We start from the raw sequence: 115,343 nt of genomic DNA, 5'->3' as shown, positions 1-115,343 counted from the left end.
AACGCACGGTGGTCGGCGTCCCACACCTCGGCCGGCCACTGCTCAGGGTTGTAGTCGCCGCCGTAGCGGACCTGGGACGCAGAAGGCATGGGAGACGGCTCCAAGGAGGGGGACGACGAGAGCCGGCCCCGCGCCAGGGGGGATGGGAGCGCGGGGCCGGCCGTCAGGGGGCGCGGGTCAGCTCACTTGGCTGCCAACGCCTGGTTGTACGTCTCGACGTACTGGTCCACGTTGAGGCTCTTGAGCTCGGTCTGCCACTTGTCCCAGTCGGACAGGGGGCGCTGGCCGAGGATGAACGCGGCCGTGTTCTGCGTGACCGAGTCGTTCAGCGCCGCCTGCCAGAGCGTGATCTGCTCCTGCTGCATCTCGTCGAGCGGCGCGGCCGGCGGCAGCGACAGCTCCTCCTTGTCGGCCATCGCCGCGATGAAGTCGTTCGTCGCCGGGGTGTTGAGGCCCTGGACGAGCTCGTCCGACGAGCCGTTGGCCAGCATCCAGACGCCGTTGCTGAAGCCGAAGTCGGCGTTGAGCTTCTTGGTGCCGGCGGGGTTCACACCGTTCCAGTCGACGTCGGCCGCGAGCGCCCGCGTGTCGCCGTCCTTGGTGAACGTGGTCCCCTCGACGCCGTACTTGGCGTACTCGATGCCGCTGTCGGAGTAGTACAGCCAGTCGGCGAACTGCAGGAGCGCGAGGAAGTTGGGCTGCTCGGCGGCCTTCGACGAGATCATGAAGCCCGACGCGACCCGCCCGCCCGAGGCGACGCTGTCACCCGCAGGGCCCTCGGGCACCCGGATGAGGTGCACCTTCGCCTCGGTGTTGCCGGCGTCGGTGAACGTCTTGGCGTACGAGGTGATCTCCTGGGTGTTCCCGGAGATCGCGAGCGACTGGCCGCTGCCGAACTTCTGCTTGGCCGTGTCGTCGTCCTGCGTCACCGACTCCGGGTCGAGCAGGCCGTCCTTCACGAGCGACGCGAAGTACGAGACGAGGTCCTTGTAGCCGTCGGTCGACGCGGCGTACTCGTACTTCTTCGTGTCCGTGTCGTACCAGAGGCCGTTGCCGAAGCCCCAGCCCGCCACCGTGCCGAAGTTGGGTGCCGCGAGCTGCAGCGTCGCGCCCAGCGGGTTGTTGTTGGTGGTGGACCAGCGGTCCGACATCGGCCAGACGCCCGGGTTCGCCGTCTTCAGCGTCTCGAGGTCGTCCTTCAGGTCGTCCCAGGTCTTCGGGTCCTCGGTGATGCCCGCCTTCTCCCACGCGTCCTGCCGGATCGCGATGGAGTACTGCGGCTGGGGCGACTGGTACAGCCCGGGCAGCATGTAGTACTTGCCGTCGGCCTGCTTGAGGTTGTCGATGTAGGGCTGGAGGTCCCAGTCCTTGACCTTCTCCTGGAAGTTCGGCATGTACTTCACGTAGTCGCTGATCGGCAGCAGCGTGCCGCCCGAGACGAACTGCGTCTCCTGGCCCGGGTACGTCACGGGGATGAGCTCGGGAGCGTCGCCCGCGCTGATGATGAGCGACTTCTTCGCGTCCCAGTCGCTGAGCGGGGCGCTGGTCAGGTCGAAGCTGACCTTGTTCTTGTCCGCGAGGTTGCTGAAGAACAGCCAGTCCTTGTTCAGCGGGTAGTTCGGGTGGTCGCGGTAGAGCACGCTGAACGTCACAGGCTCGGTCGCCACGAAGTCGGTGCCGGCGGCGAAGTCCTTCATCGCACCGACGCTCTGCGCCGCCGGGATGCCGCTGGCGGTCGCGGACGGCTCGGACGTGGCGCCGTCGTCCGACGAGCACGCCGCCGTGAGCGTGAGCGCGAGCACCGCGACCGAGGCGGCCGCGACCGAGCGCTTTCTTGCTGACCTCATGGTTCTCCTTGGAAGAATGAGTGGGGGAAGTGGCAGGGCGTCGACTTCTTCGTCATTGCTTGACCGCGCCGAGCATCACGCCCGACACGAAGTACCTCTGGATGAACGGGTAGAGGCAGATGATGGGCAGGACCGTGAGGAGCATCGTCACGGACTGCACGTTGGCGCCGATCTGGCTGAGGTTGTCCGTCCCGCCGCCCTGGATCGAGGTGCCGCCGGAGACGCCCGCCATGAGGTTGCGCAGGTACACGGTCACCGGGTAGAGGTTCGGGTCGTCCATGTAGAGGAAGGCCCCGAACCAGCCGTTCCAGAACGACACCGCGTAGAACAGCAGCATCGTCGCGACGACGGCCTTGCTGAGCGGCAGGACGACCTTGAAGAACACGCCGTACGTGCTCATGCCGTCGATCTGCGCCGCCTCCTCGAGCTCGCTCGGGAAGCTCTCGAAGAACGACTTCATCACCAGCAGGTTGAAGATGCTGATGGCGTTGGGCAGCACGATCGCCCAGAGCGTGTTCCGGAACCCGAGGTGGCTGATGAGGATGTAGTTCGGGATGAGGCCACCGTTGAAGAACATGGTGGCGACGGCGACGCCGATGAAGAACCTGCGGCCCTTGAGGTACGACTTGGACAGCGCATAGGCGTACGTCGTGGTGAGGGCCATCGCGATGGCGGTGGCCACGACCGTGTACTCGACGGTGTTCCGGTAGTTCCGCCAGAACATGTCGTCGCCCAGCACCACCTGGAAGGTCGTGAGGTTGAAGCCCCGAGGGACCAGGTTGACCTGGCCCGTCGTGATGTAGCTCTCGGAGCTGAACGCCTGCGCCACGATGTTGACGAACGGGTAGAGCACGAGCGCCGCGAGGACGACCAGGAGCGCGCCGTTCACCACGCGGAACCACCGGTAGCCCCGGCTGTCCTTGACGCGGGTCCCCTTGCCCGGCCGGGCGGCGGGGGCCTCGGGCGGCGTCGGCCGGCCCGGGAGGTCGGTGGTCACCACAGGCTCGCCCCCACGGTCCTGCGCGAGATCGCGTTGGCGGACAGGATCAGGGTGAGGCCGATGACCGCCTCGAACAGACCGATCGCGGTCGCGTACGAGATCGAGTTCGACACGATGCCGACCCGGTACAGGTACGTGGAGATCACGTCGGCCGTCGAGTAGATCAGCGGGTTGGACAGCAGCAGGATCTTCTCGAAGCCCACCGCCATGAACGTCCCGACGTTGAGGATGAGCAGCACGACCATCGTCGGCCGGATGCCGGGCAGCGTGATGTGCCACGTCTGCCGCCACCGGTTGGCGCCGTCGATGCGGGCCGCCTCGTACAGCTGCTCGTCGATCGTCGTGAGCGCCGCGAGGTAGAGGATCGTGCCCCAGCCCACCGTCTGCCAGACCTCGGACGTCAGGTAGATCGTGCGGAACCAGCTCGGGTCCTGCATGAACGCGACGGCGGTGCCGCCGAACCGCTCGACGATCTGGTTCACCGTGCCGTTGACGGACGTCAGCTGGAACACGATGCCGGCCACGATGACGACCGACATGAAGTGCGGCAGGTAGGAGATGGTCTGCACGCTGCGCTTGAAGTGCCGGGACCGGACCTCGTTGAGCATGAGGGCCAGGATGATCGGCAGCGGGAACACGACCAGCAGCGTGAGGAAACCGAGGATCACGGTGTTCGTGAACGCGTGCCAGAACTGCTGGTCGTTGATGAACATCTTCACGTAGTAGAGGCCGACCCACTCGTCGCCGAACATGCTCCCGCCCGGCCTGAACCGCCGGAACGCGACGACGTTGCCGAGGATCGGCCAGTACCGGAACACCGCCAGGTAGGCCAGCGGCAGGACGAGGAAGGAGTAGAGCCGCCAGTCGCGCCGCAGCGCCACGCGCCACGTCTGCGTGGCGGGCCGGACGACCTGGCCGTCGTGGGTGGTCCACGTCTGGGTCCGGGACCTGCGGGACCGCCGCTTGCGGGGCCGCTCGGGGCCGGCGCCCTCGCGCGGGCCGAGACCGGTCTCGGTCTCCGTCTCCGTCTCCGGGAGGACCGTGGGGACAGGCACGATGCCGGTGGCGGCGACGGCGACCGGTTCCGCGACGGTGCCGGCACTGCCGGCACGTTCGGCACGGCTCACGCGGTGGTCCCGGGCTTCCGCGGTCATGGCTTTCACACCTCCTCGCCCACATCGTCGTGAGCCGCAAGTATCGACATCGGTATCGATAGCAACCGAGTATCGACACTAGGTCGGTGCGGAGAAGAGCGTCAATCCGGTCATGACATTTGGCAAACTCCCCCATGTTTTCAGTCATCTCGACCTCGAAACATCGCACGGCGGGCGTGGGAGGTAGGCGCGGGCGGAAGGCGATGCTAGGTTCGAACCCGAAACTTGCGGCGACCAAGGGACCGACGAGCGCGATGACCATCACGGAGACCGGCGGCGACCACCGGACACCGGACGAGCCCGTCCCGACGGGCCCCGAGGACGAGCACGCACCGCGCCCGGGCGGGACGGCGACGATCGCGCTCATCGCCTCGGAGGCGGGCGTCTCCATCCCCACCGTCTCCAAGGTCCTCAACGGCCGCACGGACGTCGCCGCGGTGACCCGGGCACGGGTCGAGGAGGTCATCGACCGGTACCAGTACCGCCGCCGTCGCGGGCGCACCCCCAGCGGCCCCGGGCTCATCGACCTCGTGTTCCACGAGCTCGACTCCGCGTGGGCCGTGCAGATCATCAAGGGCGTCGAGGAGGTCGCCGGCCCCGAGCGCGCGGGCGTGGTCCTGTCCGAGCTCGGCGGCGCGCACCGCCCCCGCCAGGAGTGGCTCGACGACGTCCTGGCCCGCCGCCCGCGCGGCGTCATCCTGGTGCTGTCCGACCTGGACCCGGCCCAGCGCCGCCAGCTCGAGACGCGCTCCATCCCGTTCGTCGTCGTCGACACCGCCGGCGAGCAGCCGCCCGGCGTCCCGACCGTCGGCTCCGCCAACTGGGCGGGCGGCCTCGCCGCGACCCGGCACCTGCTCGGCCTCGGTCACAAGCGCATCGCCGTCATCTCCGGGCCCGTCGACGTGCTGTGCAGCCGCGCCCGCATCGACGGGTACCGCTCCGCGCTCGACGAGGCCGGCGTGGCCATCGACCCCGCGCTCATCCGGTACGGCGACTTCTTCGTCGGCGGCGGGTACAAGCACGGCATGGACCTGCTCGACCGGCCCGACCGGCCCACCGCGATCTTCGCCGGCTCCGACTTCCAGGCGCTCGGCGTGATGCGTGCCGCCCGCGAGCTCGGGCTGGGGATCCCCGAGGACCTGTCGGTCGTCGGCTACGACGACCTGCCGGTCACCGAGTGGATCGGCCCGCCGCTCACCACCATCCACCAGCCCCTGCAGGAGATGGCCGCCACCGCCACCCGGATGGTGCTGGCCCTCGCCCGAGGCGAGGTCCCCACCAACCAGCGCATCGACCTCGCGACCGAGCTGGTCGTCCGCGAGAGCACGGCCCCTCCCCGCACCGTCTGACCCGGCGAGCCACCCGCCGCCCACGGACCACAGCGCGGGAGCCCGCGAGCCGGGCCCATCCTGGCCGGGCACGTCCGGGCACGTCCGGGCACGTCCGGGCCGACGGGCGGGGCCCAGCAGGGCCGGCCAGCCGCGAGACCAACGTGCGTGTCGACAGGGCTTCAGGGGTCGACGCCGATGTTGGGCTCGCCACCGAGCCGGCGAGCCGGTGAGCCGGTGAGCCGGCGAGCCGGTGAGCCGGTGAGCCGGTGAGCCCGGGAGCCGGGAGACCGACCTGGGCGTCGACGCGCACCTTCCGGTCGAACCCCACGTTGGTCTCGCCGTTGACAGCTCTGGCGCGGCCCAGCTCCCCTCCCACCTGCGCCAGGCGGGACTCGGCCGCCACGGCCGCGCGACAGAAGCTGAGCGCCGACCGGAGCGCGGCCTGGCCCGGCGGGTGGGTCAGCGGCCGGTGCCGTGGACCGCGTGGGGCTCGATGGCGGCGATCTCGTCCGGGGTCAGGGGTGGCGCGGCCAGGGCGGCGACGTTGTCCTCGAGCTGCGCCACCGAGCTCGCACCGACGAGCGCGGACGTGATGCGGTCGTCGCGCAGCACCCACGACAGGGCGAGCTGCGCGAGCGACTGACCCCGGCCCGCCGCGATCTCGTTCAGGGCCCGCGCCCGGGACAGGTACGGCTCGGAGATGGCGTCGCGCGTGAGGAAGTGCCCGAGCGCCGCCCGGGAGTCCGACGGCACCTCGCCCGACAGGTAGCGGCTGGTGAGCAGGCCCTGCTGGAGCGGGGAGAACACGATCGTGCCCAGACCCAGGGCACGCACGACGTCGAGCAGGGTCTCGGTCTCGCCCTCGGCGACCTGCTCGACGTGCCGGTTGAACATCGAGTAGCTCGGCTGGTGGATGAGCAGCGGGGTGCCGAGGTCCGCGAGCGCCTCCTGGGCGGCCCTCGTCTGCGACGGCGAGTAGTTGGAGATGCCGGCGTAGGTCGCCTTCCCGCTGGTCACGGCCGTGTGCAGGGCGCCCATCGTCTCCTCGACGGGCACGCTCGGGTCGGGACGGTGGGAGTAGAAGATGTCGACGTGGTCGATCCCCATGCGGGTGAGCGACTGGTCGAGCGACGACAGCAGGTACTTGCGTGAGCCGCCGTCGCCGTACGGCCCCGGCCACATGTCGTAGCCCGCCTTCGACGAGATGACGAGCTCGTCGCGGTACGGCCGCAGGTCCTTCGCCAGCACCCGGCCGAAGTTCTCCTCGGCCGACCCCGCGGGCGGGCCGTAGTTGTTGGCGAGGTCGATGTGCGTGACCCCGAGGTCGAACGCGCGGCGCAGGACGGCGCGCTGGGTGTCGAACGGGGTGGTGTCGCCGAAGTTGTGCCAGAGGCCCAGGGACAGCGCGGGCAGGTCCAGCCCGCTGCGACCGGCGCGGCGGTACGTCATGGTGTCGTAGCGGTCGTCGGCGGCGCGGTGGACGGGCTCGGTCGGCATGCGGGGAACGTCCTCTCGGGATGGGGTGCGCGTCCACGCTAGCCGCCGCTGCGGCCCCACCGGGCCGTGCCGGCAGATCCGCCACGGCCGGTCCGCACGTCGTGGCAACCTTTGCGTGCCGTCGTGCGTGTGAAGGGTGTGACTGCGCTCGTGTCCGACTCAGACCCTCCCCGGTCGCCGTCCTCGACGGTCGGGCCCGGGCTCGCCGCCGACGAGACCGGCGTCCTGACCACCGGCGGGCGACGCGCCGACCGGGACGCGGAGTTCACCGCGTTCGTCGCCGCCGCGAAGGGGGAGCTCGGCAAGACCGCATGGCTGCTCACGGGCGACGCGCACCTGGCCGCCGAGCTCGTGCAGGACGCGCTCGTGCGGACCTACGTCGCATGGCCGCGGGCCCGCGACGGGGACCCGCTGGCCTATGCGCGTCGCGTGCTGGCGAACTCGCGCATCGACATGTGGCGCCGGCGGCGCCGCGAGGTGCTGAGCCCGCCCGCGTCGTTCCCCGACTCGGCGCGCCTGGACGAGTCGGTCGTCGTCGACCACCGTGACGAGCTCGTCCGGGCCCTGGCGCGGCTGACCACCCGGCAACGGCGGGTCGTCGTGCTGCGCTACCTGGTCGGGCTGACCGAGCGGGAGGTGGCGGCCGACCTCGGCGTGAGCGTCGGCACCGTCAAGTCCCAGTCGTCCCGGGGGCTCAGCCTCCTGCGCACACATCTGGGGCCGTTGGACGACAGCGAGGGCAGGACTCGATGAGACAGGACACGTCGCCCGACGACCTCTGGGTGCGCCGGCTGCGCGAGCGTGCCGACGAGGTCGTGCCCGACATCCCCACGGACGCCGCTTCGGCCCTGCGCGGAGGTCGTCGCCGCCGCACCCGGCGCCGGGCCTCGGTCGTGACGGGGGTCGCGGCCCTCGCCGTCGCGATCGCGCTCGGCGCGGCTCCCGCCGCCCGCCTCCTCACCGCCGACGCCCTGCCGGCGGCGCTGCCCGAGGACCTGGAGGTCGTGATCGACAGGACCGACGGGACCATCACCCTGCCGCTGGACCGCTACTCCCTCACCGAGACCGAGCGTTCCGAGGTGCTGCACGCGAGCGCGCTGGCGATGCGCGCGTGCGCCGCCGAGCGCGGGTACGACGTCACCGACTTCTGGTCCGGGACGTACCTCACGCCGTCGACGGTGCCGGACCCGATCGGCGACCTCCGGTTCGGGGTGTGGTGGATGCCCTCCGCCAGGGAGTTCGGGTACGTCACCAGATCGGTGCCGCACCAGCGCTACGGCGTGTCCACGAGGGACATGGACGACACCCGGACCCGCGCGCAGCAGACGATCCTGGACGAGTGCGGCCGGACGCCGACGGTCCAGCAGTTCTGGCCCAGCACCGACCTGGGCGAGCCCGCCCCGGACTTCGTGAGGCAGGCGGCGCAGAGCCCAGCGGGGCAGCTGGTGATCCGCGACTGGGACGCCTGCCTGCAGGCCCACGGGCTCCGGAGCGAGGACCTGGGCCTCTCCTGGGCCGTGACGGACGCCGAGGGCCGGCGCCGGTCCGGGGACACGCCCACCGAGTACGGCGAGCCGCTGGGCCCGGACAGTGCCGTGGTCGACGCCGGGTGCAAAACGGACGTCGACCTGGTGCCCCGGCTCACGCGGATGGTCGCCGAGAGGCAGGCACCGTTCATCGCGGCTCATCGCGGGGAGCTGACGGCCGTGCGTGCGGCGCTCGACGAGTCGCTGCGGCGGGCACGGGCCTACGTGGCCCAGCACGGGTGACGTCGCACGGCCGTCGGCCCGCCCGGGTCCGGCAGCCGGAGCAGGATCGCCTGGCGCCCGGCCGTCGCCGGCCGCCTACGATCAGCCGCGTGCTGCACGTCGTGTTCTTCGAGCCGCGGATCCCCGGCAACACCGGCAACGCGATCCGGATGGTCTCGGGCACGGGCGCCACGCTGCACCTGGTGGAGCCGCTCGGGTTCGACCTCTCCGAGGCGAAGCTGCGGCGTGCGGGCCTGGACTACCACGACCTCGCGCACGTCGTGGTGCACCCCTCGTTCGACGACCTGGTCACGGCCCTCCCGTCGTCGCGCGTCCTGGCGTTCACCACCCACGCGCAGCGGTGGCACACCGACTGGACGTACGAGGACGACGACGTGCTGCTGTTCGGGCCCGAGCCGACCGGGCTGCCCGACGACGTCCTCGCCCACCCCCGCGTCACCACGCAGGTCCGCATCCCGATGCTCGCCGGACGCCGGTCGATGAACCTGTCGAACGCGGCGGCGGTCGCCACCTACGAGGCCTGGCGCGGCCTGGGGTTCCCCGGCGGCGTCTGACCCGGCCAGATGTCGACGATCAGATCTCGACGGATGTCGCCGGTCAGATGTCGACGATCTCGAGGAACCCCCGAGGGTCCGGCACTCCGGGGGTCGGTGACCCCTCGAGCCAGCGCTGAGCGAAGCGGGTCCGGGCCTGGGCCTTCGCCGTCCTGATCGTCGCCTGCACGTCTCGGACGAGCTCCTCCGGGTCGCTGCCGCCCTCGGCGGAGACGGCCACCGCGGAGTGCACGGTCGGCCACGCCGACGGGTCGATGCCGCCGGCGGGCTCGCGGATCGCGGCCACGAGATCCTGCCGGAGCCCGTCGGCGAGCGCCGCGGCGTGCCGGTCGTCGGCGGCGCCGGGCATCGTCGCGACGACCGCGAACTCGTCGCCTCCCGTCCGCCCGGCGTCACAGCCGGGAGGCGTCGCGGCGCGCAGCCGGTTGCCGACGGCGGTGAGCACCACGTCGCCGAACGCCTGCCCGTGCGCCGCGTTGAGGTGCGCGAAGCCCTGCAGGTCGAGCAGCACGAGCACGGTCCTGGCGCGCGTGCCCCCGCAGGACGCGCTGCGCAGGCCGAGGGAGTGCATGAGCATCGAGCGGTGCATCAGGCCGGTCAGCGGGTCGTGCAGCGACCGGACGGCGAGCAGCGTGGACAGCGACCGGACCAGGGCGGCGGTGCTCACGACGAGCCACCGGTCCGCGCTGACGAGCACGTCGTCATAGCGCCGCTCGTCGTGCCGCTCCATCGCCCGCACCGCCACCTCGGACACCGGCGTCGACGGCCCCACCACCATCGGTGCCCAGTCCGCGATCTCACCGGTCGACCTGCGCGCGAGGACGGCCCGGCCGAATCCCAGGCGCCCGGTCATGGCGGCCGTGTACCGCGGCCTCGTGATGAGCCCGATCCGGGAGTCGTCGCCGGGGTCGCGCACCGCGACGCTCACCACGTGCGGGGAGCGGAACACCAGCTCCAGACGGGCGACGGCGAGATCTGCGTCGACGACGTCGACCTCGTGCGCCAGCTCCGCGACGACCGCCGCGGCACTGGCGCGATAGTCGCCGACCGCCTGGGACAGCCGCTGGGTGAGGTGCGTGAGGTCGCTGGACACCGGACGAGTATCGATGCAGGTCAGCGAGGTGAAACGCTCAGGAGACGCGGATTCGCGTTCCGTTCGCCGCGCGTTCACCGCGGAGCCGTCCGGGCGTCGCCGTACCACCCGCCCGGCGCGGTCGGCAGGCCGGCCCGACAGCCGTCGTCGACACGCGGGCGCAGGTCGCGGGCGTGCGGGAGGATCGGCGGATGTTCACCACGAGGCCCGAGCTCGTCGGGACGTTCGGCATGGTCGCCTCGACGCACTGGCTCGCGAGCGCCGTGGGCATGCGGGTCCTCGAGGCGGGCGGCAACGCGTTCGACGCGGCCGTCGCCACGGGGTTCACGCTGAGCGTCGTCGAGCCGCACCTCAACGGGCCCGGCGGCGACGTGCCGATCCTGGGGTACCGGGCGTCGGACGGGCACACGTTCGTGGTGTGCGGGCAGGGCCCGGCGCCGGCGGCGGCGACGACGGCGGCGTTCGAGGACCTGGGGCTGGACCTCGTCCCCGGCACCGGGCACCTCGCGGCGGTCGTCCCGGGTGCGTTCGGGGCCTGGCTCGACCTGCTCGCGCGGTACGGCACGCTGCCCCTGGAGGACGTGCTGGGTCCCGCGATCGGCTACGCGCGCGACGGGTTCCCGCTGGTGCGGGCCGCGGCGGCGACCATCGCGACGGTCGCGGACATGATGGCGGAGCACTGGCCGACGTCGGCCGCGGTGTACCTGCCCGTCCCGCAGGCCGGCGCACGGTTCCGCAACCCTGCTCTGGCGGCGACGTTCGAGCGGCTCGTCCTGGAGTCCCGGGCGGCGGGCGGCGGCGCGGGCGGGACGAGCGGCGCGGGCCGTGGCAGGACGGGTGGCCGGGAGGCCGGGATCGAGGCGGCTCGGCGCGCCTTCTACACCGGCTTCGTCGCCGAGGCGGTCGACGCGTTCCAGTCCGGCACGGCCGTCATGGACTCGTCGGGCCGGGCTCACACGGGGTTCCTCCGAGGCTCCGACCTCGCCCGGTGGCACGCCACCGAGGAGCCGACCACGTCGGTGCGGTTCGCGGGCCGCACCGTGCACAAGACGGGCCCGTGGGGGCAGGGACCCGTGCTGCTGCAGCAGCTGACGATGCTCGACGCGCTCGACGTCGGCACGCTCGTGCGGGACGCGGGCACCGACGACGGTCTCGTGGAGCTCGTGCACACCGTCGTGGAGGTGGCCAAGCTCGCCTTCGCCGACCGGGAGGCCTGGTACGGCGACGTCCCCGACGTGCCTGTCGCGGCTCTCCTGTCCCCCGCCTACGCGGCGGCCCGGGCGACGCTCGTGGGGTCGACGGCGGTCGCGGAGCTGCGGCCGGGTGCACCCGAGGGGCGGGCACCGTCGCTGCCGTCCGCGCTGGCCGCCGGTGCAGACCGCTCCCGTCCCGGCGCCCCGGCGGGGGCGGCCGGGGTCGGCGAGCCCACCGTGTCCCCGCTCGGCCTGAGCCCGGGCGACACCTGCCACGTCGACGTCGTCGACCGGTGGGGCAACCGCGTGTCCGCGACCCCGTCGGGCGGCTGGCTGCAGTCGAGCCCGGTGGTGCCGGGGCTGGGCTTCCCGCTGCCCACGCGGGCGCAGATGTTCTGGCTGCAGCCGGGGCTGCCGAACAGTCTTGCCCCCGGCAGGCGCCCGCGCACCACGCTGAGCCCGGCGATGCTGCTGGACGACGACGGCCACGGGTTCGCGTTCGGCACACCCGGCGGGGACCAGCAGGACCAGTGGACCGTGCCCTTCCTCCTGCGGCACCTGCTCGCGGGCGACGACCTGCAGGCCGCGATCGACGCGCCGTCGTGGCACTCGTCGGGCGTGCCGAGCTCCTTCTACCCGCGGACGTCCACCCCGAACGGTCTGGTGGCCGAGTCCCGGCTGGGCCCGGCCGTGCTCGCCGGGCTCGCTGCCCGGGGGCACGTGGTGGAGGACGTCGGGCCGTGGCAGCTCGGTCGCCTGAGCGCCGCGGGCGTCCGCGCGGACGGGATGCGGGTCGCGGCGGCCAACCCGCGGGGGATGCAGGGGTACGCCGTCGGGCGCTGATGCGACGCGCGCGAGGGCCGCTCACGTCCCGACGAACCACCCTGAGAGGTGGCACACATCGGGACATCTCGGACGTCAGAAGCGTCTAATTATCGAAAGTCATCTGACGAGTGCCGCCGGATACGCCGCTTCCATGAGGATCTGATGAGGAATCGGCTCCGACAAGGATTCAGACATCGGACCACTGCTAGCGTCCGAAGCATGCCCGATGTCGTGGATGCCCACCTGCACGTGTGGAACCCGGATGCGGTGCACTACCCCTGGATGACGAAGGACGTCTCTCCCGTCGCACGCGAGTTCCGGCTGTGCGACGCCCTCCCCGAGCTCGATGCAGAGCGCGTGGACAAGGTCGTCCTGGTGCAGTCCGCGGACAACCGCGCGGACTCCGAGCTCATGCTGTTCCAGGCCCTGTGCTCGCCGCGAGTCGCCGGAGTGGTCACCTGGGTGCCGCTCCTGCACCCCGAGGACGCCGCCGCCCAGCTCGACTCCTGGCGACGTGAGCCGGTGGTCGGTGTCGGCCACCGCGTGCACGAGGAGCCTGACCCGGACTGGCTGCTGCGCCCCGCGGTCGACGAGGGCCTCACGCTCCTCACGGAGCGCCGGCTCACCCTGGACCTCACGGCCGACACCCCGACGCTGCTCGCGCACGTCGCCACGCTCGCGGAGCGGCACCCCAAGCTGACGTTCGTCGTCGATCACCTCGGTGCCCCGCCGCTGGCGGCGCTCCGGGCCGGTGAGCGGGACGGCTGGTCGCGCTGGTCGGCGCTGCTCGGCGCCGTCGCGCAGATGCCCAACGTCGTCGCGAAGCTGTCCGGCCTGGCCACCGCCGCGGGACGCGGCTGGACCACCGAGCACCTGCAGCCCGCCGTCGACCGCGCGCTGGAGCTGTTCGGTCCCGACCGGCTCATGCTCGGCAGCGACTGGCCCTACGCGCTGCTCGCCGGCGACTCGTACACGCACGTGTGGCACGGCCTGCGCCGCACCATCGACGAGCTCCCCGAGCACGACCGGGACCTCGTGCTCGGTGGCACGGCCAACCGCGTGTACGGCCTCCCGCTCGACGACATCTGAGCGACCAGGTTCACCGCCGGGCCGGAACACGAGGAATACTGCGCAGGTGGCCCGCTCCGATGATGTCGTCGACGGCATCAAGCAGCTGATCCTCGACGGCGCGCTCGGTGCCGGTGACCGACTGCCCGCCGAGAAGGATCTCGCCGCGTCCCTGGGCGTCTCCCGTGGGTCGCTGCGGGAGGGCGTCCGTGCGCTCTCGACCCTCGGCATCCTCGACTCCCGGCACGGCGACGGCACCTACGTCACCAGCCTCGATCCGGGCACGCTGCTCGCACCGATGCTGTTCGTCGCCGACCTGCCGGACGAGCACGGGGCCGCCCACGCGGTCCGCAGGCTCATCGAGACCGAGGCCGCCGGTCTCGCGGCGCTGCACATCGGGGACGAGGACCTGGCCTGCGCGCGCGCCGCGCTCGACGAGACGGCCCGGGCCCTCACCTCGGACCCCGTCGACGCCGAGCGGCTGGCTGCCGCGGACCTCGCGTTCCACTCGACGATCGCCCGCGCGTCGGGCAACGCGGTGCTCACGGCGCTCGTCGCAGGCCTCGCGGGGCGGTCCACCCAGCTGCGGTTGTGGCGCGAGCTCGCCCGCGACGGGGCGGCCGACCGCACGTTCGTGGAGCACGAGGAGATCCTGGCGGCCCTGGCCGCGCGGGACCCCGACCGGGCGCGGCTCCGGATGGGCATGCACCTCCTGCGGCTGGAGGACGCGTTCACCGGGCCACGGCACGCCGACGCGCCGGAGGAACCGGTGGACCTGGGGTCCGGCATCTGACGCGGCCGTCGACGACCCGGGTGCCCGTCGCACGACCCGTCCGGGGCGTCACCGCCGGCCCCGGCCGCCGGCAGCGCGAGGGGCATGATGGTGCGATGAGCCTCGGCCACCGACGCACCCCCGCCCGATCCACGCAGGAGTCACCGCCGGAGGGGCCGGGCGCGCACGTGCTCTTCGACCTCGCCGTCCAGGACGGCTGGCCTCCGGTGAGCGGCGAGCGCGTGTGGGCCTACGAGCTCGGCGACGACCGCTTCCGGATCGACAACGTGCCGTGGTTCGTACGGGACATCGCCGTCGGGGACGTGGTCCTCGCCCATGCGCCCGACCCGGGCTCGCACCCGAAGTTCGTCCGCGTGCTCGAGCCGTCCGACCACATCACGATCCGCATCGTCTGCTTCCGCTCGGGCCCGCTCGCGGGAGAGCTCCAGCCCGTCATCGACGCGTTCACCCCCTACGGGATCGAGGCCGAGGGTGTGACGCAGCACGGCCTCGTGGCGCTGGACGTCCCGCCGACCGCGCCCCTGGAGCTCGTGCACCGGCGACTCCTCGACGGTGCGGCCGACGGCAGCTGGGAGTGGGAGGAGGGCCGCATCACGCCGGCCTGGGAGGCCGCGACGCTGCCGTGACACGGGCGGCGGCCCCACCATCGAGCGCAGGAGCACCGCTGCGCGCGCACGAGCACCCGCTGGAGTCTGAGCTCCGGCAGGTCAGCGGTCGACGCGGGCGCCGCCCCCGCCGGCGAGCCTGAGCACCTCGGCCTTCGTGGCCATGGACGTGTCCCCCGGGGTCGTCATGGCGAGCGCGCCATGGGCCGCGCCGTACTCGACCGCCGTCTGCAGCTCCTGCCCGGCGAGCAGGCCGTAGGCGAGACCCGACGCGAACGAGTCGCCGCCGCCGACCCTGTCCAGGATCTCCAGCCGCTCCCGACGGGTCGCGCTGACGAGCCCCGTCGAGCGGGACCAGGCGATCGCGCCCCAGTCGTTGACCGTCGCGCTGTGCACGGTGCGCAGGGTCGTGGCGATCACGCGGAAGTTCGGGTACGCCTCCGCGACGCGGTCGATCATCGCCGCGAACGAGCCGACCTCCAGGGTGGACAGGCTCTCGTCGACGCCCTCGACCTCGAACCCGAGCGACGCGGTGAAGTCCTCCTCGTTGCCGATCATCACGTCGATGTGCGGGGCGATCTCCCGGTTGACCTCCTGCGCCCGGGCACGGCCGCCGGCCGCCTTCCAGAGGCTGGGCCGGTAGTTGAGGTCGTAGGACACGACGGTGCCGTGGCGGCGCGCGGCCGTGACCGCCTCGACCACGGTCTGCGCCGCCGTGTCCGAGAGGGCCGCGAAGATGCCGCCCGTGTGGAACCAGCGCACGCCGACCTCCCCGAACAGGTGGTCCCAGTCGACGTCGCCGGGGGCGAGCTGCGACGCGGCGGTGTGGCCGCGGTCGCTGACGCCGACAGCACCGCGCACGCCGTGGCCGCGCTCGGTGAAGTTGAGCCCGTTGCGGGCGGCCCGGCCGACGCCGTCGTACGGGACCCACCGGACGAGGGACGTGTCGACGCCGCCCGTCAGCATGCAGTCCTCGACCAGCCGGCCGACCTCGTTGTCCGCGAGCGCGGTGACGACCGCGGTCCGCAGGCCGAACGTCCGGCGCAGGCCGCGGGCCACGTTGTACTCACCGCCGCCCTCCCAGACGCGCAGCGAGCGGGCGGTGCGGATGCGCCCCTCGCCCGGGTCCAGGCGGAGCATGACCTCGCCGAGGGACACCGCGTCGTAGCCCGTCCCGGCGGCCGGGCGGATGGTGAGGTCGGGCACGGCAGGCTCCTCGGGTGCGTTCCGGGCGGGCGGGCGGTGGTGCGGGCGGTGGTGCGGGCGGGCGGGCGGTACAGGGGTGGTGCGGGCGGTACAGGGGTGGTGCGGGCGGTGGTGCGGTGGGTGTGCGGCGGGGTGGATCAGCCCGCCGCGAGGGCCACGGCGGTGGCCGTGAGCGCCTCGACGGACGTCAGCTCGCCGGCCCGCACGAGGTCGCGCGGGACCATCCACGAGCCCCCGACGGCCCGCACGGAGGGGATCTTCAGGTACTCGTGCAGGTTGCCCGGCCCGATGCCACCGGTGGGCACGAAGCCGACGTCGCCGAACGGCGCCCCCAGCGCGGCGATGGCCGGTGCGCCGCCGGACGTCCCCGCGGGGAAGAACTTCACGGTCGTCACACCGAGCTGGAGCGCCGCCATCACCTCGGTGGCGGTGACCGCGCCGGGCAGGGCGAGCACGCCGTGCTCCTGGCAGCGTTCGACGACGGCTCGGCTCGTTCCCGGCGAGACGACGAACGACGCGCCCGCGGCGACGGCCTGGTCCACCTGCGCGACGGTCAGCACGGTGCCCGCCCCCACGAGGATGTCGCCGCGGTCCGCCATCGCACGGATGGCGTCGCCGGCGGCGGCGGTACGGAACGTCACCTCGGCGACCGGCAGCCCGCCCGCCACGAGGGCGCCGGCCAGACCGTCCGCGTGGCGGGAGTCGTCGAGGACCACCACGGGGACGAGCCGGTGGGTCGCCAGGCGCTGGAGGATCTCGCTCATGGGGACACCGGAACCGGAGGCTGCACACCGGACCGCTGGCCGGCGCGTGCTGACGCCGGCGGGGCGTACGCCTGCTGAGGGATCCGGTACGCGAGATCCACGGCCGTCTCGACCGCCTCGTCGAGGTCCAGGCGGTGCTCGGCGACCAGGCGTGCCAGGTGGCCGGCGTCGACACGGCGCGCCAGGTCGTGACGGGCGGGGATCGAGCAGAAGGCGCGCGTGTCGTCGACGAATCCGGTGGTGTTGTAGAAGCCGGCCGTGTCCGTCACCGCCTCGCGGAACCGCCGCATGCCGTCGGGGGTGTCGAGGAACCACCACGGCGCCCCCAGGCGCACCGCCGGGTAGACCCCGGCGAGCGGGGCGAGCTCACGGCTGAGCGTGTCCTCGTCGACCGTGAACAGGACCATCCGCAGGCCGGGGTGGTGCCCGAACGCCTCCAGCAGGGGCCGCAGCCCGTGCACGTAGTCGGTCGGCACCGGGATGTCGTAGCCGACGTCGGCTCCGCGTACGTCGGCGACCCCGCGGTCGTGGTCGCGCAGGACCCCGGGGTGGAGCTGCATCACGAGCCCGTCCTCGCTCGCCATCCGGGCGGTCTCGAAGAGCATGTGGCCCGAGAACGCGGCCGCGTCGGCGGCGCTCACCGTGCCGCGGCGGGCGTCGTCGAAGATCCGCTCCGCGTCGTGGAGCCCCAGCGGGGTGGTGTCGGCGGACAGGTGGCCGTGGTCGCTGGAGCGCGCGCCGGCGTCGACGAACGCCGCGCGGCGGGCCTCGAGCGCCCGCAGGTAGTCCGCGTAGCCGGAGACGGTGACGCCCGAGCGCTCCTCGAGCAGCAGCAGGTCGTCGGGCCACGACGCGCGGTCGAGGTGCAGCAGGGCATCGGGCCGGAACGTCGGGACCACCCGGTCGCCCCAGCCGTCGGCCGCCAGCGCGGCGTGGTCGGCGAGCGCGGAGGTCGCGGCGTCCGTGGTGGACAGCGTCTCGATCCCGAACCGCTCGAAGAGCGCCCGGGGACGGAACGCCGGGGAGGCGAGCCGGTCGGCCAGGTGGTCGTAGAGGCGGTCGGCGCTGTCCGCGGACGGCTTCTCGCCCACCCCGAAGACGTCGACGAGCACGTGCTCCATCCAGTACCGGGTCGGCGTGCCGCGGAACAGGTGCCACCGGGACGCGAACGTCCGCCAGACGGCACGGGGATCGGTCACGACACGGCCGCCGTCCAGGCGGGGCACGCCCAGGTCGTCGTGCGGGACACCCTGGGACACCAGCATCCGCACGAGGTAGTGGTCCGGCACCACGAGCAGGGACGCCGGGTCGGCGAACGGCTCGTCGCGCGCCAGGACGTCGGCGCTCACGTGACCGTGCATCGACACGATCGGCAGCCGCCGGGTGGCGGCGAGGATCTCCCGGGCGAGCGGTCGGACCTCCGGGTCGCTCGGCAGCACGCGGTCGGGATGCAGCGACCAGGCTGGTCCTGAGGTCATGCCGATGCTCTCCTCGTCTCGACGACAGGCGGCACTGCAAACGCATTCATCCCACCAAACCAGCAAACCGGCCCGGAAGGCAAGGGTCGACTCGAGCTCTTGCCCTCGGCGGGTCGACCATGCTGCAATCGCATTCATCCCGTCCCGAGACCTCGGGCGCGTCGCGACGACCGGAGGACCACTGTGCCCGTGACGCTGCAGGACGTGGCACGCGAGGCCGGCGTCTCCCCCGCCACCGCCTCCCGGGCACTGAACGCCCCCGAGCTCGTCGCCCCCGCGCGGCGCGAGCACGTGCGGCAGGTCGCCGCCCAGCTCGGCTACCGGCCCAACCGGGCCGCCCGCGAGCTCATCACCGGCCGCACCGGCAACCTGTGCCTCGTCGTGCCGGACCTCGAGAACCCGTTCTTCGCCGCCGTCGCGAAGGGGGTCCAGGCCCGCGCCCGCGCGGTCGGGCTCGCCGTGGTCGTCGCCGACTCCGAGGAGGACGGGCGGCTCGAGGCCGACCTCGTCGGCCGGCTCGGGGCGCAGGTCGACGGCGTGGTGCTCTGCTCGCCGCGGATGCCGGACGAGGCGCTCGACGAGGCCCTCGCCCGCGACGTGCCGCTGCTGCTGGTGAACCGTGAGCACCGCGGTGCCGCGTCGGTGGTCATCGACAACGCCGACGGCGTCCGGCAGGCCGTCGCCCACCTGTACGCGCTCGGGCACCGCCGGCTCGCCTACGTGGGCGGTCCGGCCGGCTCGTGGTCCGACGCCCGGCGTCGCGAAGGGCTCACCGCGGCGGCCGCGACACTGCCGGGCACGGAGGTGGTCAACCTCGGTCACGTCGCCCCCGTGTTCCCCGGCGGCGTCGCCGTCGGGGACCTCGTGGTCGCGAGCGGCGCGACGGCCGTGCTCGCCCACAACGACCTCGTCGCGCTGGGCATCCTGCACCGCCTCACCGCCCGCGGCGTGCGCGTCCCCGAGGACGTGTCGGTCGTGGGCTACGACGACAGCCCCGCCGCCACCCTCGTCGCGCCCGCGCTCACGACGGTGCGCGTACCGCTCGCCCGGCTGGGGCGGGACGCGGTCGACGCACTCGTGAACCATGCACCCCGCGCGGCCCGCCGGCGCGTCGACCCGGGTGAGCCCGAGGGGGACGCGCCGGCACCCGTGCGCCTGCCCGTCGAGCTCGTCGTGCGGGACTCCACCGGCGTGCCGCCTCGACGGCCGGCGGACTGAACCGGTCCCCGGACACCTCCGCCCGCCCCGGCGGCCGTCCACGTGACCCGCAGCTTGCCCTTCGCACGACCCGTCGACCGCAGGAGTCCGTCCGCATGACGCCGCGCCGCCTGTCCGACGCCACCTGGCGGTCCGCCGCCGGGCGGCCCCACGTCACGCTGCCCGCCGTCGACCCTGCCGACCTCGGCACGGGCATCGTCCATCTCGGCCTCGGCGCCTTCCACCGGGCCCACCAGGCCGTGCTCACCGAGGACGCCTCGACCGCGACCGGCGACGGGCGATGGGGCATCCTCGGCGTCACGCAGCGCAGCGCACGGGTCGCCGAACAGCTCGCGCCGCAGGACGGGCTCTACGGGGTGCTCACCCAGGGCGCCACGGAGACGTCGCTGCGCGTGGTCGGCACGATCCGCGGCGCCGCGTCGCCGGGCACCGAGACCCCGCGGGTGCTCGACGCCATCGCGGCACCCACCACGCACGTCGTGACCCTGACCGTCACCGAGAAGGGATACCGGCGGGCGCCCGGAGGCGGGCCGGACCTGTCCGACCCCGACCTCACGGCCGACCTCGCGGCCCTGGCGTCCGGGTCCGATGCGCCGGCCCGGACACCGGTCGGGATGCTCGTGCGGGGGCTCGCCCGACGGTGGCACGCCGGCGCCGGGCCGCTCACGGCGGTGTGCTGCGACAACCTCGGCGACAACGGCGCGGTGCTGGCCTCGCTCGTGGACGCGACGCTCGCGGCGGCTCCCGGCTCGGACGCGCTGCGGGCGTGGGTCTCGGAGAACGTCCGGTTCCCGTCCACGATGGTCGACCGGATCGTGCCCGCCACCGCCCCCGCGCACCGCGCGGAGGCCGAGCGTCTCCTGGGCCTCGTCGACGAGGCGCTCGTGGTCGGCGAGCCGTTCTCCCAGTGGGTGATCGAGGACGCGTTCGCCGGGCCGCGTCCCGCCTGGGAGGTCGCGGGTGCCCTGCTCACCGCCGACGTGGCCCCTTACGAGCGGGCCAAGCTGCGGATCCTCAACGCCAGCCACTCGACGCTCGCGTACCTCGGTGCGCTGCGGGGCTACGCGACGATCGCGCAGGCCGCCGCTGACCCGGACCTCGACGCGGCGGTCCGCGCGCTCGTCGACGACGACGTCCTGCCGACCCTCGCCGCGCCGGAGGGCATGGACCTGGAGCGGTACCGCGACGACGTGCTCGACCGGTTCGCCAACCCCCACACCGGGCACACCACCGTCCAGGTCGCCATGGACGGGTCGCAGAAGGTCCCGCAGCGGCTCCTGGGCACCGTGACCGACCGGCTCGCCGCGGGTGCGGTCCCCGTGGCGGCGGCGGGCGCGATCGCCGCGTGGATCGCCTACGTGCGGGCTGCGACGCTCGGGGAGCTCGTGGTGGACCAGCGCGTCGTGCCGCTCGACGACCCGCTGGCCCGGGAGCTGGCCGACGCGGCCCGTGGGCCGCAGGACGGGCTCGCCGAACGGTTGCTCGGCGTCCGACGCGTGTTCGGGGACCTCGCGGAGTCGGCGGAGCTGGTGGGCGCCGTGCGGTCGGCGCTCAGGGAGCGCGTCCGGACCTGAGACGGTGGTCGACCGCCACCTCGCCGGGCCGCCGCCCGTGGGGTGGAGCCGTCATCGCAGCGTGCCGGGGACGAGCCTGACGCCGGGCTGGTCGGCCCAGGTCGGGATGAAGTCCGGGCCGGCGGCGCCGTTGGTGACGTTCCACCCGCCCGAGCCGTCGGCGAACGCCACCGGGATGGACCCCCAGCCCGGTGTCTGGCGGACCAGGGCGATGTCCGTCAGGCCGTTGCCGTTGAAGTCCCCGGTCACGATCTTGACCCCGGGCTGGTTCGCCCACGTCGGGATGAAGTCCGGTGCCGCCGCGCCGTTGGTGATGGTCCAGGTCCCGTCGCCGTTGGCGAACGCCACTGGGATCGACCCCCAGCCGGGGGTCTGCCGGACCAGGGCGATGTCGGTCAGGCCGTTGCCGTTGAAGTCCCCCGTCACGATCTTCACCCCGGGCTGGTTGCCCCACGTCGGGATGAAGTCCGGGCCCGCGGCACCGTTGGTGATGGTCCAGGTTCCGTCGCCGTTGGCGAACGCGATCGGGATGGACCCCCAGCCGGGCGTCTGGCGGACCAGGGCGATGTCGGTCAGCCCGTTGCCGTTGAAGTCACCGGTCACGACCTTGACCCCGGGCTGGTTGGCCCACGTCGCGATGAAGTCCGGTGCCGCCGCGCCGTTCGTCACGTTCCACCCACCCGAGCCGTCCGCGAACGCGACCGGGATCGAGCCCCACCCCGGCATCTGCCGCACGAGCGCGATGTCGGTCAGGCCGTTGCCGTTGAAGTCCCCCGTCACGACCTTGACCCCGGGCTGGTTCGCCCACGTCGCGATGAAGTCCGGGCCCGCGGCACCGTTCGTGATGGTCCAGGTCCCGTCGCCGTTGGCGAACGCCACCGGGATCGACGCCCAGCCCGGTGTCTGCCGGACCAGGGCGATGTCCGTCAGGCCGTTGCCGTTGAAGTCCCCCGTCACGACCTTGACCCCGGGCTGGTTCGCCCACGTCGCGATGAAGTCCGGGCCCGCGGCACCGTTCGTGATGGTCCACCCACCCGCGCCGTCGGAGAACGCCACCGGGATCGACCCCCACCCCGGCGTCTGCCGCACCAGGGCGACGTCGGTGAACCCGTCACCGTTGAAGTCACCCGCCACCACCCGCACCCCGGGCTGGTTCGCCCACGTCGCGACGAAGTCCGGCCCCGCCGCACCGTTCGTGACGATCCACCCGCCCGAGCCGTCCGCGGCCGCCACCGGGATCGACGCCCACCCCGGCACCTGCCGCACCAACGCGACCGAGTTCCCGGTCGACGGCGGCGTCTCCTCGACGACGGTCGCGGCGGCGGCCACCCCGAGCGCGACGACGCCCGCGGACACCTCGCGGATGACCTGCTCGGCCTCCGCCCAGGTCGGCTGGAAGCTGTGCCCGCACTCGATGGTGAACGCGTCGATCTCGGCGGCCCCCGGCCGTGCCCGGTGCCGGCTGGCGGCGTAGTCGTCGCTGGCACCGGACGTCGGGTAGAGGCCGTACGCCTGCTCGACGCCGTAGGAGTCGCCGCGGACGGCGCGGATCGCGTCGTGCATGCGGTCGGCCAGCGTGCGGACCCGGTCGAGGTCGTCGGCCTCGATGTACTCGCCGTACGCGGCGTCGTGCGGGCGCCCACGGACCCCGTCGAACGCGGCGTTGAGGAAGTTCTGCTCGGGGTGCACGCTCTGGTTCTCGTCGCTGCCCCAGCTGTAGAGGATGACGGGCACTGCGCTGTGCACGTCGACGTGCCACCGGATCCGCGGGTAGGTGTCGGCGAGCCACACCACGTTCTGCGTCTCCGGCTCGGACGCGCTCGACGGGCCGCGGTAGGTGTTCGGGTCGCACGGGTTCGCGGACGTCGCGACCCCCGAGTCGGGCGCGAAGTGCGCCGTGTGGTCCCAGAGGAAGTCGAAGTTGCGGTTGATGTCGACCCCGGCGCAGCTCGCACCACCGCCGGAGGCCGGCCGACGGTTCTTGCGCCACATCGGGCTCGTCGTCTGGCTGAAGCTGCGCCCGTCGGGGTTCACGCACGGGTAGACGAACAGGTTGACCCGCTCGACCACCTGCCGGACCTCGTCGGCCGTGAATGACTGCCCTCCGTAGCCGAGGCCCGTGCCGAGCTGGTGCGCCTCGAGGAGGTCGGCGGCGAGGGCGACGAGCGCGTCCGGGGGCACCCACTCCCGGGCATGCACGCCGCCGAGCACCAGCACGCCGTCCGCGTCGCCGCTGCCCTGGACGCCGATCCGCAGCACGTGGCTCTGCCGGCCCTCGTGGCTGAGGTGCGGGAGCGTGACGAGCTCGGACGTCTGCGGGTAGGCGGCCTGGAGGTTGACGAGCGCCGACTCGATCTCGACGACGTTGAGGTAGCTCATCGCGGGGGCTCCTTCGTGCCGAGGCCGCGGGGGACCTCGCCCCGGGCGGCGAACCGGTCCCCGCTGCCCACCTCCTGCTGGCGCGCCCGTCCGTTGGCCGTCTCGTCGGCGACGACCGTGACGGTGACCTGGGCGGCCGACCGGGCACCGCGTGCGGCGTCGAGCCGGGACCGTTCGAGGTACACGTCGAGCGAGTAGCCCGTGTCGGTCCGCTTGGCGACCGCCCGGCAGCCGGGGTCGGGCTGCACCTCGTCGGCGAACGCCCGCAGGTCGTCGAGCGTGGCGCCCTGCACCTGGACCCGGAGGACGGGGTCGCCGTCCTCCGGGGTCAGGTCCGCCGCCGGGCCGGTCATCGCAGCGTGCCGGGGACGAGCCTGACGCCGGGCTGGTTGGCCCAGGTCGGGATGAAGTCCGGGTCCGCGGCACCGTTGGTGACGTTCCAGCCCCCGGAGCCGTCGGCGAACGCGACCGGGATGGACCCCCAGCCGGGGGTCTGCCGGACCAGGGCGATGTCGGTCAGGCCGTTGCCGTTGAAGTCACCGGTCACGATCTTGACCCCGGGCTGGTTCGCCCAGGTCGGGATGAAGTCCGGTGCCGCCGCGCCGTTCGTGACGTTCCACCCACCCGAGCCGTCCGCGAACGCGATCGGGATGGAGGCCCAGCCCGGCGTCTGCCGCACCAGGGCGATGTCGGTCAGGCCGTTGCCGTTGAAGTCCCCGGTCACGATCTTCACGCCCGGCTGGTTGGCCCACGTCGGGATGAAGTCCGGGTCCGCCGCGCCGTTGGTGACGTTCCAGGTCCCGTCGCCGTTGGCGAACGCCACCGGGATCGACCCCCACCCCGGGGTCTGCCGGACCAGCGCGATGTCCGTCAGCCCGTTGCCGTTGAAGTCACCCGTCACGATCTTCACGCCCGGCTGGTTGGCCCAGGTCGGGATGAAGTCCGGGTCCGCGGCACCGTTGGTGATGGTCCAGGTCCCGTCGCCGTTGGCGAACGCGATCGGGATCGACCCCCACCCCGGGGTCTGACGGACCAGCGCGATGTCCGTCAGCCCGTTGCCGTTGAAGTCCCCCGTCACGATCTTCACGCCCGGCTGGTTCGCCCACGTCGGGATGAAGTCCGGGTCCGCCGCGCCGTTGGTGACGTTCCAGCCACCGGAACCGTCCGCGAACGCGACCGGGATGGACCCCCACCCCGGCGTCTGCCGCACGAGCGCGATGTCCGTCAGCCCGTTCCCGTTGAAGTCCCCCGTCACGATCCGCACCCCGGGCTGGTTCGCCCACGTCGCGATGAAGTCCGGACCCGCGGCACCGTTCGTGACGGTCCACCCACCCGCGCCGTCGGAGAACGCCACCGGGATCGACCCCCACCCCGGCGTCTGGCGCACCAGGGCGACGTCGGTGAACCCGTCACCGTTGAAGTCACCCGCCACCACCCGCACCCCGGGCTGGTTCGCCCACGTCGGGACGAAGTCCGGCCCCGCCGCACCGTTCGTCACGACCCACCCGCCCGAGCCGTCCGCGGCCGCCACCGGGATCGACGCCCACCCCGGCACCTGCCGCACCAACGCGATCGAGTTCACCGCACCCGCCTCCGTCACCACGTCGCCGGCGGCCTCCACCGCCCGGGCGGCGTTGACCCGCCCGAACCCGTAGTCGTCGTTGTGCCCGTTCGCGTCATAGGCGACGCCGCCGACCTTGTCGGCGGAGTCGTGCATCACCGCGCGGAGCTGGTCGCGCGTCAGGTCGGTGTTCACGGACAGGGCGAGGGCCGCGACCCCCGCGGCGCACGGCGCCGCGAAGCTGGTGCCCGTGCTCGGTCCGTAGCCGCCGCTGCCGGTGGTGCTGACGACGTTCACGCCGGGCGCGATGAGCTCCACCTCGGAGCCGCGGGCGGCATTGTCCTCGTGGTCGTTGTGGTCCGAGCGGACGACGGCGATCACGTCGGGGTGCGAGACGACGTGGTCCGCCAGGATGTCGACGTTCGCGCCGTTGCTGGCCGCCCAGAAGATGGCGAGACCGCGGCCCTGACGTCCCTGGGTCCCGGCGAACACGAGTGCGAGACGCAGGGCCTCCGTGAGGTCCCAGGCTGCGCCGTTCGGGCCGAGGCTCGACACGAGGACGTCCGCCCCGGCCGACGGGTCCGCGCCCGGGACGACGGTCGACGGGTCGGCGGCGTAGCTGACGGCGCGCGCGAGCGTCACCTGCGTGCCCACCTGGTCCGCGAGCGCCGCGACGAGCATCAGGTCGCTCTCGGGTGCGGCGCCCGAGCCACCGTGCGCGTTGTTCTGCCGCGCGGCCGCGATACCGGCGCAGAACGTGCCGTGGTTGCTGCCGGGCATCCCCGCCGTGCCCGCCACCCACACGGCCGGGCTGGCACCGCTGGACTGGAAGTGGCCCGACGTCGGGACCACGGCGGCCTGGAGGTCCTCGTGGGCGGCGTTGAACCCGTTGTCGATGACGGCCACCGTCACGCCCGCACCTCGGGTGACGTCCCAGGCCGGCTCGGCGTGCACGTCGGCACCCGGCGTCCCGCCCGTCTGGCCGGTGTTCAGCCACTGCCACTGCTCGCCGTAGCGGGGGTCCGTGGGGTGCAGCCGCTGGTCGACGTGCTCCACGAAGCTGGGCTCGGCGAACACGACGCGCGGGTCGCCGTCGAGGGCGGCCGCGGCGGCGACGGCGTCGTCGTGCGCGACGGTGTCGACCTCGAACAGGTTCGGCGCCCACCCGAGCGTGAGGAGGTGGACCAGGCCCAGCTCCTCCAGCGTGGCCCGGGCCTCGTCGGCGGTCAGCGCCGCATCGAGCTGCACGGTGAGCCGCCGGGTGACGATGGCGACCCGGCCGCTCGGGCGCCGCACGAGCGCCCCGGCCCGCTCGACCTCGGCAGGGGCCTCCCGGGCCCGCAGGTCACCCGTCCCGGGTGCCGGCTCGACGAACACCCACCCGGCCTGTCGGAAGGCGTCGAGGTCCTGCTCGCTGAGCCCCGCCGCACGTCCCGCGTCGACCGACTCGACCTCACGGGCACGCCCGGCGCGGTCGCCGGTCTCGTCCGGAGCCACCTTGACGGCCGCGACGTCGTCGACCTGCTCCACGGTCCGCCGCTCGCCCCGCACGAAGTACTCGCGTTCCATGTCCTGCTCCCCCGTCGTGGTGGGCGCGACCCCGGCCGCGTGCCGTGCCGTCGGGACTCAGGAGCGCGCTGGCGGAGGCAAGATACCGGCGCCCGGCGACACGCGGCTCTGCGTCGGGCCGCTGACCAGCCGACACACCGGTCGGCGCGCTGGTCAGCACGCCGGTCGGCACGCTGGTCAGCACGCCGGCCGGCACGCCGGGACCCGGAGCGGGCCGCGCCGTGCACGTCCGGTCAAACCGGGACGGATGGGTTGCATCTGGACGCATGTCCCAGAGAGGATGCGCCCCATGTCCGCTCCGTCCCCGCCCGACGTCGTCGTGCCCATGCGCCCCGAGGACGTGCGCGCAGCCGCGACGGTCCTGGCGGCGGCGCTGGCGGACGACCCCGGGTTCGTCCACCTGTTCCCCGTGCGCCGCCGCCGCGAGCACGAGCTGCGGGCGATGTACCGCATGACGCTCTCGGACTCGGTCCGGTACGGCCTGGCGTTCGTGACGAAGCTCGACGGCGCGGTCACCGGCGCGATCGCCCTCTACCCGCCCGGCACGTACCCGATGACCAGGGCGCGGTGGTGGCGGCAGTCCGGCCGCATCGTGCGGATCGCCGCGTACACGCGCGAGCACAGCCTGGGCATCATCCGGTTCGGCGACGTCACCGCCTCGGGCGTCCCCACCGACACCTGGTACGTCGAGGCGCTGGGCGTCCGGCCCGACCTGCAGCGCGCCGGTCGCGGCAAGCGGCTCATGGCCGAGGTGTTCGGGTTCGTCGACGGCGCCGAGGCGCCCAGCTACCTGGAGACCACGAAGCCCGACAACGTCGGGTACTACGAGGCCCTCGGATACGCGCCCGTGCGCGCGCCGCTGCCGCTCGCCGAGGGCGGCCCGTGGATCTTCGCGATGCGGCGCAACGCGCAGACCGCCCGGACGGCGATGGCGCAAGCCGGCTGACACCGCGGCCCGGTCGGGCCGGCTGCTCGCACGAGCCGGCTCCGACCGGCCGCTCGCGGGAACGGCCTCAGGGTCCGGTCCGCCGGAGCGGCCCGCCGGCGTCGGGTGTCGGTGGCGGCGGCGACAATGTGCCGTGCCCTTGCAGATCGTGCTGGACGACCCGTCCCGCCCGGGCGCCGTCGTGCTGGCCGAGCTCACGGACGACGGACGCCCCGTGGCCCGCACGGAGGTGCCCGCGGACGGTCTCGCGGAGGCGGTCGCCGCCCGGGAGCGGGACCGCCCGCGCTGGGTGTGGGACGACACGTCGCGCCGCTATCCGCCGCTGCTCGACGCCGGGGTGCGCGCCGAGCGGTGCCACGACCTGCGGCTGTGCCACGCGATCCTCCGGCACAGCGCGTACAGCGCAGCCTCGGACCTCGCGACGGGGCCGCGCACCGCCTGGGACCGACCCCGCCGCACCGCCCCGGCTCCCGTCGAGGCGAGGCTGTTCGACGACGAGACCAGCCCCGGCCCGGCCGCCGGACCGATCCTCGACCCGGCGCCCGAGCTCGCCCGCCAGCTCGCCGCCGTCGCCGGCGCCACGCACCCCGGGCGGCTGCGCCTCCTGCTGGCCGCGGAGTCCACGGGTGCGCTGATCGCCGAGGAGATGCGGCACGACGGCCTGCCGTGGAGCGCGCAGGCGCACGACGAGATCCTGACGACGATGCTCGGCCCCCGCCCGCGCGCCGGCAGCCGCCCCGCCCGGCTGGAGGCGCTCGCCGAGGAGGTCCGCACCGCGCTCGACCAGCCGACGCTCAACCCGGACTCGCAGCCCGAGCTGCTGCGCGGGCTGCGCCTCGCCGGGTTCGACCTGGCGAGCACGAGCAAGTGGGAGATCCAGGCGCTCGACCACGCCGTCCGGGAGCCGCTGCTGGAGTACAAGAAGCTGTCCCGCCTGCTCAGCGCCAACGGGTGGACGTGGCTCGAGACGTGGGTGCACGACGGACGGTTCCGCCCGGAGTACGTGCCGGCGGGCGTGGTGTCGGGGCGGTGGGCGACGAACGGCGGCGGTGCGCTCCAGCTGCCGGCGGCGATCCGCGGTGCCGTGCGGGCGGACCCGGGCTGGCGGCTCGTGGTCGCCGATGCGGCGCAGCTCGAGCCCCGGGTGCTCGCGGCGATGTCCGGCGACCTCGCGATGGCGGCGGCCGCCCGCCGCGCGGACCTCTACCAGGGTGTCGTCGAGGCGGGGATCGTCGAGACCCGCAAGGACGCCAAGTACGCGATGCTCGGCGCCGTCTACGGTGCGACCACGGGGGCGAGCGCCGCGCTCATGCCGCAGCTCACGCGCGCCTACCCGCGGGCGGTCGGGCTCGTCGAGGAGGCGGCTCGTGCCGGTGAGCGCGGCGAGGTGGTGACCACGTGGCTCGGCCGGTCGGCGCCCGCACCGGACGCGGAGTGGCAGGACGCCCTGCACGCCGCCGCGGCCGAGGGTGCCGGGGCCGACGAGGTCCGGGCCGCCCGACGACGAGGCCGCGACTGGGGCCGGTTCACGCGCAACTTCGTGGTGCAGGGCACGGCGGCCGAGTGGGCGCTGTGCTGGATGGCGGCGCTGCGGCGGCGGCTCCTGGCCGTGGAGGTGCCGGCGGCGGGCGCGGTCCACGGACGGCCACACCTGGTGTTCTTCCTGCACGACGAGGTCGTGGTGCACGCACCGGCGGGCGTCGCGGAGCAGGTCGCGGAGGCCGTCCGGGAGGCCGCCGCGGAGGCCGGGCGCCTGCTGTTCGGCGGGTTCCCCGTGGAGTTCTCGCTCGACGTGTCCGTGGTCGAGAGCTACGACCAGGCCGACTGACCGCCCGTGGACCGCACCAGGTGGAGTGCCTAGGGTTTCCAGGCGGACCGCCTCCGTGCAGCCCGACCACCCGCCACTCCCTGGAGCTCCGGTGACCGACCGTCAGATCCCGTCGTGGGCCGAGCTCAAGCCGCTCCTGCGGCCCAAGCCGGTCCGGCTCGACCCCACCCGCCGGCGCCTCGACGACGCCCTCACCATCGCCGACCTGCGCCGGGTCGCCCGCCGCCGCACCCCCCGCGCGGTGTTCGACTACACCGACGGCGCCGCCGAGGCCGAGATCAGCCTGCGCCGCGCCCGGTCCCTGTTCCGCGACCTCGAGCTGCGGCCGTCGATCCTGCACGACGTCTCCGAGATCGACACCTCGACGCCGATGCTCGGCACGCGGGCGGTGCTGCCGTTCGCGTTCGCCCCCACCGGGTTCACGCGGCTGATGCACCACGAGGGCGAACGGGCCGTCGCCCGCGTCGCCGAGCGCAGGGGCATCCCCTACGCGTTGTCGACGATGGGCACCACGTCGATCGAGGAGGTCGCCGAGGCGGCACCCGGCGCCCGCAGGTGGTTCCAGCTGTACGTGTGGAAGGACCGGGCCGCGGGCGAGGACCTCATGGCCCGGGCCAAGGCCGCCGGGTACGAGGCGCTGATGCTCACCGTCGACGTGCCTGTCGCCGGCGCGCGCCTGCGCGACGCCCGCAACGGGTTCTCCATCCCGCCCGCACTGACGGCCACGACGGTGCTCGACGCCGCCGCCCACCCCTCCTGGTGGCTCAGCCTGCTCACCACCGAGCCGCTGACGTTCGCGTCGCTGAGCAGCTGGTCCGGCACGGTCGCGGACCTGCTCGACACCCTCTTCGACCCGACGATGACGATCGCCGACCTCGAGTGGCTGCGGGCCTCCTGGGACGGGCCGCTCATCATCAAGGGCATCCAGACCGTCGAGGATGCCCGCCGCGTCACGGACGCCGGTGCCGACGCGGTCGTGCTGTCCAACCACGGCGGGCGGCAGCTCGACCGCGCCCCCGTCCCGCTGCGGCTCGTCCCGGACGTCGCGGAGGCCGTCGGCGACCGCACCGAGGTCTGGGTCGACACCGGGATCACGAACGGCGCCGACGTCGTGGCCGCCGTCGCGCTCGGCGCCGACGCGACCCTGGTGGGTCGCGCCTACCTGTACGGGCTCATGGCCGGGGGCGAGCGCGGCGTCGACCGGGCCGTCGAGATCCTCGCCCGCGAGGTCCGCCGCACGATGGCGCTGCTGGGGGTCTCGTCCGTGGACGAGCTCGGCCCTCAGCACGTCCGGCTGCCCTGAGACGCCGTCGCCGGCCCACCGTCACCGGCGCCACCTTCTCCGGCCGTCGGGAATGTCCAGGTCACCGGCGGTGCTGGGACACGACATGCGAGCCATCACCTATCCCCGCTACGGCGGCACCGACGTCCTCGAGCTCACCGAGCAGCCCACCCCGAAGGTGGGTCCGGACAGCGTCCTGGTCCGCGTCAAGGCGGCCTCCGTCAACCCGGTCGACTGGAAGGTCCGCGAGGGCCGCCTCGACCAGCGCTTCGACGTCGTCTTCCCGGTGGTGCCGGGCTGGGACGTCGCCGGCGTCGTCGAGGAGGTCGGCGCCGACGCTCCCGAGCTGGAGGTCGGCGACGAGGTGTACGGGTACGTGCGCAAGGACTCGATCGGCGGCGGGACGTTCGCCGAGTACGTCTCTGCACCGGTCCGCACGCTCGCCCGCAAGCCCACGTCGCTCTCGTTCGAGGAGGCCGCCGCGGTGCCCCTCGCCGGCCTGACGGCCTACCAGAGCATCCGCCGGGTGGGTGTCTCGGCCGGCCAGACGGTCCTCGTGCACGCCGCGGCGGGCGGTGTCGGCGGTTTCGGCGTGCAGCTCGCGCGGTCGCTGGGCGCCCGGGTCATCGGCACGGCGTCCGAGCGCAACCACGACCACCTCCGCGAGCTCGGCGTCGAGCCGGTCACCTACGGAGCGGGCCTCGTCGACCGGGTGCGGGCGCTCGCACCGGACGGCGTCGACGTGATCCTCGACTACGGCAGCGACGACGCCCTGGCCACCGCGCCGCAGCTCCTCGCGCCGGGCGGCACCATCGTGTCGATCGTCGACCGCCGGGCGCTGACGGACCTCGGTGGCCTCTACGTGTTCGTCCGGCCCTCGACGAGCGACCTCGAGGTGCTCGCGGATCTGGTGGACGCCGGGACCCTGCGCGTCGACGTGGCGCAGGTGTTCGACCTGGCCGACACCGCGGCGGCGCACGAGGCCAGCGCCACCGGGCACCTGCGCGGCAAGGTCGTGGTCCGGGTCTGATCGATGGGCAGGCCCGCCGGACCGGCAGCGGTCCCGGTCCGGCGGCCGCTCACGGGGCGGCGGCCCCGCACGCCGTCCCCACGAACGCGTGCAGGGCACCGCGGAGCGTGTCGTCCGCGCCGACGTAGAACACGGCCTGCTCCAGCCCGTCGACCCGGGCGTGGACCCCGAAGAACGTCCCGCGCTTGTCCTCCGCCACGGCGTGCGCGTCGCACCGGGTCGGCACGACGAGCAGCGGGACGGTCCGCGCGGCGCCGCCGGAGGTGTCGACGTCCACCGCCCAGCCGGTGCTCCCGTCCGGCGGCGCCAGCAGCACCGTCCCGTCCACCCGCGTCACCTCCACCCGGGGGCCGCCGGCGACGGGATCCACCTCCAGGGCGACCTTCCCGACGAGCCGGCCGTCGACCTCCTCGGTGCCCAGGTCGTCGGCCAGCGTCAGGGTGGCCCCCGCGGCGACCGCCGCCGCGGCGCAGTCCTCGCCGTGGATCCGGGCGAGGTGGCCCTGCGGGTCGGCGGGCTGCACGGCGAGCGTCGAACGCCTGCCGGACGGGTCGACGAGGTCCAGCTCCGCCCGCGGAGCACCGGACGTGGCGCGGGCGCAGACGGGCGTCCCGAGCGCCACGGACACGTCCCGGTCCACGCCGGCCCGCACCGGTCGCTCCCGGTCGCCCGTCGCGACGCCCTCGTCGTCCGGCGTCACGAGCCGCGCCCCGGTGACCGTCACGTCACCGGGACCGACGTTCGTGACCCGCAGCTGCACCACCCGCGACGCCCAGTCGCTGCGCGCCTGCCGCACCTCGACCGACAGGCCGGCGAGCACGTCGGCGGGGATCGGCGCCGCGGACCGGGTCGCAGGAGCCGACGGCGTGCCGCCGGAGGAGGACGGGCTGCAGCCCGCGAGCGCGAGCACGCCCCCGACGACCAGCGCGACCACCCGTCGTGACATGCACCGATCGTGCCGTCCGCGGCCGGACACGTCATCCCTGCGCGGCCCGACCGCACGCGCCCGTCGCCACGGCCGCCTCTGCGGCTTCCTCCTCGCCCGCGCCCGTGCCCTTGCCCTTGCCCGGCCGCGACGCCGGCCCCGGTCCCGGCCGCGACGCCGGCCCCGGTCCCTGCCGCGACGCCGGCCTCGGTCCCGGCCCTGGCCCTGGCCTGGCCCTGGCCCTCGCCCCGGCCCTGGCCCTGGCGGTATCAGCTCGGCACCGCCGGGCTCCTCCTGGAAGAGTCGGCGCGGCGGGCACGACGCCGTGCCGGCAACCTCACCCGGGAGGCAGCGATGACCAGCGGGCAGGCCGCGGGCGGCCCGACGACCCGCGCACAGGCGCGCCGGGTGCCGGGCTTCGACCCGGCGGTGCACGGCTTCGCGTTCGCCAACCGGTTCGTCGACGTGTTCCTCTCCGTCGGCACGTTCGAGATCACGACCGCCGGCCGCTGCGGCGGCATGGCGTACCTCGCCCTCGACCACTGGACCGCCGGCCGTCCCGTGCCCCGCTGGCCCGGCGGGCTGTGGGCGCCCGGGCACGTGCCTCCCGACGGCCACTGGCTCGCCGACGACATCCGCGGCCGCCTCTTCGACTCCTTCCGGACCGGCACCGCCGCGAAGTTCGTCACGTGGACGCAGAGCTCGGACCACGCGACCTGGATCTCCAAGGGCGTCAGCCGCTGGACGTCGGAGGACGAGCTGCCGAAGGTCGTGGCCGCCGTCGACGCCGGCCGGCCGGTCCCGCTCGGGCTCGTCGTCGCCCGCTCGCTCGGCGACATCGGGAAGAACCACCAGGTGCTCGCGTACGGGTACGAGAAGGAGCCGTCCGGACGCGTCACCGTCCTCGTGTACGACAGCAACAGCCCTGGCCGGGAGGTCCGCCTGACGTCCGAGGCCGGCGAGCCGGGCTGGGCGGCGAGCAACGGGCCGCGGTGGCGAGGCTTCTTCGTGCAGGCGTACTCGGCGAAGCACCCGCGCACGATCGGCTCGACCCCGGTGGACGCCGCCGCGCGGCTGACCGTGGGCACCACGGTGAAGCTGTCGCACGCCTGGACCGGCAGGACGTTGCACTCGCACCCGGCGGTGTACACGCACCCCGGCAGCTCCGGGCAGCAGCAGGTGACCACGTTCGGCGGGTCGGACGACGGCGACCTGTGGCGGCTCACCGGTCCGCACGGCTCGGCACCGGACGCGCCCGGCGGGGGCGGGAATGCGTTGACCGACGGTGACGTCGTGCGGCTGCGACACGTCCGGACCGGCCGCAACCTGCACAGCCACGCAGGCTTCCCGTCCCCGCTCACAGGTCAGCAGGAGGTCACCGCGTTCGGGACCGACGGCGTGGGCGACCACAACGACGACTGGCGCGTGGAGGTCGACGGAGGCGGTCCGTGGCTCGCCGGGTCACGCCTTCGGCTGGTGCACGTGGCGACCGGTCGGGCGCTGCACTCCCACCACCGCTCGGACGCCCGGCTGACGTCGGGTCAGGACGAGGTCACGGGCTTCGACGGTCGCGACCAGAACGACTGGTGGACGGTGCTCGAGGTCCGCTGACGGGTCGGAGCGTGCCGGACGCCGGTCTCACGATCCGGAACATGCGGGTCTGACCCTTGTCACTGACCCGAGTCACTGGCATGGTCCGGCGCCATGTCCACGAGTCGAGTGACCGACCGCGCAGCCCTGCTGCGCCCCGTCGTCGACCCGTCCGGCGCACGTGGCGCCTGTCGGCCCCGCGCCGGCTGTCGACCCTGCCGCTGACCGTCCCGGCTCGCCCGAGGCGGACGCCCGCCTGAGACCCAGGCGCCGGCGCCGCCGTCCCCCACCGCGAGCGGCCCGACCTCGGGCCACCACACCACCGACGCACCGTCCGGCCGCGCCCACGCGCGTCCGGTCACTGCCCCTTCGCCGCACCCGTCGTGCGCGCGCACCCTCATCCCCTCGAGAGGCCCTCTCCATGCCTACCCATCTGCTCGCCCGCCGCCGATCCCGCCCGCCGCTGGCCGCGGCCGCCCTGCTCGTCGCCGTGACGGCGCTCGCGGGCTGCGCAGGCGCCCAGGCCGCGCAGAGCGACGGCCCCGCCTCGAGCGCCGCCGCACCCGACGCCACGCTGCCCACCGCCGTGCCCGCGGGCACGAAGCTCGTCGTCGGCGACCCCACCACCCAGAAGGCCGTCGCGCTCGCGGGCGACGACATCGACAGCACGGTCGACTTCGACCTGGAGTGGGCCAACGTGTCGGGCGGCCCGGCGACCACCGAGGCGTTCCGGGCGAACGCCCTCGACGTGGGCGCCGTGGCGGACATCCCGCCGATCCACGCCACCTGGACCGGCCTCGACGTCAAGATCGTCGCGGCGTCGTACCGCCAGGACTGGAAGGAGCACCCGATCTACCAGTTCGGCGTGCGGCCCGGCCTGCCGGACGTCACGACGCTGAAGGACTTCCGCGGCAAGAAGATCGCGTACAGCCCCGGCCAGGCCCAGGGCGCCATCGTGCTGCGCGCCCTCAAGAAGGCGGGGCTCACCGAGAAGGACGTGACGCTCGTCGAGCTGCCCAGCACGGGCGACGTGTACCCGACGGCGCTCGCCGCCAAGGAGGTCGACATCGCGCCCATCGGCGGGGTCCAGGTGGCCCGCTACGTCGAGCAGTACGGCAAGGACGGCGCCCACACCGTCGAGCACGGCCTGCGCGACGACCCCAGCGACCTGTACGCGCCGACGAGCGTGATCGACGACCCGGCGAAGGCGGCGGCGCTGCGCGAGTACGTGCAGATCTGGGCCCAGGCGAAGCTGTGGGTCGAGGACCACCCCGACGAGTGGCGTGACGGCTACTACGTCAAGGACCAGGGGCTCGACCCGAAGGACGCCCAGTACCTCGTCGACCACGCCGGCATCCCGGACCTCCCCGCCGACTGGACCGAGCCCATCGCCCGGCACCAGGAGACGATCGACCTCCTCGCGAAGGCCACCGGCAACGAGCCGATCCACGCGGAGGACATCTGGGACCAGCGGTTCGCGCCCGTCATCGCCGAGGCCGTGGACGCCTACCGGAAGGCGAACCCCTGATGTCGACACTCACCCTGCCCCGCCCGCTGCACACAGGTGCGCGCACGGCCACGGCACCGGCACGGCGCCGGACGACGAGGCGGCTCGGACCGGGCCGGCCCGTCCGCGGCGGCGCCGCGCTCGGTCTGGTCACCCTCCTGGTGGTCTGGTCGGTCGGCAGCCTCACGGGCCTCATCGACACCCGCACGCTCAGCGCTCCGTGGACCGTCGTGTCGACGGCCGGCGACCTCATCGCGGACGGACGCCTCCAGACGAACCTGGCCGTGTCCGCCCAGCGCGCGTTCCTCGGCCTGCTCATCGGGATCGCCGCGGGGACCGCCCTGGCGCTGGTGTCCGGCCTGAGCCGGCTCGGCGAGGCGTTCGTCGACGGGCCCATCCAGGTCAAGCGGGCGATCCCCAGCCTCGCGCTGCTGCCGCTGCTCATCCTGTGGCTCGGCATCGGGGAGCCCATGAAGGTCGTGACGATCACGCTCGGCGTGATGGTCCCCGTCTACATCCACACCCACAACGGCCTGCGCACGATCGACGCGCGGTACGTGGAGCTCGCCGAGACCGTCGGGCTGTCCCGGTGGGGGTTCGTGACCCGCGTGATCCTGCCCGGCGCCCTGCCCGGGTTCCTGCTGGGCCTGCGGTTCGCCGTGACGGCGGCGTGGCTGTCGCTCGTCGTCGTCGAGCAGATCAACGGCACGGCCGGGATCGGCTACATGATGGAGCTCGCGCGCACCTACGGGCAGACGGAGATCATCGTCGTCGGCCTGGTGCTGTACGGGATCCTCGGCTACGGGTCCGACGCGGTGGTCCGCCTCGTGCAGAGGAGGGCCCTGTCATGGCGGCGCACCCTCGCGGACTGACGGCCGCGGCGTACCCGGCGGCGGACGCGCCGAGCGGCACCGCGGACGCCGCCGTGCCGGACGCGGCGGACGTGGCGGACGCGGCGGACGCGGCGGACGCGAGAGTGGCCGAAGCGGCACTGGCCGACGCGCTCCACACGGTCGCCACCGATCTCGCCCTCTCGCTCGACGACACCCCGCCGGCCGTCATGGTCCGGGACCTGACCCGCACCTACGGCGTCCCGACGAAGGCGGACGGGCAGACCCCCGTGCTGCTGGGCGTCGACCTGACGATCCGGCAGGGCGAGTTCGTCGCGATCCTGGGCCGCAGCGGCTCCGGCAAGAGCACGCTGCTGCGGGCGCTCGCCGGCCTGGACCACGACGTCACGGGCTCCGGCACGGTCACCGTGCCGGAGCGGGTCTCGGTGGTGTTCCAGGACTCGCGGCTCCTGCCGTGGGCCCGGGTGCTCGACAACGTGACGCTCGGCCTGCGTCACGCGGACGCGCTCGGCCGGGAGCGCCTCGCCGAGGTCGGGCTGGCCGGCCGTGAGCGCGCGTGGCCGACGGAGCTGTCCGGCGGGGAGCAGCAGCGCGTGTCGCTGGCCCGGTCGCTGGTCCGCGAGCCGCAGCTGCTCCTCGCCGACGAGCCGTTCGGGGCGCTGGACGCCCTCACCCGCATCCGGATGCACACCCTCCTGCGCGAGCTGTGCGCCCGGCACCGGCCGGCCGTCCTGCTCGTCACGCACGACGTCGACGAGGCCATCACGCTCGCCGACCGCGTCGTGGTGCTGGACTCCGGCCGCATCAGCCTCCACCTGCCCGTGGACCTGGAGGGCACGCGGTCGCCCGCCGACCCCCGGTTCGCCGCCCTGCGTGCGCGCCTGCTCGACGCGCTGGGCGTCCCTCCCGTCGATCGTCCCGCCGAAAGGACCGAGCCGTGACCCACCGACCCGGACAGCTCCACCTCAACGCGTTCCTCATGAGCACCGGCCACCACGAGGCGTCGTGGCGGCTCCCCGAGAGCGACCCGTCGTCGGTCTCGACGAACATCGCCTACCTGCAGCAGCTCGCGCGGACGGCCGAGCGGGGGCACCTCGACTCGATCTTCTTCGCGGACGGCCCGGCACAGTCGCGGGACGTGGGCCGCCGCCCGTCGGGCACGTTGGAGCCGACCGTGGTCCTGGCGGCCATCGCGGCGGTGACGTCGCGGATCGGGCTGATCGCGACCGCGTCGACGACCTACAACGACCCGTACAACCTGGCCCGCCGGTTCGCGTCGGTCGACCACATCAGCGGCGGCCGGGCGGGCTGGAACATCGTCACGACGGCGTTCGGCGACGCGGCGCGGAACTTCGGCCTGGAGGACCAGCCCTCGCACCACGAGCGCTACGAGCGGGCCGGGGAGTTCCTCGAGGTGGCCCTCAAGCTCTGGGACAGCTGGGAGGCCGACGTGGAGGTCGGCGACAAGGCCGAGGGCGTCTGGGGCGACTCGTTGAAGGTGCACCCGATCGAGCACGTCGGCGAGCGCTTCTCCGTGGCCGGCGCGCTCACCACGCCGCGGTCGCCGCAGGGCCGGCCGCTGCTGGTCCAGGCCGGTTCGTCGGAGGACGGCAAGGACTTCGCCGCCCGGTACGCCGAGGCCGTCTTCACCGCGCAGCAGACGCTCGAGGACGCGCAGGAGTTCTACGCCGACCTCAAGCGGCGGGCCGTCGAGTGGGGACGCGACCCCGCGACGGTCCTCGTGCTGCCCGGCATCGTGCCCGTCATCGGTGCGACCGAGGCGGAGGCCCGCGAGAAGGAGGACGAGCTCGACCGGCTCATCAAGCCGGAGTACGCCCGCGTGCAGCTCGCCAAGACGCTCCGGGTGGACCCCGAGGACCTGCCGCTGGACCGCGAGCTGCCCGCCGACCTGCCGTCGGAGGACGAGATCGAGGGCGCCAAGTCGCGGTACACGCTCATCGTCAACCTGGCCCGGCGCGAGCACCTCACGGTGCGCCAGCTCATCGGCCGGCTCGGCGGTGGGCGCGGCCACCGGACGTTCTCCGGCACCGCCGTGCAGGTCGCCGACGCGATCCAGGACTGGTGGGACAACGGCGCCGCCGACGGGTTCAACATCATGCCCGCCGTGCTCCCGTCCGGGCTGGACGACTTCGTCGACCAGGTGCTCCCGATCCTCGTCGAGCGCGGGCTGTTCCGGTCCGGCTACACGGCGACCACGCTGCGCGGGCACTACGGGCTGGCCGTGCCGGACAACCGGTGGACCGCGGCACGGACGGCCGAGGTGGCGCGATGAGCCGAGCGGCGGGCGCTCGCGAGCTCCATCTCAACCTCTTCGTCTATCCCGGCGGCCACCACGAGGCGGCCTGGCGGTACCACGGCTCGGCGCCGGAGCGGGTGCTCGACGTCGACTACTACGTCGAGCTGGCCCGGGCGGCGGAGGCGGCGACGTTCGACGGGCTGTTCCTGGCCGACGGCCCGTCGCTCGCGGACAACATCGCCTACGCGACGAGGTTCCGGCTGGAGCCGTTCACGCTCCTGTCGGCCCTCGCGGCGTCGACCACGCACCTGGGTCTCATCGGCACCGCGTCCACCACCTACTCCGAGCCGTACAACCTGGCCCGGCAGTTCGCCGGCCTGGACCACGTCAGCCGCGGCCGGGCGGGCTGGAACATCGTCACCACCGGGGCGCCGGGCGCGGCGCAGAACTTCGGGCTCGACGAGCACCCGACGCACGCCGACCGGTACGCCCGCGCCGACGAGTTCCTCGACGTCGTCACGGCGCTGTGGGACTCGTGGGAGGACGACGCCGTCGTCGCCGACCCGGTGACCGGCCGGTACGCCGACACGGACCGCATCCACCGGATCGACCACGTCGGCCCGCACTTCTCGGTCCGCGGCCCCCTCAACACGCCGCGCACCCCGCAGGGCCGCCCGGTGTACGTGCAGGCGGGGACGTCCGAGGACGGCCGCGCGTTCGCCGCCCGGTGGGCCGACGCGGTGTTCGCGGCGCACCAGACGCTCGACGAGGCGCAGAACTACTACACGGACGTGCGCTCGCGCGCAGCGGCGGCCGGCCGGAACCCGGACCACGTGCTCGTGCTGCCGGGGATCAGCCCGTACCTCGGCTCCACCGAGGCGGAGGCGAGGGCGCTCCAGCGCGAGCTCGACGAGCTCACGCAGCCGGCGTACTCCATCGACCTGCTGCGCCGGCTGGTCGGGGTCGAGCTCACCGAGGCCGAGCTCGACCTCCCGTTCCCGGTCGACGCGATCAGCGTGGAGGGCGACCGTGCACAGTCGTCCCGCTTCCGGCTGGTCCGGGACCTGGCCGAGCGGGAGCGCCCGACGTCCCGGCAGCTCCTGCACCGGCTCGCCGGCGCGCGCGGCCACAAGCTCGTCGCCGGGACCCCCGAGCAGGTCGCCGACGTCATCGAGACGTGGTTCACGCGCGGCGCGGCCGACGGCTTCAACGTCATGCCGCCCTACCTGACCGGCGGGTTCACGGCGTTCACGGAGCACGTCGTCCCGATCCTGCGTGACCGTGGGCTGTTCCGCCGCGAGTACACGGGGACCACGTTGCGCGAGCACTACGGCCTGCCGCGCCCCATCAGCCAGTTCACCACCCGCACCCTCGAAGGAGCCCACGCATGACCACGTACCGCCCGCTCGGCCGCACCGGTGTGCAGGTCACGCCCCTCACGCTCGGCACCATGAACTTCGGTGCATGGGGCAACGTCGACCACGACGAGTCCGTCGCGATCATCCACCGGGCCCTCGACGCCGGCATCAACATCGTCGACACCGCGGACGTGTACTCCCGCGGCGAGTCGGAGACGATCGTCGGCAAGGCCCTGCGCGGCCGCCGCGACGACGTGATCCTCGCGACGAAGGTCCACGGCCGGCTCTCGGACGAGGTGAACCACGTCGGCAACTCCCGACGGTGGATCATCCGTGAGGTAGAGGCGTCCCTCACCCGCCTGCAGACCGACCACGTCGACCTGTACCAGGTGCACCGCCCCGAGCCCGGCACGGACATCGAGGAGACCCTCTCCGCCCTGTCCGACCTGGTCCACCAGGGCAAGGTCCGCTACGTCGGCACGTCCACGTTCCTCGGGTCGCAGCTCGTCGAGGCCCAGTGGGTCGCCCGCGACCGCCGGCTCGTCCGGCCGGTCACCGAGCAGCCGCCGTACTCGATCCTCGCTCGCGGCGTCGAGCGGGAGATCCTGCCGCTCGCACAGGAGCACGGCCTCGGCGTCCTGCCGTGGAGCCCGCTGGCCGGCGGCTGGCTGTCCGGCAGGCCCGTCGGCGCGGACGCCCCGGCGTCCCCCCGCGTCGCGCGCGACCCCGGACGGCACGACCCGTCGCTCCCCGAGAACGCCGCGAAGGCGACCGCGGTGCAGGCGCTCGCCAAGCTCGCCGACGCCTCCGGGCTCACGCTGGTGCAGCTCGCCCTCGGGTTCGTCCTGGAGCACCCCGCGGTGACGTCGGCGATCGTCGGCCCGCGCACCGCCGAGCACCTCGACGGCGCCCTCGCCGCGCTCGACACCCGCCTCCCGGCGGACGTCCTCGACGAGATCGACGCGATCGTCGCCCCGGGCACCACCCTCAACACGGCGGACGCGGGGTGGACGCCGCCCGCCCTGACGGACCCGGCGCTGCGTCGCCGCCCGCGCTGACACCGCACGCCTCACGGCGGCCCCGGCCCGGCGGGGCTGGGGCCGTCGTGGTCCTGGCCACGGCCGGCACCAGTCGTGGCGACCCTCGACCTGCCCGTCTCACCGGTGATACGGTCGGTGCCATGGCGAGGGTGAGCGTGCGCGACCTCCGCAACCACGGAGGTGACGTCCTCGAACGGGTCGTCCGGGGCGAGAACCTCGTCGTGACCCGGGACGGCGCCGAGGTCGCGGAGCTGCGACCGCTGCGACGTCGTGCGGCCACCGCAGCCGACCTGGTCGCGCGTCGCGCACACCTCCCGTTCGTGGACCCGGACGGCCTGCGCCACGACGTCGACGCGTGGGTCGACCCGAGCCTGTGAGCCGCGGTCTGCTCGACACCTCGACCTTGATCCTCCTGGGCAGGCTGAGCGCCGACGACCTTCCGGACGAGCCGGTGATCAGCGCCGTCACCCTCGCCGAGCTGAGCATGGGTCCGCTCGTCGCCACCGACGAGCGCGAGGGTGCCGCCCGCCAGGCGCACCTCCAGCAGGCGGAGGCCGACTTCGACCCGGTCCCGTTCGACGCGGCCGCCGCCCGCGCGTTCGGCCAGGTCGCCGCCTCCCTGCGTCAGGCGGGCCGGAAGCCCGCCGCCCGCGCCTACGACGCGCTGATCGCCGCCACCGCCCTCGCGAACGACCTCGACCTGTTCACCTGCAACCCCGCCGACTTCACGGGTGTCGACGACCTCCGCGTGCGCCCTGTGCCGCACCCTGGGAACGCACGCGACTGACCCCATGTTCGCCCGCCGCGGGTAACCGTGTCACCGTCGCGCGGTCAGCACCATCCACACGAGCTCGCCCGACCTGGCGCGCTCGAGCGTCGCCGTCCACTGCTCGAGCAGGGCGGCGTACTCCTCGTCGGACCCCAGCGTGCGCAGCTCGTCCCGGCGCTCCTCGAGCACCTCCAGCCCGTGCTCCTGGGCCGCCACGAGGTCGACCGTCCGGTCCGCGGTGACGACGTCGACGAACCCGCACCGGGTGAGCAGCTCGGCGTAGGCGGAGACGGTCGTCAGGTGCTGGCCTCGCTCGCGCATCCACGCCCCGAGGTCGGCAGACGCGGTGGACGTGCCCAGGCAGTGGTCGGTCGCGAGCACGGCTCCCCCGGGCCGGAGCGCCGCGTGCAGGCGACGCCAGGCGATCCGCTTCTGCGCGGGCGTGAGGAACGCTCCGCAGTCGCGCGTCCACACCACGTCGAACGCGCCGGGGCGCACCGCGGGCGAGGTGAGCACGTTGCCGCACACGAGATCCACGTCCGTGCCCGGGGCGTCGACGTACTGGCGCTCCCGGGCGAGCTCGGTCAGGTCCTCCGACGCGTCGAGCGCCACCACGTGGGCGCCGTGCCGGGCCGCCAGGCTGAACGCGTCGCCGCCCAGGCCGGAACCGACGTCCAGCACGTCCGCGCGCGGCGGCAGGGGGACGCGGGCGACGAGCGAGTCGAAGACCTCCTGCTCCAGAGGGCTCTGGTAGTCCCGGTCGTAGAGCAGCGCGTGCCGCAGGGCCACCTCGCGGCTGAACCGGTAGGCCCCTGCCTCGGGCCGCTCGTCCGCCATGTCGTCCTCCCCGGCAACCACATGCGGATGGCGCATGGTGCGAGCATTCTGGACCGCTCGCACGCAGCCTCGGCGGATGTCCAGGACGACCTGGACACACGCTCAGGAGCGCCCCGGCGCACGGCCCCACGGGCGATGTCGTGGTCGCGCCGCGGGTCGCCTCATCCGTCAGGACGGGTCAGCGGTGCTCTGGCCAGCCGAGGGAGGCCGCGATCTGCCTCGCGACGACGGACGGCCGCCGGTCGTCGTTGTCGACCACCAGCTCCTCGACGTCTGCCCTGGCGAGGATCTCCGCGAGCACGTCCGTGCGGGCCAGGTGCCAGTCCTGGTCGGGGCCCGGCCGGTGGCGGGCCAACAGCCGGCGGTGCCGGGTCGGCCCGGAGGCGTCGATCCTCACCACCCGGACGGTCCGGCCCAGTGCCGCCGCGTAGGCGTCCCGCTGGGCTGCGGACTCGACGACCCGGGGCAGGATCAGCACCCTGGTGCCGGCGTCCTCCCAGGTCGACCGCATCGCGCGCAGGTGCTCGACGACGAGCCGCTCGTTGAAGGGGTCGTCGGGCGGTGCGGGCGCCTGGCCTGCGATGCCGTCGACGTCGAGGTCGACCGCGTCGATCCCGCGCGCGGCGAGGTCGAGACGGAGCGCCCGCGCGACGGTCGTCTTGCCGGCGCCGACAGTTCCCGAGAGCACGACGACGTCCACGGGAGCCATCCTGCCCTAGCGAGCACGACGAAGCCCCGGCCCCCTCCGCAGAGGGGACCGGGGCTCTCGTCGTGAGGAGCGGGGTCAGCCGGCGATCGGCTGCGTGCCCGTCCCGGCGTCACCCCGACCGGAGACGGTCGGCGCGGCCGGCACGTCGGTCCCGGACCCGGGGGTACCGACCGCGGCACCCACCGTGACGGGCTCCGCCGGGCGTTCGCCCTTCGGGACCCCGCGGAAGTGGAACTCCCCGAGCAGGCCCTCGCCCTCGGCGTCCACGATCACGAGCTGGCCCGCCTTGAGCTCCCCGAACAGGATCTTCTCGGACAGGGCGTCCTCGATGTCCCGCTGGATCGCGCGGCGCAGCGGCCGGGCGCCCAGGACCGGGTCGTAGCCCTTCTCGGAGAGCAGCTTCTTGGCCGCGGTCGTGATCTCGATGTCCATGTCCTTGTCGCGGAGACGCTTGGCGAGCTTGGCGACCATGAGGTCGACGATCGCGAAGATCTCCGTCTGGGACAGCTGCGGGAACACGACCACGTCGTCGACGCGGTTGAGGAACTCGGGACGGAAGTGCGTCTTGAGCTCGTCGTTGACCTTGGCCTTCATCCGCTCGTAGGACGTCGACAGGTCGCCACCGGCCTGGAAGCCGGTCTGCAGACCCTTGGCGATGTCCCGCGTGCCGAGGTTGGTGGTCATGATGATGACGGTGTTCTTGAAGTCGACCACCCGGCCCTGCGAGTCGGTCAGGCGACCGTCCTCGAGGATCTGCAGCAGCGAGTTGAAGATGTCCGCGTGGGCCTTCTCGACCTCGTCGAACAGCACCACCGAGAACGGCTTGCGGCGCACCTTCTCGGTGAGCTGGCCGCCCTCGTCGTACCCGACGTAGCCGGGGGGCGAGCCGAACAGCCGCGACACGGTGTGCTTCTCCGAGAACTCGGACATGTCGAGCTGGATCAGCGCGTCCTCCTCGCCGAACAGGAACTCCGCGAGCGCCTTGGCGAGCTCCGTCTTCCCGACGCCCGTGGGGCCGGCGAAGATGAACGACCCACCGGGACGCTTCGGGTCCTTGAGGCCGGCGCGCGTGCGGCGGATGGCCTGCGAGAGGGCCTTGATGGCGGCGTCCTGGCCGACGACCCGCTTGTGCAGGTTCTCCTCCATGTGGAGCAGGCGGCTGGACTCCTCCTCGGTGAGCTTGAACACCGGGATGCCCGTGGCGTTCGCCAGCACCTCGGCGATGAGCTCCTCGTCCACCTCGGCGACGGCGTCCAGGTCGCCGTTCTTCCAGGACTTCTCCTTCTCGAGGCGGCGCAGGCCGAGCTGCTTCTCCGTGTCGCGCAGGCGCGCGGCCTTCTCGAAGTCCTGCTCGTCGATCGCCGACTCCTTGTCGCGGCGCGTCTCGGCGATCTGCTCGTCGAGCTCGCGCAGCTCCGGCGGGGCCGTCATGCGGCGGATGCGCAGGCGGGCGCCGGCCTCGTCGACCAGGTCGATCGCCTTGTCCGGCAGGTACCGGTCGTTCACGTACCGGTCGGCCAGCGTCGCGGCGGCCACCAGGGCGGCGTCCGTGATGGACACCCGGTGGTGCGCCTCGTAGCGGTCGCGCAGGCCCTTGAGGATCTCGATGGCGTGCTGCAGGTTCGGCTCGGCGACCTGGATCGGCTGGAAGCGACGCTCCAGGGCCGGGTCCTTCTCGACGTACTTGCGGTACTCGTCGAGCGTGGTCGCACCGATGGTCTGGAGCTCGCCGCGGGCCAGCATCGGCTTGAGGATGCTCGCCGCGTCGATGGCGCCCTCGGCGGCACCCGCACCCACGAGGGTGTGGATCTCGTCGATGAACAGGATGATGTCGCCGCGCGTGCGGATCTCCTTGAGGACCTTCTTCAGGCGCTCCTCGAAGTCACCGCGGTACCGGCTGCCGGCCACGAGAGCGCCCAGGTCCAGCGTGTAGAGCTGCTTGTCCTTGAGCGTCTCGGGGACGTCGCCGCGCACGATGTCCTGCGCGAGGCCCTCGACGACGGCCGTCTTGCCGACGCCGGGCTCCCCGATGAGGACCGGGTTGTTCTTGGTGCGGCGGGACAGCACCTGCATGACCCGCTCGATCTCCTTCTCGCGCCCGATGACCGGGTCGAGCTTGCCGTCGCGCGCCGCCTGCGTGAGGTTGCGGCCGAACTGGTCGAGGACGGCCGAGCCCGAGGGCTGGCCCTCCTGCGGGCCGCCGGCGGCGACGGGCTCCTTGCCCTGGTAGCCGGACACGAGCTGGATGACCTGCTGGCGCACGCGGTTGAGGTCGGCGCCGAGCTTGTTGAGGACCTGGGCGGCGACGCCCTCACCCTCGCGGATGAGCCCGAGCAGGATGTGCTCGGTCCCGATGTAGTTGTGGCCGAGCTGCAGCGCCTCGCGCAGCGACAGCTCCAGCACCTTCTTGGCGCGCGGCGTGAAGGGGATGTGACCCGACGGGGCCTGCTGGCCCTCGCCGATGATCTCCTGCACCTGGGCGCGCACGGCCTCGAGCGAGATGCCGAGCGACTCGAGAGCCTTGGCAGCGACGCCCTCACCCTCGTGGATCAGTCCCAGGAGGATGTGCTCGGTGCCGATGTAGTTGTGGTTGAGCATCCGTGCCTCTTCTTGGGCAAGGACGACCACGCGACGGGCTCGGTCCGTGAATCTCTCGAACATGTGCGCTCCTCACGACGTGCTCGCTGCGTACCCGGGGCGGCGGCCTGTGGGCGACGACGAGCGGCGTTGTTCGATGCTAACGGCGGGGTGGGGCCACCACTGCCCGTGTTCGCCGCAGGCGTGACACGTCACCCGGTGGCCGGCCGGCCGGGACGACGGCCTACGCTCCGGCCATGAGCACCCCCGGCCCGTCGACCGCCCCCCGACGCACCTCGCTCGTCGCGCCGGTGACCCTCACCGTCGTCGGCGTCGCCCTGCTGCTCGTGGCGGGTGTCGTCACGGTCTTCGTCGTGCGGATCTTCATGGGCCTGCTGCCCCTCGACGTGCTCGACGCCCGAGGCGAGCCCGGCCCGGCGGTCCTGGCCGTCGTGGACGCCCCGGGCACCGCCACCGTGGTGCTCGACGCCGCGACCAGGTACGCCGTGTACCTCGTGGTGCCGGACGACGCGGAGCAGGACGGCCTGGACGGCCGGCTCGCGGTGACCGCGCCCGACGGGTCGCCGGTGGCCGTGCGCGACTCCGCCGACGTGTCGGTCAGCGCCTCACGGGGCGACGTGACCGCGTCCACCGTCGCGGGGTTCGCGTCGGACGGGGCCGGCACGTACACCGTCGACGTGCCGCCTGCGTCCGTCGACGGGGCACGGGTGCTGGTGGTCAAGGACGACTCGGCCGTGTCCTTCATCTTCGGCGTGTTCGGCGGCATCGCGGGCGTGCTCGTCATCTGCGTCCTCGGCGTGCTCGGCCTCGGCATGACCGTCGGCGGAGGCGTCTGGTGGGGGCTGCGCGTCCGGGCACGGCGCGCGCTCCGGCTCCCACCGGCCGGTCCCCCGCCCGGCCACCTGCCCGGCTACCCGCCCGCCTGAACCGGGACCCCGTCGAGGCGGGGACGACGCGGGCGCCGGTGCACGCGCACGGTCCCGGGGCCGACGGCCGGGGGGCTTGACCTCACATCGATGTCAGGGCGCAGCATCGCGGTCGACGAGCCAGTACCCGCGGCGCACCGGAGGCAGCAACCTCGATGACTACCCGGATCTCACTCCTGTCGTTCCTGGTGATGCTCGTGATCGGGACGGACACGTTCCTCGTGGCACCGCTGCTGCCGACCCTCACCGACGCCTTCGGCAGCGACCCGGCCCGGGCGGGCTGGATGGTGTCGGCCTACGCGGTGGGCTACGCGGCGCTCGCCCTGGTCGCGGGGCTGATCTCCGACCGTCTCGACCGCAGATCCGTCCTCGTCGGCGGTCTGACGGCCTTCTCGCTGCTGACCGGTGCCTGCGCCCTGGCGCCCGGCTTCTCCGCCATGGTGGCCCTGCGCTTCGCCACCGGTGTCGCCGCCGCCTTCGTCACCCCGCAGATCTGGGCGTCCGTCCCCGTCCTGGTCCCGCCGCAGCACGTCCTGCGCACGATGGGCTACGCCACCGGCGGCCTGTCGGTCGCGCAGATGCTCGGCGTACCGCTCGGCGCCGCGCTGGCCGGCCGGACCTGGCACGCGCCCTTCGTCGCCCTGGCGACCGCCGGGCTCGTCGCGACCGTGGTGGTGCGCCTCGCCTTCCCGCCCGTCCCCGCGCTGGGCGCCGGGTCGCACGCGCGGCGTCGTGGCGACCTCGGCGCGTCTGCTCAGGACACCGTCGGCACCGTCGTACTTCCTCGGCTACCTCCTGTTCCAGGCCGGGAACTTCACCGCGTTCTCGTTCATCGGCACCTGGCTGACCCAGGGTTTCGGCCTGTCCGTCACGGCTGTCGCGACGGCCATCGTGCCCCTCGGCGCCGCGAGCGCCTGCGCGTCGTTCTTCGGCGGTGGCATCGCGGGCCGGCTCGGGCCGGTGCGGTCACGGCGGGCGGCCATGGGAGCGCTCATGGCCCTGTACGCCGTGCTGCCGTTCGCACCGGACCTGGGCGTCGCCCTCGCTCTGCTGTGCAGCACGTCGCTGGTCGGCGGGTTCGTCTTCCCTGTGCTCATGGCGACCATGCAGGGCCTCACGACGACCGCCCGAGGGACCGTCTCCGCGCTCACGAGCTCGACGATGTACCTGGGCACCACCGTCGGAGGGGTGATCGGCGGCGTGCTGATCACCCGGTACCCCGGGTTCCACGGCATCGCGTCGGCGGTGATCGTCCTCCTGGCCCTGTCCCTGGCGAGCTACGTCCACGCCGACCGCACGCAGGCACGGCACCAGCGCGCCGCCGACGAGACCGCCCGTACCGGTGCGCAGGAGAGTGGCGCGTCCCAGCGGGGATGATCCGCACGTCCCGTCGCCCCGGCCCGCAGGGATGCACGACAGCCGTCAGGATGGACCCGCCGCACGATCGGACGGGATCGACACAGGGGGACCGTGATGCGCATCGGGGAGCTCGCGGAGCGCTCGGGGGCGAGCGTGCGCTCGATCCGGTACTACGAGTCGGCCGGCCTGATCACGTCCCGACGGGCGGGCAACGGCTACCGCGAGTTCGAGACCGACGTGCTGGACCAGGTCGCCAGCATCAGGCTGCTGCTGCAGGTGGGGCTGGACGTGCGGGACATCGCCGCCGTCCTGCCCTGCGTCGACACGCCGGAGGCACCCCGCTGCTCGCACGCGCAGCGGCGCTACGACGAGCAGATCGAGCGCATCGAACGCCGGCAGCAGGTCCTGGACCAGGCGAGGTCGCTGCTGATGGACCTGCGCGCAGGGCGGCCCCGCCCGGTGCCGGCCGACGGCGGGACGGTCCGGGTGGTCAGCGGCAACGTGACCCTCGGCCTCTGATCGAGAGGTCGACGGCCGGGCGACGGGTCCGCCCGCTCTCGTCGACCGCGCGCCGCACGCCGTTCCGCCGCAGTGCGGCTCCCCCAGCCCTTACGCTCACCGTCGTGAGCGACGACGCACCACCCCGCCGGCCCCGGCGCCGCCTCGTCATCGTGGTCGCCGCAGCCCTGGTCGTGCTCGTCGCCGCACCCGTCCTGTGGGTGCAGGTCCTCGGCCAGTCCCGGGTGCGGGACGCCGGCGACGTGCCGGACCGACCCGTGGCGCTCGTGTTCGGTGCGGGCCTGCGCCCGGACGGCAGCCCGTCCACCTACCTGCGGCGCAGGCTGGACGCGGCCCGCCGCCTGTACGAGGACGGCACCGTGCGCGTGGTGCTGGTCAGCGGCGACAACACCACCGTCTGGCACGACGAGCCGACCGCGATGCGGGACTGGCTCGTGGCTCACGGGGTGCCCGGGCGTGCGGTCGTGCAGGACTTCGCCGGCGTCGACACGCACGACACGTGCGTCCGCGCGCACGACGTGTTCGGCGTGACGGGGGCCGTCGTCGTCACCCAGGACTACCACCTGCGCCGCGCGTTGTTCTCGTGCGTCGAGGCAGGCATCGACGCCGTCGGGGTGGGGGTCTCGTCGCGCAGCGTGGAGCCCGCCAAGGCGCTGCGGTACCGCGTGCGGGAGCTGCCGGCATCCGGACGGGCCGCCGTCGACGCCGTCATGCGGCGGTCCCCGCGGTTCGGCGGGCCTCGCGAGACGGGCGTCACGGACGCGCTCGCCGCGGCGGGCTGAGCGGCGCCTGCGAGGATCGTCGGGTGACGACCTCACCCGGCCCGCGTCCCGTGCTCGACCCGCCCGACGTCGGCACCACCCCGGACGTCCGCCTGATCGCGCTCGACCTCGACGGCTCGCTGCTCGACGACGCCAAGCGGATCGACGACGGCTTCTGGCCGCTGCTCGACGAGCTCGACCGTCGCGGCGTCCTCGTCTGCCCCGCGAGCGGGCGCCAGTACGCCACGCTGCGCCGGGAGTTCGCCCGTGACGACCTCGTCTACATCGCCGAGAACGGCGCGTACGTGGTGCGGCACGGCCAGGAGGTGAGCTCCGACCCGCTCGCCCTGACCACGGCCCGGTCGATCGCCGAGGTCGTGCGGGGATCCGCGGGCGACGTCGGGACGGTCCTGTGCGGCAAGCGCTCCGCGTACGTCGAGCGGACCGACGACCGGTTCCTCGCCCAGGTCCGCCCCTACTACGCGCTCCTGGAGATCGTCGACGACCTCACGGCCGTCGACGACGACGTGCTCAAGGTCGCCGTCTACGACTTCGGGCCCGCCGAGGAGGGCGCCGGTCCGCTGCTCGCGCCGTTCGGCGAGGACGACCGGGTGCTGGTGTCCGGGCAGCACTGGGTCGACGTGATGAGCCGGACCGTCGACAAGGGCACCGCCCTGCGCAGCGTCCAGTCCGCGCTCGGGATCACCCCCGAGCAGACCATGGCGTTCGGCGACTACTTCAACGACCTCGGCATGCTCGCCGCCGCGCACTGGTCGTTCGCGATGGACAACGCCCACCCCGACGTGCGGGCGGCCGCCCGGTTCGTCGCGCCGTCGAACAACGCCAACGGCGTGGTCCGGACCATCCGGTCGGTGCTGGCCGTCTGAGGTCCGCGGGACCAGGTGCGGGACGAACGCGACATCCGCGACACTGGACAGTCCGCCCTGTGCGGCGGTGGCAACCGACGGGAGGGGCGGGCGTGCGACAGCAGCCACGTGCGGGTGCGGACGACGACTGGGGCTGGTTCGACGCGGCGCTGCTCTACAGCTGCCACGTGGTGGCGGCGATGCGCGCGGGACGCCCGGACGCGATCACCACCACGCTCGCCGTGTCGTTCCCGCCGAGCATCGCCGCGGGCGAGCGCCTCCTCGCCGAGGGCGGGTTCGTGCTCAACGAGTTCGCGGCACCCGGCGACGGCACGTACGTGCGGGACAACGGGTTCTTCTTCGCGACCGGCGGGATCGGCATGGCCGTCACCGCCGTCGCCCTGGGTGCCCGCGCCGCGGGCAACTCCGCACGACGGCAGGCCGCCGCGGCGGCGGCCGTGCCGCGGTGGCTGGAGGTCGACCGCGGAAGCGTCGTGGTGTCGAGCCACGGCTTCTACCTGCACTCGCACCTCGGTCACCGCACCTGGCCCTGGGAGCCGATCCACGTCGCGCAGATAGTCGCACCCGACGTCGTCGAGCTCTCCGGGGACTCGACGAACGGGCGGGTGCACTGGCGTCTGCAGTCGCCGTGGGCGCCGCTGGTCTTCGCGCTCTGGTGCCTCCGGCGCCATCCCGACCATCCCCAGCTGGTCACGAACGCATGGCTGCCGCAGGGGTGGTGGGAGCGGGCGACGGCCCACGGTCACCGGCCGGCGATCGGCTGGTCGCAGGCCTGACCTCAGGACTCCGTCCACGTCACCACGGCGTCGTGCCCGTCGGCGGCCGCGGGCAGGACCGCCCACCCCACGTCGACCACGCCTGCGGGGCCGTCGACCGCGATGGTCCGGCGCTGCGGGTCGAGCCCTCGCACCCGCAGGGCGCGCGGCACGGGCAGCCCGGTGCCGGCGGCCTTGCCGACCGACTCCTTCGCGGACCAGAACGCCGTCCGCACGAGCGCGTCGTCGAGCGCGAACCGCTCCGCGACCGTGCCGGCGAGGTCCCGCTCGACCGGGTCGAAGGCGAGCCGCCCGGCCGCGTCGGGCACCTCCCGGACGCGCTCGACGTCGATCCCGACACCGCCCGTCGTCCGCGCCCGCGCGACCGCGAGCCCGGCGGTGTGGGACACGCTGACCTCCACGCCGTCGAGCATCCGGCCGTGACGTCCCCGGACCACCGGCCGCCCGGACGGCTCGTTGTCGACGACGATCTCGGCGGGGAACACCTCCTTCTCGCCGTGCGACCACAACAGGTAGCGGACCGCGTCCTTCACGGCGATCCGTCCCAGCAGCCAGTCCCGCCGGCGGTTCGGCACCACCCGCTCGAACTGGTCCCGCTCGGGGCCGCCCAGGTGGTTGCGCATCACGATGAGCCGCGACGGCAGGTCCGGCCAGCCGTCGCGGACCAGCACCCAGCCGTGCCGGGTCAGCTGCGACACGGCGCGGTACTCGGGCCACGTCTCGGCGGCCTGCGTGCGGGGGTCGTTGGCGAAGCGGCGGTTCGTCCAGCCGTCGATCGCGACCACCACCCGGCCGTCCACGCTCAGCACGATGTCGGCGGACACCACCTCGTCGGTCAGCTCGACCACGTGCACCACCGCGTCGACCCGCCGGCCGGGCCCTGGCAGCGGGCCGAAGAACCGGGCGCTGCGGATACCGACCGGCAGCATCCGGTTGTCGCGCTGCGTGTGCGTGATCAGCCAGCAGCCGAACAGCTGGCCGGCGCTGTCCAGCAGCGCGCCGGGCACGTCCGACCCGATGAGCACCCCGCGCACGTGGCGCTCACCCATGGCCTCGATGCGCTCGATGCAGCGGAACGCCGGGCCGTGGAACAGGCGGCGGCTCTCGTAGATCTCGTCGCTGGTGAGCGGGCTGGGACCCTCCACCGGCCACGGACCGCCCGGTGCCCGGGGCGCCTGGGGGTGCCGCGCATCGACGCGGACGACCGCGCTCGCGTACCGCCCGAGCGCGGTGTGCACCCGGCCGTCGCCGTCCGGGCGGGCCGTCAGCTCGACGACCTGCGGCGGGCTCGCCACGAGCCAGTCGCGCAGCCGCAGGTCGGACACCTCGACCGCCCGGCCCCCGGGGGCGACCAGCTCCGCGGCCTGCCGGAACAGGTGCAGGATCGTGGTGCCCGGGACCACGGGCCACCGGTCGGACTCGTCGGGCCAGCCCTGGCGCTGGTGGAAGAAGCAGTGGTCGAGCAGGAACGGCATCGACGCCGTCGAGACGGGCACCGTGCAGACGAGCCCGTCGCCGTCCGGGCGTACCGCCGACCACAGCGGGCGCGGACCGGTGGAGCTGCCACCGGAGCCGTCGGCCGGCGGCGGCACGTGCGGTGCGGAACCCGTCGGCACGGGTGGTGCGGAACCCGGCGACACGGGCGGTGCGGAACCCGGCGACACGGGCGGTGCGGAACCTGTCGGTGGCGGTGGGACAGCCGTCGCAGGCGACCCGTCGGCCGGGTCGCCCAGGGTGAGCAGCGGCGAGCCCAGGGCGACCTCGATCCGCACCCGGCGGCCGGCAGCCACCTCGTCGTCCGTGTCGTCCCGGCCGCGACCGACCCAGAGGGCGGCGTCGACCCACGCGAGCTGGTGCTCGTCCGGCGCGTCCCGGTTGCCGACCGCGACGCTCACGTGCGGCCGCGATGCCAGCGACTGCGCGACGAGCGTGTGCGTCGTCCCCGGCCCGAGCGTCACCACGGTCCGCACCCCCTGGTCGGCGAGCGCCAGCGCCAGCTCACGCAGCCGCACCGGCCGGGCGAGCTGGCCGAGTGCGACGTCGCGCATCCCGGCGGGGTCCGCCGGGTAGGGCGCCACCTCCGACCCCGACCACAGCGCCGCCGAGGCTGCGCCGAACCCGTCGACGGGCAGGCGTGCCACGAGCTGCTCGACGACGGGCCGGGCAGCCTCCTGGTGGAACCGGTCCGGCAGCGGCAGCGCGTGGCCCGCGATCCCGTCGGCCAGCAGCGTCGCCAGCACGCGGCGCACCTCGTCCTGGTCGCCGGCGACGATGCACTGCGACGGCGAGTTGTCGTGCGTGACGACCAGGGAGGTGCCCGCGAGCGCCTGCCGCACACGGCTGACGGGGGCGGCGACCACGGCGTAGTCGCAGCCGGGCCGGTGCAGGGCGTCCCACGGCATCGCGTCGAGCACCCGCAGGACCACGTCGGGATCCGCGACGCCTGCGCTCGCGAGCGCGGCGATCTCCCCCATGCTGACCCCTGCGACCACGTCGGGGACGACCCCGGCGTCGCGCAGCCGCCGGTCCCACGCGATCCCGCCGAGGAACAAGGACCGCACGACGTCACGCAGACCGTCCCCCGACCCCGGCCCCGGGTGCGTGGCCAGCGCCGCTTCCGTGCCGGGGAACAGGAACGCGACACGCTCGCGTCCGGTGCCGGGCCCGCACACCAGCAGGTCGTCGGCCGGGGGCACCGGGCCGCCGGTGGCGACCTGGCGCGCGAGCAGGCGCCGACGCGCGGGCGTCATGTCGCGCACGGCCGCGCGGAACGGGCCCGTGCCGGACGGGTCACCGCCCGCAGGGGCGTCGAGGCACGCCGCGAGCGCCTGCTGCGGCGAGTCCCCCGCTCCGCGCCGCACCTGCGCCGGGACGACCGCCCGCCGGCGGCGGCCGGGGACGCGGGCCGGTGCGGTGGCACCGGAGTCGACGTCGGCCCCCTCGAGGACGACGTGCACGTTGATGCCGCCGAAGCCGAACGCGTTGACGCCCGCACGCCGCGTGCCGACGGCCGGCTCACGCCAGGGCCTGGCGTCGCCGACCGCCTCGACGCGGGCGCCGTCGAGCAGCGCGTGCGGCTCCTCGCAGTGCAGGGTCGGGGGGAGCGTCGCGTGGTGCAGGGCGAGCGCGGCCTTGATGATGCCGAGCACGCCGGCGGCCGGCATCGCGTGCCCCACCATCGACTTGACCGTGCCGATCGCAGGCCGGTCCTCGTCGGTGCGTCGGTCGCCGAAGACGGCGCGGACCGTGCGCAGCTCGGCCGCGTCCCCCGCGGGAGTCGCGGTGCCGTGCCCCTCGACGAGCCCGAGCGCACCCGGTGCGGTCGGGTCCGCCCCGGCCGCCGCCCACGCGGCCTCGACGGCACGCTGCTGCGCGGCGGGGTTCGGGTTGACGAGCCCCGACGTGCGCCCGTCCGACGAGACTCCCGTGCCGGTGACCAGCGCATATACCCGGTCCCCGTCGCGCAGGGCGTCCTGGGCGCGCTTCAGCACCACGACGCCGGTCGCCTCGCCCACGAGCGTGCCGTCGGCCCGCCGGTCGAACGGCCGGATCTCGCCGCTGCGGCTCAGCGCCCGCAGCTCGGTGAACACGGACCAGAACGACGGCTCCTGGCAGTGGTGCACCCCGCCGGCCACCACCACGTCGCACCGGCCGCGCAGCAGCTCCGTGACGGCCTGGTCGACCGCCAGCAGCGACGACGCGCACGCACCGTCGACCGTGTAGGCCGCACCCTGGAGGTCCAGCCGGTTCGCGATCCGCGAGGCGCACAGGTTCGACACCAGCCCGATGACGTCCGTGCCGGGACCGTCCGCCGCGGCCTCCACGAGCGCACGCAGCGCCCGGTCCCGGTCCTCGTCCGACAGGCCCGGGCCGACCTCCTGCAGGGCACGGGCCACCTGACGGGTGAGCCGCACCCGGTTGGAGAAGCGGATCGCCGCCGGAGCGAGGTAACCGCCCCGCCCGAGGACCACGGCGATCCGGGCCGGGTCGACCCGGGTCCGGTCGACTCCGGCGTCCCGCAGCGCGGCCTCGGCGACGGTGAGCGCGATGAGCTGGTCCGGCTCGATCGCGCGCGCCGACGCCGGGGCGATGCCCAGCGCGGCCACGTCGACCGTGACGGTCGGGTCGACGAACCCGCCCCGACGGCTGGTGAGCGGCGCGACCTCGCCCGTGGCCCCGTTGAGCACGGGCGCGAAGAACTCCTCCGGGATGCGCCCGTCCGGCACGGGACCGACCGCGTCGACGCCGTCCCGCACGTTCGCCCAGAAGGTCCCCAGGTCGTTCGCGCCCGGCGCGCGGACGGCCATCCCGACGATCGCGACCGCGCCCGCCACGCCGTCAGACACGGACCGGCTCCGGGGAGGCCGCGCGGACCGTCGTCATCCAGCCGGGCGGCGCCCACACCACCGACGACGGGCCGTCCCCCGCCTGGGCGATCTCGTCGAGCAGGCACGCGGTGGCCTGCTCGGGGTCGAGCAGCCGCTTGCCGCGCCGGGCGAAGTCCCGTTCGAGCTCCTGCGAGACCATCCCCGGCCGGTGCCCGCGCGGCGCCCACGGCCCCCAGCTCACCGTGACCGTGCGAGCACCCCGCGCGGTCCCCCACGCGGCGAGCTCCTGCTCCATCGCGTCGTTGCCGGCCGTGTAGCCGATCTGGCCGCGGCTGCCCTCGACCGCCGCGATGCTGCCGAACGCGACCACCGCGTCGGGCACGACGCCGGTCGCGTCCAGGGCGCCGAGCACGGCCCGCATGCCGACGGCCTTCGTCTCGAAGACGTGCTCGAACGCCGACTGCGACGTCCGCCCGATCAGCTGGTCGAGGTTCACGCCTGACCCGAACACGACGAGCGACAGCCGTCCGTGCCGCGCGTGCACGTCCCGCAGGTGCTCCTCGACCTGGACCGCGTCGCGCACGTCCACCGACGCGTACGACGCGCCCGGGCCCGTCGCGGCCAGGAGTGCGAGCGTCTCCCGGATCTCCCGCTGGGCCATCAGCAGCCGCACCCGCACCTCCGCGTCCCGGACCGACAGTCCCTCCCGGGTGACGACGGCGGTGCGCAGCGCGTGCAGGTCGGGGGCGTCCGGGTAGGGGTCGTCGTCGGGCGGGGCCGGGGTCGAGCCGACGAGCTCGAGGTACGCGCCCGTGCGCCTGGCCAGCGCCAGCGCCACGTGCGACGTGATGCCGCGGGCGCCGCCGTAGAGCACCACGACGTCGTCCCGGCCGAGCCGAAGACCGTCCGGGACCGGCTCGATCCCGCGTTCGTCGAGCAGGTCGACGTGGCGGCCGGCCGGCGTCCGCGTGACGACGGGCGGGCCGGCGGCCGCGGTGAGCTCGGCGTGCACGATGCTCGGCAGGTCCGCGCGCGGCACGTCGGCCGTGACCACGACGAGACGCACGTCCACGTCGAGGAACTCCTTCGCAGCGGGTCAGCACGAACCCGCGCAGCCCTGCGGTCCGCGGCTCGGCCGACGCCTCCGGTCGCCGCACCACCACGAGCAGCCGCCGGGTCGCCGGCGAGCTCAGCGCCGCCTTCAGCGGGTCGTACAGGCCGGGCAGCACCGGTTCCCCGCACAGCATGTCGTCGACGACGTAGACCACGGACCGGGGCTCCGCGGGCTCCTCCGCCACCACGTGCAGCAGGGGTCCCCGGGTGACGGCACCGCCGGCGCGGGTGAGCTGGTCCGCGACGTCGTCGGCCTGGCCGTCGTCCGCCAGCAGCAGGACGGGCGAGGTGAGGTCGCCCGGTTCGACGTCCGGCAGCGGCTCCGTGACGGGCACGTACCGGACCGCGCGGGTGGGGTCGGGGGGCGCCGGGGTGGTGGCCGGGGATGCCGTCGCTGCGCGGGCCGGGGCGGGCGCGGGGGCGGCGGCCGGCGCGGGGGCGGCGGCCGGTGCGGGGGCGGCGGCCGGTGCGGGGGCGGTGGCCGGTGCGGAGGCGGGTGCGAAGGCGGTGGCCGGTGCAGGAGCGGCTGTCGGTGCGGCGGCTGCAGGTGCCGCGCCGGTCCGGGCCTGGAGCCAGTCGACGATGGTCGTCACGGTCCGCGCCTTGGACAGGTCCTCCACCGCGTCCGCGCCCAGCTCGTCGACCACCAGGCCCGCCCGGTCCACCAGCTCGCCCGCGATCTCCAGCCGCTTGATCGAGTCGATGCTCAGGTCCGACTCCAGGTCCAGCGTCGGCTCCACCATCGCCACCGGGTACCCGGTGCGGGCCGCGATCACCTCCTGGACCAGAGCCTGCACCTCGGCGCCGGAGCTCCGCGGCGTGGGCACGTCGACCGGCACACCGACCGGCACGTCGGCCGCCACCGTGGCGGGCGTCGGGTACGTCGCCCCGGCGGGAGCAACCGGCGCCCCGACCGGTGTCGGCACGGGCGACGCAACGGAAGCCCGTGCGCTCGCAGTGCCGGTCCGGGCCTGGAGCCAGTCGACGATGGTCGTCACGGTCCGCGCCTTGGACAGGTCCTCGACCGCGTCCGCACCCAGCTCGTCGACCACCAGGCCCGCCCGGTCCACCAGCTCGCCCGCGATCTCCAGCCGCTTGATCGAGTCGATGCTCAGGTCCGACTCCAGGTCCAGCGTCGGCTCCACCATCGCCACCGGGTACCCGGTCCGGGCCGCGATCACCTCCTGGACCAGGGCCTGCACGTCCGTGCCCGCCCGGGCGGGCGCCACGGACGCGGTCGGCGGCGGGGTGGGCGCGGCCGGTTCGACGACAGGGGGCGCGGCGACCGCGGGGCTCCACGCGGTGGCGGGCGGAACCCCCGTCGCGATCGGCGCGGTCACGCCCGGCGCAGCGGAGGCCACGAGGTCCGCGACCGCGTGCACGGGCGCCAGCGGTTCGGCCAGCGGGTCCGGCACGGACGTAGGCACGACCGTGGGCACGCCGGTGGACCGGACGGGCACCAGGCCACGCGTCGGCGCGGGGGCGGGGACGTGACCGGGACGGTCGTCCGCCGTCTGCTCGGCGGCCGGCACGGCGACGCGGCCCGATCCCGTCGCCGCGATCGCTGCCAGCGCCTTCTCTCCCGCGCGCAGTGCCGCACGGGGCACGCCGGCCGGCGCCTCGACCGCCGACGCCGGACGCTCCTCCTGCGGAGCCGGCACGTCGACGCGGTGGGCGAGCGAGGCGAGCACCACCCGCTCCAACGACTGCTGCATGGCGAACGTGGCACCGAAGAACTGCCCGAGCAGGTCGGTCATCCCCGCGCCCGACGGGGCCGCGTGCGGGGCCGGGGCGTAGGACGGCGCGGCGTAGGAGGGCGGGGCGGCAGTGGGGACCGTGGTGAGCGCCACCGTCGTCACCGGGACGGTCGTCACCGTGGGAGCGGTGGGTGGGGCGGTGGGTGGGGCGGTGACGAGCGACGCGGTGGTGGCCGGGGCAGTGGTGAGCGGGGCGGTCTGAGGGTGCACGAGTTCCTCCTCGACGAGCTCGACGTCGGAGTAGGGGCGGGGGGGTGCGGCCGTGGTGGTCGCGGTCGTCGCGGCGGAGGTCCCGATCGCGGCGTGGCTCGCGCCGACCCCACGAGGGTCGGTCGCGACAGCGCGCTCACCGGCACCCCGAGGGTCAGTCGCGACAGCGCGCTCACCGGCACCCCGAGGGTCGGTCGCGGCGAGGCTCTCGAATGCCCGCCGTGAGGCGGTCCCCGCGGCGAGCTCGGCGCCGTCGGCCGGCCACAGGGCGACGGGCGGTGCACCGGCGGGCCTGGCCCCGCCGCCGTCGACGAGGTGCACCGCAGGGCTGTGCCGGACGATGGGCGGTGCGGGCCGCTCGAGGTGCCGCGTGTCGAGGTCGACGCCCTCGGCCGCGAGCCGGGCCAGCAGCAACAGGTACCCCTCGGTGCCCTCGCCGCCGTCCTCGAAGCCGACCGCGACGTGGTCCCGGTCGGCGAGGATGCGCCGCACCAGACCGGTCAGCACCGTGCCCGGACCGGCCTCGACGAAGACCCGTGCGCCCGCCTCCCACATGGCGAGCACCTGGTGCCGGAACCGGACGGGCTGCGCGACGGCACCGGCGAGGGTGCCCGCGACGTCATCGCCGTAGGGCTGGGCGGTCGCGTTCGACCAGACGGGCACGTCGGGCACACCGACCACCGAGGCGAGCCGGTCCCGGAACGGCTCGATCGCGCCTGCCAGCGCGGGGCTGTGGAACGCGCAGGCCACCGGGAGCCTTCGGACGCCGAGGCGGTGCGCCCGGCACAGCTCCTCGGCGCGGTCGACCGCGGCCGTCGGCCCCGACAGGACGTGCTGGTGCGGACCGTTGTGGTTGGCGATGACGAGGCCGGGCTCGTCGAGGTCGGCGACGAGCAGCTCGACCGTGTCGGGCTCGGCGGAGACGGCGAGCATCGCTCCGGGGTCGTCCCCCACGGCGGCGAGGATCGACTCGGCGCGGGCCCGGCTGACGGCCACGAGGTCGGCGGCGGGCAGCGCCCCGGCGGCGGCGAGCGCCACGACCTCCCCGTAGCTGTGACCGGCGAGCAGGTCGGCGCGCACCCCTGCCCGCTCGAGGAGCCGGTAGGCGAGCAGGTCGACGACCCCCAGCGCAGGCTGGGCGTTCTCCGTGCGGGTGAGCGCGGCCTGCCTCTCACGCCGGGTCTCCTCGTCGAAGGCACGACCGGGGTACATGACGGCGGCGAGCGCCGGGTCGACGGCAAGGTCCTTCACGACGTCGGGGAACTCCGCGAGCAGCGAGCCGAGCATCCCGGTGCGCTGGCTGCCCTGCCCGGGGAAGAGCACGGCGACCCGCGGCGACGTCCGGCCGGACCTGACGAACGTCCTGGCGTCGGGCGTCGCCCCCTCGGCCACCGTGGCCAGCGCGCCGCGCAGCGCCGCGACGTCCGGGACGACCAGCGCGACCTGCACAGGCCGTCCCGCCGCGAGCGCGGCGACGGTCCGCGTCGCGTCGCGCAGGTGGTGGCCCGGGTGCTGGGCGTCGAGCGCGACGAGCGCCGCGGCCGCGGCGGTACGGGGGTCGGTTCCGCGGACGAGGACGAGCTCCGGTCCGCCGGTGCCGCGCGTGCGGGCGGGCGCCACCTGCCGGACGTGCTCGCGCACGACCGCGTGGAAGTTGGTCCCGCCGAACCCGAACGCGCTGACGGCGGCGCGCCGGGTGCGGTCGCTGAGCCACGGTGCGGGCTCGGCGCGGAACGCGAAGCCGGCGGCGAGCTCCGCGTCGACCGGCGCGTCGATCCGCATCGTGGGCGGGAGCACCCCGGTGTGCAGGGCGAGGGCCGACTTGACGAACCCCGCGAGCCCCGCGGCGCACTTGGTGTGGCCGATCTGCGCCTTGACGGAGCCGAGCGTCCGGACCCGGCCGTCGACGGGCGCGTAGGCGGTGGCGGTCGCCGTGAGCTCGGATCGGTCGCCGACGGCCGTGCCCGTGCCGTGCGCCTCGACGAGGTCGACGTCGGCCGCGTCCACCCCCGCCCGCTCCAGGGCCCGGCGCATCGCCGTGACCTGGCCGCTGGTCCGGGGCGCGGTCAGCCCCTGGGACCGCCCGTCGCTGCTGGACCCCACGGCCTCGACGACGCAGTAGATGCGGTCCCCGTCGCGCTCGGCGTCCTCGCGCCGCTTGAGGACGACGCACACCACGCCCTCGCCGAGCACGATGCCGTCGGCGGCCCGGTCGAACGGGCGGCAGGTGCCGGTGCGGGAGAGCGCGTTGAGCGACGAGAACATCACGAAGTCGCCCACGGCGTTGTGCAGGTCGACGCCACCGGCCAGGGCGACGTCGCTGGCACCCCGCCGCAGGTCGTCGCACGCGAGGCCGAGCGCTGCCAGGGAGGACGCGCAGGCGGCGTCGACGACGAAGTTCGCTCCCCCGAGGTCCAGGCGGTTGGCGACGCGGCCGGCGATGACGTTCGACAGCATCCCGGGGAAGGTGTCGCTCGTCATGGTGGGCAGCAGCTCCGCGACCCCGTCGGGGAGCCGGCCGTACAACGACGGCAGGTGCGTGCGGACGCTGAGCGCGCTGGCGAGGTCGCACCCCGACTCGGCGCCGAAGATCACCGCGGTCCGCTCGCGGTACGGGTTCTCGTGGGCCAGCCCGGCGTCGTCGAGCGCCCGCCGGCTGACCTCCAGCGCGAGCACCTGCGCGGGGTCGACGTGACCGAGGCTCGCGGGCGGGATGCCGAACGCCACGGGGTCGACGGGCACCGGGGGGAGGAAGCCGCCGACGGCAGCGTGGGCCGCGGGCACCCCATCGGCGGGGGCGTCGTGGTAGATCCGCCGGTTCCACCGCTCGGCGGGCACCGGCCCGATGGCGTCGCGGCCGTCGAGCACGGTGGACCAGTAGGCGTCGAGGTCGGGCGACCCGGCGAACATGCAGGCGATGCCGACCACGGCGATCTCCACGGACCCGGCCGGGCGTGCGTCGGCGGGCGCGGCGACGTGCCGCAGCTCCTCGACACGTCGCCGGAGGTGGGCCACGGCCCCGACGGTGAGCCGCTCGTGGAGCTCGGCGAGCGTGAGCGGCTCGTCCTGCAGGGCGACGACCTGCCCCGCCATGAACATCCCTTCGCTCTCCCGCCGCCGGGCGGTCACGGGAACCGTGTGCGCGCCGTCGCGCTCGATCCCCTTCGTCGCGATGCGCAGCCGCCCGACGTTGAGCTGCTCGAGCCGTGCGCCGACCTCCCGCCGGTCGAGCCCGTCGCGCTCGAGCTCCTCGCGCACCCGCGTGAACTCGTCGACGTACGGGCTCGGCGCGCAGCGGCTCGCGTGGCCGGGGGCGGTCTGCAGCACACACGTGCGGTCGGCGGCGAGGAGGTGCTCCTGGAACGACCCGGTGACCGCGCCGCACTCGACGGCCTGCCGCGTGAGGGCGTAGGCGGTGCCGACGAGCATCCCGACCGCGACACCGGCCGCCGCGAGCGGTGCGGTCATCGCGGCCACCATCGCCGCGCTCCTGGACGTCGCGATGCCGCCCGCGAACAGCACGCACAGCGGCTCGGTCGTCGTCTCCGGGGACAGTGCCGCGAGGTGCTCCAGCAGCACGGCCGTCTGCATCTCCCACAGGGCGAACCCGTACGTCGGGCCGATGTGGCCGCCGCACTCGGCCCCCTCGAAGATGAACCGGGTGGCCCCCTGCCGCAGGAACTGGCCCAGCAGCACCGGCGAGGGCACGTGCAGGAACGACGGCAGGCCGCCCGAGGCGAGCTCCGCGGCCTGCGCCGGGCGTCCACCGGCGAGGACCGCGAGCGACGGGCTCCCCGCGGCGAGCGCGCCGATCTGCTCTCGCCGCACCTCGTCGGGCAGGAAGCCGAGCAGCCCGACGCCCCACGGGCGCGCACCGAGCAGGTCGGTGGTGCCCCGGACCACGTCGGTGACCTGCGCCCCGGTCATCATCGCGAGCGCGATCGTGGGGAGCGCACCCGCCTCGGAGACGGCCTGGGCGAAGGCCGGCACGTCGCTGACCCTCGTCATCGGGCCCTGCACCAGGGGCAGCCGCGTGCCGAGGGCCCGCGCGGCTGGTGACCCCTCCATGAGGGTGGTGACCGCCGCCTCGACGTCGTCGGCCACGCGGTCGATCCGGTGCCGCACGTCCGTCAGCAGGTCACGGGCGCTGGCGTAGCGGGCGCCCAGGTCGAGGGCGAGCAGGAGGTCCTGGCCCGCGCGGCCCACGTCGTCGGTCGGACGGGTGCCGGCCGCCGCGTTCGCCGCCTGCCGCACCCGGTCCCGGTCCGCCGCCGTGAGCGGGGACTCCGGGAACAGGGCGAGCTGCGTGTCGAGCAGCACGCCGTGCGCTCCACCCGCGACCGCGGCGGCGGCGGAGTGCGGCCCGATGCCTCCTGCCGCCCACACGGGGACGCCGAGCGACGCGTCGAGGACCCTCTGCAGCAGCACGAACGTGCTCTCGGGTCCGCCGCGGGCCCCGCACTCCACGCCCCGCACCACCAGGCCGACGGCACCGCCGTCGACCGCGAGCCGCGCCTCCTCCACGCTCGTCACCTCGGCGACCACCTGGCGCCCGGGCACCGCCGTCCCCGGAGGCGCGGTCACGACGGCCAGCTCGACGGACGACCGCCCGAGCGCCGCGGCCCCGGCCTCGTCGACCACCCGCGCCCCGACCGGGCCGGCCGCCCGCCGTCCGAGCCGCTCCAGCGCCTCGACGTCCCGGGGCCCGCCGACGTCCGCCAGGGCGACCGCGCCCGCGCGTGCCGCCGCCGCGGCCAGGTCGGCACCGAGCCTCCCGAGGGGTGCCCCGGCCAGTACCACGTTCCGTGCCTCGCTCATCGTCGCCTCCGCTGGTCCGAAGATCTCGGTGCCGGGGGCGGTCGGCGACGGTCACCGCCGGACGCCCTCGGTGGGGGTCGTGCGTGCTCGTGGATCGGGTGCAAGTGCCCGTAGTTCACCGTTGAGCGACGTCCTTGCGGTGGTGCGGTGGTGCGGTCATGCGGTGGTGGTCGCGGCGGTCCCCTCCCTCAGGTGCCGTAGGCGAAGAGCACGGTGCCGGCGTCGTCGCGGACGACGGCGCGGTGGCCGTCGGTCACGTCGAGCTCGACGTGCAGCGCGCCAGGACCGGTGGCCGGGCGCGCGGTGTAGGCGTAGCGCGTGTTGGTGAGCTCCGTGGTCTTTGTGGTCGCCCGGACCAGCCAGGGGTGGCGGCGGCGCAGGCCGACGAGGTCCTGGTGGACGCGGTACATCCACTCCCCCCACGGTGCGAGGCCGGCGGGCGTGGGCGGCATCGCGGGCCGCACCTCGTCGTCGCCGCCGAGCCGCTCCTCCTTGACGCCGAGGAACGCCTGCTCGTCGCCGTAGTACACCGACGGCACCCCGGCGACCGTCATGAGCACGACGAGCGCGAGCACGGCGCCGCCGGGTCCGACGGTCGTCGCGATGCGCGTGACGTCGTGGTTCCCGACGAAGGTGGTGGGCAGCACGTCGCGGCAGAACTCGCCGTGCCGGGCGAGCGCCCAGTCCAGCTCGAAGTAGTTGCGGTCGACGAGGCTGCTCCAGATCGCCTTCCACAGCTCGTACTGCGTGATCGAGTCCATGCCCGACGCGGCCGCGATCGCCCCGTAGTCGCCGTGGATGACCTCGCCCAGGAACCACGCATCGGGATGCGCGGCCCGCACACGCGGGAGCACCTCGGCCCAGAACGACGGGGGCACGGCGTACGCGGCGTCGAGGCGCCAGCCGTCGATGCCGCGGTCGAGCCAGGTCGTCATGACGTCGGCCACGTAGTCGGCGACCCGCGGGTCGCCGTGGTCGAGGGCGACGAGCGAGGAGTGGCCCTCGAAGTCGCCGACCCGCGGCGCGTCGGGCGTGGACCAGTCGACGCGGAAGAAGTGGGCGTACTCACCGTCAGGCCCCTCGTCGAGCGCGCGCCGCACCCACGGGTGCCCGGCCCCGACATGGTTGAACACGCCGTCGAGCACCAGGCGCAGACCCCGTTCGCGGCATGCGGCGACGAGCTTGTCGAGGTCGTCGTTGTCACCGAGCCGCGGGTCGATGCGGTACTGGTCGACGCTGTCGTAGCCGTGCGACTCGGAGGCGAAGACCGGGCCGAGCACGAGGCCGGAGACGCCGAGCTCCACGGCGTAGTCGAGCCACGAGCCGAGCTGCCGGAGGCGGGGTGCCGAGTCGTGCGCCTCCCGGATCGGGGCGCCCGTGAACCCGAGCGGGTACACGTGCCACCAGATGCAGCTCTCGACCCAGCCCATGGCGCCCCCCACTAGTGAGCCACGTTCAGTAACGGACGACGCGACGCTATTGCCCGACGGATAGGCTGCGCAAGTGCCGGACAACGATCGTCCACGCGTGCGTCTGCATCCCGACGCGCGCCGCGAGACGATCCTTGCCGCCGCACGCACGGTGTTCTCCAAGCAGCCGTTCGACCAGGTGAGCGTCGCCTCGGTCGCCGCCGCGGCCGGAGCCTCCGAGGCGCTGCTCTACCGCTACTTCCGCAACAAGGCCGACCTGTACGCGCAGCTGGTCCGCGAGGTCACCGACGAGCTGCTCGACCACCGCGACCGCGCCCTCGCCGCGCTGCCACCCGGGGTCTCGGCCCGCGACCAGGTGCGTGCGACCTTGCTCGTCTACCTCGAGCACCCCGCCGGCTGGGTCGGCACTCCCCTGGGCGCGACCGCCGAGCCGGAGGAGGCCGTCGCCGTGCGCCGCGAGGCCCGTGCCGCCTGGGTCGAGGGCGTCCGCGCGGTCCTGCTGCCGGACCAGGGCCTGCGCCACGAGTTCGCGCTGTGGGGGTTCCTCGGGTTCCTCGAGAGCACGTGCCGGCACTGGGAGGACGCGGGCCGGCCCGAGGAGCAGCTCTGGTCGCTCGTCGACGCCTGCCTCGGCGCCCTCGAGGGTGCCCTCGGCGACTGGGGGCGGTGACGGCAGCCGGGCGGTGACGGCAGCCGGGCGGTGACGGCAGCCGGGCGGGCGGTGACGGCAGCCGGGCGGGCGGTGACGGCAGCCGGGCGGGCGGTGACGGCAGCCGGGCGCGGGCGCCGTCAGCCGGCGGGCCCGCGCCGTCAGCCCGCCGCCGGCGTGCCCGTGACCAGGTGCACGGCCCACGCGGCGAGGAGCAACCCGAGCGTCCCGACGCACAGCACGATCCCGACGATGACGAACCACCAGCCCGCACCGGTCCGGCCGGTCGGCCGGGTCATCACGTCCGACGGGTCGTCCCGGTTCACGTACGCCCAGCCGGCGAACGTGGGCGTCGCACCGAGGCCCGTCCGCACCACCGCGTAGGTGTCCGCGCGCAGCGGGCGCCCGTCGGGCCCCGGGTACTCGATGGTGAGCATCATGCCGCCGGGCGCGAGCCACCGGGAGACCAGCCGGGCGGGGACCGCGACGCGAGGGACGCGTCGGGCGGCGGCCACCCGCCTGCTGCCGAGCACGACGAGCACCGGCCCGACGAGCCCGGCCGTCACGGCGAGGAGGAGCAGCAGGACGTCGACGGGCACCGCGCGACCCTAGCCGCACCGGCGGCGCCGTGTGGGTGGTTCGTCCTACGGTCGGGCGATGGACACCACCGTCTCGTTCCTGCGCCCTGCCGGGCTGGTGCACAGCCCGGCGTTCAGCCACGTCGCCGTCGTGCCCCCGGGTGCGACGACCATCCATGTCGGCGGCCAGAACGCCGTCGACGCCACCGGCGCCCTGGTCGGTGGTGACGACATCGCCGCCCAGACCCGCCAGGTCATGGCGAACGTCGTGACCGCGCTCGCCGCCGTCGGTGCGACCGTCCGGGACGTCGTGGCCTGGACGATCCTCGTCGTCGAGGGTGCCGACCTCGGTGCGGCCTACGCCGCAGCCTCGCCCACCCTCCAGGTGGAGGGCGACCCGTCGCTGGTGACGGCCGCCCGGGTGTCAGGGCTGGCGTTCCCCGGGGCGCTGATCGAGGTCGCGGCAGTGGCGGCCGTCTTCCGCTGACCACGGTCTACCGCGCGTGGGTTCCACGGCCCGCCGCCGCGGACCACTTCCCCGGAGGTGGACGTTGTGCGCCGCCGCGCGCCCGACGACCATCGGGGCATGACCGCCTCCGCCACCCTCGGCACGATCGACGCCCTGCGGGCCCGCTTCGAGCGCGTGCCCGGCTACCTCGACGCGGCCACGTGCGGCTTGCCGTCCCGTGACACCGCCGACGCCATGCGGGCGGGCATCGACGCCTGGCAGGCGGGCCGGGTCGACATGGCGGGCTACGACGAGGCCGTCGCCCGGTCGAGGCACGCGTACGCGCGGATCGTCGGCGTCGACCCGGGCGCGGTCGCGATCGGCGCCCAGGTGTCGTCGCTCGTGGGGCTGGTCGCGGCGGCACTGCCCGACGGGTGCGAGGTCCTCACCGTCGACCAGGACTTCGCGTCGGTGGTGTTCCCGTTCCTCGCGCACGCCGACCGCGGCGTGACGGTCCGGCACGTCCCGGTGGAGGCACTGGCCGACGAGGTGCGGCCGTCCACCGGCGCCGTGGCGTTCTCGCTGGTGCAGTCGCGGGACGGCCGGGTCGCCGACGCGGACGCGGTGTGCCGGGCGGCGCAGGCCGCCGGGGCGCTCACCGTGTGCGACCTGACGCAGGCGGCGGGGTGGCTGCCCACCGACGCAGGCCGTTTCGACGTCACGACCGGGTCGTCGTACAAGTGGCTCGCCGGGCCGCGCGGCGCGTCGTTCCTCACGGTCGCCCCGGACGTGGTGGACCGGCTCCGGCCGCTGCACGCCGGTTGGTACGCGGGCAAGGAGATCTGGGCGTCGATCTACGGCCCGGAGATGACGCTCGCCCCGGACGCCCGCCGGTTCGACGTCTCGCCCGCGTGGCTCGTCTGGCTCGGCGTGGCCCCGGCGCTCGAGGCCTTCGCCACGACCGACCCGGCGGCGCTGCACCGCCACGCGGTGGGTCTGGCGGACGCCTTCCGGGGTGCCGTCGGGCTCGGACCGTCGGACAGCGCCATCGTGTCGCTGGAGGACGACGAGCGTGGCACGCTCCGAGCGGCGCTCGACGCGGCCGGGTGCCGGGTCGCGGGCCGAGGGGGGCGGGTGCGGCTCGCGTTCCACGTGTGGAACGACGAGGACGACGTCGACCGGGCCGCGAGCGCCGTCGAGCGGCACGGCACGCGGCCAGTGACGCGATGACGGGCCCCACCGGCGACGACGCACCGGCAGCCGGCGGGACCACCGACCCGAGCGGCCCGGCCCCAACCGTCTCGCGCTCGACCTGCCGGTCCCCGGACGACTGCGAACCGACCGTCCGCGAACCGACCGGCCGTGAACCGACCGGCCCGGCGCAGGTCGCCGGCGTCCTCCTGACCCCCGGTGCGAACGCGAGCCGGGACAACCGGACCCTGGTCGTCCTCGAGCACGCGCTCGCCCCGCTGCCGGTCCGCCGGGTCGACTTCCCGAACCGCCGCGCGGGCCGCGCCGGGCCCGACCGGCCGGAGCCGGCGATCGCGTGCGTGGTCGAGGAGGCAGCGGCGTTCGCGGCCGAGCTGGGTGTCGGCACGGACCGCCTGGTGCTGGGCGGCCGGTCGTTCGGCGGCCGGATGTGCTCGATGGCCGTCGCGCGGGGGCTGCCGGCGGCCGGCCTGGTGCTGCTCTCCTACCCGCTGCACCCGCCGGGCCGTCCGGAGCGCCTGCGGGTCGAGCACCTGCCGGACGTCACGGTGCCCGTGCTCGCCGTGTCCGGCGCGCGGGACCCGTTCGGCACGCCGGAGGAGCTCGCCGCGCACCTGGCGGTGATCCGCGCTCCGCTCACCCTGGTGACGGTCGCGGGTGACCACGCCCCGCGTGACGACCGGCCGGTGACCGACGCCGTCGTCGCCTGGCTCCGGGCTGAGAGTTCCCTGAGAGAACCCGGGTGACTCCGCACGCCTTCTGAGGGAACACTCGGGGGTATCCCTGATGGCCGCCGGTGCACCTCCACGAGGAACCTAGGATCTGTCCGGCGCGCGACGTGCAACTCCGTCCCCCGTCGGTCAACTCCACGTCGTCGTCGACAACCCCTGAGGAATCGTCATGTCCAAGGTCGCGGGCTGGATCACGCACCGCTATATGAAGTTCGTCGTCATCGGGTTCTGGCTCGTCGTCGTCGCCCTGCTGGGCCCCCTCGCCGGCAAGCTCACGGGCGCCCAGGACAACGACGCGAAGAGCTGGCTCCCCGGCAACGCGGAGTCCACCGAGGTCATCGACGTGGCGAGCACGTTCGTCTCGTCGAACACCATCCCCGCCGTCATCGTGTACGACCGCCCGGGCGGCCTGACGAAGGACGACCTCGCCTCCATCCAGTCGGACGTCGACGAGTTCTCCTCGCTCGGCACGCTGGACGGCGACGTGATCGGGCCGGTCCCGTCGAAGGACGGCGAGGCGGTGCAGGTCATCGTGCCGCTCGACCTCGGCAAGGACGGCTGGGACCTCGCCGCCGACGCCGTCGACGACCTGCGGGCGACCGCGGAGGACGGCGCGGACGGCATGCACGTCTACGTCACGGGGCCTGCCGGCCAGGCGGCCGACTCGTCGAAGGCGTTCGAGGGCATCGACGGGACGCTGCTGTACGCCGCGGGCGGCGTCGTGATCCTCATCCTCCTGCTGACCTATCGCAGCCCGATCCTCTGGCTCCTGCCCCTGGTGTCCTCGGTCGTCGCCCTGACCGTCTCGCAGGCCGTCATCTACGTGCTCGCGGACAACTACGACCTCACCGTCAACGCGCAGAGCGCCGGCATCCTCACGGTCCTCGTGTTCGGCGCCGGGACGGACTACGCCCTGCTGCTCGTCGCGCGATATCGGGAAGAGCTGCGGCACCACTCCGACCGGCACGAGGCGATGGCGGTCGCCCTGCACCGGGCCGGCCCGGCGATCATCGCGAGCGGCGCCACGGTGACGATCGGCATGCTCTGCCTGCTGTTCGCCACCATGAACTCGACCGCGGGCCTCGGCCCGGTCGCGGCCGTGGGCATCGTCGTGGCGCTCCTGGTGATGACCACGCTGCTGCCCGCCCTGCTCGTGACCTGCGGCCGCTGGGTGTTCTGGCCACGCGCGCCGCACGTCGGCGACAGCGAGCCGACGGAGCACGGCTTCTGGGCCCGCGTGGGCGGCCGCATCGAGAAGCGTCCGCGCGGCACGTGGGTCGTCACCGCGGGGATCCTGCTGCTGGCGTGCATCGGGGTCAGCCAGCTCAACGCGGTCGGTCTCAGCAACCAGGACTCGTTCACCACCACGCAGCCGTCGATCGAGGGCGAGCAGGTGCTGTCCGAGCACTTCGCGGGCGGCGCCGGCACCCCCGTGGTGGTCATCGCGAACGCCGACCAGGCCGCCGCGGCGCAGACCGCACTCGCCGGCGTCGACGGCATCGAGGCGTCCAGCGTCTCGGAGCCGGTCGTGAAGGGCGACGTCGCCTACGTCGAGGGCACCCTGACGTCCGCGCCGGACAGCCAGGACGCCTACGACACGGTCGACCGCGCCCGGGAGGCCCTGCACGCCGTCCCGGGGGCCGACGCGAAGGTCGGCGGGACGACGGCGACCAACCTCGACGTGCAGCGGGCCTCCGCGCACGACAGCAAGGTGATCATCCCGATCATCCTGGTCGCCGTGTTCGTCATCCTGATGATCCTGCTGCGCGCGGTCGTCGCCCCGCTGGTGCTGGTCGGCACCGTGGTGCTGTCGTTCGGTGCCGCGGTCGGCGTCAGCGCACTCATCTTCCGGAACGTCTTCGACTACGCCGGCGCGGACACGTCGTTCCCGCTGTTCGTGTTCGTGTTCCTGGTGGCCCTGGGGATCGACTACAACATCTTCCTCATGACCCGGGTGCGGGAGGAGGCGATCCGGGTCGGCCACCACCGCGGCTCGCTCGTCGGCCTCGCGGCGACCGGCGGCGTCATCACCTCGGCCGGCCTGGTGCTCGCCGGCACGTTTGCTGTGCTCGGCACGCTGCCCCTGGTGTCATTCGCGGAGATCGGCTTCGCGGTGGCGTTCGGCGTGCTCCTCGACACGATCATCGTGCGGTCGGTGCTGGTCACGGCGCTCAACCTCGACATCGGCCGGCAGATGTGGTGGCCGAGCGCCCTGGCCAAGCGACCCGACCCGTCGGACCGGACCACGGCGAAGGAGCCGGAGCAGGAGGTCGTGCCGGCCTGATCGCCGGCACCGTCCAGCGGCGGGCGCGCACCGGAGGGGTGCGCGCCCGCCGTCGTCATCTGATCTCATGGAGCCATGCAGACACGCACTCTCGGAGACGTCCAGGTCAGCGCGATCGGGCTCGGCGGCATGCCGATGTCCATCGAGGGCCGCCCGGACCGGTCCCGTTCCCTGGCGACGATCCACGCGGCCCTCGACGCGGGCGTCACCCTCATCGACACCGCCGACTCCTACCACCTGCTCGCCGGGGAGGTCGGCCACAACGAGGAGCTCATCGCCGAGGCGCTGCGCACCTGGCACGGCGACGCGTCCGAGGTGCTCGTCGCGACGAAGGGCGGCCACCTGCGCCCGGGCGACGGCTCGTGGACGGTCGACGGCTCGCCCGAGCACCTGCGCGAGGCCGTCGAGGGGTCGCTGAAGCGGCTCGGCGTCGAGGCGATCGGCCTCTACCAGTTCCATCGCCCGGACAACCAGGTGCCCTACGCCGACTCCGTCGGGGTCCTCGTCGACCTGCTCGACGAGGGCAAGATCCGCATGGCGGGCGTCTCCAACGCCAACCCCGCGCAGATCCGGGAGGCCCAGGAGGTCCTCGGTGGCCGGCTGGTCTCCGTCCAGAACCAGTACTCGCCGGCGTTCCGTTCCTCGCAGCCCGAGCTCGACCTGTGCGCGGAGCTCGGCATCGCGTTCCTGCCGTGGAGCCCGCTCGGCGGCATCTCGCGCGCCGGCGAGGTGGGCGACCGGTTCGCAGCGTTCGGCCGCATCGCGGCCCTGCACCACGTCAGCCCGCAGCAGGTCACCCTGGCGTGGGAGCTCTCGCAGGCACCCGTCGTGATCCCGATCCCCGGGGCGTCCCGGCCCGAGACCATCCGCGACTCGCTGCAGGCCACCGAGCTGATCCTCGGGCCCGAGGAGCTCGCGGAGCTCGACGCCGCGTGACCCGCCGACGGCGGCCGGTGCCCCGGGAGGCGCGCCGGCCGCCGTCGAGTCAGTCGCGGGGCCGGTCGCCGGCGGCGAGCACGTGCTCGAACGCGGCGAGGGCCGCCGCCGAGAAGAGCACGAACCGCACGAGCTCGACGCCGTGCGGGCGGGGGTGCCCGTCCTGCCACCCTGCCTCGACACCGCCCTGCCAGGTGCGTGCGGCGCCGACGCCGACGCGGGCGACCTCGCGGACGTCCCACCCGTACACGCCGGCGCTGACCGCGGGGAACGCGATGCTGCGCGCGTCGAGCTGGACCGCGATCTCGAGCGATCTGGTGAAGCACGAGGCGAGCACCCATGGGTCCACCTGTCCGGCGTGCCTGTTGGGCCCGACGGTGTGGACCACCCATCGTGCGGGCAGGCCGAACCCGGGGGTGGCGACGGCGTCGCCGGGTGCCAGGCCGTCCGGGTAGGTGGTCCGGCGCACCTCTCGGCATGCGGCGAGGAGCTCCGGTCCGGCGGCGGCGTGGATCGCTCCGTCGACGCCGCCCCCGCCGAGCAGGGACGAGTTGGCGGCGTTCACCACGACGTCGACGTCCTGCGTGGTGATGTCGCCCTGCACCGCTTCGATACGCATCTCGACATCATGTCGGGGGCCACTGCGGGCCGACACCGGAGGGCAGCGGGCCGCGGATCACGGCCGATCCCCGCCCGGTTCCCAGGCCGGGCAAGCCGAAGGCCCCTCGGCGCTTACTCCGAGGGGCCTGTCGCTGCGTCCAGGGTACCGGCGACGCGCACCCGGCCGGGTGAACGGCGCGCGAACCGTCCACAGATGTTGTGCACAGCCCTGTGCTCGCCGCGTGTTCATGCAGGCCATCCTGTGGACAGGGCTGTGGGCCAACCTGTGGACAAACATTCCCTCATCAGGCTCTTGCAGCCCCTCGACGGGCAGGACTAGACATCACACATCGACCTCGACGGTTCGAGAACCGCAGGCCAACGTGACCCTCTCGGGGGGTATCGGAAGCCGGCGGGGACAGGCGGTCGAGGTCAGGCCGACCGGAGAACGGGCGACCGTATCGGAGGGGCGACCCGCCGACCTGCGGATGGCGACGCAGGGGTCGCAACGGACCGGAGAGCCGATCGCAGTCCCCCCGCCCGCGGCGGAGAGCAGGCACCGGAGCCCCTCGGGGCACCACGGCCGGCGAACCACCGGGTGTCGGGACGGAGCCGCACCGTCACGGCGGCGTCCGTCACCGGTCAGCCGGTGACACGCGACCTGCGGTCAGGAAGGGCCCCTCGGACGCTTACTCCGAGGGCCCTTTCCGTGCGACCCGCACCGAGCGTCGACCCGCACCGGGCTCAGGGCGCCGACTCCAGCAGGATCGTCACCGGCCCGTCGTTGACCAGCTCCACGGCCATGTCCGCCCCGAACACGCCCGTCGCCACGTCGAGCCCGCGCGCCCGCAGCGCCTCGACGACGGCGTCCACCAACGGCTCGGCCACGGGCCGCGGCGCGGCGGCGTTCCACGTGGGCCGCCGCCCTTTGCGGGTGTCCCCGTAGAGCGTGAACTGGCTGACCACGAGCACGGGCGCACCCGCCTCCACGGCGGACCGTTCGTCGCGCAGGATGCGCAGCTCGGCGATCTTGCGAGCGACGACCTCGACCTGGGCGGGGCCGTCGCCGGGCGTCACGCCGACGAGCGCCACGAGCCCGGGCCGGTCGATCGCGCCGACGACGACGCCGTCCACGGTGACCGACGCCCGCGTGGCCCGCTGGACCACGGCCCTCACGCGTCGGGCCCGAACGTCGCGACGACGGCACCGACCGGCTCGCCGTGGCCGAGCACCGGAGTCGCTCCGAGCGGCCCGACGACAGCAGGGTCGACGCCCGCGACGGCGAGCGCCGCCGCGAGGACCACGTTCCGCGGCCGGGCGGAGCCGTCCGCGATCTTGACCGCCACGGCTCCGCCGTCGGGCAGCCCGGCGGCGTACACGCCGTCGGCGCCGTCCTTCGCGACGAGCCCGGGCACCGCCTGCATGAACCGGGTGGCGTCGCGCCCGGTGCCGGCCACGTGCCAGGGGTGCTGCGACATCGCCCGGGCGACGCGCCCTTCGACGCTCCCCGCACGGGCGGTGGCCAGCCGGCTGAAGGCGCCGGCGAGCCCGGCGAGCGTGGTCGAGAACAGAGGCGCACCGCACCCGTCGACGGTCGTGTGGTCCACCGGCACGCCGGTGAGGGAGGCGACGGCGTCGCGCAGCGCGACCTGCAACGGGTGCTCCGGCGAGAGGTAGTCCTCGGTGGACCAGCCCGCCCACACGGACGTGGCGAGCATCCCGGCATGCTTGCCGGAGCAGTTCTGCGCGAGCGGCGACCGCTCCTGCCCGGTGGCACGCCACTCGTACGCGGCCTCCGGGTCCAGGGGCCAGTCGGGGGTGTTGCGCAGGTCGTCGGCCCGCAGGCCCGCCCGGGAGAGCAGCCCGCGCACCACGTCGACGTGGCCCGCCTCGGCGTTGTGGCTGGCGCAGACGAGCGCCAGCTCCTCGTCGTCGACGTCGAGGCCGAGCCGCAGCATACCGACGGCCTGCAGCGGCTTGAGCGCCGACCGCGCCCAGACGGTCGTCGACGGGTCGCCGAGCGCGAGCCGCACCGACCCGTCGGGGGCGAGCACCACGACGTGCCCCTGGTGCACCGACTCGACCAGGTCGCCGCGCACGACCCGGGCGACCGGGACGGCGTGCGTGCCGACGTCGGACGGGGTCACCAGCCGCGCCCGCTGTCCCACGAACCACCGGAGCCGCCGGAGCCGCCGCCGCGACGCTTCGAGTAGGGCTTGATGGCCGGCCGCACGTCGACCAGGTACACGATCGCCGCGACGGCCGCCAGCAGCCCGAGGAACTGGGGGAACGGGATGACGTTGAGCGGGATGGAGAGGAACGACACCACGACCGCGGCGGCGAGGATCGCGCCCCAGAACGGCTTGGTCCGCTTCCCGCCGTTCGTGAACGCCGACGCCGGACGCGTCATCAGGTCGACGGCCGCCCACACGCACAGCGCGAAGATGGCGAGGTAGAAGAGGAGGAACATGACGACCTGGATGGTGGCGATGGACACGCGCCGAGCCTACGAGACGCACCGCCGACCGGCTGCGTCAGATCTCGGGGAGCCGCTCCCGGGCGTCCCCCGCCGGTACGCCGGCCGTCTCGAGCAGGTCGACGGCCAGCGAGCGGTGCAGCAGGACCAGGCTCTGCGCCTGCCAGTCGTCCGCGGCCAGCACGAACGGGTCCAGGTGGTCGGCGACGTCCAGGAGCCGCTCGCGCGCGCGGTCCGGGTCGCGGCCGCCGCCGAGCGCCGCCGCCAGGTCGTCGGCGGCGCGTGCCGTGGCCTCGACCTGGGCGGCCACGGCGTCGAGGGCGTGCGGCTGCTCGGCCTCCACAGCGGCCCGCGAGCGCCGCACGAGCACGCGCGCGTTGCGCATCGCCCGGTCGACGAGCACCGACGCCTGCACCAGCGACCCGAGCTCGTCGTGGTACCGGCGCCCGGCCGGCGAGAGACGCGCGAGCTCCCGGGCGTTCGTCGACGTCTCCGTCCAGTCGTCGAGCACCGGCTGCGACGCCCTCCCGCGCACCAGCGCGTCGTCGATGTCCGGCAACGACCGCCCGCCGAGGCCGCGGGCGAGGGCGTGCAGCACCGCGGCGAGCTCCTCGGTGGCGGACCTGGCGAGGGCGCGTGAGTGCCGGCGCGGGTCGCTCGGCGTGAGCAGCGCGACCGCGAGCGCCACCGCACCGCCGACCGCGGCGTCGACCCACCGTCCGAACGGTCCGCCGCTGGACATCGGGAGCCCCACGATCACGATCGCCTGGACTCCCGCCTGCGTGGTGAGCATGGCGCCGCGGTCGAGGAACCGGCCGATGAGCGCCGCGACGAACAGCACGACCGCCATCTGCCACGCGCCCGACCCGATGAGGTGGACCACGACGTCGCCGAGCGCCACCCCGAGGGCGACCCCGACCGCCAGCTCGGCCACCCGGCGCACCGACCGGTCCATCGAGAAGCCGAGAGCCACCCACGCGCTGACCGGCGCGAAGAACGGGTAGGGGTGGCCGACGAGGAAGTGCGCGATGCCGAACGCGATGCCGCCCGCGACGGCGGCCTGCAGGATCGGGAACCACGACCCGACCACGCGCGCCCAGCCCTGCCGCACGCGGGCCTCGACGAGCAGCCGGGCGTCGGACCGCGACTCGGGCTGGGCGGCAGCGGTGCTCATGGGACCTCCCCGTCCGGGACCCGCAGGTCCGCGCGTCGTCGTGCAGGACCGCGAGGGCCGGTCACACGCCCAGGGTCACAGGCCGCGGTCACGAGCCCGCGGTCACGAACCCGCCGGCACCAGCCTCGTCGTCACAGGCTCGGGTGCACCCCGAGGCCCCGGGCCACCGGGCCGCGCGGGGCGGGACGGTCCACGGACACGCCCTCCCCCGGCACGACCTCCTCCTGGCCCGCGGCGACGCCTCCGCCCTCGCAGTCCACGACGAGCGTGGCATCGACGGGCGCGGACCGCTTGACGACGGCGAGCGCCACGGGCCCGAGCTCGTGGTGGCGGGCGACCGTGGTGACCTTGCCGACGACGCGGCCGGTCTCGTGGTCGGCGGTGGCCTCGTGGACGTCGGCGCCCGGCTCGGGCAGGAGGTGTCCGGAGCCGTCGAGGTGCAGCAGGACGAGCCGCCGCGGAGGACGTCCGAGGTTGTGCACCCGCGCGACGGTCTCCTGTCCTCGGTAGCAGCCCTTGTGCAGGTGGACCGCGGTGCGCAGCCAGTCGAGCTCGTGCGGGATCGTCCGGTGGTCGACCTCGCGGGCGGCTCTCGGGCGGAACGCCTCGACGCGGACGGCCTCGGAGGCCCAGGTGCCGACCAGCGGCCAGCCGGCGGCCTCCCGGGCGCGGACCTCGTCGACCAGCCGCGCACGCGGGACCAGCACCAGCCGCCACGGGCGGTCGCCACCGGGGTGCTCGTCGTCGGGCGGGCCGTACCGGGTGCCGCCGGGCGCCGTGGTCGGCCACGGGTCCCGCCAGGTGACCGGCTCGTCGGGCGTGCCCTCGGCGGAGACCGGCTCGCCGATCGCGGCCCACTCGTCGGTGACGTCGGCGATCTCGACGCGCAGCGTGAACTTCATCCGGTCGAGCCACGACGCGAGCCCGGCGGGCGTCTCGGTGACCAGCCAGGTCGCCTCGCCGTCGTCGACCACGGCGGCCGCGTGCTCCACGTGCCCCTGGGGGCTCAGCACGAGCAGCTCGGTCGAGGTCCGCGGCGGCAGCGCCGTGAGCTCCTGCGACGTGATGGAGTTCAGCCAGCTCAGCCGGTCGGGGCCACCCACGCGGACCACGCCGAGGTGCGACTGGTCCACGACGGCGCCGCCGCGGGTCAGCGCGCGCTGCTCGGCCGTCGGGTCGCCGTAGTGCCACGCCACGCCGGCGTCCGGTCCGGAGCCGCCGACCGCGCCGCGGCGCTGCAGCAGGGGGCTGACGTGCCGCGGCGGCTCGCCGTGGGCCGTCCCGACCTCGGCCGGTGCGTCGGTGCTCACAGGGCTCTCAGCTCTCGTCGTCGGACGTGGGGGGCTCCGCGCGGGCCAGCCGGGCGGACGCATAGGACTGCATGGGGTGGCCGAACGCGGCGATGTCGTGCGCCCACATGAGCTCGCCCTGCACCAGCCCGTACAGCCGCTTCTCGGCGCTGACGTCGGCGCCGGTCGCGGTCCGGGCGATGAGGTCGCTCACCAGGTCGACCCGCCCCTTGCCGACCGCACCCACGTACAGGGCGACATGGCCCGACGGGTCCGCGACCAGCAGCTCGACAGGATGCTGGTCCTCGGTCAGGTCGTGGGGCCGCTCGGGCGGCACCCGCCAGTAGCCCGACTCCGTGGCCCACACGGGTCCCTCGTCGACGGCGGCGTCCTCGTCGAGCGCCGCCGTGTCGTCCGGTGCGACGACCAGCCGGATGGTCGACGTGTACGACAGGTACGGACCGCCGTCGTGGTCGAACACCACGTCCTGCGTGAACGCCGTCTCGTCGATGCCCGGGTAGCCGACCACACCGGGTCCGTGCCACCGGCCGACGAGCCACGCCAACGGGTAGACCTCGGGGGCGAGGCCCTCGGGGTCCGGCAGGACGAACGGCATGGGTCAGGTCCTCCTGGTGATGAGGCGGGCGTTCAGCGCTGGCCCTTGTAGAGCTTCCACACGACGTACCCCGCGAACCAGCCGATCGTGAGGGCGCTCGCCACGAGCAGCCCGATGAAGACGCCCTCTGTGACAGTCATGCAGCGATCCTAACGAGCACGCACCCCTACCCTGTTCCGGTGAGCACCCCGACGCGCAGCCTGGTGATCAAGACCACGTCCGGCACTGAGCGCCCCGAGTCGACCAACCAGGCGTTCACCGTGGCGGCCGCCGCGGTCGCCGCGGGTGCCCCGGTCAGCCTGTGGCTCACCGGCGAGTCCGCGTGGTTCGGCCTGCCCGGACGGGCCGCCGACCTCGTGCTGGAGCACGCGACCCCGCTCACCGAGCTGCTGGACGTGCTCCTGGAGGGCGGCACCGTCACGGTCTGCACCCAGTGCGCCGCCCGCCGCGGCATCACCCCCGACGACGTGCTGCCGGGCGTGCGTATCGCCGGCGCGGCCGTGTTCGTCGAGGAGTCGCTCGCGGAGGGCGCGCAGGCGCTCGTCTACTGACGGAGCCGCACCGCCGCTACGCCAGGGCGAACAGCCGCTCCCACGTGACGGCGTCCACCTCGCCGGTCCGCGGGACCCGTTGTTGCGCCTGGAAGGCGGCGACGGCCTCGGCGGTGATCGGTCCGAGCTCGCCGTCGCCGTCGAGCTGGGACCCGAAGACCACGTTGAGCCGCATCTGGACGCGCTTGACGTCGTTCCCGGTCGCGCCGGCGGACAGCGTCACCCCGGGGAAGGGTCTGCTCCCGGCAACGAGGTACCACTCGGCCGACTCCTCGTCACCGGCGCGCGTGCAGAACCACAGCCGGCAGGTCGCGCCGGTCGTCGTCGCCAGCAGCTCGCCCCCGGCGCCGGCCACGTGGCCCTCCGGCGACACCATCGGGCGCGGCAGGAGGCGGACCTGGGGGCCGTCCCTCGACTCGAACACGCCGCCGACGCTCCGGGCGCTCGAGCCGTGGACTCCCCAGCCGGACTCGCTCGTGCCCAGAACGCCGGTGCTCTCGGCGCTCGCGCCGTGCGAGCCGAGGCCCGTGGTGCTGGTGCCCAGGACCGCGGTGCCGCTGTCGCTCATGCCGTGGACGCCGAGGCTGGACCCGCTCCTGCCGAAGACCCCCGTGCCGGAGCCGGCACCGAGAGCGTCGAGCTCGAAGGTCTCCGGCGGCACGTGGAGGTTCATGATGCCGGCCGTGCTCTGCACGCTCACCCCGACGACGCCGATCCGCGGCGCGAAGGCTGTGCCCAGCACACCGAACTGAGCGAGGTGGCCGTTGCCGTACACCCCGGCGATCCCGCCTCCCGACGTCTGCCCGACCACGCCGCAGCGTCGGGCGAGCACACGGACACCCCAGTCGGTCGTCGTGCGGTCGTGCGGCTCCGTCGAGAAGGCCGCCCCGGGGAAGCCTGAGGACGGGTGTGTTCCGGTCGCGGTGAACTGGTCGTCGTGCATGGGCGTGGTGCCCCTCTCCGTCACGCCGGCAGGGAGCTCGACGGGCGCGAGCCCGTCTCGATCCTTCCGCTCGGCCAGGAGCGCGTCGAGCACTCGCCGGGGTGGGGCCGGGGCCCGCGAGTGGCTACGCGCGCGCCCGCAGCCGCACACCGAGCAGGTACATCTCGCAGCCCAGGCACAGGCCGAACACCGCGTTGAGGAACGCCGCGACCAGCGCCACCGCCGCCGCGACCGGCACCGCCGCCGGCACGCCCACCAGGGCGAGCACGAGGCCGGCGCCCGTCACGACGAGGCCCACGAGCTGGGCGAACCGCGGCGGACGCGGGTCCTCGAGCTCGGTCGGGGGCGCCAGCCGCGGCCGGACGACCTTCCGGAACACGTTCCCCTGCCAGGTGCCGCCCACCCCGGACGCGACCCCGAGAGCGAACCCCGCGGCGACGACGGCGAGCAGGGCGGTCGCGGCGGGCGACGAGCCGAGGAGCAGCACGCCGACCAGGAGGACGGCGGTGAGCGCGGCGCCGAAGCGGGGGCCGCGGGGGTCGATGCCGGCGGGGGCCGGGACGACGGGATGCGGGACGACGGGGGCCGGGACGACGGACGAGGGGGCAGCAGCGGACGGGACAGGCTCGGACATGAGGGGTCTCCGGAAGGTGGGACGCCCCGGTCGGGGCGCGGCTGGACGGTGGCGGGGCCGGGGTCCTCACCGCCCGACGTGGGCACCGGCTCGCGGTGCTCCGGCAGCCTCGGCGCAGGAGCCGCGGCGCTCGGTCGTCAGCGGGGCGTGACCCCGTCGGGACACGAGCCCCGACACGACGCCAGGGCTGCGAGCACCTGCCGACGGTCGGTCGCGCCGGAGAGGCGGCCGACGACGACGCCGTGGGCGTCGACCAGCAGGGTGGTGGGCGTGCGCATCACGTCGAAGCGTCGCACGAGGTGGAGGTGCTGCTCCACGTCCAGCTCCACGTGTGAGACGCCGTCGTGCTCGGCGGCCACCTCCTCGAGGACGGCGTGCGTACGCCGGCAGGGCGTGCAGACCGCGCTGGAGAGCTGGACGAACGTCAGCTCCGACCCGAGGGGCGCCCCGAGCTCGGCGGCGGTCAGCCGCGTGCCGTCCCCCGTGTCGGGGGTGCGCCCCGCCTGCTCGACGACCCGCGGGTCGACCGCGGTGAACCGGCCGTTGCGCGCGCGCCACCACAGCCCGAGCCCGGTGGCGAGCACCAGGACGGCGAGGACGAGCAGCACGCGACCCACGTCAGCCCCCCAGCACCCGTCCGACGACGTACACGAGCGTGCCCGTCACGGTGACCGGGAGGGTGACGGCGGCGAGCGCCGCCGTCCTGCGCGACAGCGCCGGCAACCGGTCGAACAGGGCGTGCAGGGCGGCGACCAGCACACCGACGGCGAAGCCCGTCGCGGCACCGGGCAGCACCTTCATGTCCGGCAGCAGCGCGCCGGCGAGGGCACCCGCGGCCGTGGCGGCCGCCGTGGTCACGATCGCGCCGAGCCACGGCACGAGGGAGACGGCGACGACGGCGGACCCGACTGCCAGGGCGGTCGCACCGGCGACCACGAGCGACGCGCCGCCGGGCGACCGCCCCGTGGCGACCCAGCCGGTCACGGCGACCGCGACGGCGGTCCCGGCGACCGTGCCGGACACGGACTCCACGAGCCGTGGGCGGCCGTCGCGGCGCAGCAGCTCGTTGACGAAGGCGAGCCCGATCGCACCGGCGAGGACCACCGGCAGGTCCCGCAGGTAGGGCTCGCCGAGCACGAGGTGCACCACCGCGACGGCACCGAGGCCGCCCAGCGCGATGACGGCGGCGGAGCCGGGACGGAAGGGCAGCCCGGCGAGCGTCGGCCAGCCGATGGCGAACAGGAGCGCGAGGAGGCCCGCGGCGCCGGCGACGTAGATCCCCCCGAAGTACCCGGCGACTGCGACCAGGGCGGCGAGAACGGCCGTGACGACCGCGCGTGTGGCGAGCTGCACGGGCCGCTACCGGCGCACGCTGGTCGGGGACGAGGGGGTCTGCACGGCGTCGATTGTCGCAGACCCGCCGCCGCCCCCTGGTCGGTCGGCGCGAACCGCGCGAGCCAGGCGGTACCGTGTGCACCACTCGCACGCGGGGAGGTACCAGGTGGCGGATCTGCTGCTGCTCACTCCAGCGTCCGGCGGCTCCGCCCAGGTGCTCCCGGCCCTCGGTCTGCTGTCCCATCGTGTCCGGGTCCTCCCCGTCGAACCCTCGGCGCTGGTCGACGCACCGGACGCGGACATCGTGGTGCTGGACGCGCGCCGCGACCTCGTCACGGCCCGCACCACCTGCCGCCTGCTGCGCGCCACAGGCCTGACGGTCCCGCTCGTGCTCGTCCTCACGGAGGGCGGGCTCACCGTGGTGACCGCGGAGTGGGGCGCGGACGACATCGTGCTCGAGTCCGCCGGGCCGGCCGAGGTCGAGACGCGGTTCCGGCTCGTCATGGAGCGCGCGGCGACCACGGGGTTCGACGACGCCCCGCAGGAGATCTCCTCCGGCGAGCTCACCATCGACGCCGGCGGCTACACCGCACGTCTCCGTGGCCGCCCGCTCGACCTCACCTACAAGGAGTTCGAGCTCCTCAAGTACCTCGTGCAGCACCCCGGCCGGGTGTTCACCCGTGCCCAGCTGCTCCAGGAGGTGTGGGGCTACGACTACTACGGAGGCACCCGCACGGTCGACGTCCACGTGCGTCGGCTGCGCGCCAAGCTCGGCCCGGAGCACGAGCAGCTCATCGGCACGGTGCGCAACGTCGGGTACCGGTTCGACCCGCCGAAGGACCGGCGCGGCCCGGTCGACGACCGGTCCCTCCCCGAGCCCGCCGACGCCTGACCGTGCGACGCCCCGCTGAGCGCCTCTTCGCGACGCTCACGCCGGGCGGCGAGCGCAACCTCGCCGACACCCTGCGTGAGGAGCGCACCGGCGGCGTGCTGCTGCTGATCGGCACGGTCATCGCCCTGACCTGGGCCAACGTGTGGCCGACGTCGTACCACCAGGTGTCGGACCTCGTGATCGGCCCGGCCGCGCTGCACCTCGACCTGTCGGTCGCCGGCTGGGCGACGGACGGGCTGCTGGCGGTCTTCTTCTTCGTCGTCGGCCTCGAGCTCAAGCGGGAGATCGTCGCCGGCGAGCTGCGTGACCCCCGCCGGGCGGTCGTGCCCATCGTGGCCGCGGTGGGCGGCATGGTCGTGCCCGCCGCCCTCTACGTCGCCGTGAACGTCGGCGCCGACGGCGGCGACCTCACCGGCTGGGCCGTGCCGACGGCGACGGACATCGCCTTCGCCGTCGCGGTCCTCGCCATCGTCGGACGGAGCCTGCCCAACTCGCTGCGCGCGTTCCTGCTCACGCTCGCGGTGGTCGACGACCTGCTCGCGATCATCGTGATCGGCATCTTCTACACGGACCACGTGGCGTTCGGACCGCTCGTCGCGTCCCTTGTCACGGTCGTCGTCTTCGCCCTCGTGGTCCGACGGGGCTGGACGTCGGGATGGCTCCTGCTCCCGCTCGGTGTCCTCGCCTGGGCGCTCCTGCACGCGTCAGGGGTGCACGCGACCATCGCGGGCGTCCTGCTCGGCCTCACCGCCCCCGCGACCGTGGCCGCGACCCAGCGGGCGCGCCGGCTGCCTGAGCCGCCGCAGGAGTCGCTCGCCGAGCAGTGGGAGCACCGGTGGCGCCCGTGGTCCGCCGGGTTCGCCGTCCCGGTGTTCGCGGTGTTCGCCGCCGGGGTGACGCTCGGCGCGGGCGTGCTGCAGAGCACCCTGTCCGATCCCGTCGCGCAGGGCGTCGCGCTCGGACTGGTGGCCGGGAAGCCGCTCGGCATCGTGGCCGCCACCTGGCTCGTCGCCACCTTCACGCGTGCCACGCTCGCCCCGGGGCTCGGCTGGGGGGACGTGCTGGCGGTCGGGCTCGTCGGCGGCATCGGGTTCACCGTCTCGCTGCTCGTCGGTGAGCTCGCCTTCGGCGAGGGCAACCCGCACGACGAGCACGTCGTCGTGGCAGTCCTCGTCGCATCGCTCGTCGCCGCGCTGCTGGGCGGCGCCGCCCTCTGGTGGCGGGACCGGCACCACGCCGGGGACGACGGCACCGGACTCGGTGTCGGCATCGACACGGTCGGGTAGGTTCGCCTCGATGACGACCGTCGACTCCGCCGCGCTCTTGATCGACGGCCCGTGGCAGCACCGGTTCGTGGCCGCGAACGGTGCGCGCTTCCATGTGGCCGCGTGCGGACCCGAGGACCGTGACGCCCCTCTCGTCGTGCTCCTGCACGGCATCCCGCAGTTCTGGTGGGCGTGGCGCCACCAGCTGCCTGCGCTCGCCGAGGCCGGCTACCGGGTCGCCGCGATGGACGTCCGTGGGACCGGCGGGTCCGACAAGCCGCCCCAGGGCTACGACGTGCCGACGCTGGCCACCGACGTCGCCGGTGTGGTCCGGTCGCTCGGCGCGGAACGGGCCGTCGTCGTGGGCAACGGCACCGGCGGTGAGATCGCGTGGGCGCTCGCCGCACTGCACCCGGAGGTGGTCCGGGCCGTCGCCGCTCTCGGGGCGCCTCACCCCCTCGACATGCAGGGCCACCCACGCGCCGCGCTGCGACCGCGGGCGCTGCGCCGGCTGGCGTTCGCACAGCTCCCGTCGTTCCCCGAGCGCGCCCTCGTGCGGGGCGACCTGGTGGTGCAGCTCCTCACCGAGTGGGGCGGCACGCCGGGATGGCTCGACGCGCACACCGAGCGGACGTACCGGGACGCGATCCGGGTGCCGTTCGCCGCCCACAGCCAGATGGAGCAGCTGCGCTGGCTCGTGCGCTCGATGCCCCGGCTCGACGGCCGCCGGTACCACTCGGCGCTCGAGTCGACGCGCCCGCTACCGGTGCTGCAGGTGCACGGCGCCAAGGACGGGCTCCGACCGGCCGCCGGCGCCGCCCTCTCCGCGAGCACGGCCCGGCTCGTCGGTCCGAGCTATCGGTACGAGCTGGTGTCCTCGGCCGGCCACTACCTGCCCGACGAGGTCCCCGAGACGATCACCGAGCTGCTGCTCGACTGGCTCGACGAGACCGTGCGCCCCGACGCTCCTCGTCCCTCCGCCTGACCCGGACGCCGGTCCCGTCACTCCTTGACCATCGCCGCGGCCTTGACCGGGTCGACCTCTCCCACGCCGTACGACGGGCACAGGGACGCCACCGGGCAGGCGCCGCACGCCGGCCTGCGGGCGAAGCAGGTGCGCCGGCCGTGGAAGATCAGCCGGTGGCACGCCATGGTCCAGTCCGCCCGGGGCAGCAGCGCACCGAGCTCGCGCTCCACCACCAGCGGGTCGTCGCTCTCGGTGTAGCCCAACCGCTTGGAGAGCCGCAGCACGTGCGTGTCCGTCGTGATGCCGGGGACACCGAACGCGTTGCCGAGCACCACGTTCGCCGTCTTGCGACCGACCCCCGGCAGGGTGACGAGGTCCTTCAGCCGGTGCGGCACCTCACCGCCGAACCGCTCGACGATGGCCTGCGACAGGCCCGTGACCGAGCGCGCCTTCGCCCGGAAGAAGCCGGTCGGCCGGAGGATCTCCTCGAGCTCGTCCGGGTTCGCCGCAGCGAGCGACTGCGGGTCGGGGTACCTGGCGAAGAGTGTCGGCGTGGTGAGGTTGACCCGGACGTCCGTGGTCTGTGCCGAGAGCACCGTCGCGACGAGAAGCTCGAACGGTGACGTGAAGTCGAGCTCGCAGTGCGCGTCGGGGTACCGCACCGCGAGGGCGCGGTCCACCCGTCGCGCCCGCCGCGTCCGCGCCAGCGGGGACTCCTGCGATGCGGTCGTCGTCACACCGGGAGCCTAGGACGAGCCGCTGACATGCGCGTTCGCTGCCCGGCCTCGGCACGCACGGGTGACACGTGCCCGGTTGCTCCCGTCGGGGGACGTCGGCACGAGTGGGCTCAAGTCGGACGCCGGCGACACCGAGAACGTGGAGGAACACTCCCCGAGGAGGACCTGGCCCATGACGCCACCCGTCGAACAGCGGGTACGTGACCTGCGTCTCGACCGCCGCGCGCTGCGCGTCGAACGCGCCAGGGTGGCCTGGTGGCGGCGGATCGTCCGCGCACGGCTGGACCTGGCTGTCGCCCGGGCCGCCCGTCCGGACGTCCTCGGCGAGGACGTCGCGTTCCAGCTGCCGTTGGAGGTCGGCGTGAGCGTGCCGCGTCCGGCGGAGCTCGCCGCCGTGCTGGGCACGGGCCAGGCCGGTGCCGACGTGGCGCAGCTCGACGAGCTGCACGCGCTCGACGCCCGGCTCGCGACGTACCAGGCGGGCGTCGAGGACGCCCTGACCCACGCCACGGACGAGCTCATCGCCAGCCTCGCGGTCGACCCCTCGACCGCGGCCCAGCTCATCCACCGGCCCCTCGGCCGCAGCTAGGCCGCAGGTCCGGCCCCGCATGGGGCAGACTTGTGGTGGCTGTGGTGGCTCGTCGCCGCCGCCCAGGCTCGATGCCGTCACCGCCCGACCGGGCGTGGACGGCCGGCTGGCCGCACAGCGGCCGGGAAGGTGTGTGCCACGGTGGAGGACGACATCGTGCTGGCGGCCCCGTTGTTCGCTGGGCTCGACCCGGAGGCCTCGTCGGCGCTCGTCGACAGCATGAAGCCGATCGAGGCGGTCCGTGGCGACACGCTCTTCCACGAGGGTGACCCCGGCGACCGCCTCTACGTGGTCCGTGAGGGCAAGATCAAGCTCGGCCGCCGCTCCAACGACGGCCGGGAGAACCTGCTCGCGGTCCTCGGCCCGGGCGAGATGTTCGGCGAGCTCTCGCTGTTCGACCCGGGCCCGCGCACCGCCACCGCGACGGTCGTCGCGGACGCCGTCGTGCTCGAGCTCGGCCACACGGAGCTGGTCCGCTGGCTGCACGACAAGCCCGCGGTCGCCCAGCAGCTGCTGCAGGCCCTCGCCCGCCGGCTGCGCCGCACCAACGAGGCGCTGGCCGACCTCGTCTTCTCGGATGTGCCCGGACGCGTCGCGAAGGCGCTCCTGGACCTCTCGACGCGGTTCGGCGAGCCGGTCGACGAGGGCGTCCGCGTGGCTCACGACCTGACGCAGGAAGAGCTGGCCCAGCTGGTCGGAGCGTCGCGCGAGACCGTGAACAAGGCGCTCGCCGACTTCGCCGCCCGCGGCTGGGTCCGGCGTGAGGGCCGCGCCGTGGTGCTCCTGGACGTCGACCGCCTGGAGCGCCGCGCCCGCTGAGGTGGCCGTGCCGGCCCGGGCGTCCGCGGCCGGCCGCCGGCTCACCGCCGTCGGGCGTACGCCGGCGTGCGGTCAGGCCTCGAGCTCGACGACGATCTCGATCTCCACGGGCGAGTCCATGGGCAGGACGGCCACGCCGACCGCCGAGCGGGCGTGCACCCCGGCGTCGCCGAGCACGTCGTGCAGCAGCAGGCTCGCGCCGTTCACCACCGCGGGCTGCGCGGTGAACCCGGGGTCGCTGGCGACGAAGCCAACGACCTTGACCACACGGGTGATCCGGTCGAGCGCGTCAGCGCCGGCCGGGCCACCGTCGGCTGCGACGACCGCCGCGACCGCGGCCAGGGCGTTCAGCGCCGCCGTGCGGGCGTAGCCGGTGGCGTCCTCGAGCGGGATCCCGGCGCCGACCTTGCCGGTGGCCGGCAGGGCGCCCGCGACGAACGGCAGCTGCCCCGACGTGTGCACGTAGGCGCCGGACCGGACCGCGGGCACGTACGCCGCCAGCGGCAGCGCGACCTCGGGGAGCTCGAGCCCGAGCTCGGCGAGGCGGGCCGCGGCGCCCATCACGACTCCTTGGGCCGCTTGAGGTACGCCACCAGGCCGGCGTCCGGTCCCTGGATCACCTGGACGAGCTCCCAGCCGTCGGCTCCCCACTGGTCGAGGATCGCCTTGGTGGCGTGGATGATGAGCGGAATCGTCGCGTACTCCCACTTCGTGGCCATGCGCCACACCCTAGTGCGGGCCCGGCCGACCTCGTGCGAGCGCTCTCACCGCACGGGCATCGCCAGGCTGTCGGTGCCGACGAGCTCGGACCACCACGACCGGACGTCGGGCCGCCGCCGCAGCAGCGCCCGCCGCTCACGCTCCGTCATGCCACCCCACACCCCGAAGTCCATCCGGTTGTCCAGCGCATCGGCGAGGCACTCCAGGCGCACGGGGCAGCCCAGGCACACGGTGCGCGCCTCGCGTTGGGCAGCACCCTCGACGAAGAGCGCGTCGGGCGAGATCTTGCCGGTGCCGCACGCGGCGACGGCCGTCCAGTGTGCGTCGTAGGTGACTGTCGACACTCGCCCTCCTGGCGCCATGACGGGAGCGTGCCGCAGCGAACGCACCCGGGTCCTGCCGGGAAACTAGCGGGTGCCGCAGGCATCTGGCGAGCCTCCGTTCGGGTCATATCGACTGGTGGACGGGTGACCATGTTCGCCACGGCTCCGACGCATGTGGACGCATGTGCAGGTTGAGTGCAGGTCCCGAGGGCCTGCACCCGTCCGGCGCAGTCCTGACAGGGGCCCCGACTACCCTGTCGGCATGCCGAACCCTGCTCGCTCGCGCGGCCGACAGGTCAACGTCTTCCAGGCGTTGGCCCTTCTGCTGTCCTTCGTCCTGGTGGCGGGGGTCGGTGGCGTGCTCGCCGCAGGCCTGGTCCTGCCTGGGGTGGCCGCCGCGAACGGGGTGACCGACCTGTCGGTGACCGCGTTCGACGGGCTGCCCACCGAGCTCGGCGAGACGACGCTCCCGGAGAAGTCGACGATCCTCGCGGCCGACGGCAGCCTGCTGGCCACGTTCTACAAGCAGAACCGCGTCGTCGTGCCGCTCACCGACATCTCGGTGCAGCTGCAGCACGCGGTGATCGCGACCGAGGACAAGCGCTTCTACAAGCACGCGGGCGTCGACCCGCAGGGCATGGCCCGCGCGTTCGTGCGGAACCTCGGCGGCCAGGACGGCCAGGAGGGCGCATCGACGCTCACCCAGCAGTACGTCAAGAACGTCCTGATCGAGAAGGCCCTGTCCACCGGGACGGAGGCTGAGCAGCTCGCCGCCGTTCAGGCCGCCAAGGAGGCGGACGGGACCGAGGGGTACGCCCGCAAGCTGCGCGAGGCGAAGCTCGCGATCACGCTCGAGAAGACGATGACGAAGGACCAGATCCTCGAGAAGTACCTGAACATCGCGCAGTTCGGCGCGTCGGTGTACGGGGCGGAGTCTGCGGCGCAGCACTTCTTCAGCAAGCCCGCGAAGGACCTCAACTACCTGGAGGCGGCGGCGATCGCCGGCATCACCCAGAGCCCCACGAAGTGGGACCCGGTCGTCAACCCGGAGCCGTCGGAGAAGCGGCGCAACCGCGTCCTGCTCCTCATGTACCAGCAGAAGTACATCACCAAGGCCGAGTACGACGCGGGCATCACGACGCCGCTCGCCGCGACGCTGCACGTGCAGACGCTCCGGCAGGGCTGCATGACGGCGGGCGACGTCGTCGCGGGGTCGGGCTACTTCTGCGACTACGTCACCAAGGTGATCGGCAACGACCCGGCGTTCGGCGCCACGAAAGAGGAGCGGATCACGAACCTGCTGCGCGGGGGCCTGACCATCACCACCACGCTGGACCCGCACCTGCAGGCCATCGCGGACGCCGAGGCGAAGGCCGCGATCCCCGTCGACGACGCGTCGAACGTCGCCGACGCCCTCGTCACCGTGCAGCCGGGCAGCGGCAAGATCCTCGCGATGGCGCAGAACCGGAACTACTCCGCCGTGGCGACCAACCCCCGCGACGAGCCGATCAACTACAACACCGACTTCCAGTACGGCGCCTCGCAGGGCTTCTCCCCCGGCTCGACGTTCAAGCCGTTCACGCTGCTCGAGTGGCTGAAGGAAGGCCACAGCCTGAACGAGACCATCGACGCGACGCCCCTGCAGTACCCGATGAGCGCGTTCCACGGGAGCTGCACCCGCCTCTCCGGTGGCACGTACAAGTTCCACAACTCGGGCAGCGGCGAGACGCACCCGATGTCGGTCGTGGACGCGACCCGCAACTCGGTGAACTCCGCCTACATCGCGATGGGCACCAAGCTCGACCTCTGCGGGATCATGCAGGGCGCGACCGACCTGGGCATCCACACGCCTGGTGACCGCAAGACCGACCCGGCGCCCTACCGGCCCTTCCCGGCCAACATCATCGGCTCGGAGTCGGTCGCTCCGCTGACCGTCGCCGCGGCGTACGCCGCGTTCGCGTCCGGCGGCGTCTACTGCGCGCCGATCGCGATCACGAGCGTCCAGGACGCGGCCGGGAACGAGCTCCCGATCCCGCAGGCGAACTGCCACCAGGCGATCGAGCCCCGGTACGCGAACGCGCTGAACTTCGCGCTCAAGAACGTGTGGACCGGCACCGCGAAGCAGGTGGGCGCGCCGCCGTTCCCGGCCGCCGGCAAGACGGGAACCACGTCCGAGAACGAGTACACCTGGTTCGCCGGGTACACCCCGATGCTCGCCACCGTGACCTGGATCGGGTACAGCGCGAAGCCGACGCCGGTCCAGGACGTGACCATCAAGGGCGAGTTCTACGAGCGCCTGTTCGGCTCCACGTTCGCGGCGCCGCTGTGGAAGTCGTTCATGGTGCAGGCGCTCGACGGCCAGCCCAACCCGGACTTCGCAGCGCCCGAGGACAAGCAGGTCTTCGGCGAGAAGAAGTTCGTCCCGAACGTGGTCGGCAAGTCCGTGGGTGACGCGACCGCGGCGCTCAAGGGTGCCGGGTTCTCCGTGTCCGTCGACCCGAACCAGATCCCGTCCACGGTGCCCGCCGGCTCGGTCGCCGAGCAGAGTCCCACCGGGACCGCCACGCTCGGAGCGGTCGTCACCCTGAAGATCTCGAACGGCCAGCCGCCGACCGGGCAGCCGGGCTTCCCGGGGCAGCCCGGCAACGGCGGCGGGGGCGGGGGCGGGGGCGGCAACGGAGGCGGCGGCAACGGCGGCGGTCCCGGCCGCGGCAACGGCTGATGGGCTCCGTGCCCGGCGGTGCAGGCGCCCTCGCCCGCACCGCCGGCGGGCTCGCCCTCGCAGGGGTGGCCGCGCTCGCCTGGGCGTCGGTCGTCGAGGTGCGCTGGTACGCGCTGCGCGAGCTGACCGTCCCGGTGCTGCCCCCAGGGCAGGCTCCGCTGCGGATCCTGCACCTGTCCGACCTCCACCTGATGCCCGGTCAGCACCGGAAGGTCGACTGGGTCCGTGACCTCGCCTCGCTGGACCCGCACCTGGTCGTCGACACGGGCGACAACTGGGCGCACCTCGACGCCATGCCGGCGCTGCTGCACGCGTTGGAACCGCACCTGGCGAGGCCCGGCGCGTTCGTGTGGGGCTCGAACGACTTCGTCGCGCCGGTCCTGAAGAACCCGGCCCGGTACCTGCTGCCCGACGCCCGCGGGCCGCACCGGCCCCAGCCTGCCCACCTCCCCTGGCGCGAGCTCCGCGCACGGTTCCGTGACGCCGGATGGGTCGACCTCGACAACCGTCGGGACGTCCTCGACCTCGACGGCCGCCGGGTCTCGCTCGTCGGCACCAACGACGCGCACCTGGACCTCGACCGGTACCCCGGTGCGGGCGGCCCGGACGACGCACGCACCGGCGGCACGGCCGTCGACCTGCACCTCGGCGTCACGCACGCGCCGTACCGCCGGGTGCTGGACTCGATGCACGACGACGACGTCGACGTCGTCATCGCGGGCCACACCCACGGCGGCCAGCTCGCCGTCCCCGGCTGGGGCGCGCTCGTCACCAACTGCGACCTCGACACCAGGCGGGCCAAGGGCCTGCACGGCTGGCCCGGGCCGCGGCCCGACCGCCCGGGCGGCGCGGGGTCGACCTGGCTGCACGTGTCGGGCGGCCTCGGCACCTCGCCGTACGCCCCCGTGCGGTTCGCCTGCCGCCCTGAGGCGACGCTCCTGACGCTCGTCGCCGGCTGAGGGTCCCGGTTTCGTCCGAACGGCACCCGTCGGCTATCCTTACGGGGCTCCACGGGGTGTGGCGCAGCTTGGTAGCGCGCTTCGTTCGGGACGAAGAGGTCGTGGGTTCGAATCCCGCCACCCCGACAGTGTGAAAGGCCCTCACGGTCAGCGGAAACGCTCGGGCGTGAGGGCCTTTCGCGTGACGGTGGTACCGGCAGGATCGTGCTCGGGCCACCCCTCGGTGCGGGACGGAGAGACCTGGTGGACAGCGAGAGCGCCTGGCTGCAGCTCCTTGCACTGGGTGACCGGCCGGCGGACGAGCTCGATGACGATGCCGCGTTCACGCTCGTTCGGCTTTTGCAGAAGCGCGGCGAACCGGTCGTGCTGGAGTGGGCACTCCCAGCCCTGACAGAGGAAGACCCATGGTCGCGACAGGCGGCGGCCTGGGTGCTGGGCGAGCTGGGATACGAGCACGGGCGTCCGTTCGCGGAACAGGTCGTGCCTGCCCTGTCCTCGGCGGCGCGGCATGAGCGCGACGCGGAGACCCGACGATGGCTCGTCTCGGCGCTCGGCCGCGCCGAGGACCCCGCCTGGGTGCCGGAGCTGCTGCTGTACGTCGACGACGACGACCCGATCGTGCGCGAGCACGTCGCACGGTCGCTCCCCATCATGTTCTGCGGCGAGGAGCTGTCCCCGCAGGCCGTCGCTGCGCTCATCAGCCTCTCGGGTGACGTCGACCCGGGCGTGCGCGACTGGGCCACGTTCGGCCTCGGGACGCTGAGCACGCTCGATGGCGAGGAGATCCGTCATGCCTTGGCGGAACGGCTCGACGACGACGGCGGTGACACCCGGTTCGAGGCGTCCCTGGGGTTGGCGCGCCGGGGCGACGATCGTGCCCGGGCCGCGATACGGCGCCGGCTCGACGAGGGGGCATCGACCATCTACCTCCTGGACCTGGTGGCCGCCGCTGCGCTTGCCGACCCGGCTCTCCTGCCGGCGCTCGGCCGGCTCCGGGAGGACTGGGCGGGCGATTCCGACCCGCACACCGAGGCACTGGACCACGCCATCGACCGTTGCGATCCCGCGGCCCATCTGCGCGCGGCCGCCGTGCAGGTCGCCCTCGCCGAGGGCGTCAACCGAGGCTTGGCCGACATCGGGTGGACCGTCGCCGCCGACGGCGCGTACCCGATGACGGTCCTCACGGTCCGCCGTCCGGACGGGACCGCCGACGGCGCGGAACGGCTGTGGGACGGGGTCGGCCCCTCGTCGTTCGAGATCGACGACGAGATCGCACGGTGGACCGCGACCGTCAGGCTCGCGGCGGCCGCCGGTGCACCCGACGCGTGACGGACGTCTGCGCCACCCGCTCACACAGGTCGACGGCGCACGTGCAGCACCCGGTCGCCCTGGATCGCCGCGTCGGGGTCCCAGCCGTCAGGCTGCGGCCGGTGCGTCACGACGACCACGTGGTCGACCCGCCCGGCGCGGGCCGCGCTCAGCCGTTCGGGCCCAGGTAGGCCACGTTGCCGTCGCTGGCGTGGATCCGCACGTGGACGCTCGCGCCCGGGTCGGTGGTGCCCGTGACGGTCTGGTGTCCGTCCGCGACGGAGATGTCGAGCGCCACGGGCTCCCCCGTGCCGTAGACGGTCACGTCGCCGTCGCTCGCCGAGGCGTCGACGTCGCCGTGCACCGCCGAGAGCTCGATGCGGCCGTCGCTGGAGTGCACGTCGGCACGGCCGGACACGTCGGAGACGTCCACGCGGCCGGCCGAGGACGACACGTCCACGTCGCCCTGCACCGAGGACACGTCGATCCGCCCGTCGCTGCCGTGGACCGACACGTCGCCGACCACGTCCTCGACCACGGTCGCGCCGTCGGACGTGTGGGCGTCGAGCGACCCGCGCAGCGCCTGGGCGGACACGTCGCCGTCGGACGCCTCGATCTCGACGTCGGTGCCCTCGGGCACCTGCACGACCAGCGACGCGGAGCACACACCGGGGCTCCACCAGTCGCACCTGTGCTGCACCAGGAGCCGGCCGCCCACCACGTCCACGCTGTAGCGGGGGGTCGCGAGCGCGCTGCGGGACTCGCGGCGGACGACGACCTCGGAGCCGCCCGTGGTGACCGTGACGTCACCGTCCGCGACGAGGCGGACCACCGGCAGAGCGTCGTAGGTGGCGGTGCGCGCCGTGGACTCGACGTCGACGTTGGCGGCGACGAGCTGGCCGGTCGCGCTGTACGCGCTGCCGAGCAGGATCAGCCCGCCGAGGACTCCGCCGGTCCAGACGAGCGCCCGTGAGCCCGGCGAGCGAGGAGGTGCCGGCGGTGGCGGCTGAACAGGACTCTCGAGCGTGGCGGTCATGGCCGTTCTCCTGTCGAAGGCGTGTGCTCGAGCCAGCGCAGCACCGCGAGGACGCGGCGGTGGTCGTCGCCGTCCGGGGGCAGCCCGAGCTTGGTGAGGATGGAGGTGACGTGCTTCTCGACGGCGGGGAGCCCGACGACGAGGCGGTCGGCGATCGCCGCGTTCGATCGCCCCTCGGCCATCAGGCCCAGGACGTCCCGTTCGCGCGGGGTGAGCGTCTCCAGCCCGGACCTGCGGGTCCGGGCGAGGATCTGGGCGACGACCTCGGGGTCGATCACGGTGCCGAGCCCGGCCACCCGCGCGAGCGCGTCGAGGAACTCGTCCACGTCCGCCACCCGGTCCTTGAGCACGTACCCCAGGCCGCGGACGTCGCCGGCGAACAGGTCCCGTGCGTAGCGCTGCTCGACGTACTGCGAGAGCACCAGCACCGGCAGCCGCGGGTGCAGGCTGCGCAGGTGGACGGCGGCCCGCAGGCCCTCGTCGGTGTGCGTCGGGGGCATCCGGACGTCGGTCACGAGCACGTCGGGAAGCGTCGCGCCCGGGCCGAGCGCGGCGACGAGCTCGTCGGCGGTCGGGTAGCCGGTCACCTCGTGCCCCTCCGCGGTCAGCAGGCGCGTGAGCCCGTCGAGCAGGAGGACGGAGTCCTCGGCGATCACGATGCGCACGGCACCTCCACGGTGAGTCGGGTGCCGGCTCCGGCCGGGCTGTCCAGGTCGAACGTGCCGTCCAGCGCCGCGACCCGGCTGCGCAGGCCGTCGAGCCCGCTGCCCGGGTGGGCGGTGGCACCACCGACCCCGTCGTCCTGGACCACGAGCCTCAGCCGGCCGTCGTGCACGCCGGCCTCGACCCGGACGAGCCGGGCGCGGGAGTGCTTGGCGGCGTTGGTCAGCGCCTCGGCGGCCACGAAGTAGGCGGCGGCCTGCGCCGACGTGCCGGCGGTGCCGAGCAGGGTGGGGTGCGGGACGCTCACCTCGACGGGCACCGGGCTGCGGGCGGCGAGTGCCGACAGTGCCGCGTCGAGGCCGCGGTCGGTGAGCACGGCAGGGTGGATGCCGCGGACGAGGTCGCGCAGCTCGGCGAGGGTCTCCTTGACCTCGCGGTGCGCGTGGTCGAGGGCTGCCGCGGCCGCCTCGGGGTCCGCGGTCGCCGTCCGGCGGGCCACGCCGAGCTCGACGCCGAGCGCCACGAGCCGCTGCTGGGCGCCGTCGTGCAGGTCGCGCTCGATGCGGCGGCGCTCGTCGTCCGCGGCACCGACCGCGGCGGTCCGGGTCTCCTGCAGGTGCTCGGCACGGCCCTCGGCTCGCGCGGCACGCTCCTGCGCCGCGAGGACCGCCAGGTCCCGTGCGGACGCGCCCAGCGTGAAGCGTGCGAGGCGGACCTGGGCGAGCGTGCTCGCCTGGGCCACGAGCGCCGCCAGCCAGATCGCGACGACGCCGCCGACCATGGTCGCCGTCCAGTGGCCCGGCAGGTGCACGTCGGGCAGCGCCGCCGAGAGGATCGGGTACACCACGAGCGCCAGCCCGCCGGAGCCGAGGGCCGTCACGAGCACGGTCGCGACGGTCATGAGGAGTCCCGCGACCACGACGTACGCCACGTGCCCCCACGTCCTGGCGTCCGCGAGGATGGCGACCCACTGCGGCCACCAGCCGTCCCGGGACGGTTGCCGGTACCGAGGTGCGGGGATCTCGACGAGCGACTGAGCGGCGAGCCTGGCCCGCTCCAGCTGGGCGTACGGGCGCGTGGTCCACAGCGTCAGGACCAGGACCGGGACACCCACCAGGAACACGACGCCGAGGCCGGCCGCCAAGGACAGTGCCACCGACAGCCAGAAGCCCATGATGAAGAGGGCGACGCTGCCGACCACGATCTGCGAGATCGCGCGCCACGTCGCGGCCGACACGGGCGCGGTGACCAGGGCTCGCACGCCGGCCAGCGCCGGCGCGACGACGCGGAGGTCGTCGTCCGTGGTCACCGGGGTCGGGGCGGTGGTCGCGGCGGCGGCGGTCGCCGCCGGGGGCCGGCCGGCGGCCCGGGGGTGGACAGCGGTCGGCGCGTCGGCCGCGCCGCGTGCCCCGGGCGGCGGCAGCGGCGTCGTCGTCGTGGCGGTGTCGTCGAAGCTCATGCTGACGACGCTAGGCCCCGGCCCCGGCCCTCGGACACCAGGGGCCCCCACCGACCCACAGGTGGGACACCCCTACCCCTCCGGAGACGGCCGAGGGGCCGGCCCCGGGAATGTCCCGGGACCGGCCCCTGGTTGCCGCTCGAGGCGGCGGAGCAGCTCGATCAGCTGCAGGTGGCGCCGTTCAGCGTGAACGACGTCGGGTTGTTGTTGGTCCCCGAGTGGGAGCCGTTGAACCCGATGTCGACCGACTGGCCCGCACCGAGCGAGCCGTTCCACGCCGCGTTCTTCGCCGTCACGGCCGTGCCCGACTGCGACCAGTCGGCGCTCCAGCCCTGCGTGACCTTCTGGCCGTTCGCGAACGAGAAGCCGAGGCTCCAGCCGTTGAGCGCCGTGGTGCCCGTGTTGGTGACCTTCACCGACGCCGTGAAGCCGTTGTTCCAGCTGTTGGCGGTGTAGGACACCTTGCAGGTGGCGGTCGTGGTCGTCGACTTCGTGGTCACCGACAGGGCGGACGAGGCCGCCGAGACGTTGCCCGCGTTGTCACGCGCCCGGACGGTGTACTGGTACGCCGTCGCGGCCGTGAGACCCGAGTCCGTGTACGAGGCGGAGGTCGGGGTACCGACCTTCGTGGTGCCCCGGTACACGTCGTAGCCCGCGAGGCCGGAGCCACCGGTGTCGGTGGACGCCGCCCAGGTGAGGGTCACGGCCGTCTGGGTCACCGTGGTGGCGACCAGACCGGTCGGGACGCTGGGCGGGTCACCGTCGGTGACCTGGGCCTTCGTCGTGACGGGCAGCGCCGAGGACGCCGCCGACACGTTGCCCGCCACGTCCTTCGCCCGCACGGTGTACGAGTACGCCGTGGACGGGCTCAGGCTCGTGTCGGTGTACGACGTGGTGGTCGAGGAGCCGACCTTCGTCGTGCCGCGGTAGACGTCGTACCCCGCCACGCCCGAGCCACCGGTGTTGTCGGTGGACGCGGTCCAGGACAGGGCGACCGTGTCCGACGTGATCGTGCCGGCGGCCAGACCCGTCGGGACGCTCGGAGCGGTCGTGTCGGACGTCCCGGCCTTCGTCGTGACCGTGAGGCCCGACGACGCCGCCGAGATGTTCCCGGCCACGTCCTTGGCCTGCACCGTGTAGGTGTACGCCGTCGACGGGCTCAGGCCGGTCTCGGTGAACGACGCGGTGGTCGAGGAGCCGACCTTCGTCGTGCCGCGGTAGATGTCGTACCCCGCCACGCCCGAGCCGCCGGTGTTGTCCGTCGACGCCGTCCACGTGATCGTGGCGCTGGTCGACGTCAGGGTGCCGGCTGCGAGGCCCGTCGGGACCGACGGTGCCGTGGTGTCGTCCGTCGGCGTGGTGGTGCCGAACAGACGGTCGTAGTCCGCCAGTGCCGCCGCGATGGCCGTCTGCGCCCAGAACCGGTGGAACCGGAGCGTGGGGGCAACACCCGTGTCGAGGGCCGTCTGGACCTTCGACCACTGCGGGTCCTGCTTGTACCAGGTGCGGATGTCGAGGAACGAGACACCCGGCTTGATGACGTCACCGTTGGGCATCTTGCCGGTCCAGCCGGACGGGACGTAGACGCCGTCGCCACCGGCGACGTAGGTGTCGTCGAACCGCAGGAAGTCCTTGCGGGTCTCGTCGGTCGTGATGCCGACGGCGTCCTGGTCGGAGTTCCAGATGGCGTCGAGCAGCGCCTTGGCCTTCGCGGCCGTGGCGGTGTCGCCCGCCTTGGCGGCGTAGAACAGGAGCGCACGAGCGGTGTCGCCGGCGACGCCGACGTCCTGGCCGGTGCTCTTGACCGTCACCGAGAGACCGGAGTTGCTGCCCGGGTTCGTCGAGCTCCAGGTGTCGGGCTTGCCCGACCACGTGAGCTCGGACGGGACGGACCAGTTGTCGCCCGAGACCGAGATGTTCTTCACGACCCAGGGGACCCACCTGTCGAGGATCGCCTTGGCCTGCGTGTTGCCCGACGCGTTGTAGAGCTCCGCGACGCGCTGCATGCTCCACGCCTGCATGCCGAACCACTGGTTCGACGGCGGGTCGTTGTAGACCGGGGCCTCGGTGTACGCCATGCCGTAGAACGTCGGCGTGCCCGACGGCGGGGTGGCGTACGCGCCGTCCCAGCTGTTGGTCGCGCCACCGGCGATGCCGCCCTCAGGGGCCTGCAGCCACTTGTAGAACTCGAGCTGACGGGTCAGCGACTTCGACCAGTCGTCCTTGGCGGTCGGCGACTTGGGGATGAACGAGGTGTCGTTCGACAGCGCGTAGGCGGCCATGGGGTTCTGGTAGCCGAAGTGCATGTGCGACGAGCCGATGCGCCAGGCCCAGCCGGCCGACGAGTCGAGCGCGCCACCCCAGGCGTAGTACCAGCTCAGCAGGTAGTGCTCGCTGCTGCGGCCGGAGCCCGCGGGGCAGGACGGGCTGGTGCACCCGATCTGCTTGAAGTACTTGTCGAACAGGGAGTAGCGCAGGTAGTCGCCCATCTTGGACGCCTTGGCGACCGTGGTCGCGACGTCCGCCTGCTTGCCCTGGGCGGTCGCCCACTTGTTGGCCCAGTAGACGGCCTCGATCGCGCGTGCGTCGGCGTCGGGGGCGTTGGTGAACTTCCACTGCTTGGCGGGGGTGCCGGTGTCCTTGGTGAACAGGTCCAGGAAGCCGTTGGGCCCGCCGTACTTGAACTCCTCGCAGGACGGCTGCGGGATGGTCTCCCAGACCGACTCCTGCGGACCGCGCTGGAAGGTGTTGATGTAGGACGTGCCGGTCGCTGTCGGGCCGAGCTCGCAGCCCGCGCCCGGCGTCGAGCCGAAGCCGTACTTGTTGTCGACGTCGGCGAGCCAGTGCATGCCGTAGATGTCCGGCGTGCCGTAGGCGGACTTGAGCTCGGCCGCGATCGGGTCGCTGCCCGAGGTGACGCCGCTGCTGAGCTGCGACGGGTACTGGCTCGGGTGGTTGAACTCGGACGCGTACGTGGCGGGGCTCGACGCGTTGTAGAACGAGTTGGTGGGCTGGTCCGCGCTCGTCGGGATCATGTACTTCTCGAGCGTGTCCCAGGCGTGGTTGATCGGTGCCCAGTCGCCGGTGACCTGGCCGTACAGGGCCTCGAGCCACACCCAGTAGGAGTAGGCCTCGGAGGTGGTCTCGTGGCCGTAGTCGGGGGCCTCGACGAGGAGCGTCTCGACGGAGTGGTACGGGATGCCCTGCGGGCTGAAGTAGCCGTTCGCGGGGTCCTTGATCTTGTTGTACTGCGCGAGGAACCTCTGCGCGTACTCGCCGTTGGAGGCCGCGAGCTTGACGGGCGAGGCCGCGGGGACGACGACCGAGGCGGGCAACGCGCCGCCGCCGGTCGCGGCGAGCGCAGGCTGCATGCCGGCGACCGCCAGGAGCGACGAGGTACCGAGGGTGGCCAGTGCCACCCAGGTTCCTCGCCGTCGGGTCAATGAGGACATCTCTCGTACCTTTCTGGCTTGCGGGGCGGCGAACCGCAGCATCGCGGGACGACGGCCCGCCGTCCGGCACGTGCGTGTGCGCGAGCCGGACTGTGGCGGGAGGTGCACGAAGGACCGGGCCGGCGCGGACCCGGACGCACGCAGCGGCGCGGGCGGTCGGAGCGACGGTCGGGACGGCGACCACCCTCGTGTCGCGCACAAGGGGCGTCCAGACTCCTAAACCTTTTAGGAGAGGTCCGGCTGGGAGCGCGACCACATGCCGTGACGAGCGACGACGCCGCGGCGCCGGGTCGCGCGCGCGGGCCGGGCGCCGGGGTGGCGGACCCAGCGGCCGACTGGCGAGACGAATCACCCGAGGACGGGACATTTGCCCCGTCGACCTGCCAGGGTGGGCGTGCGCCCGGCAGCGACGCCGCGACACCCCCGTCCCGACACTGCAGGAGGCCCCCGTGCGCGCTGCCCTTTCCGTCCGTGCCCTGACCGCCGCCCTCGTCGTAGCCGCGACCGCCACGGGATGCGCGAGCGCCCGTGCCGCGGCAGCCGACCCCCCCGCCGCCGCGGCGCCCGCCGCGCCGGCTCACCACGTCGCCCACTTCACGTGGGACCGCCTCACCCCCGACAACCTGGTACCGACCTTGGCCAGGCCCATGGTCGAGGCCGGCTCGCTCACCTGGACCACGCGCACGAGCGACGCGACCGGGCCGATCGAGAGCGTGGTCGACGTGGACCTGACCCGGTCGAACACCCGGGTCCGCCTCACTCTGCCGGAGGGCGAGGTCGAGATCCGGTCCGTCGACGGACGCCGGTACGTCATGTCACCGGTGACCGAGGGGCAGTTCGTCGACGTCACCACCGAGGACCCGGGCCTGGTCCGGCTCCCGGTGGCCGTGGACCCGGTCCGGCCGGTCCGCGCCCTGTTCGGTGCCGTCGTCGACGTCCACCCCGCAGGCCGCCTCGTCGTCGTCGACGGCGTCATGACACAGCCGTACGAGGTCGTCGTCGCCACCGCCAAGCTCGCCGACAGTCTCGGCGCCCTCGGCGGCGGCCTGACCCGCGACCAGCTGCCGCCCACCGTGACCCTGACGTACTGGGTGGACCAGCAGAACCGCCTGCGCCGGGCGACGTCGGACGTGGCAGGCGCCTCGGTCCAGACGGACCTCACGAACTGGGGCGAGAACTTCGGGATCGTGGCACCCACGAAGGCGGAGATCAGGACCGAGCCGCTGGACTCCTGACGGGACGCCGTATCTCCCGCGTGACGCCGCGCCCCTGGTGGGGCGACGCCGTCGTCACGACAGGAGGAGCTCGACATGCCGCACGGAGATGCTGACCAGGGCGTTCGCACGCCGAGGTCGACGTTCTACGACCAGGGCCGCTTCGGCCGCCTGTTCCCTTCCCTGCCCGCCTTCGCGGCGGACACCCGCACCGTGCGGGCCGCGCTCGTCGAGATCGGGCGGCCCGGTGGGCTGATGGACGCCGGGGACAGCATCACTGCCACCCCCGCACAGCTCATCACCGACCCCTCGCTCAGCCTCGGCAACCCGGACAACCCGCATCTCGTCGCCGGCATGACGTTCCTGGGCCAGTTCCTGGACCACGACATGACGTTCGACCCGACGTCCAGCCTGGCCCGCGCCCAGGACCCGGAGTCGATCCGCAACTTCCGGATCCCCGCGCTCGACCTCGACAACGTGTACGGCAGCGGGCCGGGGGTGTCGCCGCACCTGTACGACCAGACGGTCGACGGCGGGAGGACCACCCTGCTCGTCGAGCCGATCCCCGGCTCGGACACCGTCTGCACCGACCACGCAGTCCGGTTCGACGTGCCCCGCAACTCGCAGGGCACCGCCCTCGTCGGAGACCCGCGCAACGACGAGAACCTCGTCGTCGGCCAGCTGCAGCTGGCGTTCCTGCGGTTCCACAACCGGGTGGTCGACGACCTGCGGACCGACCTCGGGACGGTCACCCCGGCCGAGCTGTTCGCCGAGGCGCAGCGGGTGGTCCGGTGGCACTACCAGTGGATGATCCTCCACGAGTTCCTGCCGTCCACCTGCGGTGACGCCGTCGTGACCGACATCCTGGCGAACGGACGGAAGTTCTTCGACTGGCGCCACACCCCCTACATCCCGGTGGAGTTCTCGGTCGCGGCGTACCGGTTCGGCCACACGCAGGTGCGGCCGAGCTACCGGGCGAACTTCGGCACCTCCGCGACCGACGCGACGCAGCAGTTCTTCGCGCGGATCTTCGACCCGGCGTCGTCAGGGGCGGACCCGGACGACCTGCGAGGCGGCTGCCGGGCGGCCCGCAGGTTCATCGACTGGCAGACGTTCTTCGACTTCGGCGACGGCCGGGTCCGGCGGAACAAGCGCATCGACACGACCCTGTCGTCGGCCCTCTTCCACCTGCTCGGCCAGCGCTCCGACGAGCCCGACTCGCTGGCCATCCGCAACCTGCTCCGAGGCCTGACCATGCAGGTGCCGTCCGGCCAGCGGGTCGCCGCCGCGATGCAGGAGCCGGTGCTGTCGGCCGCCGACCTCGCGGACCTCGAGGAGCACAACCTGCACCTGCGGACGCCACTGTGGTTCTACGTGCTGCGGGAGGCGGACGTGCACGCCGACGGGCAGCATCTCGGAGCGGTCGGCGGCCGGATCGTCGCGGAGGTGCTCCACGGGCTGATCGACGGCGACCCGTCGTCGTACCTGTCGCAGGACCCCGACTGGACGCCCACCTACGGCCGTGGCCAGACGTTCGGGATGGTCGACCTGCTCACCGCGGCCGGTGTGGTCGGTGCCTTGACCTGACGCCGGGCCGGGCGCCGTCGGCCGACGCTGTCCGGGACCGGACCCAAGAGGACGCAGACCCGCCTCCGGCTGACCGGGGGCGGGTCTGCGTCGTGCTGCGTCGTCCTGCGTCGTGCGAGGTCAGGCCGGGGTCGCCGCCGAGAGACGGGCGGCGACGAGCTCCGCGATCTGCACGGCGTTGAGCGCGGCGCCCTTGCGCAGGTTGTCGTTGCTGACGAACAGCGCGAGGCCGCGCCCGTCGGGCACACCCTCGTCCTGGCGGAGCCGCCCGACCAGGGACGGGTCCTGGCCGGCGGCCGCGAGCGGGGTCGGCACGTCCGTGAGCTGTACGCCCGGCGCGTCGGCCAGGAGCTCGCGGGCCCGCTCGGGCGTGATCGGGCGGTCGAACTCGGCGTTGATCGACAGCGAGTGGCCGGTGAACACCGGGACGCGCACGCAGGTGCCGCTGACGAGCAGGTCGGGCAGGCCGAGGATCTTGCGCGACTCGTGGCGCAGCTTCTGCTCCTCGTCGGTCTCGAACAGGCCGTCGTCGACGATCGAGCCCGCGAGCGGGATGACGTCGAACGCGATCGGGGCGACGTACTTCACCGGGTCCGGGAACGTCACCGCCGAGCCGTCGTGCACCAGGGCGAGGGTGTCCTGCTCGACCGCGGCCCTGATCTGGCCGTCCAGCTCGGCGGCGCCCGCGAGACCGCTTCCCGACACCGCCTGGTACGTCGAGACGACGAGCCGTCGCAGGCCGGCCTCCTCGTGCAGCACCTTGAGCACCGGCATCGCGGCCATCGTGGTGCAGTTGGGGTTCGCGACGATGCCCTGGGGCACGTCGTCGAGCGCCTCGGGGTTCACCTCGGACACCACGAGCGGTACCGCCGGGTCCCGGCGCCAGGCGGACGAGTTGTCGATGACCAGCGCACCTGCCGCGGCGAACCGCGGGGCGTGCACCTTCGACGTCCCGCCCCCGGCGGAGAAGAGGGCGATGTCGATGCCCGACAGGTCCGCCGTCTCGACGTCCTCAACCGTGACCTGCTGGTCCCGCCACGGCAGCGTGCTGCCGGCCGACCGGGCGGACGCGAAGTACCGGATGCTCGCGACGGGGAAGCCGCGCTCGTCGAGCAGGCGCCGCATGACGCTCCCGACCTGGCCCGTGGCACCCACCACGGCGATGTTCAGCCCGCTCATCGTCCCGACCCTCCGTAGACCACTGCCTCGTCCTCGCTCGAGTCCAGCTCGAACGCCGTGTGCACCGCGCGGACCGCCTCGTCGAGCGAGTCCGCCCGCGTGACGACCGAGATGCGGATCTCCGACGTGGAGATCATCTCGATGTTGATGCCCGCGTCCGACAGGGCCGCGAACAGCCGCGCGCTGACGCCGGGGTGCGACTTCATGCCCGCGCCCACGAGCGAGATCTTGCCGATCGTGTCGTCGTACTGCAGCGAGCGGAAGCCGATGTCCGGCTGGTGCTCGGTGAGCGCAGCCGTCGCGGCCGCGCCGTCCGTGGCAGGGAGCGTGAACGAGATGTCCGTGAGGCCCGTCGCGGCCACCGACACGTTCTGCACGATCATGTCGATGTTCACGCCCGAGCCGGCGACGACCTCGAAGATGCGGGCGGCCTTGCCCGGCACGTCGGGGACGCCGACCACGGTGACCTTGGCCTCGCTGCGGTCGTGCGCGACGCCGGCGATGATCGGCTGTTCCACTTCTTCTCCTTCGGAAGGCTGGTCCGTCACCAGCGTGCCCGTGTGGGTAGAGAACGACGAGCGGACGTGCACCGGCACCTGGTACCGGCGGGCGTACTCGACGCAGCGCGGCATCAGCACCTTGGCGCCGCCGGCCGCGAGCTCGAGCATCTCGTCGTAGCCCACCCGGTCCAGCCTGCGCGCGCTCGGCACGATGCGCGGGTCGGCGGTGAACACGCCGTCGACGTCCGTGTAGATCTCGCAGACGTCCGCCTTCAGCGCAGCCGCGAGCGCCACCGCGGTGGTGTCCGAGCCGCCGCGCCCGAGGGTCGTCACGTCGTTCGTCGACGGGTTGACGCCCTGGAACCCGGCGACGATCGCGACCGACCCCTCGGCCAGCGTGTCGGTGATGCGGCTCGGCGTGACGTCGATGATCCGCGCCTTGCCGTACGTCTCGTCGGTGATCACCCCGGCCTGCTGGCCGGTGAACGACTTCGCGTCGACGCCCAGGTTGTGGATCGCCATCGCGAGCAGCGACATCGAGATGCGCTCGCCCGCCGTCAGGAGGATGTCCAGCTCACGCTGGGGCGGCAGCGGCGTGACCTGCGTGGCGAGGTCGATGAGCTCGTCCGTCGTGTCACCCATCGCGGAGACCACCACGACCACGTCGTTGCCGGCGCGCTTCGCCTCCGCGACCCGCTTGGCGACCCGCTTGATGCTGCTCGCGTCGGCGACGGAGGAACCGCCGTACTTCTGCACGATGAGGGCCACGGGGTTGCTCTTTCGCGGTGCGCGGACGGGGTCCAGGGACGGGTCCGGGCGAGTGTACGGCCGTGTCCGCCTGCTGGGCAGCGAGTTTCGAATGCCGGATTGAGGGGAAGGTGAAGCGTTTGAGGGGGTTCCACCCACCCCCCGCAGGTGGGGACGCTTCCAGGCACGAGTCGACGGGGGCAGCCGTCGCACGCCTGTGACGTCGGCTGACGCCGCGGGCGCCCTGCCGAGAGGACATCACCCATGCGGATACCCACCACCCGCGCGCGCTGGCGCGCCGCCGTCGCGACAGTCGCCGTCATCGGCGCCGCGACCGCCGGCGTCGTCGCCGGCGTGACCGCCCAGGCGGCCGGCGCGTGCCAGGTCGCATGGGCCACGAGCAGCTGGCCCGGCGGGTTCACCGCCGACGTCAAGGTGACGCCCGCGCAGGCGGTGCACGGCTGGACACTGAGCTGGACCTGGCCGTCCGGCCAGAAGGTCACCCAGGCGTGGAGCTCCACGGTCACGCAGTCCGGCACCGTGGCGACCGCGACCAACGCCACGTGGAACGGCGACCTCGCCGCCGGGCAGAGCACCTCGTTCGGGTTCCAGGGGACGTGGTCCGGGTCGAACGCCGCGCCCACCGACTTCACGCTCAACGGTGCCTCGTGCAGCGGAGGGCCCACGGTGACACCGACGCCGACGGTGACGCCCACCCCGACCGTGACGCCCACGCCGACCCCCACGCCGACGCCGACGCCGACGCCCACGGTGACGCCGACGCCCACGCCCACCGTGACGCCGACGCCGACCCCCACGCCGACGTCCACCACCCCGGTCACCTGCGGCACCGCCCTCTTCTGCGACGGCCTCGAGACCCAGACGGGAAGCACGCCGTCGGGCAGCTGGACGGTCACGTACCCCGACTGCTCCGGCTCCGGCCGGGCCGCGATCGACTCGTCGGTCGCCCACTCGGGCAGCCGTTCGCTGCGGATCGACGGCACCGCGGGCTACTGCAACCACGTGTTCGTGCAGGCCGCGCAGAGCCTGAGCAGCCTCCCGCAGCAGTACTACGTGCGGTTCTGGGTGCGGCACACGACCGCGCAGCCGACGTCGCACACCACGTTCCTCGCCATGAAGGACGCCAACGACGGCAACCGCGACCTGCGGATGGGCGGCCAGAACTCGGCGCTGCAGTGGAACCGCTCGTCGGACGACGCGACCCTTCCGGAGCAGAGCCCGTCCGGCGTCGCGCAGAGCAAGCCGCTCCCGACCGCGTCATGGCACTGCGTCGAGGTGCAGGTCGACGGGACGGCGGGCAAGCTCACCACCCGGCTCGACGGTGACGTGGTGCCGGGCCTCGTCGCCGACGGCACGCCGACGCACGACCTCGACGGGCAGTGGTCGAACAAGGCGTGGTCGCCGCGCCTGACCGACCTGCGGCTCGGCTGGGAGAGCTACGGCGAGGGCAGCGACACGCTCTGGTTCGACGACGTGGCGGTGGCCAGCAGCCGGCTCGGCTGCTGAGACCGGGCCTCGCGCCAGCACGGCCGGGACGGGTTGCCTCGCGCGCCTGTCCCGGCCGTCGCCGTTCCCGCACAGCTCCACACCGCGTTCAGCCGTCCGTCTCCCCGGGCACCGGGACGCCGCAGGGCGACGCGTGGGGTCAGGGCTGCAGCGCGTCGTACTCCGCTTCGGTCGCGACGTCGTCCGGCACGTCCAGGCGCAGGTGGGCGAGCATCGTCTGGACCGTGCGGAGCACGCTCGACGCGCGCTCGCCCCAGTCGGACAGGTAGGAGAACTGCCACCACCACAGGGCCTCCAGGACGGCGCCCGTCTCGTAGTGGCGCAGGCCCTGCCCGAGGGCCCCCGCGATCGCGACGAGGTCGCCGGACACCGACGCGTGCTCGACGTCCCCGCCGAGCAGCGGGTCCACGACCTCGACGTAGTCGTCGATCCCCTCGAACACGTTGGCCAGGTTCGCCCGCAACGGGTCGACGTCCGGGTCCGGGCCGATGTCCGGCTCGAACCGCTCGGACGGCACCACGTCGGTCGTGGCGCCGAGTCGCGCGCCCGCCGCGAGGATGTCCGACACCGCGAGCAGCACCAGCGGCAGGGTCGCCTCCGGGTTCGTGCCCGCCGCGACCTCCGTGACCGTGCTCAGGTAGCTGCGGGCCTCGTCGGCGACGGACCGGGCGATGTCGCGCAGATCGGCGTCGTCGGCGCCGCGTGAGCTGCTGGTGTCCATGACCTGCTCCGTTCGTCTGGCTGGTGGCTGTCGCGGACGCCCGTGCTCCCGGCGCCCGCGTCGAGGAGCGCGGTCAGGCGCTGATCCGGCGGCGGCCCTCGAACGCCCGGCCGAGCGTCACCTCGTCGGCGTACTCCAGGTCGCCGCCCACGGGCAGCCCCGATGCCAGGCGGCTCACCGTCAGGCCCATCGGCACGAGCATCCGCGCCAGGTAGGTGGCCGTGGCCTCGCCCTCGACGTTCGGGTCCGTCGCGAGGATCACCTCAGTGACCGTGCCGTCCGCGAGCCGGGTCATGAGCTGGGCGATCCGCAGGTCGTCCGGGCCGACCCCCGCGATCGGGTTGATGGCGCCGCCGAGCACGTGGTACGTGCCCCGGAACTCGCGGGTGCGCTCGATCGCGACCACGTCCTTCGGCTCCTCCACGACGCACAGCGTCAGCGGCGACCTGCGGGGGTCACGACAGATGCGGCACCGGTCCTCCTGCGCGACGTTGCCGCACACGTCACAGAACTTCACGCGCGCCTTCACCTCGACCAGCGCGTCCGACAGCCGCCGGACGTCCGCCGGGTCCGCGGCGAGGATGTGGAACGCGATCCGCTGGGCGCTCTTGGGACCGACACCGGGCAGCCGCCCTAGCTCGTCGATCAGGTCCTGGACCGCGCCCTCGTACACCCGGCCAGCGTACGTGGTCGAGGTCGCCGCACCCGTCGCGCCACCCTTCGGTCCGGGGTGCAGGTCCGGTGCCTCACGACCGCGCGACGAGCTCCACCTCGAACCCGTCCGCGTTCTCGAGGTACGCCGCGTAGTGCGCCGGCCCGCCCGCGAACGGGTACCGGTCGGCGAACAACGGGGTCCAGCCGTGCTCGGGCCCGGCCGCCACCAGCCTGTCGACGTCCGCCTCGCTGCCCGCCCAGAAGGCCAGGTGGTTGAGACCCGGCCGCCGCCGGTCGAGGCGTCCGGCGAGCACGTCCGGACCGCACTCGACGACGACGTACACGCCGCCGGGACCCGACCAGCTCAGACCGTCGGCCCACCGGTCGCGGGGCCGGAAGCCCAGCTCGCCGAGCAGCCATGCCCACGCATCGGCGACCGCCGGCAGGTCCGCCACCCAGAGCTCCAGGTGGTGCAGCCGACCAGAGCCCGCAGCGGCGGCGTCGTCCTGGGCCGGCTGTCCGGAGGCGTCCGCCGGACCCGCTCGGGACGACGCGGTCTCGTCGGGCATCGCGCTCGGGTCCCTCTCCTGGGGGTCAGGGCTGGTCGTCGACCTGCTCGTCGATCACCGTGCCGCCCAGCATCTGTGCGACCAGCGGTGCACCCACGAGGCTCGACCCCGAGATGTCGGGGTCGTCGGGCGACGGCTCGTCCACGACGCCCGGGGCAGCTGCCCGCGCGGCCGAGCTCCGCGCCGCCGCCGCCATGCCGCGCTCGCGCACACTCAGCCGGGTGTCGCCCTGGGGTGCCGGGTCCTGGTGCCGTCCAGGGCCGGCGGCGGTCGAGGCCGGCTCGGCCCGGACGGTGGCCGACCGGGGCGCGTCGGCCGCGACGACGGGGCGATCAGCAGGCGGTGCGTGGTCGTCGGGGTGCGGCGGCTCGTCGTCGGGCGGCTCGGGCAGGGGTGGCTCCTCGTCCCACGACGCGGCGGCCTGGGCCGGCGAGACGGCCCGCGGTGCCGAGACGGCCTGCGGTGCCGAGACGGCCTGCGGCGTGCCGGCGCGGCTCGTCGGTGAACCGGCCGGGGCGGTGGCGGGCCCGGGGCCGGTGGCCGACCTGGACACCTGCTCGTTGACGATGCCCTCCACACGGACGTCGAACCCCAGCGTCTCCCGGACGGCGCGCGCGACGACCGCGTCGTGGCCCCCGTTGCGGAACGTCGTGGCGAGCTGGCTCGTGCCGAAGGCCAGGCGCAGCGTCGTCGCGTCGAGGTCGGCGACCTGGGCGTTGCGCGGGTCGACGAGGGCCCACGTGACGCGGCGCAGGCCCTTGACGGTCTCGAGGACCTCCGGCCACCGGCGCCGCAGCATCTCGGTGTCCTGCCCGGCACCTCCAGCCGGCGGCGTCACGGGTGGCACCGGGGGGGCGGCCGGGACGGAGGCGGTGGGCGGCGCGGCACCGGCAGGGGCCGGGGTCGGGGTCGGTGCGGCACCGGCAGGGACCGGGGTCGACGCGGCACCGGCGGGGACGGGGGTGGATGCGGCACCGGCGGGGACGGGGATGGGGATGGGTGCAGCAGCGGCGGGGGCGGGTGCGGCAGGGGCCGGTGCGGCGGGGGCCGGTGCGGCAGCGGCATGGACCGGGGCAGGCTCGGGCGCCGCCACGGCCGGAGCCGGAACCGAGATAGTCGGGACCGAGGTGGTCGGGACCGAGGTAGTCGGGACCGAGGTGGATGGAACCGGCGCGACTGCCGGCCGGACCACGGGTCCCGCCGGTCGATGCGGCTCGTGGGCGGCCTGGCTCTCGTCGGGGCCGCCGGGCCCGGCGTCGGGCTCCACCCGAGAGACGTCCGCGGGCCCGGTGTCCGGGGCGACGACCTCCCGGGCCGCCGTCCCGTTCGAGACCGGGCCGACCGGAAGCGGGGCGGGGGCGCTCGGTGTGGCCGACGGCGCCACGGCGCGGACGACGGCGGGTGGGGCCGGCGGCCGGGCGGCTGCCGTCGCCGTCGCGGCCGACGTCGGTGCCGGGGCGCGCGACCCGTCGGCGTCCTCCTCGGGGCGGCCGCTCGTCGCGACGGGCAGCCCGCGCTCCAGGCGGTCGAGGCGGGCGCCGAGGCCGGCGCGCGAGTCGTCGGCCGCAGGAAGCAGGAGGCGGGCCATGAGGAGCTCGAGGTGCAGGCGCGGTGACGTCGCCCCCGTCATCTCGGTGAGGCCGGCGTTGGCGAGGTCGGCCGAGCGGGACAGCTCGGACTGGCCGATGTTCTGCGCCTGCAGGCGCATCCGCGCCAGCTGGTCGGCCGGCACGTCGCGCAGGGCGGCGTCGGCCGCGTCGCCGGAGGCGGCGATGACGATGAGGTCCCGGAGACGCTCCAGGAGATCCTCGACGAAGCGGCGCGGCTCGTGGCCGGTCGCGATGACCCGCTCGACGATGCGGAACACTGCGGCGCCGTCCCTGGCAGCGACCGCCTCGACCAGGTCGTCGAGCAGCGCCGCCGGGGTGTAGCCCAGCAGGGCGGCGGCGTTCTCGTACTCCAGCCCGTTGCTGGACCCGGCGATGAGCTGGTCCAGGACCGACAGCGTGTCGCGCACCGAGCCTGCTCCGGCGCGGACCACGAGCGGCAGCACGCCTGAGCCGACGGGCACGCCCTCCGCCGCGCAGAGCTGCTCGAGGTACGGCACCAGCACGTCCGGCGGCACGAGCCGGAACGGGTAGTGGTGGGTGCGCGACCTGATGGTGCCGATGACCTTGTCCGGCTCCGTCGTCGCGAAGATGAACTTGATGTGGGGCGGGGGCTCCTCGACGATCTTCAGCAGCGCGTTGAAGCCCTGCGGCGTCACCATGTGCGCCTCGTCGAGGATGTACACCTTGAAGCGGTCGCGGGCCGGGGCGAAGGTCGCCCTTTCCCGGAGCTCGCGCGCGTCGTCGACGCCGCCGTGGCTCGCCGCGTCGATCTCCACCACGTCGAGGCTGCCGGAGCCGCCACGGGCGAGCTCGACGCAGGACAGGCACACGCCGCACGGGGTGTCGGTGGGGCTGGCCTCGGTGTTCTGCTCGCAGTTGAGGATGCGGGCGAGGATCCGCGCGGAGGTCGTCTTGCCGCAGCCGCGCGGGCCCGAGAACAGGTACGCGTGGTTGACCTGACCGCTGCGGAGCGCCTGCCGCAGGGGGGCCGTGACGTGGTCCTGACCGATCACCTCGGCGAAGCTCTCGGGCCGGTAGCGGCGGTACAGGGCTGTCGTCACGCACCGAACCCTAGACGCACGGGCCGACACCCGCCGAGCCCCCAGGCCACGCGCACAAGGGCCCTCCCCCGACCGGCGGGCCAGCTCGGTGAACCCCGCCGGGAGGCCGCCGGGCGGGGCTCAGCCCATGGCGAGGGCCACCGCCAGGGCCACGACCACCAGGGCACCGACGAGAGACGCCCGGGACCGCCCGACAGGCCCCAGCCGGCCTCCGAGCCCACCGCCGACGACGGCGAGCGCGAGCTGCCAGACCAGCGAGGCGGCGGCGGCCCCCAGGACGAAGGCCACGGCTCCTGCCGCACCGGGCTGCTCACCGGCCCGCTCGCCGACCTGCGTCGCCAGCCCGACGGCCACGGTCGCGAACGTCACCGCCGTGAGCGGGTTCACGGCGGTCAGCCCGACGAACCTCCCGTACGCCCCTCGCACCGACGCCGGACCGCGCGGCCCGGCGGCCTCCGTCGGGGCGCCGTGGGTGGGTTCACCGGGCCCGTGCGGCCGGTCGCCCCACCACTGCCGGAGCGCCACGACGCCGACGACGAGCAGCACCGCGCTGCTGACGAGGCGTGCGACGTGGGCGTGGGTGGTGGCGAGGTGGCTCACGGGCTCGCCGGCGACGACGGCCAGCACGGCGTAGGCGGCGTCGACGGTGGCGATCCCCACGGCGGCGGCGACGGCCACCCGGGTGCCCTCCAGGAGGCCGGTCCGCAGGAGCAGGATGCCGACCGGCCCGACGGGCATGGCGACGGCGAGCCCGGCGAGGGCGCCGAGCACGAGCGCGGTCGTGGTCGCAGGCATGGGGCCAGCGTGGCGAGATGCGGCGGCGCGACGCGAGCACGCACGGCGGACATCGCCGTGACACTGCGAGAATCGCCGGGTGGACCCGATCGACGACGAGATCCTCCGTGAGCTGACCGCCGACGCGCGGCTCCCGTTCCGTGAGCTCGGCGCGCGCGTCGGGCTCAGCGGCAACGCGGCGGCGGCGCGGGTGCGCCGGCTGCAGGAGGACGGGACGATCCGCGGGTTCACGGTGGTCACCGCACACAGCCGCGGTCGGGGCAGCGAGACCGGAGCGGGCGGCGCGCCGGGACTGGAGGTCTTCGTCGAGGTGCGGCTGTCCCCCGGCACCTCGAACGACGACTTCGCCGCGGCCCTCGCACGCCCGCCTGGCTTCCCGCAGGTGCTCGACGCGGTGCACGTGACCGGCTCGTACGACTACCTCGTGCACGCCACGGTCGCCGATCCGGCCGCGCTCGACCACCTGGTCCGCCGCCTGAAGCGGGAGGCGGGTGTCGCACAGACCTTCACCCGCCTCGCCCTGCGCGAGCCACGCGGCTGACGACCGACCGCGGCCACCTCGGGTCGGAGGGCTGCCGGTCACCGACCCCCCGGTGACCGGCAGCCCGGCTCGGCCCGGACCTGCGGGCGCTGCGGTGGTCAGTCCGCGCGGACGACCGTCTCGGACAGGACCCACCTGAGCAGCGGCCGGGACGCCTCGGTGGCCGCGAGCACGAGCCCGCACCCGAGCGCGAGGCACCCGACGAGGAGCACCACGCCGGTCACGGACGTCAGTGCGAGGAAGCCGAACATCGGCGACACCATGACCAGCGCCAGCGCGGCGGAGCCGACGGACACGAACACCAGCGGGCCGAGGACCTCGCGGCGCCGCACCCGGTCGAGCAGCTCGGTGGGCAGGCCGGCGAGCCGCTGCAGGGCGTACTCCCGCCGCCGGTCCAGCACGGAGGCGGCCTGGGTGATCCCCGCGGAGACGGCGGCGACGACGAACGTGAGGGAGAGCGTGAGCATCCCCCCGGTGGTGAGGTCACGCGCGATGACCAGCGCCACCGGGTCGTCCTGGGACTGCGAGGCGACGAGCGCCGGGATGAGGGCCAGCGCCCCGGCGACGAACCCGGCCAGCCCGACACCCCCGACCACGCGCCAGGCGGCCTTGGGGTCGTCGAGCAGGCGACGGGCGGCGAGAAGCTGCTCGGCGGTGCGGGCGGCCCGCAGCCGCCGCCTGCCGTACAGCCGCAGCACCCACGGCCCGATGGCGTTGAGCGCGAGGAACGCGACCGCGAACGACCCGACCAGGACGGCGAACAGCACCGCGCCGAACAGGCGTGCGGCGGCGCTGACCAGGATGAACGCGAGCACCAGACCGCCCGCCACGACCACGCGCACGGCCCTGAGGCCGGGCTTGCGGACCCGACGGGAGACACCGAGGGGCGAGACGACGACCTGCCGCAGCGACACCGCACCCGAACCTGCGGCGAGCAGCGGGACGACGACGAGGAGAGCCGCCAGCACGAGCGGCCCGACCCACAGCTCACCGGGCGTGAACGGCCGGTCCTGGAACACGAACAGCGTCCAGAACGGGATGAGCAGCGCGTACAGGAGGCAGCCGGCGACGGCACCGACGAGCCCCTGCCAGGCGGTCTCGACCAGGGTGAGCGCGACGACCTCGCGCGGGGTGACGCCGATGAGCCGCAGCGCGGACAGGCGCGCGTCCCGTCGGGCGACCCCGAGCCGGGCGGCCGCGCCGCCGAGGGTGACGAGCGGCACGAAGAGCAGCGCGAGCGCGATCCAGGACAGCGACACGTACAGGTACCCGTAGGTGAGGTGGTGGTCGTCGACCGGTTCGGCGGCGCGGCCCTGGAACGCCAGCAGGGCGCCGACCACGCTCAGCGCGAGGGCGGTCACGACCGCGAACGCGGTGCAGGCGAGCACCGTGATGATCCGGGCGTCGCGGCCCCCGGCCCGCCGCAGGAGCGGCGACAGCGCGCGCACGGTCCTCATCGCGCGCCCGCCGCGCCCTCGTCGGCGCCCGTCCCGGAGACGGCACCGGCCCCCGCAGGACCAGGAACGCCGGCGCCCTCGATCGGGACCGTGAGGGCGCCACCCGTGCGCCGCGCCTCGTCCACCACCCGGCCGTCGCGCACGGTGATCCGGCGCTCGCACCAGGCCGCGACGTCGGCGTCGTGCGAGACGACCACGAGCGACGCCCCGGCGGCCCGGGTCGTCTCCGTGAGCACCCGCATGACGTCGTACCCGGTGGCCTGGTCGAGGGCACCCGTGGGCTCGTCGGCGAACACCACGGCGGGCCGGGTGACGAGCGCACGGGCCACGGCGACGCGCTGCGCCTGCCCGCCGGAGAGCTCTCCGGGACGGCGGTCCCCCATGCCGTCGAGCCCCAGCCGATCGAGCCAGCCGGCGGCGACCCGTTCGGCGTCGGACCGCGACGACCCGAGCAGCATGGAGGGCAGCGCGACGTTCTCGAGCGCGGTGAGCTCGGAGAGCAGCTGCCCGAACTGGAACACGAAGCCGAAGTGCTGCCGCCGCACGAGGGAGCGGCGCCGCTCTCCGAGCGTCCCGAGCGGGAGCGGTTCGCCGTCGGCGGGCTGGAGCACCACGTCGCCCGCGTCGGGCTGGAGTATCCCGGCCAGGCAGTGCAGCAGGGTCGACTTGCCCGAGCCCGACGGGCCCATCACGGAGAGCGACTCCCCCGGCCGCAGGGTCACGTCGACGCCCGCGAGGGCGGTGGTGCTGCCGAAGCTCTTGACCAGCCCCCGCGCCGTCAGGCGGTCGGGGCCCGCGAGGGGTGGAGTCGTCATGCCGACCAGACTGCCGTTCGGGGGCGCCCACCGCGTCGGTCGTGGGTCGCGTCCTCGCGCGGGTGGACGTCCGTCCAGGGTCGTACGGGTGCCCCACCTGCGGTCGCGCGGGGAGCAGGTGACGACGGGCACGAGCCGGGAGGACGGGCATGAGAGGACCCCCCGCACACCCGCCAGAGCTCACCTGCCCTTGCTGCCTTCCGGCCCTGGGGGAGTTCAGCGAGATGACGCCGCACGAGGGGTCTGCCGCCAAGCCTAACCCAATGGTTCAGTCCTCCAGGACGTGCCGGAGGTACCGCCGGGGGTCGTCGAGGAAGCCGCGCCAGCTGATCACCAGGTCGAGGTCCTCCCACGCGCTCTCGCGCATCCCCCACTCGCCGACCTCCCACAGCGTGGCCCCGGGGAGCGCGGCGAGGATCGGCGAGTGGGTCGCGAGGAGGACCTGGCTGTCGGTGGTCGTGACCATGTGGTGCAGGTGCGCGACGAGGGCGAGGCAGCCCGTGAACGACAGCGCCGACTCCGGCTCGTCGAGCACGTAGAGGCCCCGGCGCCACATGCGGTTCCCGACGAGGCTGAGGAAGGACTCGCCGTGCGACATCTCGTGGAACAGCGGGTCGCGCCCGCCGGGGTTCTGCTCGAGGTACGTGTAGAAGGAGTGCATCGTCTCGGCGCGCAGGAAGAACCCGTTGCGGGGCGCACCCGCTCCACGGCTCAGCCGCAGCGCCTCGGCGAGGCCCGGCTCGGTGGGACGGGTCGAGTGCATGGAGCCCGTCGAGCCGCCCTCGGCGCCCAGCCCGAACGCGAGCGCGACCGCCTCGACGAGCGTCGACTTCCCCGCGCCGTTCTCCCCGACCAGCACGTTGACCTGGGCCGGTTCCCAGCCGTCGCGGAGCACCTGCTCGATGACCGGGACGCGGGCGTACCAGGCGTCCGGGGGGACCGGCTCCCCCGACCACGAGACCCGTCGCAGGGGGTACGACGAGAACGCCGGCGTGGGCGAGGAGGAGGCGGGCACGGTCGAGATGTACCGCGTCGGCCCGAGGACGTCCAGGCGTGACGAGGGTCCTGCACCCCCCTACGGTGCAGGACCCTCGTCGGTCGGTGGGATGTCAG

General features: G+C 74.0%; 96 protein-coding genes, 1 tRNA gene, 1 other RNA gene and 2 pseudogenes (1 of these 100 only partly in view). 49 read left to right on the top strand and 51 right to left on the bottom strand.

Features of this window, described 5'->3' with window-relative positions:
• The 4 genes from ACVW07_RS15245 to ACVW07_RS15230 all read right to left on the bottom strand — a co-directional run.
• On the bottom strand, positions 1 to 89 hold the start of the coding sequence (locus tag ACVW07_RS15245; RefSeq protein WP_456820076.1) for a beta-galactosidase. It extends 1,960 nt beyond the left edge of the window; only the first 89 of its 2,049 coding nucleotides appear in the window; the start codon lies at positions 87 to 89; its stop codon lies off the left edge, out of view.
• 93 nt (positions 90 to 182) lie between these two features.
• Positions 183 to 1,847, bottom strand: a complete 1,665-nt coding sequence (locus ACVW07_RS15240; RefSeq protein WP_456820075.1) for an ABC transporter substrate-binding protein — start codon at positions 1,845 to 1,847, stop codon at positions 183 to 185.
• Between the two features lie 52 nt (positions 1,848 to 1,899).
• Positions 1,900 to 2,847, bottom strand: coding sequence for a carbohydrate ABC transporter permease (locus ACVW07_RS15235; RefSeq protein ID WP_456820074.1), 948 nt, complete (start codon positions 2,845 to 2,847; stop codon positions 1,900 to 1,902).
• Positions 2,841 to 4,001, bottom strand: a complete 1,161-nt coding sequence (locus tag ACVW07_RS15230; RefSeq protein WP_456820073.1) for an ABC transporter permease — start codon at positions 3,999 to 4,001, stop codon at positions 2,841 to 2,843. The genes ACVW07_RS15235 and ACVW07_RS15230 overlap by 7 nt, the downstream gene beginning before the upstream one ends.
• A gap of 254 nt (positions 4,002 to 4,255) precedes the next feature.
• On the opposite strand from ACVW07_RS15230, the gene ACVW07_RS15225 reads away from it, so the two are divergent.
• Positions 4,256 to 5,350, top strand: coding sequence for a LacI family DNA-binding transcriptional regulator (locus ACVW07_RS15225; protein WP_456820072.1), 1,095 nt, complete (start codon positions 4,256 to 4,258; stop codon positions 5,348 to 5,350).
• Between the two features lie 441 nt (positions 5,351 to 5,791).
• Here the strand turns inward: ACVW07_RS15225 and ACVW07_RS15220 are convergent, their stop codons facing one another.
• Complete coding sequence (locus ACVW07_RS15220; protein ID WP_456820071.1) at positions 5,792 to 6,829, bottom strand: aldo/keto reductase; 1,038 nt, start codon at positions 6,827 to 6,829, stop codon at positions 5,792 to 5,794.
• A 150-nt stretch (positions 6,830 to 6,979) separates the two neighbouring features.
• Between ACVW07_RS15220 and ACVW07_RS15215 the strand changes: the two genes are divergently transcribed.
• From ACVW07_RS15215 to ACVW07_RS15205, 3 genes are all read left to right on the top strand, one after another.
• Positions 6,980 to 7,582, top strand: coding sequence for a SigE family RNA polymerase sigma factor (locus tag ACVW07_RS15215; protein ID WP_456820070.1), 603 nt, complete (start codon positions 6,980 to 6,982; stop codon positions 7,580 to 7,582).
• Complete coding sequence (locus ACVW07_RS15210; protein WP_456820069.1) at positions 7,579 to 8,598, top strand: hypothetical protein; 1,020 nt, start codon at positions 7,579 to 7,581, stop codon at positions 8,596 to 8,598. Before ACVW07_RS15215 ends, ACVW07_RS15210 begins: the two co-directional genes overlap by 4 nt.
• Positions 8,599 to 8,687: 89 nt before the next feature.
• Complete coding sequence (locus tag ACVW07_RS15205; protein WP_456820068.1) at positions 8,688 to 9,152, top strand: tRNA (cytidine(34)-2'-O)-methyltransferase; 465 nt, start codon at positions 8,688 to 8,690, stop codon at positions 9,150 to 9,152.
• Positions 9,153 to 9,195: 43 nt separating this feature from the next.
• Here the strand turns inward: ACVW07_RS15205 and ACVW07_RS15200 are convergent, their stop codons facing one another.
• Positions 9,196 to 10,245, bottom strand: a complete 1,050-nt coding sequence (locus ACVW07_RS15200) for a GGDEF domain-containing protein (protein ID WP_456820067.1) — start codon at positions 10,243 to 10,245, stop codon at positions 9,196 to 9,198.
• 191 nt (positions 10,246 to 10,436) lie between these two features.
• On the opposite strand from ACVW07_RS15200, the gene ACVW07_RS15195 reads away from it, so the two are divergent.
• The 4 genes from ACVW07_RS15195 to ACVW07_RS15180 all read left to right on the top strand — a co-directional run bounded on the left by ACVW07_RS15195 (position 10,437) and on the right by ACVW07_RS15180 (position 14,750).
• The gene (locus ACVW07_RS15195) at positions 10,437 to 12,281 is read left to right on the top strand and encodes a gamma-glutamyltransferase family protein (RefSeq protein WP_456820066.1); all 1,845 of its coding nucleotides are present in this window, start codon (positions 10,437 to 10,439) and stop codon (positions 12,279 to 12,281) included.
• A gap of 201 nt (positions 12,282 to 12,482) precedes the next feature.
• The gene (locus tag ACVW07_RS15190; RefSeq protein WP_456820065.1) at positions 12,483 to 13,352 is read left to right on the top strand and encodes an amidohydrolase family protein; all 870 of its coding nucleotides are present in this window, start codon (positions 12,483 to 12,485) and stop codon (positions 13,350 to 13,352) included.
• Positions 13,353 to 13,398: 46 nt separating this feature from the next.
• Positions 13,399 to 14,124: a FadR/GntR family transcriptional regulator gene (locus ACVW07_RS15185; RefSeq protein ID WP_456820064.1), complete on the top strand. Its 726-nt coding sequence runs from the start codon at positions 13,399 to 13,401 to the stop codon at positions 14,122 to 14,124.
• Between the two features lie 95 nt (positions 14,125 to 14,219).
• Complete coding sequence (locus ACVW07_RS15180; protein WP_456820063.1) at positions 14,220 to 14,750, top strand: DUF4265 domain-containing protein; 531 nt, start codon at positions 14,220 to 14,222, stop codon at positions 14,748 to 14,750.
• An 81-nt stretch (positions 14,751 to 14,831) separates the two neighbouring features.
• Here the strand turns inward: ACVW07_RS15180 and ACVW07_RS15175 are convergent, their stop codons facing one another.
• The 3 genes from ACVW07_RS15175 to uxaC form a co-directional block, all read right to left on the bottom strand.
• Positions 14,832 to 15,935, bottom strand: coding sequence for a PfkB family carbohydrate kinase (locus ACVW07_RS15175; protein WP_456820062.1), 1,104 nt, complete (start codon positions 15,933 to 15,935; stop codon positions 14,832 to 14,834).
• A 137-nt stretch (positions 15,936 to 16,072) separates the two neighbouring features.
• Positions 16,073 to 16,699, bottom strand: a complete 627-nt coding sequence (gene eda / locus ACVW07_RS15170) for a bifunctional 4-hydroxy-2-oxoglutarate aldolase/2-dehydro-3-deoxy-phosphogluconate aldolase (protein ID WP_456820061.1) — start codon at positions 16,697 to 16,699, stop codon at positions 16,073 to 16,075.
• Positions 16,696 to 18,177 carry a glucuronate isomerase gene (gene uxaC / locus ACVW07_RS15165; RefSeq protein ID WP_456820060.1) on the bottom strand — a complete coding sequence of 494 codons (1,482 nt, stop codon included), beginning with the start codon at positions 18,175 to 18,177 and terminating at the stop codon, positions 16,696 to 16,698. Before uxaC ends, eda begins: the two co-directional genes overlap by 4 nt.
• A gap of 189 nt (positions 18,178 to 18,366) precedes the next feature.
• On the opposite strand from uxaC, the gene ACVW07_RS15160 reads away from it, so the two are divergent.
• Both ACVW07_RS15160 and ACVW07_RS15155 read left to right on the top strand, forming a co-directional pair.
• Positions 18,367 to 19,395, top strand: a complete 1,029-nt coding sequence (locus tag ACVW07_RS15160; protein WP_456820059.1) for a LacI family DNA-binding transcriptional regulator — start codon at positions 18,367 to 18,369, stop codon at positions 19,393 to 19,395.
• Between the two features lie 95 nt (positions 19,396 to 19,490).
• A complete protein-coding gene (locus ACVW07_RS15155; protein ID WP_456820058.1) occupies positions 19,491 to 20,969 on the top strand; it encodes a mannitol dehydrogenase family protein in 1,479 nt (492 codons plus the stop codon).
• A gap of 51 nt (positions 20,970 to 21,020) precedes the next feature.
• Here ACVW07_RS15155 and ACVW07_RS15150 read toward each other — a convergent pair whose 3' ends face one another.
• Genes ACVW07_RS15150 through ACVW07_RS15140 form a run of 3 tightly spaced genes read right to left on the bottom strand, consistent with a single transcriptional unit; the run spans position 21,021 to position 26,478 of the window.
• Positions 21,021 to 23,348 (bottom strand): M14 family zinc carboxypeptidase, encoded by a 2,328-nt coding sequence (locus tag ACVW07_RS15150; protein WP_456820057.1) that lies wholly within the window; start codon positions 23,346 to 23,348, stop codon positions 21,021 to 21,023.
• Positions 23,345 to 23,701, bottom strand: coding sequence for a hypothetical protein (locus ACVW07_RS15145; RefSeq protein WP_456820056.1), 357 nt, complete (start codon positions 23,699 to 23,701; stop codon positions 23,345 to 23,347). The genes ACVW07_RS15150 and ACVW07_RS15145 overlap by 4 nt, the downstream gene beginning before the upstream one ends.
• The gene (locus tag ACVW07_RS15140; RefSeq protein ID WP_456820055.1) at positions 23,698 to 26,478 is read right to left on the bottom strand and encodes a S8 family serine peptidase; all 2,781 of its coding nucleotides are present in this window, start codon (positions 26,476 to 26,478) and stop codon (positions 23,698 to 23,700) included. Before ACVW07_RS15140 ends, ACVW07_RS15145 begins: the two co-directional genes overlap by 4 nt.
• A gap of 289 nt (positions 26,479 to 26,767) precedes the next feature.
• On the opposite strand from ACVW07_RS15140, the gene ACVW07_RS15135 reads away from it, so the two are divergent.
• The 4 genes from ACVW07_RS15135 to ACVW07_RS15120 all read left to right on the top strand — a co-directional run bounded on the left by ACVW07_RS15135 (position 26,768) and on the right by ACVW07_RS15120 (position 31,564).
• Positions 26,768 to 27,424, top strand: coding sequence for a GNAT family N-acetyltransferase (locus tag ACVW07_RS15135; protein ID WP_456820054.1), 657 nt, complete (start codon positions 26,768 to 26,770; stop codon positions 27,422 to 27,424).
• A 139-nt stretch (positions 27,425 to 27,563) separates the two neighbouring features.
• Positions 27,564 to 29,252 (top strand): bifunctional 3'-5' exonuclease/DNA polymerase, encoded by a 1,689-nt coding sequence (locus ACVW07_RS15130; protein WP_456821092.1) that lies wholly within the window; start codon positions 27,564 to 27,566, stop codon positions 29,250 to 29,252.
• A 91-nt stretch (positions 29,253 to 29,343) separates the two neighbouring features.
• Entirely contained in the window at positions 29,344 to 30,555 is a 1,212-nt protein-coding gene (locus ACVW07_RS15125; RefSeq protein ID WP_456820053.1) for an alpha-hydroxy acid oxidase, read from the top strand.
• Between the two features lie 85 nt (positions 30,556 to 30,640).
• Positions 30,641 to 31,564, top strand: coding sequence for an NADP-dependent oxidoreductase (locus ACVW07_RS15120; protein WP_456820052.1), 924 nt, complete (start codon positions 30,641 to 30,643; stop codon positions 31,562 to 31,564).
• Positions 31,565 to 31,613: 49 nt separating this feature from the next.
• Here the strand turns inward: ACVW07_RS15120 and ACVW07_RS15115 are convergent, their stop codons facing one another.
• Positions 31,614 to 32,510 (bottom strand): hypothetical protein, encoded by an 897-nt coding sequence (locus tag ACVW07_RS15115; protein WP_456820051.1) that lies wholly within the window; start codon positions 32,508 to 32,510, stop codon positions 31,614 to 31,616.
• A 333-nt stretch (positions 32,511 to 32,843) separates the two neighbouring features.
• On the opposite strand from ACVW07_RS15115, the gene ACVW07_RS15110 reads away from it, so the two are divergent.
• The 9 genes from ACVW07_RS15110 to ACVW07_RS15070 all read left to right on the top strand — a co-directional run bounded on the left by ACVW07_RS15110 (position 32,844) and on the right by ACVW07_RS15070 (position 41,879).
• Positions 32,844 to 34,100, top strand: coding sequence for an MIR domain-containing protein (locus ACVW07_RS15110; protein ID WP_456820050.1), 1,257 nt, complete (start codon positions 32,844 to 32,846; stop codon positions 34,098 to 34,100).
• Between the two features lie 400 nt (positions 34,101 to 34,500).
• Entirely contained in the window at positions 34,501 to 35,607 is a 1,107-nt protein-coding gene (locus tag ACVW07_RS15105; protein ID WP_456820049.1) for an ABC transporter substrate-binding protein, read from the top strand.
• Entirely contained in the window at positions 35,607 to 36,458 is an 852-nt protein-coding gene (locus ACVW07_RS15100; RefSeq protein WP_456820048.1) for an ABC transporter permease, read from the top strand. Before ACVW07_RS15105 ends, ACVW07_RS15100 begins: the two co-directional genes overlap by 1 nt.
• Before the next feature lie 188 nt (positions 36,459 to 36,646).
• Positions 36,647 to 37,378 (top strand): ABC transporter ATP-binding protein, encoded by a 732-nt coding sequence (locus ACVW07_RS15095; RefSeq protein ID WP_456821091.1) that lies wholly within the window; start codon positions 36,647 to 36,649, stop codon positions 37,376 to 37,378.
• 38 nt (positions 37,379 to 37,416) lie between these two features.
• Entirely contained in the window at positions 37,417 to 38,730 is a 1,314-nt protein-coding gene (locus tag ACVW07_RS15090) for an LLM class flavin-dependent oxidoreductase (protein ID WP_456821090.1), read from the top strand.
• A complete protein-coding gene (locus tag ACVW07_RS15085; RefSeq protein ID WP_456820047.1) occupies positions 38,727 to 40,085 on the top strand; it encodes an LLM class flavin-dependent oxidoreductase in 1,359 nt (452 codons plus the stop codon). Before ACVW07_RS15090 ends, ACVW07_RS15085 begins: the two co-directional genes overlap by 4 nt.
• Positions 40,082 to 41,110 carry an aldo/keto reductase gene (locus tag ACVW07_RS15080; RefSeq protein WP_456820046.1) on the top strand — a complete coding sequence of 343 codons (1,029 nt, stop codon included), beginning with the start codon at positions 40,082 to 40,084 and terminating at the stop codon, positions 41,108 to 41,110. The genes ACVW07_RS15085 and ACVW07_RS15080 overlap by 4 nt, the downstream gene beginning before the upstream one ends.
• Positions 41,111 to 41,232: 122 nt before the next feature.
• The gene (locus tag ACVW07_RS15075) at positions 41,233 to 41,469 is read left to right on the top strand and encodes a type II toxin-antitoxin system Phd/YefM family antitoxin (RefSeq protein ID WP_456820045.1); all 237 of its coding nucleotides are present in this window, start codon (positions 41,233 to 41,235) and stop codon (positions 41,467 to 41,469) included.
• Positions 41,466 to 41,879, top strand: a complete 414-nt coding sequence (locus ACVW07_RS15070; RefSeq protein WP_456820044.1) for a PIN domain-containing protein — start codon at positions 41,466 to 41,468, stop codon at positions 41,877 to 41,879. Before ACVW07_RS15075 ends, ACVW07_RS15070 begins: the two co-directional genes overlap by 4 nt.
• Positions 41,880 to 41,909: 30 nt before the next feature.
• Here ACVW07_RS15070 and ACVW07_RS15065 read toward each other — a convergent pair whose 3' ends face one another.
• The 3 genes from ACVW07_RS15065 to ACVW07_RS15055 all read right to left on the bottom strand — a co-directional run bounded on the left by ACVW07_RS15065 (position 41,910) and on the right by ACVW07_RS15055 (position 46,068).
• Positions 41,910 to 42,734 carry a methyltransferase domain-containing protein gene (locus tag ACVW07_RS15065; protein ID WP_456820043.1) on the bottom strand — a complete coding sequence of 275 codons (825 nt, stop codon included), beginning with the start codon at positions 42,732 to 42,734 and terminating at the stop codon, positions 41,910 to 41,912.
• Between the two features lie 142 nt (positions 42,735 to 42,876).
• Positions 42,877 to 43,398, bottom strand: coding sequence for an adenylyl-sulfate kinase (locus ACVW07_RS15060; RefSeq protein WP_456820042.1), 522 nt, complete (start codon positions 43,396 to 43,398; stop codon positions 42,877 to 42,879).
• A gap of 84 nt (positions 43,399 to 43,482) precedes the next feature.
• Positions 43,483 to 46,068 (bottom strand): ATP-dependent Clp protease ATP-binding subunit, encoded by a 2,586-nt coding sequence (locus ACVW07_RS15055; protein WP_456820041.1) that lies wholly within the window; start codon positions 46,066 to 46,068, stop codon positions 43,483 to 43,485.
• A gap of 173 nt (positions 46,069 to 46,241) precedes the next feature.
• Between ACVW07_RS15055 and ACVW07_RS15050 the strand changes: the two genes are divergently transcribed.
• From ACVW07_RS15050 to ACVW07_RS15025, 6 genes and pseudogenes are all read left to right on the top strand, one after another.
• Entirely contained in the window at positions 46,242 to 46,931 is a 690-nt protein-coding gene (locus ACVW07_RS15050; RefSeq protein WP_456820040.1) for a hypothetical protein, read from the top strand.
• Between the two features lie 206 nt (positions 46,932 to 47,137).
• Positions 47,138 to 48,308 (top strand): annotated as a pseudogene (locus ACVW07_RS15045) (MFS transporter); the annotation flags it as partial.
• 96 nt (positions 48,309 to 48,404) lie between these two features.
• Positions 48,405 to 48,809, top strand: a complete 405-nt coding sequence (locus ACVW07_RS15040) for a MerR family transcriptional regulator (RefSeq protein ID WP_456820039.1) — start codon at positions 48,405 to 48,407, stop codon at positions 48,807 to 48,809.
• Positions 48,810 to 48,913: 104 nt separating this feature from the next.
• Positions 48,914 to 49,591 (top strand): SanA/YdcF family protein, encoded by a 678-nt coding sequence (locus ACVW07_RS15035; protein WP_456820038.1) that lies wholly within the window; start codon positions 48,914 to 48,916, stop codon positions 49,589 to 49,591.
• 23 nt (positions 49,592 to 49,614) lie between these two features.
• The gene (locus ACVW07_RS15030) at positions 49,615 to 50,457 is read left to right on the top strand and encodes a Cof-type HAD-IIB family hydrolase (RefSeq protein ID WP_456820037.1); all 843 of its coding nucleotides are present in this window, start codon (positions 49,615 to 49,617) and stop codon (positions 50,455 to 50,457) included.
• 92 nt (positions 50,458 to 50,549) lie between these two features.
• On the top strand, positions 50,550 to 51,233 hold the full coding sequence (locus ACVW07_RS15025) for a hypothetical protein (protein ID WP_456820036.1): 684 nt from the start codon (positions 50,550 to 50,552) through the stop codon (positions 51,231 to 51,233).
• Between the two features lie 2 nt (positions 51,234 to 51,235).
• On the opposite strand, the gene ACVW07_RS15020 is transcribed toward ACVW07_RS15025, so the two are convergent.
• From ACVW07_RS15020 to ACVW07_RS15005, 4 genes and pseudogenes are all read right to left on the bottom strand, one after another.
• The gene (locus tag ACVW07_RS15020; RefSeq protein WP_456820035.1) at positions 51,236 to 55,540 is read right to left on the bottom strand and encodes a beta-ketoacyl synthase N-terminal-like domain-containing protein; all 4,305 of its coding nucleotides are present in this window, start codon (positions 55,538 to 55,540) and stop codon (positions 51,236 to 51,238) included.
• Between the two features lie 31 nt (positions 55,541 to 55,571).
• Positions 55,572 to 56,399, bottom strand: coding sequence for an SDR family NAD(P)-dependent oxidoreductase (locus ACVW07_RS15015; RefSeq protein WP_456821089.1), 828 nt, complete (start codon positions 56,397 to 56,399; stop codon positions 55,572 to 55,574).
• A 2,725-nt stretch (positions 56,400 to 59,124) separates the two neighbouring features.
• Positions 59,125 to 63,459 (bottom strand): annotated as a pseudogene (locus ACVW07_RS15010) (beta-ketoacyl synthase N-terminal-like domain-containing protein); the annotation flags it as partial.
• A 188-nt stretch (positions 63,460 to 63,647) separates the two neighbouring features.
• Positions 63,648 to 64,889, bottom strand: coding sequence for an alpha-amylase family protein (locus ACVW07_RS15005; protein WP_456820034.1), 1,242 nt, complete (start codon positions 64,887 to 64,889; stop codon positions 63,648 to 63,650).
• Positions 64,890 to 64,986: 97 nt separating this feature from the next.
• Here ACVW07_RS15005 and ACVW07_RS15000 point away from each other — a divergent pair, with 97 nt between their 5' ends.
• Positions 64,987 to 65,559, top strand: coding sequence for a TetR/AcrR family transcriptional regulator (locus tag ACVW07_RS15000; RefSeq protein ID WP_456820033.1), 573 nt, complete (start codon positions 64,987 to 64,989; stop codon positions 65,557 to 65,559).
• A 140-nt stretch (positions 65,560 to 65,699) separates the two neighbouring features.
• On the opposite strand, the gene ACVW07_RS14995 is transcribed toward ACVW07_RS15000, so the two are convergent.
• Complete coding sequence (locus ACVW07_RS14995) at positions 65,700 to 66,137, bottom strand: hypothetical protein (protein ID WP_456820032.1); 438 nt, start codon at positions 66,135 to 66,137, stop codon at positions 65,700 to 65,702.
• A 58-nt stretch (positions 66,138 to 66,195) separates the two neighbouring features.
• Here ACVW07_RS14995 and ACVW07_RS14990 point away from each other — a divergent pair, with 58 nt between their 5' ends.
• From ACVW07_RS14990 to ACVW07_RS14970, 5 genes are all read left to right on the top strand, one after another.
• Entirely contained in the window at positions 66,196 to 66,603 is a 408-nt protein-coding gene (locus tag ACVW07_RS14990; protein WP_456820031.1) for a RidA family protein, read from the top strand.
• Positions 66,604 to 66,702: 99 nt separating this feature from the next.
• The gene (locus ACVW07_RS14985) at positions 66,703 to 67,794 is read left to right on the top strand and encodes an aminotransferase class V-fold PLP-dependent enzyme (protein WP_456820030.1); all 1,092 of its coding nucleotides are present in this window, start codon (positions 66,703 to 66,705) and stop codon (positions 67,792 to 67,794) included.
• Positions 67,791 to 68,519: an alpha/beta hydrolase family protein gene (locus ACVW07_RS14980; protein ID WP_456820029.1), complete on the top strand. Its 729-nt coding sequence runs from the start codon at positions 67,791 to 67,793 to the stop codon at positions 68,517 to 68,519. The genes ACVW07_RS14985 and ACVW07_RS14980 overlap by 4 nt, the downstream gene beginning before the upstream one ends.
• Before the next feature lie 154 nt (positions 68,520 to 68,673).
• On the top strand, positions 68,674 to 70,788 hold the full coding sequence (locus ACVW07_RS14975) for an MMPL family transporter (protein ID WP_456820028.1): 2,115 nt from the start codon (positions 68,674 to 68,676) through the stop codon (positions 70,786 to 70,788).
• A 75-nt stretch (positions 70,789 to 70,863) separates the two neighbouring features.
• Positions 70,864 to 71,724, top strand: a complete 861-nt coding sequence (locus ACVW07_RS14970; protein WP_456820027.1) for an aldo/keto reductase — start codon at positions 70,864 to 70,866, stop codon at positions 71,722 to 71,724.
• Between the two features lie 49 nt (positions 71,725 to 71,773).
• Here the strand turns inward: ACVW07_RS14970 and ACVW07_RS14965 are convergent, their stop codons facing one another.
• From ACVW07_RS14965 to ACVW07_RS14935, 7 genes are all read right to left on the bottom strand, one after another.
• Entirely contained in the window at positions 71,774 to 72,343 is a 570-nt protein-coding gene (locus ACVW07_RS14965) for an O-acetyl-ADP-ribose deacetylase (protein ID WP_456820026.1), read from the bottom strand.
• Positions 72,344 to 73,068: 725 nt separating this feature from the next.
• Positions 73,069 to 73,500: a D-aminoacyl-tRNA deacylase gene (gene dtd / locus ACVW07_RS14960; RefSeq protein WP_456820025.1), complete on the bottom strand. Its 432-nt coding sequence runs from the start codon at positions 73,498 to 73,500 to the stop codon at positions 73,069 to 73,071.
• Positions 73,497 to 74,471, bottom strand: coding sequence for an asparaginase (locus ACVW07_RS14955; RefSeq protein ID WP_456820024.1), 975 nt, complete (start codon positions 74,469 to 74,471; stop codon positions 73,497 to 73,499). Before ACVW07_RS14955 ends, dtd begins: the two co-directional genes overlap by 4 nt.
• Entirely contained in the window at positions 74,468 to 74,821 is a 354-nt protein-coding gene (locus tag ACVW07_RS14950) for a DUF2516 family protein (RefSeq protein ID WP_456820023.1), read from the bottom strand. Before ACVW07_RS14950 ends, ACVW07_RS14955 begins: the two co-directional genes overlap by 4 nt.
• A 37-nt stretch (positions 74,822 to 74,858) precedes the next feature.
• Positions 74,859 to 75,974 (bottom strand): FUSC family protein, encoded by a 1,116-nt coding sequence (locus ACVW07_RS14945; RefSeq protein ID WP_456820022.1) that lies wholly within the window; start codon positions 75,972 to 75,974, stop codon positions 74,859 to 74,861.
• A gap of 131 nt (positions 75,975 to 76,105) precedes the next feature.
• Positions 76,106 to 77,284: a CAF17-like 4Fe-4S cluster assembly/insertion protein YgfZ gene (ygfZ, locus tag ACVW07_RS14940; RefSeq protein WP_456820021.1), complete on the bottom strand. Its 1,179-nt coding sequence runs from the start codon at positions 77,282 to 77,284 to the stop codon at positions 76,106 to 76,108.
• Between the two features lie 7 nt (positions 77,285 to 77,291).
• On the bottom strand, positions 77,292 to 77,879 hold the full coding sequence (locus ACVW07_RS14935; protein WP_456820020.1) for an FABP family protein: 588 nt from the start codon (positions 77,877 to 77,879) through the stop codon (positions 77,292 to 77,294).
• A gap of 179 nt (positions 77,880 to 78,058) precedes the next feature.
• On the opposite strand from ACVW07_RS14935, the gene ACVW07_RS14930 reads away from it, so the two are divergent.
• Positions 78,059 to 78,430: a DsrE family protein gene (locus ACVW07_RS14930; protein ID WP_456820019.1), complete on the top strand. Its 372-nt coding sequence runs from the start codon at positions 78,059 to 78,061 to the stop codon at positions 78,428 to 78,430.
• A 16-nt stretch (positions 78,431 to 78,446) separates the two neighbouring features.
• Here ACVW07_RS14930 and ACVW07_RS14925 read toward each other — a convergent pair whose 3' ends face one another.
• The 4 genes from ACVW07_RS14925 to ACVW07_RS14910 all read right to left on the bottom strand — a co-directional run bounded on the left by ACVW07_RS14925 (position 78,447) and on the right by ACVW07_RS14910 (position 81,360).
• Positions 78,447 to 79,397, bottom strand: a complete 951-nt coding sequence (locus tag ACVW07_RS14925; RefSeq protein WP_456820018.1) for a peptidoglycan-binding domain-containing protein — start codon at positions 79,395 to 79,397, stop codon at positions 78,447 to 78,449.
• Between the two features lie 100 nt (positions 79,398 to 79,497).
• The gene (locus ACVW07_RS14920) at positions 79,498 to 80,007 is read right to left on the bottom strand and encodes a DUF4395 domain-containing protein (RefSeq protein WP_456820017.1); all 510 of its coding nucleotides are present in this window, start codon (positions 80,005 to 80,007) and stop codon (positions 79,498 to 79,500) included.
• Between the two features lie 137 nt (positions 80,008 to 80,144).
• Entirely contained in the window at positions 80,145 to 80,615 is a 471-nt protein-coding gene (locus tag ACVW07_RS14915) for a thioredoxin family protein (protein ID WP_456820016.1), read from the bottom strand.
• A 10-nt stretch (positions 80,616 to 80,625) separates the two neighbouring features.
• The gene (locus ACVW07_RS14910; protein ID WP_456820015.1) at positions 80,626 to 81,360 is read right to left on the bottom strand and encodes a hypothetical protein; all 735 of its coding nucleotides are present in this window, start codon (positions 81,358 to 81,360) and stop codon (positions 80,626 to 80,628) included.
• Positions 81,361 to 81,508: 148 nt separating this feature from the next.
• Here ACVW07_RS14910 and ACVW07_RS14905 point away from each other — a divergent pair, with 148 nt between their 5' ends.
• Genes ACVW07_RS14905 through ACVW07_RS14895 form a run of 3 tightly spaced genes read left to right on the top strand, consistent with a single transcriptional unit; the run spans position 81,509 to position 84,484 of the window.
• Positions 81,509 to 82,234, top strand: coding sequence for a winged helix-turn-helix transcriptional regulator (locus ACVW07_RS14905; protein ID WP_456820014.1), 726 nt, complete (start codon positions 81,509 to 81,511; stop codon positions 82,232 to 82,234).
• A gap of 2 nt (positions 82,235 to 82,236) precedes the next feature.
• A complete protein-coding gene (gene nhaA / locus ACVW07_RS14900; protein WP_456820013.1) occupies positions 82,237 to 83,520 on the top strand; it encodes a Na+/H+ antiporter NhaA in 1,284 nt (427 codons plus the stop codon).
• Between the two features lie 10 nt (positions 83,521 to 83,530).
• Positions 83,531 to 84,484 (top strand): alpha/beta fold hydrolase, encoded by a 954-nt coding sequence (locus tag ACVW07_RS14895; protein ID WP_456820012.1) that lies wholly within the window; start codon positions 83,531 to 83,533, stop codon positions 84,482 to 84,484.
• Between the two features lie 17 nt (positions 84,485 to 84,501).
• Here ACVW07_RS14895 and nth read toward each other — a convergent pair whose 3' ends face one another.
• A complete protein-coding gene (nth, locus tag ACVW07_RS14890; protein ID WP_456820011.1) occupies positions 84,502 to 85,203 on the bottom strand; it encodes an endonuclease III in 702 nt (233 codons plus the stop codon).
• A gap of 172 nt (positions 85,204 to 85,375) precedes the next feature.
• Here nth and ACVW07_RS14885 point away from each other — a divergent pair, with 172 nt between their 5' ends.
• Both ACVW07_RS14885 and ACVW07_RS14880 read left to right on the top strand, forming a co-directional pair.
• Entirely contained in the window at positions 85,376 to 85,792 is a 417-nt protein-coding gene (locus tag ACVW07_RS14885) for a hypothetical protein (protein ID WP_456820010.1), read from the top strand.
• A 141-nt stretch (positions 85,793 to 85,933) separates the two neighbouring features.
• Complete coding sequence (locus ACVW07_RS14880) at positions 85,934 to 86,611, top strand: Crp/Fnr family transcriptional regulator (RefSeq protein WP_456820009.1); 678 nt, start codon at positions 85,934 to 85,936, stop codon at positions 86,609 to 86,611.
• Between the two features lie 72 nt (positions 86,612 to 86,683).
• On the opposite strand, the gene ACVW07_RS14875 is transcribed toward ACVW07_RS14880, so the two are convergent.
• The 3 genes from ACVW07_RS14875 to ACVW07_RS14865 are packed head-to-tail and all read right to left on the bottom strand — an operon-like array spanning position 86,684 to position 87,693.
• Positions 86,684 to 87,172: a RidA family protein gene (locus ACVW07_RS14875; protein WP_456820008.1), complete on the bottom strand. Its 489-nt coding sequence runs from the start codon at positions 87,170 to 87,172 to the stop codon at positions 86,684 to 86,686.
• Positions 87,172 to 87,330: a DUF4177 domain-containing protein gene (locus ACVW07_RS14870; protein ID WP_203752980.1), complete on the bottom strand. Its 159-nt coding sequence runs from the start codon at positions 87,328 to 87,330 to the stop codon at positions 87,172 to 87,174. The genes ACVW07_RS14875 and ACVW07_RS14870 overlap by 1 nt, the downstream gene beginning before the upstream one ends.
• A gap of 45 nt (positions 87,331 to 87,375) precedes the next feature.
• The gene (locus tag ACVW07_RS14865) at positions 87,376 to 87,693 is read right to left on the bottom strand and encodes a WhiB family transcriptional regulator (protein WP_456820007.1); all 318 of its coding nucleotides are present in this window, start codon (positions 87,691 to 87,693) and stop codon (positions 87,376 to 87,378) included.
• Between the two features lie 223 nt (positions 87,694 to 87,916).
• On the opposite strand from ACVW07_RS14865, the gene ACVW07_RS14860 reads away from it, so the two are divergent.
• From ACVW07_RS14860 to ACVW07_RS14845, 4 genes are all read left to right on the top strand, one after another.
• Positions 87,917 to 90,376 carry a penicillin-binding protein gene (locus ACVW07_RS14860; protein ID WP_456820006.1) on the top strand — a complete coding sequence of 820 codons (2,460 nt, stop codon included), beginning with the start codon at positions 87,917 to 87,919 and terminating at the stop codon, positions 90,374 to 90,376.
• The gene (locus ACVW07_RS14855; protein ID WP_456820005.1) at positions 90,376 to 91,335 is read left to right on the top strand and encodes a metallophosphoesterase; all 960 of its coding nucleotides are present in this window, start codon (positions 90,376 to 90,378) and stop codon (positions 91,333 to 91,335) included. Before ACVW07_RS14860 ends, ACVW07_RS14855 begins: the two co-directional genes overlap by 1 nt.
• Before the next feature lie 52 nt (positions 91,336 to 91,387).
• Positions 91,388 to 91,461: transfer RNA gene (locus tag ACVW07_RS14850), tRNA-Pro, on the top strand.
• A 117-nt stretch (positions 91,462 to 91,578) separates the two neighbouring features.
• The gene (locus ACVW07_RS14845; RefSeq protein WP_456820004.1) at positions 91,579 to 92,664 is read left to right on the top strand and encodes a HEAT repeat domain-containing protein; all 1,086 of its coding nucleotides are present in this window, start codon (positions 91,579 to 91,581) and stop codon (positions 92,662 to 92,664) included.
• A gap of 148 nt (positions 92,665 to 92,812) precedes the next feature.
• On the opposite strand, the gene ACVW07_RS14840 is transcribed toward ACVW07_RS14845, so the two are convergent.
• The 4 genes from ACVW07_RS14840 to ACVW07_RS14825 form a co-directional block, all read right to left on the bottom strand.
• Positions 92,813 to 93,679: a DUF4097 family beta strand repeat-containing protein gene (locus tag ACVW07_RS14840; protein ID WP_456820003.1), complete on the bottom strand. Its 867-nt coding sequence runs from the start codon at positions 93,677 to 93,679 to the stop codon at positions 92,813 to 92,815.
• Positions 93,676 to 94,344 (bottom strand): response regulator, encoded by a 669-nt coding sequence (locus ACVW07_RS14835; RefSeq protein WP_456820002.1) that lies wholly within the window; start codon positions 94,342 to 94,344, stop codon positions 93,676 to 93,678. The genes ACVW07_RS14840 and ACVW07_RS14835 overlap by 4 nt, the downstream gene beginning before the upstream one ends.
• On the bottom strand, positions 94,332 to 95,801 hold the full coding sequence (locus ACVW07_RS14830; protein ID WP_456820001.1) for a sensor histidine kinase: 1,470 nt from the start codon (positions 95,799 to 95,801) through the stop codon (positions 94,332 to 94,334). Before ACVW07_RS14830 ends, ACVW07_RS14835 begins: the two co-directional genes overlap by 13 nt.
• Before the next feature lie 161 nt (positions 95,802 to 95,962).
• Positions 95,963 to 99,253, bottom strand: coding sequence for a glycoside hydrolase family 48 protein (locus ACVW07_RS14825; protein ID WP_456820000.1), 3,291 nt, complete (start codon positions 99,251 to 99,253; stop codon positions 95,963 to 95,965).
• 449 nt (positions 99,254 to 99,702) lie between these two features.
• Between ACVW07_RS14825 and ACVW07_RS14820 the strand changes: the two genes are divergently transcribed.
• The gene (locus tag ACVW07_RS14820) at positions 99,703 to 100,488 is read left to right on the top strand and encodes a hypothetical protein (protein ID WP_456819999.1); all 786 of its coding nucleotides are present in this window, start codon (positions 99,703 to 99,705) and stop codon (positions 100,486 to 100,488) included.
• A gap of 75 nt (positions 100,489 to 100,563) precedes the next feature.
• A complete protein-coding gene (locus ACVW07_RS14815) occupies positions 100,564 to 102,054 on the top strand; it encodes a peroxidase family protein (protein ID WP_456819998.1) in 1,491 nt (496 codons plus the stop codon).
• A gap of 120 nt (positions 102,055 to 102,174) precedes the next feature.
• Here ACVW07_RS14815 and ACVW07_RS14810 read toward each other — a convergent pair whose 3' ends face one another.
• Entirely contained in the window at positions 102,175 to 103,233 is a 1,059-nt protein-coding gene (locus ACVW07_RS14810) for an aspartate-semialdehyde dehydrogenase (RefSeq protein ID WP_456819997.1), read from the bottom strand.
• On the bottom strand, positions 103,230 to 104,501 hold the full coding sequence (locus ACVW07_RS14805) for an aspartate kinase (RefSeq protein ID WP_456819996.1): 1,272 nt from the start codon (positions 104,499 to 104,501) through the stop codon (positions 103,230 to 103,232). The genes ACVW07_RS14810 and ACVW07_RS14805 overlap by 4 nt, the downstream gene beginning before the upstream one ends.
• 243 nt (positions 104,502 to 104,744) lie before the next feature.
• Between ACVW07_RS14805 and ACVW07_RS14800 the strand changes: the two genes are divergently transcribed.
• Positions 104,745 to 106,007 (top strand): cellulose-binding domain-containing protein, encoded by a 1,263-nt coding sequence (locus tag ACVW07_RS14800; RefSeq protein WP_456819995.1) that lies wholly within the window; start codon positions 104,745 to 104,747, stop codon positions 106,005 to 106,007.
• Between the two features lie 139 nt (positions 106,008 to 106,146).
• Here the strand turns inward: ACVW07_RS14800 and ACVW07_RS14795 are convergent, their stop codons facing one another.
• From ACVW07_RS14795 to ACVW07_RS14775, 5 genes are all read right to left on the bottom strand, one after another.
• The gene (locus tag ACVW07_RS14795; RefSeq protein ID WP_456819994.1) at positions 106,147 to 106,728 is read right to left on the bottom strand and encodes a DUF5063 domain-containing protein; all 582 of its coding nucleotides are present in this window, start codon (positions 106,726 to 106,728) and stop codon (positions 106,147 to 106,149) included.
• A 73-nt stretch (positions 106,729 to 106,801) separates the two neighbouring features.
• Positions 106,802 to 107,401, bottom strand: coding sequence for a recombination mediator RecR (gene recR, locus ACVW07_RS14790; RefSeq protein WP_456819993.1), 600 nt, complete (start codon positions 107,399 to 107,401; stop codon positions 106,802 to 106,804).
• Positions 107,402 to 107,474: 73 nt separating this feature from the next.
• Positions 107,475 to 107,951, bottom strand: a complete 477-nt coding sequence (locus ACVW07_RS14785; protein ID WP_456819992.1) for a VOC family protein — start codon at positions 107,949 to 107,951, stop codon at positions 107,475 to 107,477.
• 25 nt (positions 107,952 to 107,976) lie between these two features.
• Entirely contained in the window at positions 107,977 to 110,622 is a 2,646-nt protein-coding gene (locus tag ACVW07_RS14780; RefSeq protein ID WP_456819991.1) for a DNA polymerase III subunit gamma and tau, read from the bottom strand.
• A gap of 120 nt (positions 110,623 to 110,742) precedes the next feature.
• Positions 110,743 to 111,417: a LysE family transporter gene (locus tag ACVW07_RS14775; RefSeq protein ID WP_456819990.1), complete on the bottom strand. Its 675-nt coding sequence runs from the start codon at positions 111,415 to 111,417 to the stop codon at positions 110,743 to 110,745.
• Positions 111,418 to 111,496: 79 nt separating this feature from the next.
• Here ACVW07_RS14775 and ACVW07_RS14770 point away from each other — a divergent pair, with 79 nt between their 5' ends.
• Positions 111,497 to 111,958: an Lrp/AsnC family transcriptional regulator gene (locus ACVW07_RS14770; RefSeq protein ID WP_456819989.1), complete on the top strand. Its 462-nt coding sequence runs from the start codon at positions 111,497 to 111,499 to the stop codon at positions 111,956 to 111,958.
• Positions 111,959 to 112,056: 98 nt separating this feature from the next.
• On the opposite strand, the gene ACVW07_RS14765 is transcribed toward ACVW07_RS14770, so the two are convergent.
• The 4 genes from ACVW07_RS14765 to ACVW07_RS14750 form a co-directional block, all read right to left on the bottom strand.
• A complete protein-coding gene (locus ACVW07_RS14765; protein ID WP_456819988.1) occupies positions 112,057 to 113,415 on the bottom strand; it encodes an FtsX-like permease family protein in 1,359 nt (452 codons plus the stop codon).
• Entirely contained in the window at positions 113,412 to 114,230 is an 819-nt protein-coding gene (locus ACVW07_RS14760) for an ABC transporter ATP-binding protein (protein WP_456819987.1), read from the bottom strand. The genes ACVW07_RS14765 and ACVW07_RS14760 overlap by 4 nt, the downstream gene beginning before the upstream one ends.
• Before the next feature lie 150 nt (positions 114,231 to 114,380).
• An RNA gene (ffs, locus tag ACVW07_RS14755) (signal recognition particle sRNA small type) lies at positions 114,381 to 114,477 on the bottom strand.
• Positions 114,478 to 114,498: 21 nt separating this feature from the next.
• Entirely contained in the window at positions 114,499 to 115,245 is a 747-nt protein-coding gene (locus ACVW07_RS14750) for an AAA family ATPase (protein WP_456819986.1), read from the bottom strand.
• Positions 115,246 to 115,343: the final 98 nt, after the last annotated feature.

The sequence above is a fragment of the Cellulomonas sp. URHB0016 genome (assembly GCF_054057935.1).
The sequence above is the reverse complement of the archived record's forward strand: the minus strand, read 5'-3'. Positions and strand labels throughout refer to the sequence as shown.

Excerpts from the sequence above, each read along its gene's own strand:
- ACVW07_RS15240 (WP_456820075.1), bottom strand. The coding sequence starts at position 1,847 with ATGAGGTCAGCAAGAAAGCGCTCGGTCGCGGCCGCCTCGGTCGCGGTG.
- ACVW07_RS15230 (WP_456820073.1), bottom strand. The coding sequence starts at position 4,001 with ATGACCGCGGAAGCCCGGGACCACCGCGTGAGCCGTGCCGAACGTGCC.
- ACVW07_RS15225 (WP_456820072.1), top strand. The coding sequence starts at position 4,256 with ATGACCATCACGGAGACCGGCGGCGACCACCGGACACCGGACGAGCCC.
- ACVW07_RS15220 (WP_456820071.1), bottom strand. The coding sequence starts at position 6,829 with ATGCCGACCGAGCCCGTCCACCGCGCCGCCGACGACCGCTACGACACC.
- ACVW07_RS15210 (WP_456820069.1), top strand. The coding sequence starts at position 7,579 with ATGAGACAGGACACGTCGCCCGACGACCTCTGGGTGCGCCGGCTGCGC.
- ACVW07_RS15195 (WP_456820066.1), top strand. The coding sequence starts at position 10,437 with ATGTTCACCACGAGGCCCGAGCTCGTCGGGACGTTCGGCATGGTCGCC.
- ACVW07_RS15190 (WP_456820065.1), top strand. The coding sequence starts at position 12,483 with ATGCCCGATGTCGTGGATGCCCACCTGCACGTGTGGAACCCGGATGCG.
- ACVW07_RS15180 (WP_456820063.1), top strand. The coding sequence starts at position 14,220 with ATGAGCCTCGGCCACCGACGCACCCCCGCCCGATCCACGCAGGAGTCA.
- eda (WP_456820061.1), bottom strand. The coding sequence starts at position 16,699 with ATGAGCGAGATCCTCCAGCGCCTGGCGACCCACCGGCTCGTCCCCGTG.
- uxaC (WP_456820060.1), bottom strand. The coding sequence starts at position 18,177 with ATGACCTCAGGACCAGCCTGGTCGCTGCATCCCGACCGCGTGCTGCCG.
- ACVW07_RS15155 (WP_456820058.1), top strand. The coding sequence starts at position 19,491 with ATGACGCCGCGCCGCCTGTCCGACGCCACCTGGCGGTCCGCCGCCGGG.
- ACVW07_RS15150 (WP_456820057.1), bottom strand. The coding sequence starts at position 23,348 with ATGAGCTACCTCAACGTCGTCGAGATCGAGTCGGCGCTCGTCAACCTC.
- ACVW07_RS15145 (WP_456820056.1), bottom strand. The coding sequence starts at position 23,701 with ATGACCGGCCCGGCGGCGGACCTGACCCCGGAGGACGGCGACCCCGTC.
- ACVW07_RS15140 (WP_456820055.1), bottom strand. The coding sequence starts at position 26,478 with ATGGAACGCGAGTACTTCGTGCGGGGCGAGCGGCGGACCGTGGAGCAG.
- ACVW07_RS15135 (WP_456820054.1), top strand. The coding sequence starts at position 26,768 with ATGTCCGCTCCGTCCCCGCCCGACGTCGTCGTGCCCATGCGCCCCGAG.
- ACVW07_RS15120 (WP_456820052.1), top strand. The coding sequence starts at position 30,641 with ATGCGAGCCATCACCTATCCCCGCTACGGCGGCACCGACGTCCTCGAG.
- ACVW07_RS15115 (WP_456820051.1), bottom strand. The coding sequence starts at position 32,510 with ATGTCACGACGGGTGGTCGCGCTGGTCGTCGGGGGCGTGCTCGCGCTC.
- ACVW07_RS15110 (WP_456820050.1), top strand. The coding sequence starts at position 32,844 with ATGACCAGCGGGCAGGCCGCGGGCGGCCCGACGACCCGCGCACAGGCG.
- ACVW07_RS15105 (WP_456820049.1), top strand. The coding sequence starts at position 34,501 with ATGCCTACCCATCTGCTCGCCCGCCGCCGATCCCGCCCGCCGCTGGCC.
- ACVW07_RS15100 (WP_456820048.1), top strand. The coding sequence starts at position 35,607 with ATGTCGACACTCACCCTGCCCCGCCCGCTGCACACAGGTGCGCGCACG.
- ACVW07_RS15095 (WP_456821091.1), top strand. The coding sequence starts at position 36,647 with ATGGTCCGGGACCTGACCCGCACCTACGGCGTCCCGACGAAGGCGGAC.
- ACVW07_RS15090 (WP_456821090.1), top strand. The coding sequence starts at position 37,417 with ATGAGCACCGGCCACCACGAGGCGTCGTGGCGGCTCCCCGAGAGCGAC.
- ACVW07_RS15085 (WP_456820047.1), top strand. The coding sequence starts at position 38,727 with ATGAGCCGAGCGGCGGGCGCTCGCGAGCTCCATCTCAACCTCTTCGTC.
- ACVW07_RS15080 (WP_456820046.1), top strand. The coding sequence starts at position 40,082 with ATGACCACGTACCGCCCGCTCGGCCGCACCGGTGTGCAGGTCACGCCC.
- ACVW07_RS15075 (WP_456820045.1), top strand. The coding sequence starts at position 41,233 with ATGGCGAGGGTGAGCGTGCGCGACCTCCGCAACCACGGAGGTGACGTC.
- ACVW07_RS15065 (WP_456820043.1), bottom strand. The coding sequence starts at position 42,734 with ATGCGCCATCCGCATGTGGTTGCCGGGGAGGACGACATGGCGGACGAG.
- ACVW07_RS15055 (WP_456820041.1), bottom strand. The coding sequence starts at position 46,068 with ATGTTCGAGAGATTCACGGACCGAGCCCGTCGCGTGGTCGTCCTTGCC.
- ACVW07_RS15050 (WP_456820040.1), top strand. The coding sequence starts at position 46,242 with ATGAGCACCCCCGGCCCGTCGACCGCCCCCCGACGCACCTCGCTCGTC.
- ACVW07_RS15040 (WP_456820039.1), top strand. The coding sequence starts at position 48,405 with ATGCGCATCGGGGAGCTCGCGGAGCGCTCGGGGGCGAGCGTGCGCTCG.
- ACVW07_RS15020 (WP_456820035.1), bottom strand. The coding sequence starts at position 55,540 with ATGGCCGTCCGCGCGCCGGGCGCGAACGACCTGGGGACCTTCTGGGCG.
- ACVW07_RS15005 (WP_456820034.1), bottom strand. The coding sequence starts at position 64,889 with ATGGGCTGGGTCGAGAGCTGCATCTGGTGGCACGTGTACCCGCTCGGG.
- ACVW07_RS14990 (WP_456820031.1), top strand. The coding sequence starts at position 66,196 with ATGGACACCACCGTCTCGTTCCTGCGCCCTGCCGGGCTGGTGCACAGC.
- ACVW07_RS14985 (WP_456820030.1), top strand. The coding sequence starts at position 66,703 with ATGACCGCCTCCGCCACCCTCGGCACGATCGACGCCCTGCGGGCCCGC.
- ACVW07_RS14980 (WP_456820029.1), top strand. The coding sequence starts at position 67,791 with ATGACGGGCCCCACCGGCGACGACGCACCGGCAGCCGGCGGGACCACC.
- ACVW07_RS14975 (WP_456820028.1), top strand. The coding sequence starts at position 68,674 with ATGTCCAAGGTCGCGGGCTGGATCACGCACCGCTATATGAAGTTCGTC.
- ACVW07_RS14970 (WP_456820027.1), top strand. The coding sequence starts at position 70,864 with ATGCAGACACGCACTCTCGGAGACGTCCAGGTCAGCGCGATCGGGCTC.
- ACVW07_RS14965 (WP_456820026.1), bottom strand. The coding sequence starts at position 72,343 with ATGCGTATCGAAGCGGTGCAGGGCGACATCACCACGCAGGACGTCGAC.
- ACVW07_RS14945 (WP_456820022.1), bottom strand. The coding sequence starts at position 75,974 with ATGAGCACCGCTGCCGCCCAGCCCGAGTCGCGGTCCGACGCCCGGCTG.
- ACVW07_RS14935 (WP_456820020.1), bottom strand. The coding sequence starts at position 77,879 with ATGCCGTTCGTCCTGCCGGACCCCGAGGGCCTCGCCCCCGAGGTCTAC.
- ACVW07_RS14920 (WP_456820017.1), bottom strand. The coding sequence starts at position 80,007 with ATGTCCGAGCCTGTCCCGTCCGCTGCTGCCCCCTCGTCCGTCGTCCCG.
- ACVW07_RS14895 (WP_456820012.1), top strand. The coding sequence starts at position 83,531 with ATGACGACCGTCGACTCCGCCGCGCTCTTGATCGACGGCCCGTGGCAG.
- ACVW07_RS14885 (WP_456820010.1), top strand. The coding sequence starts at position 85,376 with ATGACGCCACCCGTCGAACAGCGGGTACGTGACCTGCGTCTCGACCGC.
- ACVW07_RS14875 (WP_456820008.1), bottom strand. The coding sequence starts at position 87,172 with ATGGGCGCCGCGGCCCGCCTCGCCGAGCTCGGGCTCGAGCTCCCCGAG.
- ACVW07_RS14870 (WP_203752980.1), bottom strand. The coding sequence starts at position 87,330 with ATGGCCACGAAGTGGGAGTACGCGACGATTCCGCTCATCATCCACGCC.
- ACVW07_RS14865 (WP_456820007.1), bottom strand. The coding sequence starts at position 87,693 with ATGGCGCCAGGAGGGCGAGTGTCGACAGTCACCTACGACGCACACTGG.
- ACVW07_RS14860 (WP_456820006.1), top strand. The coding sequence starts at position 87,917 with ATGCCGAACCCTGCTCGCTCGCGCGGCCGACAGGTCAACGTCTTCCAG.
- ACVW07_RS14855 (WP_456820005.1), top strand. The coding sequence starts at position 90,376 with ATGGGCTCCGTGCCCGGCGGTGCAGGCGCCCTCGCCCGCACCGCCGGC.
- ACVW07_RS14840 (WP_456820003.1), bottom strand. The coding sequence starts at position 93,679 with ATGACCGCCACGCTCGAGAGTCCTGTTCAGCCGCCACCGCCGGCACCT.
- ACVW07_RS14830 (WP_456820001.1), bottom strand. The coding sequence starts at position 95,801 with ATGAGCTTCGACGACACCGCCACGACGACGACGCCGCTGCCGCCGCCC.
- ACVW07_RS14825 (WP_456820000.1), bottom strand. The coding sequence starts at position 99,253 with ATGTCCTCATTGACCCGACGGCGAGGAACCTGGGTGGCACTGGCCACC.
- ACVW07_RS14815 (WP_456819998.1), top strand. The coding sequence starts at position 100,564 with ATGCCGCACGGAGATGCTGACCAGGGCGTTCGCACGCCGAGGTCGACG.
- ACVW07_RS14810 (WP_456819997.1), bottom strand. The coding sequence starts at position 103,233 with ATGAGCGGGCTGAACATCGCCGTGGTGGGTGCCACGGGCCAGGTCGGG.
- ACVW07_RS14800 (WP_456819995.1), top strand. The coding sequence starts at position 104,745 with ATGCGGATACCCACCACCCGCGCGCGCTGGCGCGCCGCCGTCGCGACA.
- ACVW07_RS14795 (WP_456819994.1), bottom strand. The coding sequence starts at position 106,728 with ATGGACACCAGCAGCTCACGCGGCGCCGACGACGCCGATCTGCGCGAC.
- ACVW07_RS14785 (WP_456819992.1), bottom strand. The coding sequence starts at position 107,951 with ATGCCCGACGAGACCGCGTCGTCCCGAGCGGGTCCGGCGGACGCCTCC.
- ACVW07_RS14775 (WP_456819990.1), bottom strand. The coding sequence starts at position 111,417 with ATGCCTGCGACCACGACCGCGCTCGTGCTCGGCGCCCTCGCCGGGCTC.
- ACVW07_RS14765 (WP_456819988.1), bottom strand. The coding sequence starts at position 113,415 with ATGAGGACCGTGCGCGCGCTGTCGCCGCTCCTGCGGCGGGCCGGGGGC.
- ACVW07_RS14760 (WP_456819987.1), bottom strand. The coding sequence starts at position 114,230 with ATGACGACTCCACCCCTCGCGGGCCCCGACCGCCTGACGGCGCGGGGG.